The sequence below is a fragment of the Phyllobacterium sp. MT110 genome, from assembly GCF_058792715.1.
The window spans coordinates 2202643-2304314 of sequence record NZ_JBXAFE010000001.1; the positions used below are offsets into that span (position 1 = coordinate 2202643).

94 protein-coding genes and 1 tRNA gene (1 of these 95 running past the window's edge) are annotated in these 101672 nt (G+C 60.6%); 48 read left to right on the forward strand and 47 right to left on the reverse strand.

Going from position 1 to position 101672, the window contains the following annotated elements; genetic code table 11:
• Positions 1–13, reverse strand: the beginning of a protein-coding gene (aztB, locus tag AC1Q5O_RS11095) for a zinc ABC transporter permease AztB (protein WP_223612464.1). It extends 854 nt beyond the left edge of the window; the window shows 13 of its 867 coding nt (coding positions 1–13); its start codon is at positions 11–13; its stop codon lies off the left edge, out of view.
• Positions 14–18: 5 nt separating this feature from the next.
• A complete protein-coding gene (aztA, locus tag AC1Q5O_RS11100; RefSeq protein WP_492562943.1) occupies positions 19–834 on the reverse strand; it encodes a zinc ABC transporter ATP-binding protein AztA in 816 nt (271 codons plus the stop codon).
• Positions 835–1090: 256 nt separating this feature from the next.
• On the opposite strand from aztA, the gene AC1Q5O_RS11105 reads away from it, so the two are divergent.
• Complete coding sequence (locus AC1Q5O_RS11105) at positions 1091–1495, forward strand: Fur family transcriptional regulator (protein WP_223612462.1); 405 nt, start codon at positions 1091–1093, stop codon at positions 1493–1495.
• Here the strand turns inward: AC1Q5O_RS11105 and AC1Q5O_RS11110 are convergent, their stop codons facing one another.
• Positions 1496–2134, reverse strand: a complete 639-nt coding sequence (locus tag AC1Q5O_RS11110) for a TetR/AcrR family transcriptional regulator (protein WP_464661429.1) — start codon at positions 2132–2134, stop codon at positions 1496–1498. It lies immediately after the preceding gene.
• Positions 2135–2315: 181 nt separating this feature from the next.
• On the opposite strand from AC1Q5O_RS11110, the gene AC1Q5O_RS11115 reads away from it, so the two are divergent.
• The 6 genes from AC1Q5O_RS11115 (at position 2316) to AC1Q5O_RS11140 (ending at position 9774) form a co-directional block, all read left to right on the forward strand.
• A complete protein-coding gene (locus tag AC1Q5O_RS11115) occupies positions 2316–3494 on the forward strand; it encodes an HlyD family secretion protein (protein ID WP_464661430.1) in 1179 nt (392 codons plus the stop codon).
• Between the two features lie 26 nt (positions 3495–3520).
• Positions 3521–5113, forward strand: coding sequence for a DHA2 family efflux MFS transporter permease subunit (locus AC1Q5O_RS11120; RefSeq protein ID WP_492562947.1), 1593 nt, complete (start codon positions 3521–3523; stop codon positions 5111–5113).
• A gap of 628 nt (positions 5114–5741) precedes the next feature.
• Positions 5742–6845, forward strand: a complete 1104-nt coding sequence (locus AC1Q5O_RS11125; protein ID WP_464661432.1) for an ABC transporter substrate-binding protein — start codon at positions 5742–5744, stop codon at positions 6843–6845.
• A 242-nt stretch (positions 6846–7087) separates the two neighbouring features.
• Positions 7088–7903: an ABC transporter permease gene (locus tag AC1Q5O_RS11130; RefSeq protein ID WP_425350416.1), complete on the forward strand. Its 816-nt coding sequence runs from the start codon at positions 7088–7090 to the stop codon at positions 7901–7903.
• Positions 7900–8691, forward strand: coding sequence for an ABC transporter permease (locus tag AC1Q5O_RS11135; RefSeq protein WP_130269636.1), 792 nt, complete (start codon positions 7900–7902; stop codon positions 8689–8691). Before AC1Q5O_RS11130 ends, AC1Q5O_RS11135 begins: the two co-directional genes overlap by 4 nt.
• Positions 8692–8706: 15 nt before the next feature.
• Positions 8707–9774: an ABC transporter ATP-binding protein gene (locus AC1Q5O_RS11140; RefSeq protein ID WP_223612456.1), complete on the forward strand. Its 1068-nt coding sequence runs from the start codon at positions 8707–8709 to the stop codon at positions 9772–9774.
• Positions 9775–9854: 80 nt separating this feature from the next.
• Here AC1Q5O_RS11140 and AC1Q5O_RS11145 read toward each other — a convergent pair whose 3' ends face one another.
• From AC1Q5O_RS11145 to AC1Q5O_RS11165, 5 genes are all read right to left on the reverse strand, one after another.
• Complete coding sequence (locus tag AC1Q5O_RS11145) at positions 9855–11021, reverse strand: iron-containing alcohol dehydrogenase (protein WP_223612453.1); 1167 nt, start codon at positions 11019–11021, stop codon at positions 9855–9857.
• A gap of 20 nt (positions 11022–11041) precedes the next feature.
• On the reverse strand, positions 11042–12427 hold the full coding sequence (locus AC1Q5O_RS11150; protein ID WP_492562950.1) for an aldehyde dehydrogenase family protein: 1386 nt from the start codon (positions 12425–12427) through the stop codon (positions 11042–11044).
• 82 nt (positions 12428–12509) lie between these two features.
• Positions 12510–13880, reverse strand: a complete 1371-nt coding sequence (locus AC1Q5O_RS11155; protein WP_223612451.1) for a glutamine synthetase family protein — start codon at positions 13878–13880, stop codon at positions 12510–12512.
• 81 nt (positions 13881–13961) lie between these two features.
• Positions 13962–15542: an APC family permease gene (locus AC1Q5O_RS11160; RefSeq protein WP_472460575.1), complete on the reverse strand. Its 1581-nt coding sequence runs from the start codon at positions 15540–15542 to the stop codon at positions 13962–13964.
• A gap of 54 nt (positions 15543–15596) precedes the next feature.
• Positions 15597–16400 (reverse strand): N-formylglutamate amidohydrolase, encoded by an 804-nt coding sequence (locus AC1Q5O_RS11165; protein WP_492562953.1) that lies wholly within the window; start codon positions 16398–16400, stop codon positions 15597–15599.
• A gap of 135 nt (positions 16401–16535) precedes the next feature.
• Here AC1Q5O_RS11165 and AC1Q5O_RS11170 point away from each other — a divergent pair, with 135 nt between their 5' ends.
• Together AC1Q5O_RS11170 and gnd are read left to right on the forward strand one after the other, a co-directional pair.
• Positions 16536–17369 (forward strand): MurR/RpiR family transcriptional regulator, encoded by an 834-nt coding sequence (locus AC1Q5O_RS11170; RefSeq protein WP_223612448.1) that lies wholly within the window; start codon positions 16536–16538, stop codon positions 17367–17369.
• A gap of 90 nt (positions 17370–17459) precedes the next feature.
• Positions 17460–18878, forward strand: coding sequence for an NADP-dependent phosphogluconate dehydrogenase (gene gnd, locus AC1Q5O_RS11175; protein WP_492562956.1), 1419 nt, complete (start codon positions 17460–17462; stop codon positions 18876–18878).
• Here gnd and AC1Q5O_RS11180 read toward each other — a convergent pair whose 3' ends face one another.
• A complete protein-coding gene (locus tag AC1Q5O_RS11180; RefSeq protein ID WP_492562958.1) occupies positions 18879–19877 on the reverse strand; it encodes a GlxA family transcriptional regulator in 999 nt (332 codons plus the stop codon). It abuts the gene before it with no gap.
• On the reverse strand, positions 19874–20437 hold the full coding sequence (locus AC1Q5O_RS11185; RefSeq protein ID WP_492562960.1) for an isochorismatase family protein: 564 nt from the start codon (positions 20435–20437) through the stop codon (positions 19874–19876). Before AC1Q5O_RS11185 ends, AC1Q5O_RS11180 begins: the two co-directional genes overlap by 4 nt.
• A 432-nt stretch (positions 20438–20869) precedes the next feature.
• Here AC1Q5O_RS11185 and AC1Q5O_RS11190 point away from each other — a divergent pair, with 432 nt between their 5' ends.
• On the forward strand, positions 20870–21478 hold the full coding sequence (locus AC1Q5O_RS11190) for an alpha/beta hydrolase (protein WP_492562961.1): 609 nt from the start codon (positions 20870–20872) through the stop codon (positions 21476–21478).
• Positions 21479–21511: 33 nt separating this feature from the next.
• Here AC1Q5O_RS11190 and AC1Q5O_RS11195 read toward each other — a convergent pair whose 3' ends face one another.
• Positions 21512–22141 carry a GNAT family N-acetyltransferase gene (locus AC1Q5O_RS11195; protein WP_492563151.1) on the reverse strand — a complete coding sequence of 210 codons (630 nt, stop codon included), beginning with the start codon at positions 22139–22141 and terminating at the stop codon, positions 21512–21514.
• Between the two features lie 84 nt (positions 22142–22225).
• Complete coding sequence (gene odc2 / locus AC1Q5O_RS11200) at positions 22226–23359, reverse strand: ornithine/lysine decarboxylase (RefSeq protein WP_105731891.1); 1134 nt, start codon at positions 23357–23359, stop codon at positions 22226–22228.
• Positions 23360–23900: 541 nt separating this feature from the next.
• On the opposite strand from odc2, the gene AC1Q5O_RS11205 reads away from it, so the two are divergent.
• From AC1Q5O_RS11205 to AC1Q5O_RS11220, 4 genes are all read left to right on the forward strand, one after another.
• The gene (locus tag AC1Q5O_RS11205; protein ID WP_492562963.1) at positions 23901–25091 is read left to right on the forward strand and encodes an amidase; all 1191 of its coding nucleotides are present in this window, start codon (positions 23901–23903) and stop codon (positions 25089–25091) included.
• A gap of 1 nt (position 25092) precedes the next feature.
• Positions 25093–25992: a LysR family transcriptional regulator gene (locus AC1Q5O_RS11210; protein ID WP_464661442.1), complete on the forward strand. Its 900-nt coding sequence runs from the start codon at positions 25093–25095 to the stop codon at positions 25990–25992.
• Between the two features lie 112 nt (positions 25993–26104).
• Positions 26105–26719: a DUF1007 family protein gene (locus AC1Q5O_RS11215; protein ID WP_346307210.1), complete on the forward strand. Its 615-nt coding sequence runs from the start codon at positions 26105–26107 to the stop codon at positions 26717–26719.
• Positions 26720–26723: 4 nt separating this feature from the next.
• Positions 26724–27851, forward strand: a complete 1128-nt coding sequence (locus AC1Q5O_RS11220; protein WP_492562966.1) for a nickel/cobalt transporter — start codon at positions 26724–26726, stop codon at positions 27849–27851.
• A 10-nt stretch (positions 27852–27861) separates the two neighbouring features.
• Here the strand turns inward: AC1Q5O_RS11220 and AC1Q5O_RS11225 are convergent, their stop codons facing one another.
• Positions 27862–28074 (reverse strand): hypothetical protein, encoded by a 213-nt coding sequence (locus AC1Q5O_RS11225; RefSeq protein ID WP_223612440.1) that lies wholly within the window; start codon positions 28072–28074, stop codon positions 27862–27864.
• Between the two features lie 61 nt (positions 28075–28135).
• Entirely contained in the window at positions 28136–28810 is a 675-nt protein-coding gene (locus tag AC1Q5O_RS11230) for a GNAT family N-acetyltransferase (protein ID WP_492562969.1), read from the reverse strand.
• A gap of 91 nt (positions 28811–28901) precedes the next feature.
• Between AC1Q5O_RS11230 and AC1Q5O_RS11235 the strand changes: the two genes are divergently transcribed.
• Positions 28902–30071, forward strand: coding sequence for a pyridoxal phosphate-dependent aminotransferase (locus AC1Q5O_RS11235; protein ID WP_492562971.1), 1170 nt, complete (start codon positions 28902–28904; stop codon positions 30069–30071).
• A gap of 3 nt (positions 30072–30074) precedes the next feature.
• Here the strand turns inward: AC1Q5O_RS11235 and modC are convergent, their stop codons facing one another.
• The 5 genes from modC to trhO form a co-directional block, all read right to left on the reverse strand.
• Complete coding sequence (gene modC / locus AC1Q5O_RS11240; protein WP_492562973.1) at positions 30075–31151, reverse strand: molybdenum ABC transporter ATP-binding protein; 1077 nt, start codon at positions 31149–31151, stop codon at positions 30075–30077.
• The gene (gene modB / locus AC1Q5O_RS11245; RefSeq protein WP_403184223.1) at positions 31148–31837 is read right to left on the reverse strand and encodes a molybdate ABC transporter permease subunit; all 690 of its coding nucleotides are present in this window, start codon (positions 31835–31837) and stop codon (positions 31148–31150) included. The genes modC and modB overlap by 4 nt, the downstream gene beginning before the upstream one ends.
• A complete protein-coding gene (gene modA, locus AC1Q5O_RS11250) occupies positions 31834–32586 on the reverse strand; it encodes a molybdate ABC transporter substrate-binding protein (RefSeq protein WP_464661448.1) in 753 nt (250 codons plus the stop codon). The genes modB and modA overlap by 4 nt, the downstream gene beginning before the upstream one ends.
• Positions 32587–32863: 277 nt before the next feature.
• Positions 32864–33580 (reverse strand): tellurite resistance TerB family protein, encoded by a 717-nt coding sequence (locus AC1Q5O_RS11255; protein ID WP_464661449.1) that lies wholly within the window; start codon positions 33578–33580, stop codon positions 32864–32866.
• An 87-nt stretch (positions 33581–33667) separates the two neighbouring features.
• A complete protein-coding gene (gene trhO / locus AC1Q5O_RS11260; protein ID WP_492562976.1) occupies positions 33668–34597 on the reverse strand; it encodes an oxygen-dependent tRNA uridine(34) hydroxylase TrhO in 930 nt (309 codons plus the stop codon).
• Between the two features lie 125 nt (positions 34598–34722).
• Here trhO and AC1Q5O_RS11265 point away from each other — a divergent pair, with 125 nt between their 5' ends.
• Positions 34723–35355, forward strand: a complete 633-nt coding sequence (locus tag AC1Q5O_RS11265) for an N-acetylmuramidase family protein (protein WP_492562978.1) — start codon at positions 34723–34725, stop codon at positions 35353–35355.
• A gap of 38 nt (positions 35356–35393) precedes the next feature.
• Positions 35394–36035, forward strand: a complete 642-nt coding sequence (locus AC1Q5O_RS11270) for a 2-dehydro-3-deoxy-phosphogluconate aldolase (RefSeq protein ID WP_492562979.1) — start codon at positions 35394–35396, stop codon at positions 36033–36035.
• Positions 36036–36273: 238 nt separating this feature from the next.
• Here AC1Q5O_RS11270 and AC1Q5O_RS11275 read toward each other — a convergent pair whose 3' ends face one another.
• Entirely contained in the window at positions 36274–38184 is a 1911-nt protein-coding gene (locus tag AC1Q5O_RS11275) for a peptidoglycan L,D-endopeptidase MepK (protein WP_492563154.1), read from the reverse strand.
• A 67-nt stretch (positions 38185–38251) separates the two neighbouring features.
• Between AC1Q5O_RS11275 and AC1Q5O_RS11280 the strand changes: the two genes are divergently transcribed.
• The 9 genes from AC1Q5O_RS11280 (at position 38252) to AC1Q5O_RS11320 (ending at position 48940) form a co-directional block, all read left to right on the forward strand.
• Positions 38252–38569, forward strand: coding sequence for a hypothetical protein (locus AC1Q5O_RS11280; protein WP_426206174.1), 318 nt, complete (start codon positions 38252–38254; stop codon positions 38567–38569).
• Positions 38570–38626: 57 nt separating this feature from the next.
• Entirely contained in the window at positions 38627–40462 is a 1836-nt protein-coding gene (locus AC1Q5O_RS11285; RefSeq protein WP_492563156.1) for a M3 family oligoendopeptidase, read from the forward strand.
• Complete coding sequence (locus AC1Q5O_RS11290) at positions 40459–41370, forward strand: heme-dependent oxidative N-demethylase family protein (RefSeq protein ID WP_492562981.1); 912 nt, start codon at positions 40459–40461, stop codon at positions 41368–41370. Before AC1Q5O_RS11285 ends, AC1Q5O_RS11290 begins: the two co-directional genes overlap by 4 nt.
• A gap of 152 nt (positions 41371–41522) precedes the next feature.
• Positions 41523–42965, forward strand: coding sequence for a homospermidine synthase (locus AC1Q5O_RS11295; RefSeq protein WP_492562983.1), 1443 nt, complete (start codon positions 41523–41525; stop codon positions 42963–42965).
• A 676-nt stretch (positions 42966–43641) separates the two neighbouring features.
• A complete protein-coding gene (gene omp10, locus AC1Q5O_RS11300; protein WP_464661455.1) occupies positions 43642–44034 on the forward strand; it encodes an outer membrane lipoprotein Omp10 in 393 nt (130 codons plus the stop codon).
• Between the two features lie 171 nt (positions 44035–44205).
• A complete protein-coding gene (locus tag AC1Q5O_RS11305; protein WP_492562985.1) occupies positions 44206–46065 on the forward strand; it encodes a 5'-nucleotidase C-terminal domain-containing protein in 1860 nt (619 codons plus the stop codon).
• 200 nt (positions 46066–46265) lie between these two features.
• Entirely contained in the window at positions 46266–47309 is a 1044-nt protein-coding gene (gene hemH, locus AC1Q5O_RS11310; protein ID WP_492562987.1) for a ferrochelatase, read from the forward strand.
• 134 nt (positions 47310–47443) lie between these two features.
• Positions 47444–48454 (forward strand): SPFH domain-containing protein, encoded by a 1011-nt coding sequence (locus AC1Q5O_RS11315; protein ID WP_346306411.1) that lies wholly within the window; start codon positions 47444–47446, stop codon positions 48452–48454.
• A 24-nt stretch (positions 48455–48478) separates the two neighbouring features.
• Positions 48479–48940, forward strand: coding sequence for an NfeD family protein (locus AC1Q5O_RS11320; protein WP_492562988.1), 462 nt, complete (start codon positions 48479–48481; stop codon positions 48938–48940).
• A gap of 167 nt (positions 48941–49107) precedes the next feature.
• On the opposite strand, the gene AC1Q5O_RS11325 is transcribed toward AC1Q5O_RS11320, so the two are convergent.
• Positions 49108–50103: a KpsF/GutQ family sugar-phosphate isomerase gene (locus AC1Q5O_RS11325; protein ID WP_223615980.1), complete on the reverse strand. Its 996-nt coding sequence runs from the start codon at positions 50101–50103 to the stop codon at positions 49108–49110.
• 236 nt (positions 50104–50339) lie between these two features.
• On the opposite strand from AC1Q5O_RS11325, the gene AC1Q5O_RS11330 reads away from it, so the two are divergent.
• Positions 50340–52019 carry an outer membrane beta-barrel protein gene (locus AC1Q5O_RS11330; protein ID WP_492562989.1) on the forward strand — a complete coding sequence of 560 codons (1680 nt, stop codon included), beginning with the start codon at positions 50340–50342 and terminating at the stop codon, positions 52017–52019.
• 35 nt (positions 52020–52054) lie between these two features.
• On the opposite strand, the gene galU is transcribed toward AC1Q5O_RS11330, so the two are convergent.
• Positions 52055–52960 (reverse strand): UTP--glucose-1-phosphate uridylyltransferase GalU, encoded by a 906-nt coding sequence (gene galU, locus AC1Q5O_RS11335; RefSeq protein ID WP_223615970.1) that lies wholly within the window; start codon positions 52958–52960, stop codon positions 52055–52057.
• Between the two features lie 223 nt (positions 52961–53183).
• Between galU and AC1Q5O_RS11340 the strand changes: the two genes are divergently transcribed.
• Together AC1Q5O_RS11340 and AC1Q5O_RS11345 are read left to right on the forward strand one after the other, a co-directional pair.
• Positions 53184–54410 carry a lytic murein transglycosylase gene (locus AC1Q5O_RS11340; RefSeq protein WP_492562991.1) on the forward strand — a complete coding sequence of 409 codons (1227 nt, stop codon included), beginning with the start codon at positions 53184–53186 and terminating at the stop codon, positions 54408–54410.
• 23 nt (positions 54411–54433) lie between these two features.
• Positions 54434–55636, forward strand: a complete 1203-nt coding sequence (locus AC1Q5O_RS11345; protein ID WP_492563158.1) for an SGNH/GDSL hydrolase family protein — start codon at positions 54434–54436, stop codon at positions 55634–55636.
• A gap of 8 nt (positions 55637–55644) precedes the next feature.
• On the opposite strand, the gene AC1Q5O_RS11350 is transcribed toward AC1Q5O_RS11345, so the two are convergent.
• The gene (locus AC1Q5O_RS11350; RefSeq protein WP_492562992.1) at positions 55645–57099 is read right to left on the reverse strand and encodes a glutamate synthase subunit beta; all 1455 of its coding nucleotides are present in this window, start codon (positions 57097–57099) and stop codon (positions 55645–55647) included.
• Between the two features lie 114 nt (positions 57100–57213).
• Positions 57214–61932: a glutamate synthase large subunit gene (gene gltB, locus AC1Q5O_RS11355; protein ID WP_492562993.1), complete on the reverse strand. Its 4719-nt coding sequence runs from the start codon at positions 61930–61932 to the stop codon at positions 57214–57216.
• A 453-nt stretch (positions 61933–62385) separates the two neighbouring features.
• On the opposite strand from gltB, the gene AC1Q5O_RS11360 reads away from it, so the two are divergent.
• Positions 62386–63435 (forward strand): threonine aldolase family protein, encoded by a 1050-nt coding sequence (locus tag AC1Q5O_RS11360; protein ID WP_492562995.1) that lies wholly within the window; start codon positions 62386–62388, stop codon positions 63433–63435.
• A gap of 47 nt (positions 63436–63482) precedes the next feature.
• Here AC1Q5O_RS11360 and AC1Q5O_RS11365 read toward each other — a convergent pair whose 3' ends face one another.
• Positions 63483–63953 carry an Hsp20 family protein gene (locus tag AC1Q5O_RS11365; RefSeq protein WP_492562996.1) on the reverse strand — a complete coding sequence of 157 codons (471 nt, stop codon included), beginning with the start codon at positions 63951–63953 and terminating at the stop codon, positions 63483–63485.
• Positions 63954–64251: 298 nt separating this feature from the next.
• On the opposite strand from AC1Q5O_RS11365, the gene AC1Q5O_RS11370 reads away from it, so the two are divergent.
• Together AC1Q5O_RS11370 and AC1Q5O_RS11375 are read left to right on the forward strand one after the other, a co-directional pair.
• Entirely contained in the window at positions 64252–64701 is a 450-nt protein-coding gene (locus AC1Q5O_RS11370; RefSeq protein ID WP_492562998.1) for a hypothetical protein, read from the forward strand.
• A 194-nt stretch (positions 64702–64895) separates the two neighbouring features.
• On the forward strand, positions 64896–65879 hold the full coding sequence (locus AC1Q5O_RS11375) for an alpha/beta fold hydrolase (RefSeq protein ID WP_472460552.1): 984 nt from the start codon (positions 64896–64898) through the stop codon (positions 65877–65879).
• A gap of 4 nt (positions 65880–65883) precedes the next feature.
• On the opposite strand, the gene hisN is transcribed toward AC1Q5O_RS11375, so the two are convergent.
• Positions 65884–66657 (reverse strand): histidinol-phosphatase, encoded by a 774-nt coding sequence (hisN, locus tag AC1Q5O_RS11380; protein ID WP_492563001.1) that lies wholly within the window; start codon positions 66655–66657, stop codon positions 65884–65886.
• Positions 66658–66906: 249 nt separating this feature from the next.
• Positions 66907–67797 (reverse strand): N-formylglutamate amidohydrolase, encoded by an 891-nt coding sequence (locus tag AC1Q5O_RS11385; RefSeq protein WP_223615960.1) that lies wholly within the window; start codon positions 67795–67797, stop codon positions 66907–66909.
• Positions 67798–68072: 275 nt separating this feature from the next.
• Between AC1Q5O_RS11385 and cpdR the strand changes: the two genes are divergently transcribed.
• Positions 68073–68435, forward strand: coding sequence for a cell cycle two-component system response regulator CpdR (gene cpdR, locus AC1Q5O_RS11390; protein ID WP_091878276.1), 363 nt, complete (start codon positions 68073–68075; stop codon positions 68433–68435).
• A 101-nt stretch (positions 68436–68536) separates the two neighbouring features.
• Positions 68537–68611: transfer RNA gene (locus AC1Q5O_RS11395), tRNA-Val, on the forward strand.
• A 93-nt stretch (positions 68612–68704) separates the two neighbouring features.
• On the opposite strand, the gene AC1Q5O_RS11400 is transcribed toward AC1Q5O_RS11395, so the two are convergent.
• Positions 68705–69664 carry an NAD(P)H-binding protein gene (locus tag AC1Q5O_RS11400; protein ID WP_492563004.1) on the reverse strand — a complete coding sequence of 320 codons (960 nt, stop codon included), beginning with the start codon at positions 69662–69664 and terminating at the stop codon, positions 68705–68707.
• An 88-nt stretch (positions 69665–69752) separates the two neighbouring features.
• Here AC1Q5O_RS11400 and AC1Q5O_RS11405 point away from each other — a divergent pair, with 88 nt between their 5' ends.
• Positions 69753–70679, forward strand: coding sequence for a LysR family transcriptional regulator (locus tag AC1Q5O_RS11405; protein ID WP_492563006.1), 927 nt, complete (start codon positions 69753–69755; stop codon positions 70677–70679).
• 130 nt (positions 70680–70809) lie between these two features.
• Positions 70810–71292 (forward strand): MaoC family dehydratase, encoded by a 483-nt coding sequence (locus AC1Q5O_RS11410; RefSeq protein ID WP_223615957.1) that lies wholly within the window; start codon positions 70810–70812, stop codon positions 71290–71292.
• On the opposite strand, the gene AC1Q5O_RS11415 is transcribed toward AC1Q5O_RS11410, so the two are convergent.
• Complete coding sequence (locus tag AC1Q5O_RS11415) at positions 71293–72477, reverse strand: alpha/beta hydrolase (protein WP_492563008.1); 1185 nt, start codon at positions 72475–72477, stop codon at positions 71293–71295.
• Between the two features lie 53 nt (positions 72478–72530).
• Here AC1Q5O_RS11415 and AC1Q5O_RS11420 point away from each other — a divergent pair, with 53 nt between their 5' ends.
• A complete protein-coding gene (locus tag AC1Q5O_RS11420) occupies positions 72531–72683 on the forward strand; it encodes a hypothetical protein (RefSeq protein ID WP_492563009.1) in 153 nt (50 codons plus the stop codon).
• 127 nt (positions 72684–72810) lie between these two features.
• On the opposite strand, the gene AC1Q5O_RS11425 is transcribed toward AC1Q5O_RS11420, so the two are convergent.
• From AC1Q5O_RS11425 to AC1Q5O_RS11440, 4 genes are read right to left on the reverse strand one after another with little or no spacing between them, the layout of a single operon-like run.
• On the reverse strand, positions 72811–73368 hold the full coding sequence (locus AC1Q5O_RS11425; RefSeq protein WP_464661469.1) for a sarcosine oxidase subunit gamma: 558 nt from the start codon (positions 73366–73368) through the stop codon (positions 72811–72813).
• Positions 73361–76366: a sarcosine oxidase subunit alpha gene (locus AC1Q5O_RS11430; RefSeq protein ID WP_492563012.1), complete on the reverse strand. Its 3006-nt coding sequence runs from the start codon at positions 76364–76366 to the stop codon at positions 73361–73363. The genes AC1Q5O_RS11425 and AC1Q5O_RS11430 overlap by 8 nt, the downstream gene beginning before the upstream one ends.
• A 3-nt stretch (positions 76367–76369) precedes the next feature.
• On the reverse strand, positions 76370–76729 hold the full coding sequence (locus AC1Q5O_RS11435) for a sarcosine oxidase subunit delta (protein WP_223615953.1): 360 nt from the start codon (positions 76727–76729) through the stop codon (positions 76370–76372).
• Positions 76730–76755: 26 nt separating this feature from the next.
• Complete coding sequence (locus tag AC1Q5O_RS11440) at positions 76756–78009, reverse strand: sarcosine oxidase subunit beta (protein WP_223615952.1); 1254 nt, start codon at positions 78007–78009, stop codon at positions 76756–76758.
• A 410-nt stretch (positions 78010–78419) separates the two neighbouring features.
• Here AC1Q5O_RS11440 and rpsU point away from each other — a divergent pair, with 410 nt between their 5' ends.
• The 3 genes from rpsU to AC1Q5O_RS11455 all read left to right on the forward strand — a co-directional run bounded on the left by rpsU (position 78420) and on the right by AC1Q5O_RS11455 (position 80239).
• Positions 78420–78671: a 30S ribosomal protein S21 gene (gene rpsU, locus AC1Q5O_RS11445; RefSeq protein ID WP_099997993.1), complete on the forward strand. Its 252-nt coding sequence runs from the start codon at positions 78420–78422 to the stop codon at positions 78669–78671.
• A 113-nt stretch (positions 78672–78784) separates the two neighbouring features.
• On the forward strand, positions 78785–79630 hold the full coding sequence (locus AC1Q5O_RS11450) for a tetratricopeptide repeat protein (protein ID WP_288194351.1): 846 nt from the start codon (positions 78785–78787) through the stop codon (positions 79628–79630).
• Between the two features lie 9 nt (positions 79631–79639).
• Positions 79640–80239, forward strand: a complete 600-nt coding sequence (locus tag AC1Q5O_RS11455) for an NAD(P)H-dependent oxidoreductase (RefSeq protein ID WP_492563016.1) — start codon at positions 79640–79642, stop codon at positions 80237–80239.
• 50 nt (positions 80240–80289) lie between these two features.
• Here AC1Q5O_RS11455 and AC1Q5O_RS11460 read toward each other — a convergent pair whose 3' ends face one another.
• The 8 genes from AC1Q5O_RS11460 to AC1Q5O_RS11495 form a co-directional block, all read right to left on the reverse strand.
• On the reverse strand, positions 80290–81690 hold the full coding sequence (locus AC1Q5O_RS11460) for an NAD(P)(+) transhydrogenase (Re/Si-specific) subunit beta (RefSeq protein WP_223615950.1): 1401 nt from the start codon (positions 81688–81690) through the stop codon (positions 80290–80292).
• 10 nt (positions 81691–81700) lie between these two features.
• Positions 81701–82111 carry an NAD(P) transhydrogenase subunit alpha part 2 gene (locus tag AC1Q5O_RS11465; RefSeq protein ID WP_223615949.1) on the reverse strand — a complete coding sequence of 137 codons (411 nt, stop codon included), beginning with the start codon at positions 82109–82111 and terminating at the stop codon, positions 81701–81703.
• Positions 82111–83382 carry a Re/Si-specific NAD(P)(+) transhydrogenase subunit alpha gene (locus AC1Q5O_RS11470; protein WP_403184177.1) on the reverse strand — a complete coding sequence of 424 codons (1272 nt, stop codon included), beginning with the start codon at positions 83380–83382 and terminating at the stop codon, positions 82111–82113. Before AC1Q5O_RS11470 ends, AC1Q5O_RS11465 begins: the two co-directional genes overlap by 1 nt.
• Positions 83383–83544: 162 nt before the next feature.
• The gene (locus tag AC1Q5O_RS11475; RefSeq protein ID WP_223615947.1) at positions 83545–83766 is read right to left on the reverse strand and encodes an aa3-type cytochrome c oxidase subunit IV; all 222 of its coding nucleotides are present in this window, start codon (positions 83764–83766) and stop codon (positions 83545–83547) included.
• A gap of 147 nt (positions 83767–83913) precedes the next feature.
• Complete coding sequence (locus AC1Q5O_RS11480) at positions 83914–84060, reverse strand: DUF3096 domain-containing protein (protein ID WP_091878304.1); 147 nt, start codon at positions 84058–84060, stop codon at positions 83914–83916.
• Between the two features lie 119 nt (positions 84061–84179).
• The gene (locus AC1Q5O_RS11485) at positions 84180–86486 is read right to left on the reverse strand and encodes a putative bifunctional diguanylate cyclase/phosphodiesterase (protein WP_464661473.1); all 2307 of its coding nucleotides are present in this window, start codon (positions 86484–86486) and stop codon (positions 84180–84182) included.
• A gap of 229 nt (positions 86487–86715) precedes the next feature.
• On the reverse strand, positions 86716–87216 hold the full coding sequence (locus AC1Q5O_RS11490) for a hypothetical protein (RefSeq protein ID WP_492563020.1): 501 nt from the start codon (positions 87214–87216) through the stop codon (positions 86716–86718).
• 4 nt (positions 87217–87220) lie between these two features.
• Positions 87221–87829, reverse strand: coding sequence for a CGNR zinc finger domain-containing protein (locus AC1Q5O_RS11495; RefSeq protein ID WP_492563022.1), 609 nt, complete (start codon positions 87827–87829; stop codon positions 87221–87223).
• A 65-nt stretch (positions 87830–87894) separates the two neighbouring features.
• Here AC1Q5O_RS11495 and AC1Q5O_RS11500 point away from each other — a divergent pair, with 65 nt between their 5' ends.
• Complete coding sequence (locus AC1Q5O_RS11500; protein ID WP_492563024.1) at positions 87895–88794, forward strand: branched-chain amino acid ABC transporter permease; 900 nt, start codon at positions 87895–87897, stop codon at positions 88792–88794.
• On the opposite strand, the gene AC1Q5O_RS11505 is transcribed toward AC1Q5O_RS11500, so the two are convergent.
• Complete coding sequence (locus AC1Q5O_RS11505; RefSeq protein ID WP_223615942.1) at positions 88791–89540, reverse strand: SDR family NAD(P)-dependent oxidoreductase; 750 nt, start codon at positions 89538–89540, stop codon at positions 88791–88793. The two genes, AC1Q5O_RS11500 and AC1Q5O_RS11505, sit on opposite strands and share 4 nt — an antisense overlap.
• 270 nt (positions 89541–89810) lie before the next feature.
• Between AC1Q5O_RS11505 and AC1Q5O_RS11510 the strand changes: the two genes are divergently transcribed.
• Positions 89811–90392 (forward strand): TRAP transporter small permease subunit, encoded by a 582-nt coding sequence (locus AC1Q5O_RS11510; RefSeq protein WP_223615941.1) that lies wholly within the window; start codon positions 89811–89813, stop codon positions 90390–90392.
• The gene (locus AC1Q5O_RS11515; RefSeq protein ID WP_492563027.1) at positions 90385–92148 is read left to right on the forward strand and encodes a TRAP transporter large permease; all 1764 of its coding nucleotides are present in this window, start codon (positions 90385–90387) and stop codon (positions 92146–92148) included. The genes AC1Q5O_RS11510 and AC1Q5O_RS11515 overlap by 8 nt, the downstream gene beginning before the upstream one ends.
• Positions 92149–92209: 61 nt before the next feature.
• Here AC1Q5O_RS11515 and AC1Q5O_RS11520 read toward each other — a convergent pair whose 3' ends face one another.
• Positions 92210–93316 (reverse strand): TRAP transporter substrate-binding protein, encoded by a 1107-nt coding sequence (locus AC1Q5O_RS11520; RefSeq protein WP_464661478.1) that lies wholly within the window; start codon positions 93314–93316, stop codon positions 92210–92212.
• Between the two features lie 259 nt (positions 93317–93575).
• Here AC1Q5O_RS11520 and AC1Q5O_RS11525 point away from each other — a divergent pair, with 259 nt between their 5' ends.
• The gene (locus tag AC1Q5O_RS11525; protein WP_346305314.1) at positions 93576–94346 is read left to right on the forward strand and encodes a gamma-glutamyl-gamma-aminobutyrate hydrolase family protein; all 771 of its coding nucleotides are present in this window, start codon (positions 93576–93578) and stop codon (positions 94344–94346) included.
• A gap of 6 nt (positions 94347–94352) precedes the next feature.
• On the opposite strand, the gene AC1Q5O_RS11530 is transcribed toward AC1Q5O_RS11525, so the two are convergent.
• From AC1Q5O_RS11530 to AC1Q5O_RS11545, 4 genes are all read right to left on the reverse strand, one after another.
• Positions 94353–94796 carry a hypothetical protein gene (locus tag AC1Q5O_RS11530; RefSeq protein WP_492563029.1) on the reverse strand — a complete coding sequence of 148 codons (444 nt, stop codon included), beginning with the start codon at positions 94794–94796 and terminating at the stop codon, positions 94353–94355.
• Between the two features lie 97 nt (positions 94797–94893).
• On the reverse strand, positions 94894–95913 hold the full coding sequence (locus tag AC1Q5O_RS11535; protein ID WP_223615936.1) for a LacI family DNA-binding transcriptional regulator: 1020 nt from the start codon (positions 95911–95913) through the stop codon (positions 94894–94896).
• 145 nt (positions 95914–96058) lie between these two features.
• Positions 96059–96952: a DMT family transporter gene (locus AC1Q5O_RS11540; RefSeq protein WP_464661480.1), complete on the reverse strand. Its 894-nt coding sequence runs from the start codon at positions 96950–96952 to the stop codon at positions 96059–96061.
• Between the two features lie 89 nt (positions 96953–97041).
• On the reverse strand, positions 97042–97533 hold the full coding sequence (locus tag AC1Q5O_RS11545; RefSeq protein ID WP_223615934.1) for a MarR family winged helix-turn-helix transcriptional regulator: 492 nt from the start codon (positions 97531–97533) through the stop codon (positions 97042–97044).
• A gap of 300 nt (positions 97534–97833) precedes the next feature.
• Here AC1Q5O_RS11545 and AC1Q5O_RS11550 point away from each other — a divergent pair, with 300 nt between their 5' ends.
• From AC1Q5O_RS11550 to AC1Q5O_RS11565, 4 genes are all read left to right on the forward strand, one after another.
• Positions 97834–98619, forward strand: coding sequence for a creatininase family protein (locus tag AC1Q5O_RS11550; RefSeq protein WP_492563032.1), 786 nt, complete (start codon positions 97834–97836; stop codon positions 98617–98619).
• Between the two features lie 109 nt (positions 98620–98728).
• Positions 98729–99817 (forward strand): CobW family GTP-binding protein, encoded by a 1089-nt coding sequence (locus tag AC1Q5O_RS11555; RefSeq protein ID WP_492563033.1) that lies wholly within the window; start codon positions 98729–98731, stop codon positions 99815–99817.
• Positions 99817–100791, forward strand: a complete 975-nt coding sequence (locus AC1Q5O_RS11560) for a WD40 repeat domain-containing protein (RefSeq protein ID WP_492563035.1) — start codon at positions 99817–99819, stop codon at positions 100789–100791. Before AC1Q5O_RS11555 ends, AC1Q5O_RS11560 begins: the two co-directional genes overlap by 1 nt.
• A 67-nt stretch (positions 100792–100858) precedes the next feature.
• Positions 100859–101608 (forward strand): endonuclease III domain-containing protein, encoded by a 750-nt coding sequence (locus tag AC1Q5O_RS11565; protein ID WP_492563037.1) that lies wholly within the window; start codon positions 100859–100861, stop codon positions 101606–101608.
• Positions 101609–101672: the final 64 nt, after the last annotated feature.

Below are 101672 nucleotides of genomic sequence, written 5' to 3' on the forward strand. Positions count from 1 at the left end.
GGAAATCATACATCCGGATCAGGCCCCTGCCCGGCTGTGGCCATCATGATGGGCATGATGCGTGTGATCATGGCCATGACCGCCGGTCGCGGACAATTGGGCATCGTCTTCGCACCAGGGCGCACTCTCGGCCCAGGCCTCGTGGAACTGCCGGGCATGCAGCAGGTTTTCCGGACGAAGCGTCTCCCGCGAGGCGCCCCAGGCAATGGGCTTGCGCGCCAAAAGCAGCGTTTCGGGGAAATGCTCCCGCACCAGGTCGAGATCGTGGACCACCACCATGATGGTGCGCTTTTCGCCGTGCCAGCGCTTGATCAGCGCGATCAGGTCACCGACCGTCTTGGCATCGATGGCATTGAACGGCTCGTCGAGCAGGATCAGATCGGCGTCCTGCACCAGCACCCGGGCAAACAGGGCGCGCTGCAATTGCCCGCCCGACAGGCTGTCGATGGGGCGCTTTTCAAAGCCGCCCAGCCCGACGCCCATCAGGGCCCGCGAAACCTGTTCACGGTCACCGGCGGTAAAGCGGCCAAGCAGGCCGCGCCGGGGCCAGAGCCCCAGCGAAACGAGATCGATGACCCGCGCCGGAAATGAGCGGTCCAGTTCCGATTGCTGCGGCAGATAGGCGACGCGAACGTCCTTCTCGACCACGACGGAACCGGACATCGGCTTGAGAACACCGACAATACCCTTCATCAGCGTCGACTTGCCCGAACCGTTCGCACCCACGACGGCCGTCAGCGAACCGCGCTCGACCACACCGCTCAGATGATGAACGGCAGGGTGGCTGCGATACCCCAGGGTAAGGTCGCGAAAGGTCAGGCATTGGTCAGTCATGGTCTATCCGCATGCTCCGGACGGCGGTGTTCGGTCGGTCACGTCCATCCGGCATCTTCTTGACGTCTCGATATGTGATGTTATTACATTAGTCAACAATGGCAAATTTGAGAACAGACGAAATTAATTTATCCACTGGCAGCCGATGACGCCGCTGCTTATCTTAGAGACAGCAGATTTTTACGGAAACGGACTTGTTTACAGCAATATCACGCGCTAGCGACTTAAACGTGTACGTTCAGGAGACCCGAAGGCAATGACAACCGCCCATGAGCTGACGAAGAACCAGACCCTGGTGTTCAATACGTTGTCGCGCGCCGAAGGGCCCTTGAGCGCCTACACCATCCTCGACCAGCTGCGCGGTGACGGTTTCCGTGCGCCGCTGCAGGTTTACCGTGCCCTGGAAAAGCTGCTCGACTACGGCATGGTCCACCGCCTCGAAAGCATCAATGCCTTTGTCGCCTGCGCGCATCCCCACAATCACAGCCACAATCACGGCATGATCGCCTTCGCCATCTGCGAGAAATGCGGGCAGGTCTCGGAATTTTCCGACGATATCATCACCCAGCGGGTGCGCGAATGGACCACGCAGAACGGCTTCAAACAGACCAAGACCACCATCGAAATCCGTGGCGTCTGTGCCGCCTGCGGCACCGCCTGATCAGGCCTTGTAGGCCTTGAGAAACAGGTCGACACCCGCAGTCACGGTCTTGCGGATCTGCTCCGGCTCCGGTTCCTGCTCCATCTGGCCGAACAGGCGGCGGCGCAGCAGGCCCGAATGGAAAAGGTCTGAAAGCTGATAGGCCGCCAGCTCCGTATCCTCGATCGCGAGAGATCCAGCAGCGACATGTTTGTCCAAAAGCGCGCGCATCAGGGCAAGACCCTTTTTCGGCCCCTTTTCGTAAAAGCTGGAACTCATGGAGGGCATGCGCTCCGCCACCCCGATGATGACACGCTGCGCCCGGATACCGGCATTCGAGGTAATCAGCGTCGACAGTGAGATGCCGAACTGGATCAAGGCTTCGCGCAGGTCGCTGTTGTTGCTCTCCAGCGCATGGTAGATGCCGTCGAACAGCGCCGCCTTGTATTGCTGGCACAGATCGATGAACAGCTCTTCCTTGTTGTTGAAATAGACATAGATCGTGCCCTTCGACACGCCCGCTTCGCGGGTAATGTCATTCATGCTGGCCGCATCAAAACCCATCTGCGAAAAGACGCGATTGGCCCCATCCAGTATCTGCTGCCGTTTGACGGGATCCTGCCCTGCGGCCAGACGGCCGGGACGTTCGGAAGCGGTCATGCCTGGGTCCATAACGGGTGCCTTGGTAGACGACATAGTAGTCAAGTTTCCTCATTTTCGATTCTTTTTCGAACCAAGCGGTTCGATCCCCTTGATATGCGCTCTCATTTGCGCTATGTCAACGATCGAACCGATTGGTTCAATCAGTTACCGGATTGAACATCTGTAGAAAGAGCTCTCTATGTCCGCGCCGAAATCCACCAACGAGGCTGAGATTCGTCAGTTCCCTGCACCCGCCCCTGCTTCCAAAGTCGAAGCACCGGTGAAAAGTGAAGCCCCGCAGCACGACGTGGTCACTGCGACCCCGGCACCGCCAAAACGCTCGGTGAAGCGCTTCATATTGCCCGTCATCATTGTCGCCGCTGTCGGCGCCGGTGCCTGGTATGGCCACGAATGGTGGACAACAGGCCGTTTCATGGTCTCGACCGACGACGCCTACATCCAGGGCGACATCACCGCCATTGCCCCCAAGATCACCGGCTACATCGATACGATCAACGTCGTCGCCAACCAGCGCGTCAAGGCGGGCGATCCACTGATCACGCTCGACAATGGCGACTATACCATTGCGGAAGAACAGGCCGAGGCGCAGATCGCGACACAGCGCCTGACGCTTCTGCGCATTCAGGCCCAGACGGAAGCCGCCAAGGCATCCGTCAAGCAGGTCGAAGCCAGCAAGGTCGCCGCACAGGCGGTCCTGACCAATGCGGAAGCCGCCGCAACCCGCGCCGGCCAGCTGCATGCCACGCGTTTTGCCTCCCAGTCCCAGCTTGACGACGCCACCGCGGCGCTGGATCAGGCCAAGGCCAACCTCGTTTCCGCCGATGCCCAGATCGCTGCGGCAGTCGCCAATGTCGGCGTTCTCGAAGCCCAGTACAAGGAAGCCGAGGGATCGATTGCCTCGCTGCAGCTGAGCAAGGACAAGGCCGCCCGCGACCTCTCCTTCACCGTCATCCGTGCGCCTCTCGACGGCGTTGTCGGCAATCTCTCGGCCAAGAAGGGCGATCTGGTCACCCCCGGCCAGAGGCTTGCCGCCCTCGTTCCCGTCAATTCGCTCTATATCGACGCGAATTACAAGGAAACGCAGCTGCGGGACATCGTACCGGGCGAAAAGGTCCGGGTACGGGTCGACGCGCTCTCTGGTGACACGTTTGAAGGCACCGTCGCCTCGATTGCCCCGGCATCCGGCGCCGTGTTCTCGCTGCTTCCGGCCGAGAATGCCACGGGCAATTTCACCAAGGTCGTCCAGCGTGTCCCGGTTCGCATCGCCCTGCCCGCCGACATTCTGGCATCTGGCAGGCTTCAGGCGGGCTTGAGCGTCATCGTTGACGTCGATACCCGCACGGCACCGGCCAAGTAAGCGCAACCAGCACCGGACCCGAGATCATGTCGAGCACGACCATCAGCGGAAAGCCAGCGGCACCGGCCGTGCTGTCCGATCACATCGATCCGAAGAAAGCCATCGCCTTCGTGGCGATGGTCTTCGGCATGTTCATGGCCATTCTCGACATCCAGATCGTTTCGGCTTCGCTTGCCGAAATTCAGGCGGGTTTGAGCGCAAGTTCCGACGAGATTTCCTGGGTCCAGACCTCCTATCTCATCGCTGAAGTCATCATGATCCCGCTGTCCGGCTTCCTCGGCCGGCTCCTGTCGACGCGCGTTCTCTTCACCATTTCGGCGGCAGGCTTCACCGCGGCCAGCGTCCTGTGTGCCACGGCCACCAACATCGACCAGATGATCGTCTACCGCGCCATCCAGGGTTTCATCGGCGGCGGCATGATCCCCAGCGTGTTCGCGGCAGCCTTCACCATCTTCCCGCCTTCCAAGCGCTCGGTCGTCTCGCCCATCATCGGCCTCGTCGCCACGCTGGCGCCGACCATCGGGCCGACCGTCGGCGGCTATCTCAGCCACGCCTTTTCCTGGCACTGGCTGTTCCTCGTCAACGTCATTCCCGGCATCATCGTTGCCTTTGCCGCCTGGAACCTCATCGACTTCGACAAGGGCGACAAGTCGCTGTTCAGCAAGTTCGACTGGTGGGGTCTGGCCGGCATGGGCGCGTTCCTAGGCTCGCTCGAATACGTGCTCGAGGAAGGTCCGCGCAATGACTGGCTGCAGGACAGCACGATCTTCTTCTTCGCCATCGTTCTCGTCCTCGGTGCGCTGCTCTTCTTCTATCGCGCCTTCACCGCCGAGGAGCCGATCGTCGACCTGCGCGCCTTCAAGAACCTCAATTTCGCCTTCGGCTCGGTGTTCTCCTTCATCATGGGCGTCGGCCTCTATGGCCTGACCTATCTCTATCCGCTGTATCTCGGCCGCATCCGGGGATATGACGCGCTGATGATCGGCGAAGCCCTGTTTGTCAGCGGCCTCGCCATGTTCATGACCGCGCCCGTCGCCGGCTTCCTGTCCAACCGGATGGATCCGCGCCTGATGATGATGATCGGCTTCATCGGTTTCGCCGCGGGCACCTGGACCATGACCGGCCTCACCGCCGACTGGGATTTCTATGAATTGCTGCTGCCGCAGATCCTGCGCGGCTGCTCGCTGATGCTGTGCATGGTGCCGATCAACAACCTGGCGCTCGGCACCCTGCCGCTGTCCCGGCTCAAGAACGCTTCGGGCCTGTTCAACCTGACACGCAACCTCGGCGGTGCCGTGGGCCTTGCCGTCATCAACACGATCTTGACGGATCGCGGTGTCAAGCATTACGCCCAGCTGTCCGAAAAGGTGCGCTGGGGCAATCCGGAAGCCGAGAATCTGATGGCCAGCATGGCCAGGAATTTCCAGTCGCACGGCATTGACGGCTCGTCCGCGGCACTCAGCCGGATTTCCGGCATGGTGCACCAGCAGGCCTCGCTGATGTCGTTCATGGACGTCTTCTATATCCTGACGATGCTGTTCGCCTCGCTGGCGCTTTTTGCCGTGCTCATGCGCAAACCGGCACCCGCTGCCTCGGGCGGCGGAGGTGGCGGACACTAATATTCCTCACGGTTGTGGTGCGTGGTTCGACAAGCTCACCATGAGGGAGCTGGGCTGATTTCAATACAAATTGCAAAGGTTGCAGAGTATGGCTCCCTGCAATCCTCATCCCCCCTCATGGTGAGCTTGTCGAACCACGCACCGCAGCTTTCCGCCACATCGTCATAATGCCCGGTTTCCCCCACGGGATTTGGGTGGAATTGCCGCCCGAATCCGGCACGGCAATCCAGCCGGGAAAAGCAGCGCGGCAGCACCCCATTAGGGGCGGTCATTCCCCAGATTTTTGCAAAATAATGTTAGTCCGCTAACCGGATTTTTCCTGCCCCGGCCGGTCCTTGTGGATGAGCATGTCGCAGGAAATCAAATGCGACATTCATTATTCGGCTAACTGCCGCTCATGCCAATCTTTTTGTCGTTATGGGAGCAATTCAGCCGCCTGTCCGGACACTGTCATAATTCTCTCACGTGCGAATTGCTAAGCCACCAAAAAAATGTTTCACTTCTTTCCACTGCTCAGCAAAAGACGTTCGCAGGCCTGTCATCTAACTGACATGAGAGCCCTATATCGGGAGGCAGGAACGTCGAAAACAGAGTCAATGACGTTTGTCGCTTAAACAGGGGTGTTAAAATGGTTGTTTCTTCAAAACGCTTGCTCTCTCTATCGACAGCGCTGCTGTTCGCAAGCACCACGCTTTCGTTCGCGGATGCGCCGGCTGATCTGGTTGCCGCCGCGAAAAAGGAAGGATCGCTGACGACCATCGCGTTGCCGCACGACTGGTGTGGTTATGGCGATATCATTGCCGGTTTCAAGGCAAAGTACGGCCTGACCGTCAACGAACTCAATCCGGATGCCGGATCGAAGGACGAAGTCGAAGCGATCAAGGCCAACAAGGACAACAAGGGCCCGCAGGCGCCTGACGTCATCGACGTCGGTCTTTCCTTTGGCCCCGATGCCAAGAAAGACGGCCTGACACTGCCTTACAAGGTTTCCACCTGGGATTCGATCCCGGCCGAACTGAAGGATGCCGACGGCCATTGGTATGGCGACTATTACGGCGTCATGTCGTTCGAAGTGAACACCGACATCGTCAAGAATGTCCCGAAGGATTGGGCCGACCTGCTCAAGCCGGAATATGCCAACACAGTAGCGCTTGCCGGTGATCCGCGTGCGTCCAACCAGGCCATTCTCGCCGTACAGGCTGCCGGTGCATCGACCGGTGCCAAGCCCGGCGCTGCTGCTGCCGAAGCCGGCCTGAAGTATTTTGCCGACCTCAACAAGGCAGGCAATTTCGTTCCGGTCATCGGCAAGTCGGGCACGCTGGCACAGGGTGCAACCCCGATCATCATCAACTGGGACTACAATGCGCTTTCGGGCCGCGACACGCTCAAGGGCAACCCGCCGGTTGAAGTCGTCGTTCCCGCATCCGGCGTTCTGGCTGGTGTCTATGTCCAGGCCATCAGCGCCTATGCACCGCATCCCAATGCCGCCAAGCTGTGGATGGAATATCTCTATTCCGACGAAGGCCAGATCGGCTACCTCAAGGGCTATTGCCATCCGACCCGCTTCAAGGATCTGGTGAAGAACAACAAGGTACCGAAGGAAGTCCTCGACAAGCTGCCACCGGCAGCGGCCTACGAAAAGGCCTTCTTCCCGACGCTTGATGAGCAGGCTGCCGCCAAGGAAGCCATCACCAAGGGCTGGGACAAGGTTGTCGGCGCCAACGTCAAGTAATCTCTGACCATCGGATCCCCGTGGAAACATCCGCGGGGATTCCCTTTTTCAGAGACAAGGCGCGCCCTGCTTGAACCGTCGGTCAGTTTGTTCGCTTCGCAATTGATGCGGTAGCGTCTATAATGCAGCTCAGAAAGCGGTCTTCAAAATCCATGAGTGTGATTTCAGAAGCAAGCACCTCCTCTATTCCACCTGCCGCCACCCAGGAGCGCAAGCGCTTGTCGCTTGATTGGCTCGGTGTCATGCCGTTCTTCCTGTTTGCCGTGATGTTCCTGGTTTTGCCGACGATCTATCTCGTCGCCGGGGCGTTCCAGGATGCGCAGGGCAATCTGACCTTCGCCAATCTCGTCAACCTGTTCCAGCCATCGATCATTGATGCATACGTGATCTCGATCAAGATATCGCTGACATCGGCGCTGCTTGGTGCGTTCATCGGTTTCAGCATCGCCGCGGCCATCACCCTGGGCGGCCTGCCGAGCTGGATCCGCGCGCCGATGATGACGTTTTCCGGCGTCGCCTCCAATTTCGCCGGCGTTCCGCTGGCCTATGCCTTTCTGTTCACGCTCGGACGGACGGGCCTCGTCACCTATCTCCTGGTCAACGTCTTCGGGTTCAATCTCTACGCGCACGGCTTCAATCTTCTCAGTTTCTGGGGCCTGACCATCACCTATCTCTACTTCCAGATTCCGCTGATGGTGCTGATCATCACGCCGGCGCTGGACGGGCTGAAGCGTGAATGGAAGGAAGCCGCCCTCATTCTCGGCGCAACCGGGCCGCAATATTGGCGCATGGTCGCCTTCCCGATCCTGTGGCCTGCCCTGCTTGGCACCATTCTCCTGCTTTTCGCCAATTCCTTCGGTGCCATCGCCACGGCCTATGCGCTGACCGGCTCGTCCCTCAGCATCGTCCCGATCGTCCTCTACGCGCAGATCCGCGGCGACGTCCTGCAGGACCCGCAGCTCGGCTATGCCCTGGCCTTCGGCATGATCGTCATCACCGGCATTTCCAACGGCATCTATATCTGGATGCGCGCCCGCAGTGAACGGTGGCTCAAATGAAGAAGAACCGTTTCTGGTCCTGGCTCGCCCTCGCCTTCGGCATTCTCTATTTCGCCCTGCCGCTGATCGGCCTGTTTGAGTTTTCGCTGCGCATGCGGCGCGGGGTCTATTCGCTCGATGCCTATTGGGTCGTGCTGAGCGATCCCGGCTTCCAGGCGACGTTCGCCTATTCGGTCGTCATGGCCATCGCCACCATTTTCGTCGGCGTGCTGCTCATCGTTCCGACGGCCTATTGGGTGCGTCTGCGCCTGCCCGGCTGGCGGCCATTTATCGAGTTCATCACGCTGCTGCCGCTGGTCATTCCGGCGATTGTCATCGTGTTCGGCTACATCAGGCTGTACAACACCTCCTCGATCCTGCCGCTGACCGGTTCAGCCATGGGCACCAACATCCTTTTGTGCTTCGGCTACACGACACTGGCGCTGCCCTACATGTACCGCGCCGTCGATACCGGCCTTGGCGCCATCGACATCCGCACCATGACGGAAGCCGCCGAAAGCCTTGGCGCAAGCCGGATAACCATCATGGCACGCATCATCCTGCCCAATGTGCTCATTGCGGTGCTGTCGGGTGCGTTCCTGACCTTCGCCATCGTCATCGGCGAATTCACCATGGCAGCCCTCTTGAACCGTCCGGCTTTCGGGCCGTTCCTGCAGCTGCTCGGTGCCAACCGCGCCTATGAACCGGCGGCGCTCTCCGTCATCGCCTTTGCCATAACCTGGGTTTGTATGGGGCTTATCCAGGTCGTCACCCGCTTCAACAAATCCCTCGCTGCAACCAAGCGATAATCGGGAACCTTGCCAATGTCATTTCTCACCATCAGCCATTTGAAAAAGAGTTTTGGAGCCACGACGGTTGTTCATGATTTCAACCTGAGCATCGAGAAGGGCGAATTCATTTCCTTCCTCGGCCCCAGCGGTTGCGGCAAGACGACGGTGCTGCGCATGGTCGCCGGTTTCGAAACCCCGACATCCGGCACGATCAGCATCGGCGGCAAGGACGTCGTCAACCTCAAGCCCAACCAGCGCAATATCGGCATGGTGTTCCAGGCCTATGCGCTTTTCCCCAACATGACCGTGGCCCAGAATGTCGCCTTCGGCCTGAAGGTCGCCAAGAAGCCGCAGGCGGAGATCAATGCGACGGTGCACGAGATGCTGTCGCTGATCAAGCTCGACCATCTGGCCGAACGTTTCCCCTATCAGCTCTCGGGCGGCCAGCAGCAGCGCGTGGCGCTCGCCCGTGCCCTTGCCACCAAGCCGCAGGTTCTCCTGCTCGACGAGCCGCTGTCGGCGCTCGACGCCAAGATCCGCGTGTCTTTGCGCGAGGAAATCCGGGCGATTCAGCGCAAGCTTGGCATCACCACGATTTTCGTCACCCACGACCAGGAAGAGGCCCTGTCGATCTCCGACCGTATCGTCGTCATGTATGAAGGCAAGGCCGAGCAGGTCGGCGCGCCGTTCGAGATTTACAACCAGCCCTCATCGCGTTTCGTTGCATCCTTCGTCGGCACGCTCAACACGCTGGATGCGGTTGTGCGCGATGCGGCCACCGGCACCATCACCGTCGACGGCAAGGACGTGTCGATCGGCCTGAAGCGTCTCAACGGCCACAAGACCGGTGACAAGATTTCCCTTGCCGTGCGCCCGGAGGCCGTGAGCCTCGGCGGTGCGACCGGCAATCGCGAGACGACGCTGGACGGCAAGATCAACAGCGTGCACTTCCTCGGCTCGGTCATCCGCATCCGCGCCTCGCTCGGCCAGAACACCGTGTCCTTCGATACATTCAATGATCCGAGCGCGCCGCCGCCGGTGCCCGGCGAAGACGTCAAGGTCAGCCTCGCCGCCAAGGACCTGCTGGTTCTGGAGCACTGATCCGCATCATGTCGGCAAAACAAAACGGGGTGCTGCTGCCAGCACCCCGTTTCAATTTGACGATTGAAGCAGGCCGGAGCCTATCCTTCAATCGCTTCATCCAGCAGCTTGAGCGCCGCTTTCTTTGTCAGTTTGACCGGATTGCCGCCGGCGGTCGGATCGACAATCGCCATATCGGCGATCAGTTCCTTCTGCTTCTTGCTCATGTTGAGATCCTTGATCAGACCGGGCAGCGCATGCGGCACCTTCAGCTCCTTGCGCAGCTTGATGATCGCCTTGGCAAAGCCGTCGAACCCGCCCTTGATGCCGATATAGCTGGCCAGCCGCGCAATGCGCTCTTCCACCGCATCGCGGTTGAACGCCAGCACGTAGGGCATGAACACCGCATTGGTCATGCCGTGATGCGTGTCATACAGGGCGCCGATGGGATGCGACAGCGAGTGGATCGCGCCGAGCCCCTTCTGGAAGGCGGTGGCGCCCATGGCCGCCGCGCTCATCATATGGGCGCGCGCCGTCAGGTCCTTGCCGTTGGCGTAGGCCTTGGGCAGGTTTTCGAACACGAGGCGGATGCCTTCGACCGCGATGCCGTCGGCCATCGGGTGATAGCCCGGTGCGCAATAGGCCTCAAGGCAATGCGCCAGCGCGTCCATGCCGGTACCGGCGGTGATGAAGGCCGGCATCCCCACCGACAATTCCGGATCGGCGATGACGATTGCCGGGAGAAGCTTCGGATGGAAGATCACCTTCTTGGTGTGGGTCTCTTCATTGGTGATGACACCGGCGCGGCCCACTTCCGAACCCGTTCCCGCCGTGGTCGGCACGGCGATGATCGGCGCGATGACATCGCTGTTGGCGCGCGTCCACCAGTCGCCGACATCCTCGAAATCCCAGACCGGCCGGGTCTGGCCCGCCTGGAAGGCGATGAGCTTGCCAAGGTCGAGTGCCGAACCGCCGCCGAAGGCGATGACGCCGTCATGCTTGCCCTTCTTGAACACGGCAATGCCGGCGGTGAGGTTGGATTCGACCGGGTTGGGTTTCACCTCGGAGAAAACGCCGTAGGGAACCTTGGCATCGTCGAGGATTTTCAGCGTGCTCGCCACCACCGGCAGCTTGGCCAGGCCGGGATCGGTGACGAACAGCGGCTTCTTGATGCCGGTTGCCTCGAGAACCTCGGGCAGTTCCTTGATGCGGCCCGCACCGAAGCGAACGGTGGTCGGGTAATTCCATTTCGAAATCAGCTTGCTCATCATGTGTCTCTTTCAGAAAATCAGATCGCTTCACGCAGGTGGAAGGATTTGGGACGGGTCAGGTTGCCGTAGCCGATGGCCGACATGGCGGCGCCCCTGCCGGTTTCTTTGACGCCGGTCCACACCAGCGCCGGATCGATATAATCGCAGCGGTTCATGAACACCGTACCGGTTTCGATCCGCTCGCCGATGGCGGCGGCCCGGTCCGTATCGGTGGTCCACAGCGACGCCGTCAGGCCGTACTGGCTGTCATTCATCAGCGCCAGTGCTTCCTCGTCATTGCGCACCTTCATGATGCCGACAATGGGGCCAAAACTTTCCTCGCGCATGACGCTCATCTGGTGGTCGACGCCGGTCAGCACTTCGGGCGCAAGATAGGGCGATCCGGCTGCGTCATTGGCAACGCGCATATTGACATGCGCCTTGGCGCCCTTGCGCAGGGCTTCCGCCTTCTGTTCACGGATGAGTTCGGCAAAACGTGTCTGCGCCATCGGCCCCATGGTCGTTGCCGCATCGAGCGGATTGCCGACCACATACTGCTTGGTCAGGTCGACAAAGCCGTCGACGAAGCGGTCATAGACATCCGCATGCACATAGATGCGCTCGATGCCGCAGCAGCACTGGCCGGAGTTGAAGAAGGCGCCGTCGACCAGATTGGCCACCGCATGGTCGAGATTGACGTCCGGCAGCACATAGGCCGGGTCCTTGCCGCCGAGTTCAAGCCCGAGCGACATGAAGGTGCCCGCTGCCGCCTTTTCGATGGCGCGGCCGCCGCCGACCGAGCCCGTGAAGTTGACATGGTCGATCCGGCCCGATCCCAGCAGTTTTTCGGTCTGGGCATGGTTCAACACGATGTTCTGGAAAACGCCCTTCGGCAGCCCGGCCGCAGCAAAAGCCTGGGCGAAGCGCTCGCCGACGAGCAGCGTCTGCGCCGCATGCTTGAGGATGACGGTATTGCCAGCCATCAGCGCCGGGATGATCGTGTTGACGGCTGTGAGATACGGATAGTTCCACGGCGCAATGACCATGACGACACCCAGCGGCACATGCTTGATGTAGCGGCGAAAGCCCGGCTTGTCGTTTTCGATGACCGGCGCAAGCGCCCGTTCGGCAATCGCGACCATGTAGCGGGTGCGTTCCTCCACGCCGCCCTTTTCGCCGCCATAGCGCACCGGGCGGCCCATCTGCCAGGCGATCTCGGGCACGATCGCGTCGTTCATGCCGAGCAAGGCATCCAGCGCCGCAAGGCAAAGCCGGCCGCGTTCGGCGATGCTGGTCTGCGACCAGCCGGCCTGCGCCTGCCTTGCCGCTTCCACGGCCGCGTCGATGGCCTTGTCCGTTGCAACGGGACGCTCCGCGTAGACGGAGCCGTCGATGGGGGTGATCAGTTTGACCGTCTCGGTCATGGGTAAACCTCTAGCCTGTGTTTTCCAAAAGCTGGCCCCGCCCCGCGAACGCATGCCGCGGGACAGGCCTTTGCCGTGATCTTCAATACCGTTCGAAACCGCGATGCAACTCCCAATCGGTGACGCGGCGGTCATATTCGAACTGCTCCCACTTGGCGGTGTGCACGTAATGCTCGACCACCTCGTCGCCGAGCGCCGTCTTCAGCATCTTCGACTTCGCCAGCGTTTCGGTCGCCTCGCGCAGGGTCTTGGGGATTTCCCGCAACCGCGCCCCGCCATAGGCATCGCCCTGGAACGGCTTGTCGAGTTCCAGCTTCTCGTCGATGCCTGCCAGACCCGACGCGATCAGACCGGCAAAGGCGAGATAGGGATTGAGATCAGCCCCGCCGATGCGGCATTCGATGCGGATGCCCTTGGTGCCTTCACCGCACAGGCGGAAGCCCGCCGTCCGGTTGTCGAGGCTCCAGACGTTCTTCGTCGGTGCAAAGGTGCCCGCCTGGAAGCGCTTGTAGGAGTTGATGTAGGGCGCGAGGAAGAAGGTGAAGTCGTCAGCATATTTCAGCTGCCCGGCCACCCACTGCCGCATCAGCGGCGACATGGTGTGTTCGGCGTTCTTGTCATAGAACAGCGGCGTCTTGCCATCGGCGCTCCACAGCGAGTTGTGCACGTGGCTGGAACTGCCCGCCAGCGCATAATCATATTTCGCCATGAAGGTGATCGCCTTGCCCATCTGGGTGGCGATTTCCTTGCAGCCGTTCTTCATGATCACATGCCGGTCGGCCATCTCGAGCGCTTCGGCATAGCGCACATTGATTTCTTCCTGGCCCGGTCCCCATTCGCCCTTGGAGTTTTCAACGGGAATGCCCGCATCGAACAGACCGTTGCGGATGGCGCGCATGACGGCGTCTTCCTTGGTGGTCATCTGGATCACGTAGTCCTGGATGTAGGGCGATGCGGTGGTCATGCCCTTCCAGTGCTTGGCACGCGCACTCTCATAGGTCTCGTCGAACAGATAGAATTCCAGCTCCGAGGCGAAGTAGGCGAGATAGCCCCGCTCCTTCAGCCGTGCCAGCTGGCGCTTCAGGATGGCGCGCGGCGAATGGGCGAGATCCTCGTGATGGTGATGGTCGAGAATATCGCACAGGACCAGCGCGCATTTTTCCAGCCACGGAATATGGCGGATGGTGGAAAGGTCGGGCTTGATGACGAAATCGCCATAGCCCTGTTTCCAGCTGGCCGCCTTGTAGCCGGGCACCGGCTCCATATCGATGTCGTTGGCCAAGAGATAGTTGCAGCCGTGCGTCTCGTCATGGGCGGAGTCGACGAAGAAGCTGGCATGAAAGCGCTTGCCGATCAGGCGGCCCTGCATGTCGACGAAGCAGGCCAGCACCGTGTCAATTTCGCCATTGGTTACATGGCGCTTTAATTCGTCGAAACTCCAATGTCCGGGCATTTCTTGTCTATCCTCAAACAGAATTTGGATTGGGTCAAAAGACGGGGCGGCCGGCCCGAGCCCGCCGCCCCCGTTTTGCAATCAGCCGCGTTCGCCGACGGCCTTTTCAGCGGCAGCGATCTCGGCGGCACGCTTGGCCACGGCATCGCCGATGGGCGGGCCCTGGAAACGGCGGCGTTCGAAGCCGAACCAGACAGCGGCCGTCACCACCAGGAAGCCGACGGTGATGTAGAGAGCCCATTCATTCGGCGGCTGGATGCCGATGATGAAGATCAGCGCCATGGCAAGGATCGACAGGATGGCGAACAGCTTGAACATGCCTTCACCCAGGTTCCAGGGTCCCATCTTGTTCCATTTCGGCGTACCCCAGGCGAAAAAGCCCAGCGCGATCGGAATGGCGAAGGAGAAGAACAGGAAGATGACCGTGCAGGAAACGACCACCGAATAGACCGGCGTGTCACCGATGGACACCATGTTCGACCCCCAGACGAACAGCACCGCCAGAGTGGCGCCGGTCCAGATGGCGGCGACAGGCGTGCGGTATTGCGGGCTGACCTTCGACAACAGGCTCGATCCCGGCAGGCCCTTGTCGCGGGCGAAGGCGAAAATCATGCGCGAGACCGAGGTTACCGTCGCCAGGCCGCAGAGGAACTGGCTGATGAAGATCAGGAAGTAGAGAATGTTCTTGACGACAGGATTGACCTGTTCGCCCATCGCCCAGAAGAACACGTTCCAGCCCTGTGCCGCCGCCGCATCCATGCTTGGCAGCATCAGCACGAACGAGCACAGCATGATATAGCCGAAGACGGCCGACCAGAGCACCGACGAAACCATGCCGCGCGGCACGGAATGCGCCGCCTTGACGGTTTCTTCGGATGTATGGGCGGATGCGTCATAACCGGTGATCGTGTAGATCGGCAGCAGCAGGCCGAGCAGGAACACCCACAGGCTCGAGCTCGTGGGCCAGACGGGGCTGCCGGTCATCGATCCATCCGCTGCCGGCGTCGGCATGCCGGAATAGTTGGCGAATGTGAACAGACGGCTGAATTCGAACGACTTGGCCGAAGCGAGGCAGACCAGCGACAGGGCAATCGCCGTGGCGAAAATCAGATAGCCGGAAAAGTCGGTCAACTTGGCGGTGAGGCCGATGCCCATATGGTTGACCAGGGCCTGGACGCCGGTCAGGATGATCAGGAAGATGATCTGCACCGTGATGGAATCCGTGATCCCGAGATAGGTGCCGAAGGCGCCGATGAAGAAATAATAGGTGCCGACATTGATCGCGCCGAGCACGGTGATCAGGCCGAGCAGGTTGAACCAGGCTGTCAGCCAGCCGGTGCCGCGATTGCCGAGGATCGAACCCCAGTGATAGAGGCCGCCTGCGGTCGGGTAAGCCGAGCTGATCTGCGCCATGGCGATGGCGAAGACCGCCGAGACCAGGCAGCCGAGCGGCCAGCCGATGCCGATGGCGGCACCGCCGGCACCCGCCGTCGCCTGCCCCAGCGAATTGATGCCGCCGGATAGGATGCAGATGATCGAAAACGAGATGGCGAAGTTGGAGAAACGGCTCATGCGCCGTTCCAGTTCCTGGGCATAGCCCATGCCGTGGAGAACTTTGATGTCCTCCGATTTATCCACGTCGGTATAATCTTGGTGTGTCATCGTACTCACGTTCCCCGTTATTTTTGAGAAATTTCTAACGTCAGATACCAATCCTTATGCGATCCTGTTTGCAGCCTTCCTGGTTGTGGAAAGCGGCCCCTGGGCAATTTCCTTCAAAATGGCCGAGAGGGTCCCGGCCCATGCTTTTTCTTCTTTGGGTGTGGTGATGAGATCGTTGCGGATCTCGATCATCACCGCGGCAAGCCCTTGCGCCGACGCATGGCGTTCAAGCGTGTAATAGACCCGGTCGGCGGGCGAATAGGGCTCATTGATGCCGACGCAGTATTGATCGAGCGCCTGCAGGCCCGCAATCAGCGGTGCGGCAACCTGATCGTATTCGTCATGGATGATGCCGATGTGCCAGGGCCGCTCGACCCCGCGATAGACCGGCGTGAACGAATGCACCGCCACATAGACCGGTGCCGGAAAGCCCTTGCGCGCACGGTCCCGTGCCAGTTCTTCAATGGCCGCATGATAGGGCTGATGCGACAGCGCGATGCGCCGCTGCCTTTCCGCCGCATCGAGCCCGGTATTGGCAGGCACCGTGGTCAATTCGCTCGTGGCCGGGATGAGATCGCGCGCCTCGAGCGGCCGGTTGCAATCGATGATCAGCCGCGATACGCAGGATTCAACCAGCGGCGCATCCAGCAGCGCGGCCATCCCCTGGCTGACCCCCAGCGCGCCGGGGTCCCAGGCGATATGCTTTTGCAGATCGTCCGGCTCGAGGCCGAGACGGCCATAGGGCGCGGGAATGTGGTTGGAAGCGTGATCGCAGAGAATGACAAACGGCGAGCCACCATCGGGGTTGGATACCCGGACCGGCTCCCAGACACTGTGCGTGGCCTGCGATAATCCCATTTTGCCCTCTTCGGCAATTTGTACTTTGTATTACATTTTGTATTTTTATTTCCACTCACGTATGATTTGATACACAAGTCACAAAATTGTCAAATGCGAAAATTGCGTTTCTTGACTTTGACCGAAAGAAGTTTGATGGGAACAAGCATTTCCGAACTGATCAGCGAAAAAATCGATGCCATGTCGACGTCGGAACGCAAGGCCGCGCAGACCCTTATCGCCAACTACCCGCTGATCGGCCTGCGCACGGTGGCGGAGTTTTCGGCGCAGGCGGGGGTCAGTTCACCGACGATCCTGCGTTTCGTCTCGCGTCTCGGCTTTCAGGGCTATCCGGAATTCCAGCAGGCCCTGCAGCAGGAGCTGGCAGCCCAGATCCAGTCGCCGCTCAACCGCGCGACGATCATTCAGTCATCCAAGGGCAGCGCCGCCTACCCCCTGATGGAAGCGGCCATCGAGAACATCCGTGAAACATTTCACCATCTTTCGACGCAGCAGCTGGACGACGCGACGGAGGCGCTCAGCCGCACCCGCACCCATGTCTATCTGCTCGGCGGCCGCTTCACCGATCCGATCGCCATCTACATGGCGGCGCACCTGAAAATCATCCGTTCCGGCGTCACCCACCTCACCGGCCAGGAAAGCAACTGGCGCGACCAGCTGATCGACATGGGCAGGAAGGATGTCCTCGTCATCTTCGATATCCGCCGTTATCAGGACAGCCTTATCCGCTTCGCCGAGAAGGCGCAGGCGCGCGGTGTCGAGATCGTGCTGATCACCGACCAGTGGCTGTCCCCCATCGCCCGCTTCGCCCGCCACGTCATTGCCGGGCGCACGGCCGTCCCCTCGCCCTGGGACTCCTCCACCACGCTCTTCCTGATGGCGGAAACCCTGATCGCCGGGGTGACGCACAAGCTGCAGAACAGCAGCGCCGAACGCATCCGCGACATGGAACAGTTGCGTGATGGCTGAGATTGTCATTGCCCGGCAGGCACATTGATATACAAATGCTCACCCGGGCTCTGCGCCTGCGTTCGAATCGAATAAAGCAAGGACATAATCATGCAGCAAGCTGACATTGGATTGATCGGCCTTGGCGTCATGGGTGCCAATCTCGCGCTCAATATTGCCGAAAACGGTTATCGCGTCGCTGTTTACAACAGGACGGTGGAAAAGACCCACGCCTTCCATCAGGAAGCGGGCGCCCTCAAAGACAAGATCATTCCCTGCGAAACGCTGGAAGACCTGGCCAAAAACATCCGCGCACCCCGCCCGATCATCCTGATGGTCAAGGCAGGCGAGGCCGTCGATGAACAGATTGCAGCGCTGAAGCCCTTCCTTGCCAAGGAAGACATCATCATTGATGCGGGCAATGCCAATTTCCACGATACGGTCCGCCGCCTGAAGGAACTCGGCGCCAATGATCCGACCTTCGTCGGCATGGGCGTTTCCGGCGGTGAGGAAGGCGCACGGCATGGCCCATCGATCATGGTCGGCGGCACGCCCGAATCCTACGCGCGCATCGAGCCGGTCCTGACAGCCATTTCGGCGAAGTATGAGGGCGAATCCTGCGCGGCGCTGCTCGGCCCCGATGGCGCCGGTCACTTCGTCAAGACAATCCACAACGGCATCGAATATGCCGACATGCAGATGATCGCCGAAATCTACGGCATCCTGCGCGATGGGCTCGGGCTGTCGCCGGTTGAAATCGGCAAAATTTTCGACAAATGGAACAAGGGCCCGCTCAATTCCTACCTGATCGAAATCACCGCCAAGGTACTCGCCGCCACCGACACGGAAACCGGCAAGCCGGCCGTCGAGATCATCGTCGACAGCGCGGGCCAGAAGGGCACCGGCCGCTGGGCCGCCATCGAGGCGCAGATGCTCGGCATCCCCGCAACCGGCATTGAAGCAGCGGTTGCCGCGCGCTCGATTTCCGCGCTGCGCGACGAACGCGCCAAGGCGGCCAAGGCCTATGCCTCGCTCGGCACGCCCAAGCTTGCGGGCACCGACCAGTCCTTCATCGATGCACTCGAACAGGGCCTGCTGGCCGGCAAGATTGCCGCCTATGCGCAAGGCTTTGCCGTCATGTCAGGTGCTTCGGCCGAGCATGGCTGGAACATCCCGCTCGACACCACCGCGAAAATCTGGCGCGCCGGCTGCATCATCCGTTCGCAGTTCCTCGACGAGATCGCCTCGGCTTTCGCCGGCGGCGGCCAGGACAATCTGCTGCTGGCCCCATCCTTCGTCGAACGCATGAAGACAGCATCGACGGCGTTGCGCGATGTGGTTGCCAAGGCGGCCGTGGCCGGTCTGCCGACCCCGGCGCTTGCTGCGGCTCTCGGCTATTTCGATGGCTACCGGCAGGCGCGCGGCACGGCCAATCTCATCCAGGCGCAGCGGGACTTCTTCGGCGCGCACGGCTTCAAGCGCGTGGACAAGGAAGGCGATTTCCACGGCCCATGGTCGGATATCGGCTGATCACAGCGTTCCCCGCGCCCCGCTCGGCGGGGTGGCGTGGATGCGGCCCCAGGCGCGGCGCAGCTGCCGCGCCGAGGCGAACCCCGTGCGCTCCGCCACGCCCTCCATATCCAGCCGCGTATGGCTGAGGATTTCCTGCGCCAGCGCCACCCGCAGGCGGTTGAGATAATCGGGAATGCTCATTCCGGCATGTTCGTTGAACAGCCGCGACAGGTGCCGCGGGCTGGTTGCGGCGATATCCGCCAGGCTTTCCAGCGTCCAGCGTTGCGCCGGGTCGGCTGCGAGCCGGTCCTGCACCCGGTGGATCGCCGGGTGGATGTGGTTGCGTCCGTCCAGCCATGGCGACCATTGCGGATCGGTGCCGCTGCGCCGGAGATAGACCACCAGATAGCGCGCGACGGCCACCGCGCAGGCCGGACCGGCCATCTCGCTGACCAGATGCAGCATCAGGTCGATACCCGCCGTGATCCCCGCACTTGAGTAACGGTTGCCGTCCTCGACATAGAGCCGGTTGTCCAGCACCCGCGCCGTCGGCACCAGTGCGCGCAGCTCGTCAACCGAAGCAAAGTGCGTGGTACAGACGCGGTCGTCGAACAGGCCGGCACGCGCCGCCAGCAAGGCGCCGGAGCAGATCGTCACCAGCGTCTGGGTTTCCCCCACATGCGCTTTCAGCCAGGCGACAATGTCCGCATCGCGGTGTCCATGCGCCTCCGCCCCGCGGCTCGCCGCCGTGTCCAGCAGCGTCGTGGTATCGCCCGCCAGCATGATCATCGCATCATCCGGCACATGGTCGGGCAACGGCTCGATGCCGCTGATGGTCAAGCCGATGGACGTGGTGACACTGGCGAGCGGGCCGACATAGCGCACATCGAAATGCACCGCGTCCTGTTCCAGATTGGCCTTGCGCAGCACCTCCACCGGTCCGGCAATATCCAGCAGCAGCGCCCTTGCGGGCACCACCACCAGAACATCGATATGCCGGGATTGCTCGGGCTTCATGCGGCCAGCGCCTGCCCCGCCCCGTTCAACGCCTCGTCGACCGTGACGATCCGGGCAAAGCGCCCGGCCAGCACCAGCTCGGTGCGCGCACGGATCTCGTCGGCACTGAAGGTGCGCCCTGCGGCATTGGTCATGGCGAAGGTCAGCGTCGCCTCGGAGACGTAATCGACGGTATAGCCGAGATCCGAAGCATGGCGCGTGGTGGTTTCGCAGCACTGTTCGGTGCGGATGCCCGACACCAGCAGCTTGCGGATGCCGTTCTCGGTCAGCCAGACATCGAGCCCGCTGCCGACAAGCGCACTGTGCCGGGCCTTGTGGAACACGACATCGGCTTCGAGCGAAACCGGTGCCAGCGGCTTGACGAAGCCGGAGTCCAGTGCAAACGGGCCATCGCCGTCGACATGGAAAATCTGGATGACCGGCAGGCCGGCAGCCTTGGCGCCATCGATCAGCCGCTGGATATTGGCAATGAAAGCCTGCGCTTCGGCCTCGTTCCAGTAGGCGCGCTGGCGGAACGATTCCTGCACGTCGATGACGATAAGGGCGGTATCTGCGGACATTTCTGGCATCTCCTGTGTGTTGATATCCCAACAGTACAACGCGATGCAATCGGCAGATACGCATGCAGCGGACGAGAAGCGGACAAAAAAGGACATCGATTGCATTCCTTTGCACTTCCATCTGGTGCGTGCGTGGTTCGACAAGCTCACCATGAGGGAAGTGGAGGATTGCAGGGAGCCGTATTCTGCAACATTGCAGAATTGGCCTTGCAGCCAGCTCATCTCCCTCATGGTGAGCTTGTCGAACCACGCACCAACTCCATTGCAAGCGTTGTCAAAGATTGAAGAACCATGCACGCTCACTGTCTCCGCCACGGAGACAATCCATCAAGCGGCGGGAAGCTTCCGCGATGGCATCCGGCATTCCATATGTGAGGCAACACAGTGCAATCCATGGCCCAGGTGCAAAGGCACCGGGCGGAAGGGACGGATATGTCGACGCATTCCTATCAGCACCGCATCCATGCGGCGCAAACCCCGAACAGCCCCCTGTTCTTCGTCTTTCACGGAACGGGCGGCGACGAGAACCAGTTCTTCGATTTCGCCCGCCGCCTGATCCCTTCAGCCGGTGTCGTCTCGCCGCGCGGCGATGTCTCGGAACATGGTGCCGCGCGCTTTTTCCGCCGCACAGCCGAGGGCGTCTACGACATGGACGATCTCGCCGTGCGGACACGGGCCATGGCGGATTTTGTCAAAGCCCATAAGGACGCTGCCAATCCATCCGACGTTGTCGGTCTTGGCTATTCCAACGGCGCCAACATTCTTGCCTCGGTCATGCTGGAGCAACCAGAACTGTTTGACGCGGCCGTCCTGATGCATCCGCTGATTCCGTGGACACCGGCGCCGCAGCCGAAACTGGCGGGAAAGCAGATACTGATCACCGCCGGGCAGCGTGATCCGATCTGCCCGCCCGACCGCACGCAGGCGCTGGCGGATTATCTTGCGGCACAGGGAACCGACGTGACCATCGCCTGGCATCCCGGCGGACATGAAATCCAGCAGAGCGAGATCGGCGCGATCCAGGAATTCCTCGCCTGCTAAACAAAAAGCCGGCCAAAGGGCCGGCTTTTCCATTCAGGCGGAGAACCGCAGCGACACCGGAATGATCCGCATCGCCCGCGACGAGCGGCGGCCTTTCGATGTCAGCAGGCCCTTGGCGCCATCCAGATGACCTGGCTTCAGCTCAAGCGCGAGGAAGCGGCGGCGTTCGACCGGACCCGGCATGGCAAGCCCCGCCGTCTTGGCACCGGTGAAGCCGAAGCGTTCGTAATATTCGGGATCGCCGACCAGGATGATGGCGCCGTGGCCGAGCCGGGTGGCTTCCCTGATCGCATGGCGCATCAGCGCCGAACCGATGCCGAGATCCTTCGATGCGGGATCGACGGCAAGCGGTCCGAGCAGCAGCGCGCGCACGCCCTTGCCCGCCGCGTCATGGCCGGCCTGGATGTCCCAGAGGCGCACGGTGCCGAGCAGCGCACCGCCCGCGCCGCGTGCCGAGAAGGCAAGGCCTTCCGACGGCAGGCGGCCGCGACGCAGCTTTTCCGACGACTTGCGGCGGCGGCCCTCGCCCATGGCGCGGTCGAGCAAATCTTCGCGCGCCTTCTCGTCCTGCGGCAGTTCGTTGATGATGGCATAGGCACCCGCGCCGGCGAAATACAGGCCGTCGGGTACCAGGTTCTGTTCGATGTTTTCTGCTGCGTCCATTGTCTCGACCAATCGTGTCATGTGCGTGTCACCGCTGCCCTGCGCATTGCCGGGCAGAACGTTTCAACCGGGTTTGAAGCCGGTTCAGATGACGTATGATCGGAGTGGTTCGAAGCCGTTGAAGGCCACAGCGGAATAGGTCGTGGTGTAGGCGCCTGTTCCCTCGATCAGCACCTCATCGCCGATGGTCAGCGAAATGGGGAGCGGATAGGGATTCTTTTCGTACATCACGTCGGCGGAGTCGCAGGTCGGACCGGCCAGCACGCAGGGTTCGCTGCGATCGCCATCCCGCGGGGTGGTGATCTGGTAGCGAATGGCTTCGTCCATGGTTTCCGCCAGGCCGCCGAACTTGCCGATGTCGAGATAGACCCAGCGGACATTGTCGTTGTCGGCCTTCTTCGAAACCAGCACGACTTCCGCCTTGATGACACCGGCATTGCCGACCATGCCGCGGCCGGGCTCGATGATGGTCTCGGGCAGGCGGTTGCCGAAATGCTTGCTCAGCGACTGGAAGATCGCCTGGCCATAGGCCTGTGCGGTTGGCACGTCCTTGAGGTAACGGGTCGGGAAACCGCCGCCCATGTTGACCATCTTGAGCGTGATGCCTTCCTTGGCCAGCGCATCGAAAACCTGCTTGGCATCGCCCAGGGCACGGTCCCAGGCAGCCAGGTCCGTCTGCTGCGAACCGACATGGAACGACACACCGTAGGATTCGAGGCCGAGCTTCTGCGCCGCGCGCAGCACGTCGACAGCCATGGCCGGCACGCAGCCGAACTTGCGCGACAGCGGCCATTCGGCGCCGGCACCATCGGTCAGGACACGGCAGAACACCCGGGCGCCGGGAGCGGCACGGGCGACCTTTTCAACTTCTTCGACGCAGTCGACGGCGAACAGGCGAATGCCGAGTTCGAAGGCGCGGGCAATGTCCCGCTCCTTCTTGATGGTGTTGCCGAAGGAAATACGGTCAGCCGATGCACCGGCATCGAGCGCCATTTCGACTTCCGCAACCGACGCGGTGTCGAAGTTCGAGCCAAGCGAAGCCAGCAGGCGCAGGATTTCCGGCGCGGGGTTGGCCTTCACGGCATAGAAAATCTTCGAGTCCGGCAGGGCCATCTCGAAATTATGGAAATTTTCGCGCACGACTTCGAGGTCGAGCACCATGCAAGGGCCATTCGGGCGTCGGGTATTGATGAAATCGAGAATGCGCTGTGTAGCCATCTTGGGTCTCCAATCGTGACGGCACTTCCGGCCGCCTCAACAAGTCGCGATCGCAGGGGTTTCTCCCCCGTATGACCGCCAGGACAAAGTGCGTGAATCCATCTCGCGCGAAGCCAGCCTTTGGAGATGCTGGAAACACGGACAAGTTCATGCGGCGATGGATCTACGCTAAGCCAGCGTTGATCCGCTTTGTCTGCCTTGGTTTGGATGATGCCATCCGCACTACCGGCAATGAAGGTGTGCCTCTTCAGTAATTCCGGCTTGTGGACAGCCGAAAGACACCAGAAAGGCCCGCACCGTCGTTGCTTCAAGATGTCCTCAGTCTGGCAGTAGGCCGTCAAACTGACTGGAGGGGTTAGTTCCAGGTACCATACCGTTTCTTCACCATAATGAAGATCGGCGGACACCCATGGGGCACGTGCGACTTTGGGCAAGGGCGATATAAGTCCAAACTTGTGTCCAATCAATGACAAATCTCGCATCTGCGAATTTTTTTTATTCATTGAACAAAGGGGGCCAAATCACATAGAATCATTGAACGATGAGCACGATTTCGCCCCTGAATGCCCTGCTGAATCTGCCTTTTCAGGCCTTTCCATCCGTGGAAGGCCCGCTGAGCGGCTGTACGCTCGCCGTCAAGGATATCTTCGATGTGGCCGGTTTGCCGACGCAATGCGGCAATCCGGCGAAAAATCACGAATCAGCCGCAAGTATTACCGCGCCGTCGGTGCAGAAACTGCTGGATTCCGGCGCCCGTTTCATCGGCAAGACGCAGACGGATGAGCTGGCGTTTTCGCTGATGGGGCAGAACAGCCATTACCCCTTTCCGGTCAACCCGAGGGCACCGGACCGGGTAACCGGCGGATCGTCGTCCGGTTCCGCCTCGGCCGTGGCCGGCGGGTTGGCCGACATCGCCACCGGATCGGACACCGGCGGCTCGATCCGCGCCCCGGCGAGCTTCTGCGGACTGATCGGCCTGCGCACGACCCACGGCCGCATATCGCTTGCCGGCACCATGCCGCTTGCCCCCTCGCTCGACACGTTCGGCTGGTTTGCCCGCGACAGGGACCTCTACGGCAAAGTCGGCGCGGTCCTGCTCGGACCGGACGCGGACGATTTCAAGCTCAACCGCCCGCTGTTCATCCCGCTGCTCGAACACTACCTGCTCTGCGAAGCGGAGGATGCCGCCTTCCGCGCCATGTACCGGCACGTCGCCGCCCATCTCGGCCACGCCAGATCCGCCCGCCAGTCCACAGCCTCCATGGACGATCTCTATCTGTGCTTCCGGCAGATCCAGGGGTTCGAGGCCTGGGCCAGCCATGGCGCCTGGATATCGGCAGGAGATCGCCAGCTTGGCCCCGGCGTCAAGGACCGCTTCGACTATGGCGCGGCCATCGATGCGCAGACCTATGAGGCACAGACCCGGCGCCGCGATCTCTTCCGCCGCGAACTTGCCGATGTGCTTGGGGATGACGGCGTCATGGTCCTGCCGACCGTTCCGGGTGCCGCGCCCCTGGTCAGCTCGCCCTTCGACGAACTGCAGACCTACCGGGAACGCGCCCTGCACCTGCTCTGCCTGTCCGTCCTTTCGGGCTTTCCGCAGATCACCTTGCCGCTCGGCGCGGTGCACGGCGCACCTTTCGGCATTTCCCTGCTTGGCCCCAAGGGCAGCGACAGCGCCCTCATCCGGCTTGGCAGCGCCATCCTGTCCGCCGCGGAAGGAAACCACTGACATGGACACACTCACCCGGATGCGGGCCTATATCGATGTGGTGGAGGCGGAAGGGTTTTCCGCCGCAGCCCGGAAGATCGGCCGCTCCAAGGCGCTGTTGTCCAAATATGTGCGGGAGCTGGAAGACGAGCTCGGCGCGCTGCTGCTCAACCGCACCACCCGGCAATTCTCGCTGACCGAAGCCGGGCACACCTATTACCAGCGCGCCAGCGAAATCCTGCGCGAGGTGGAAAGCCTGCAGGAAACGGTGCGTGAATCGAGCAGCGACATCAAGGGCCGCATCAAGATATCGGCGCCGCGCACCTTCGCCGATGCGGATATCGGCCAATGCCTGATCGACTTCTGCGTCGCGCAGCCGGATATCATTCTCGACGTGCGCCTGGATGACCGGTTCGTCGACCTGGTCGAGGAGGGTTTCGATCTTGCCATCCGCATCACCCGGCTGCAGGATTCCTCGCTCATCGCCAAGCGCATCGCCCCCTTCGGCACGCTGCTGTGCGCCTCTCCCGATCTGATCGAGCGGGTCGGGCGTCCGACCCGCCCCGAACAGCTGGCGTCCCTGCCCTGCATCATCGATACCAACAACCGCTCGCGCAACAATTGGCAGTTCCTCAACGACAGCGGCCCGACGATTTCGGTTCAGGTATCCGGCCAGATGGAAATCAACAGCCCGCTGTCCACCCGCCGCGCCGTGCTGGCCGGGCTGGGGTTCGGCTCCATGCCGGATTTCATCGCCAGGCCGGATATTGAAAGCGGCAGGCTGGTCAGTGTGCTTGAGGAATTTTCGCTGCGCGATGGCGGAATTTATGCGGTTTATCCGCACCGCCGCTATCTTCCGGCGAAAGTGCGCGTGCTTGTTGACTATCTGGCAAAATGGTTCAAGGACAACCGCAGGGCGTGAATATGTTATATCGTCCCAATTTCGACACGTTCGGAATGTCCTTTGCGCTCATGTTACAGGCGGAATAATGCACCAAAGATTCGCGATTTTCATCGCAACCCTCGCAGCAGGCATGATGATCGCCTCACCGGCGTATGTGCACCCGCATGTCTTTGCCGAAGCGCGTCTCGACGTCACCATCAATCCCGACGGAACCGTGCAGAAACTCGGCCATGTCTGGCGTTTCGATGATCTCTTTTCCAGCACCGTTCTCGTCGAATTCGACAAGAACGGCGACCTGAAGCTGGACGAGAAGGAACTGACCGACCTTGCAAACACGATCAACGCGTCGATTTCCGAGTTCGACTATTTCCAGACCGTGACGCTCGACAACAAGAAGGTCGTCATGGCGCCGCCGGAGCATCTGATCGCGGATTTCCAGAACAACCAGCTGCTGATCATCTTCGAGAGCAAGCCGAAGCAGCCGCTGAAGCTCGGCAAGGTCACCAGTTTCGGCGTTTATGATCCGACCTTCTACACGGCGATCGACTACGTCAATGACAGCGATATTCATGTCACCGGCCTGCCCGCCAACTGCAAATCCAAGGTGGTACGGCCCAATCCGGATGAAGCGCTTGCCGCCAACCAGGCGACGCTGACCGATTCTTTCTTCAACGACCCATCCGGGACCAACATGTCGAAAATCTTTGCGACCAAGCTGGAAATCGACTGCCCGGCAAAAGGATAAGATGATGCGGAAAACAACCCTTGTTTGTGCCCTGATTCTCGCAGCGCTGTTTGGCGGCCACGCATGGGCGCAGACCTCGTCGCTCGGTATCGGTTCGAACGAGGTGGCGATGCAGCCGACCGGGCCTTTCGCTGAAATCATCCTCTGGATCAACATCCAGCAGCGCAATTTCTACCTCGCCATGACCCATGCGCTCAAAGCCATGCGCGAGGACCCCTGGCAGGCCTCGGTGCTTGTTGGCCTCTCCTTCCTCTACGGCATCCTGCATGCGGTCGGCCCAGGGCACGGCAAGGCGGTGATCTCCTCCTACATGCTCGCCAACGAGACCACGCTGAAGCGCGGCATCCTGCTGTCTTTCGCCTCGTCCATGCTGCAGGCCATCACCGCGCTGTTCATCGTCGGCCTGGCCTGGCTCGTGCTGCGCGGCACCACCGTGTCGATGAACGACGCGGCCCGTTACATGGAGATCGCCAGTTTCGTCCTGATCATCGCCTTCGGCCTGTCGCTGCTCTGGCGCAAGCTGCCGCTCCTGTTCGGCCCGCGCGTCGCCCATCTCATGCCGGAAAAGCACGATCACGGTTCGGTCCTGACCGACCACCACCACGATCATCATCACAGCCATGACGATGACTGCGGCTGCGGGCATGACCATCACGATCATGACCACCACGACCATGGCCACAGCCACGCGGCGCATGCGCATGATCACACCCATCACACGCATGATCATCACGATCACCATCATGCGGCGGGAGAAGTCTGCGCCACCTGCGGACATTCCCATGCGCCCGATCCGGCGATGCTTGCCGGCGAGTTCAACTGGAAGACCGCATGGTCGGCCATCGTTGCGGTGGGCCTGCGCCCCTGTTCCGGCGCGCTGATCGTGCTGACATTCTCGCTGCTGAACGGGCTGATGCTCGGCGGCGTGCTCTCGGTTTTCGCCATGGCCTTCGGCACGTTCATCACAGTGGCGGTGCTGGCGACGCTGGCGGTGACGGCCAAGAATGTTGCCTTAAGAATTTCCGGCGGCGGCGCGCTTTCAACCCGCGTTCAGAACACCATCGAAGTCGGCGGTGCGCTGTTCATCGTGCTGGTCGGCGTGCTGCTGCTGACGGCGGCGCTGCGTTTTTAAAGGAAAGACTCTAGTCCTTGCGGCGCTGGCTCCTGCCACGCAACCAGAACACCAGAAAAAAACCGACCACAAAGACAGCGGCGAAAATGCCTGCCAGCACCGGCGAGCGGGCACCCAGCGCGATCATCATGTTGGGCATGTAGAACGCGGCAAACCCGAAACCAAGCATGATACAGGCTGCGGCGATGGCAGCATTGCGGCTTTTGGGATCACTCACGGTCATTGTCTTTCCTGGGGCACAACTGTCGCAGCCTTTTTAGCCCCGTTGCGCCCGAACGCAAGCTCTAACCCGCGCGCAAATCCTCAAGCCGCCTGATCTGCAACCCGTCCGCATCGAAATTGTCCGGCGACAGCCATGCCTGATAGGCAGCGTTCAGCGCCGGCCATTCGCTGTCGATGATCGAATACCATGCGGTGTCGCGATTCTCACCCTTCTGCACCATGTGCTGGCGGAAAACGCCCTCGAAGGTGAAGCCGAAACGCTCCGCCGCCCGCTTGGACGGCTCATTGGCATTGTTGCATTTCCACTCGTAGCGGCGATAGCCGAGCGTATCGAAGATATAGGAGGCGAAGAGATACTGCGCCTCGGTGGCCGCCGGTTTGCGGGAGATCAGCGGTCCCCAGTAGATGTTGCCGATCTCGATGACGCCGAACGTCGGATCGATGCGCATCAGGGTCTGCCGTCCTGCAACCTTGCCGGACTTCTTGTCGATGACCGCAAAGAACAGCGGATCCTTGCTGGCCGAAACCTTTTCCAGCCACGCGTCGAATGCCGGGCGGTCGCCCGCCGGCGTTTCGAACAGATAGCGGAAACGGTCGGCCGCATCCGCAACGCTCGATGCCGCGTAAAGCCCGTCGCCATGCCTGGCGGCATTCAGCGGCTCCAGAGTGACGTATCGCCCCTCGATGGCTTCGCGGGCGGGCAGAGGGCGCGGTGTCCAGTCTTTGAGATCAGTCATGCTAGCGGACCTGTTTTGCATATGAGTATTTGACTCCATACAATCGGAACCGCACAAAGCAGAAGACATAAATTGTATGTGAGACAAGATAATGCTGCGTACCATCTCCGGTTTCGACCGTATCGGTGAAGAAAATGCCTTCGCTGTTCTCGCCCGCGCCACCGCCCTCGCCGCACAGGGCAAGGACATCATCAATCTCGGCATCGGCCAGCCGGATTTCAAAACACCCGCCCATATCGTCGAAGCCGCCATCAAGGCGCTCAGAGACGGCCATCACGGCTATACGCCGGCAACCGGACTGCTCGCCACGCGCGAGGCCGTGGTGCGCCGCACGCTGACCACCACGGGCGTCGAGGTCTCGCCGGAGAATGTCATGATTGTCCCCGGCGGCAAGGTGACCATGTTCGCCGCCATCCTGATTTTCGGCGAACCCGGCGCGGAAATCCTCTACCCCGATCCCGGCTTCCCGATCTATCGCTCGATGATCGAATTCACCGGTGCCACCCCGGTTCCCGTGCCGATCCGCGAGGAGAACGGATTTGCCTTCTCGGCGGAAGAGACACTTGCCCTGATTACACCCAAGACGCGGCTGCTGATCCTCAATTCACCGGCCAATCCGACGGGCGGTGTCACCCCGAAGGCCGAGATTGAAAAGCTGGTCAAGGGACTGGAGGCGCATCCGCACGTCGCTATCATGTCCGACGAGATCTACGACGTGATGACCTATGACGGCGAGGAACATTGCTCGCTCCTGACCTTCCCGTCGATCCGCGACCGGCTGATCGTGCTCAATGGCTGGTCCAAGACATGGGCAATGACCGGCTGGCGCATGGGCTGGTCGATCTGGCCGGACAGCCTTTATGACAAGGTGCGCAAGCTCGCCGTCAATTGCTGGTCCTGTGTCAACGCCCCCAGCCAATATGCCGGCATCGCCGCCATCGACGGCCCGCAGGACGATGTCGAAAAGATGTGCCGCGCCTTCGACAGCCGCCGCAGGATCGTGGTCGACGGCCTCAACAGCCTGCCCGGCATCAGCTGTGCCACGCCGAAGGGCGCGTTCTATGCGTTTCCCAACATCAAGCAGACGGGATGGCCGGCCAAACAACTGGCGGCGGCCTTGCTGGATGAAGCCGGTGTGGCGCTGATCGGCGGCCCCGATTTCGGCATTCTCGGCGAGGGCTATATCCGCCTCTCCTACGCCAATTCGGAGGAAAACATCCTGCGCGCCATCGAGCGCATCGAACGGTTCCTCGCGAAATAGGCTTCAGCCGCGCAGCACGCCGCGATCCACCAATGCGGCTTTGACCAGGGCGAACACCGCCTCGCCCTGTTTGAGCGCAAGTTCGCTCGCCGACTTGCGCGTCAGCCGTGCAACGATGGTCTGGCCGCCAATGTCGAGCGTCAGGTCGCAGTCGGGACCGTCATTGCCGGCGATGGCGGTAATTTTGGCCGGCAGGATGTTGCGCACGCTGATCGCCTGCGGCCGTGCGCGGGCAATGGAAACGTCCCGCGCCCTTATCCGCAGCCGCAGCTTTGTTCCGGCGCCAAAGCCGAGCCTGGCGATCTGGAATGGCTGGCCGCCGATGTCGAGGGATGTCAGTCCGAACGCCTCGTCGCTTGCCGTGACCACGCCCGTCACCAGCGCTCCGGCATCGTCATGGCTGCCGAGCCGCGAAAAGATCGCCTCCGCGGGTCCGCTCGCCGTGACCCGGCCGCCCTGCAGCAGCACGATCTCGTCGGCGAGCCGCGCCACCTCGTCAATCTCGTGGCTGACATAGAGGATCGGCAATCCGGTTTCGTCGCGCAGGGTTTCAAGGAAAGGCAGGATTTCCTGGCGGCGGGAATGATCGAGAGACGACAGCGGCTCGTCCATCAGCAGCAGCGCCGGATTGGACAGCAGCGCCCGCCCGATCGCCACGCGCTGGCGCTCGCCGCCGGACAGCAGTGCCGGTGCGCGCTGCTGCAGATGTTCAAGGCCGAGAAGCGCCACCACCCGGTCATATGACAAGCCTTCGCTGCGCCGCCCGGCCCAGCGCGCATAGGTCAGGTTGTTCTTGACCGAAAGGTGCGGAAACAGCCGCGCATCCTGGAAGACATAGCCGATCCGGCGCTGTTCCGGCGGCAGATGGATACCCCTGGCGCTGTCGAACAGCACCTGATCGCGGATGGCGATCCGGCCCTTGGCAGGACGCGTCACTCCGGCGATCATTTTCAGCAGCGTCGTCTTGCCGGCACCGGATTCGCCGAACAGCGCAGTGACGCCGCCGCCTGCCGTAAAGGCGGCAGCGACGGGGAATGTCCCGACCTGCCCTTCAACGGAAACAATCAGCGTCTCGCTCATGCCCGCCCTCCGCTGAGCCGCCGCTGCAGCCATTCGGACGCAACCACCGCGACAATTGAAATCACCACGGAAACCAGGATCAGCCGCAGCGCGGCCACATCGCCATTCGGGCTCTGCAGCAGCGAATAGATGGCAAGCGACAGGGTCTGTGTCTCACCCGGAATATTGGACACAAAAGTGATCGTCGCGCCGAATTCACCCAGTGCCTTGGCAAAGCCCAGCACCGCCCCGGCGAGAATGCCCGGCAGCAGGAGCGGCAGCGTCACCGTCAGGAACACCACGATACGCCCGGCACCGAGCGAGCGCGCCGCCTCCTCAAGGCCGCGATCAAGGCTTTCAATGGAAAGGCGCATCGGCCGCACCAGCAGGGGAAAGGCCATGACGCCCGCCGCCAGCGCCGCGCCGGTCCAGCGGAAGGAAAAGGTCAGCCCGAACACGTCGTTGAAGAAACCGCCCAGCATGCCGCGCGCGCCGAACCACACCAGCAGGAGATAGCCCGTGACAACGGGCGGAATGACCAGCGGCATGGTGATCAACGCCTGCAGCAGGCTTTTGCCCCAGAAGGAAAAGCGCGCCAGAATCCAGGCGAAAACGAAGGCAAAAGGCAGAGCGACGAGGATCGCGACCAGCGCGACCCTCAGCGACAGAAGAACGATGGCCCATTCTGTCTCACCCAGCACTGTCAGCCTGCCTTGTCAGATGCGCCGACAAAGCCTTTCGACTTGATGATGTCCTGGCCCTCGTCGCTGGCGAGGAAATCGAGGAACGCCTTGCCTTCGGCCGAAGGCTCCTTGCCGACCAGCGCGGCCGGATAGAGGATGGGCTTATGGGTCGAACCGGCGAAACGATAGGCTTCGATCAGTTCGGGCGCAGCCGTATGGTCCGAGGCGTAGACAATGGCGGAATTCGCCTCGCCGCGGCGCACGAATTCCAGCGCCGCGCGCACGTTTTCGGTGAAAACAGCGTTTTTGGCGACGTCGTCCCAGACTTTCAATGTTTCCAGTGCGCTCTTGCCATATTTGCCGGCGGGCACGTTGCTGGGATCACCCATGGCAAAGCGTCCGGCCTTCAGGATAGCGGCCGCATCGCCCTTGTCCGCCTTGGTCAGAATAACAAGCGCATTGCCCGCAACGATCTTGCGCGACGGCTTGTCGATGAGATTGCGCTGTTCGAGATAGTCCATCCAGTCGAGATCGGCGGAAATAAAGATGTTCGCGGGCGCGCCCTGCTCGATCTGCTTGGCCAGCACCGACGATGCGGCAAAGGAGGAGGTCACTTTCGTGCCGGTCTTTGCTTCGAACTTCGCAGCCGCCGTTTCGACCACTTCCTTCATGCTCGCCGCAGCAAACACCGTTACCTTTTCGGCGGCAGAGGCACCGTTGGCACCCGCCATCGCCGCCAGAACCATAAAGCCCAGAATGAGAATTTTTTTCATGAGGTCCACCCCTGTCCACGAATCCATGACGGTCTCACACCGGCCATGCATCCAGTTGCATACATAGAGACATGATGGTGGGTCCGAACAAAGCGCGCGCGACCCGGACGCTCTCAAAACCCTTGACGCAATGGCAGCCATCGACACTGCCCTGATGTCCTGACGAACCCTTGGCCCCGAGTCAGAACGCGTCAAACTAGACTGGAGTCGTTTGTCTTGTCGAGAGCAAAACACCCGCCTGTCGGGGCAGGTGTCTTCCATGCCGGTTCGCTCGCCTTTACGCCTGCGGCGCGGGCGTTTTCACATTGGCCACAGTGGCCTCGATATGATCGATGAGATTGTCAGGCAGTTTCAGCCGTCCGGCCAGGAGATCGAGATAGCCGCGTTCCGCGCGGGTCTTGGCCTCGATGGCCAGGCGCGATGCCGTGTAGAGTTCGACCTTCTGCGCATCGGTGGCGGCGGCGGCAACCAGCGCGTCGATATTGACGGGGGCGTTCAGCTCCGTGGCGAGGAATTCCTGCGTGTCGCTGTTCATGCCGGAAAGCGAAAGCTTTTCGACGATGCGTGCCCGTTCCGCCTCATCCACATGGCCATCGGCCCGGGCAGCGGCAATCATGGCGCGCACCAGCACCAGCGCGAACTCATGCTCGCCCTGCGGCGCCGTTGCCGGATGGAAGCTTGAATCGTCGGGCGGCGGCAGCAGATCCGGCTCCCCGGCCTTTGCCGTTTCGGCCGGTGCATTGCCCGACTGGTAATTCTGATAGGCCTTGTAGGCGAGCCCGGCCACGGCAGCGAGGCCGCCGAGCTTCAGCGCACCGCCGGCGATGTCGCGGCCCGTGCCTGTGCCCAGCAGCACAGCGGCCAGAGCGCCGGCAGCCAGCGGATTGTCCTTGGCCATCTGTGTTGCCTTGCCGGCCGTATCTCGAACGGAGGTTCCAGTTCCTGGAATACTGCTTCCCAGAAAATCATCAAGAATCTTCTTCGGGTCGAACATGCAAATCTCCTCATGGCTGCACGGATGCGTCCCGACCTAGTTAGGGTCGGCATGGCGTCATTGCAATGACAGATGGATTTTTTGTGATCAGGAGCCGATATGGTGCTTTTCGCCGCGCAATTTGGCGAGTTTCACCTGTTTTTGCCGTTCGGCAAAGCGGGCGCGGTCGGCGTCCGTCCGCTCGTGATAGCATTTCGGGCAGGAAATGCCTTCCGCGAACAGCGGGGACAATTTGTCCTCCGGCGCAATCGGATTGCGGCAGGCGTGGCACAGCTCCGCCGCCCCTTCCACCAAGCCATGACCGACCGAGACGCGCTCGTCGAAGACAAAACATTCGCCTTCCCAGCGGCTTTCGGCGGCAGGCACGTCCTCGAGATATTTGAGGATGCCGCCCTTCAGGTGGAACACATCGTCGAAGCCCAGCCCCTTGACGAAGGCCGTCGCCTTCTCGCAGCGGATGCCGCCGGTGCAGAACATGGCGATCTTCTTGCCTTCCAGTTCGTCCCGGTGGTTTTCCACCCATTGCGGGAACTCGCGAAACGTCTTTGTCTGCGGATCGACCGCATTGGCAAAGGTGCCAATCGCCGTTTCATAATCATTGCGCGTATCGATAACGATCGTACCCGGATCGGAAATCAGGGCGTTCCATTCCTGCGCGGGCACATAGGTGCCGACGCTCTGGAGCGGGTCGATATCCTCGACGCCCATGGTGACGATTTCCTTTTTCAGCCGCACCTTCATGCGCTTGAACGGCATTTCGCTCGCATGGGAAAATTTCAGTTCCATGCCGGCAATGGCCGGCTCCGCTTCGAGGAACGCGACCAGCCTGTCAATGGCGTCGGGCGTGCCGGCCACGGTGCCGTTGATGCCTTCGGCCGCCAGCAGCAGCGTGCCCTTGATGCCCGACCCGCAGCACAGCTGCGCCAGCGGCTCCTGCAACGCCTGGTAATGTTCCAGCCGGGCAAAACGGTAGAGTGCTGCCACTTTGAAGGGCAAGTTTGCGGTGTGATCGGTCATGATCCCCTGCAACTACTGCTCCTAAGCGATGATTTCAAGAGATTTGCAGCGTTTACTTATGCAACGCGCCCCAAGGCCCCGGATAATCCCTGGTGAACAGGTACAATTCCCGAGGGACTGAGAATATGTTTTCACAACAGGATATACGCGACATCCGTGACGAGGCGCAGCAGGCCGGGATCGAACCGGCGGTGCTGCTGGCCGTCGCCGAGGTGGAAAGCGGCGGCGTCTGCCTTTACCGGATCGCCGGGCGCAGCGAACCGCCCATCCGCTTCGAGGGGCACTATTTCGACCAGCGTCTCTCTGGCGCGCAGCGGCAGGTCGCCCGCAGCAGGGGTCTTGCCAACCCTGCCGCCGGTGCGGTCCGCAATCCCGCATCGCAGGCGGCGCGCTGGCAGCTGCTGGAGGCAGCCATCGCCATCGACCGGCAGGCGGCGCTTGAATCCGTATCCTGGGGAATAGGCCAGGTCATGGGCGCGCACTGGAAATGCCTTGGCCATGACAGCGTCGAGGCGCTCGCCGCCGAGGCGCGCGCTTCCCTCAAGGGGCAGCTTCGCCTGATGATCCGCTTCATCGCGTACAGCAACCTCATGCCCGCCCTGGCACGGCATGACTGGAAGAGTTTTGCCCGCGCCTATAACGGTCCAAAGTTCACACAGAACCGCTATGATGCCAAACTGGCCCTCGCCTGGCGCCGTTTTGCCGCGGCGGAATCTCGCGGCACCACAGCAACCGGTGGACAAAGCGGCCCGGTATGACTAAATCGATTGAACCCATCAACCGCGGAGAGTTTGACATGGCCCAGAAGACCGATTTGCTATTACCCGTTCTGAAGGGCCAGCCGGTTATCCCGGTCATTCTCGTCCATGATGTCGCCCATGCGGTGCCTCTGGCCCGTGCGCTGGCCGCCGGTGGCCTTCCGGCTATCGAGATCACCCTGCGCACGCCCGCCGCGCTCGACGCCATCCGCGCCGTCGCCAATGAGGTGCCCGAGGCCATCGTCGGCGCCGGGACCATTCTCAATGCGCGCCAGTATGAAGAGGCCAGCGCCGCGGGATCGCGTTTCATCGTCAGCCCCGGCGCCACGCCGCAACTGCTGAAGGCCGCCAGCGCCGGCAAGGTGCCTCTGCTTCCCGGTGCGATCACACCGGCGGAAATCATGGCCCTGCGCGAAGAAGGCTATACCATGCTGAAATTCTTCCCGGCCGAGCAGGCAGGCGGGGCGTCCTTCCTCAAATCCCTGTCGTCACCCTTTGCCGGTATCCAGTTCTGCCCGACCGGCGGCATCGGTGCTGGCAACGCCAGGACCTATCTCGATCTGCCGAACGTCGTCTGCGTCGGCGGCTCCTGGGTTGCCCCGGAAAATCTGGTTCAGGCCGGGAAGTGGGACGACATCACCAAGCTCGCCGCCGAGGCCGCCAAACTGGCAAAAGCATAAAGCGCTATTTTCAAGCAGCATGCCGCTTGGTGCGTGGTTCGACAAGCTCACCATGAGGGAGGGTGAGGATTGCAAGGGGTATATTCTGCAACCATCGCGATTGGCATGTAAACCAAACCACCTCCCTCATGGTGAGCTTGTCGAACCACGCACTGGCAAGATGCAACAGATAGTGGAATTCATGAAAAAGGGCGGCTCCGCAACGGGCCGCCCTTTTGTTTGACCCGCGAACGGGCGATCAGTTGGTTGCGGTGAACTTCGCAATCGACAGGAAGGTCACAGCCTTGCCCGTGAACTTGTTGGTGTCGGCCACCGGCAGCGCCTGCTGGAAGCCGGCCGTATACACCGTCGTCGGCGCAGTGCGCATGGCTTCGTTGCGCAGGACAGCCGGTTCGACGTTCGGCGATGTCTCGGCGACCTGCTGGCTGGACAGCGCCCGGTCCGGCACTTCAGAGGCAACCTGAATGGCCTTGGCGCCCTGGTTCTTGGCCGTCTGGCGGCGCGGCTTCGAGGTCTTGCCCGTGGTGATCACACCGCTGTCGAGCATGGCAACCGGATCGGCCGAACCGCCCGCATCCAGCATGGTGCGGCGCAGCGACGGCTGAGGCTCAGCCGATGCCAGCTGCGTGTTCTGTGTCGGCGCCGGCTTGTTGCGGACGACGCGGCCGCCCGTGGTTGCCGGCACTGTCGGGATGGCCTGGGCCGGCTGGGCCACGGCAACGGCCGGTGCCTTGGCATGGGCGGCATCGGACTGCTTGATGATCGTTTCCAGATCTTCGTTCGGAACCGGAATGACATCATGTTCCGACGCAGCGGCGACCTGTACCTGCGCAGGCGGCATGGCCGGGCGCGGGTTCGGCACGACCGAGGCCACCATCATGTCCGTGCGCTTGGGACCGGACTGGGGCTTGTCGAAGGGAACGGGAACCAGCGCGTTGACCATTTCCGGCTGGGCCGGTGCGGGCTCATTGGCCGGGGTGTTCACATTGGCGGCGATCATGTCACGGATCGCACCGGCGCTGTCGGTCGGACGCGGCGTCGGCAGGGCTGCGACAACGGTCGACTGATCCTCGGCGAGCGCATTCAGTGTGGCCGGGGCGCCCGCTTCAGGCGTCGGCGCATAGTCCGGACGGCGCAGCGGCACGGGAACGGCAAAGGCGAGCGCGGCATTGTCTTCCGGCGAGGCTTCGACCGGTGTTTCAGGCCGTGGCGCTGTCAAAGGCGCAGGCGCATTGCGGGTCGGCAGAGCCGGTGCGGCGGCTGCCGCCGGCGCTGCTGCAGGGGCGGACTGTCCGACCGCCACGCCCGGCAATGATGTTGCACCGCCGCCCTCGTCATCATCCGATGCAGCCGGCCGTGCGACACGGGCTACGCTGCGCGACGGGGTCGGCGCGGAGGCCACGGCGACACTGCCTTCGCTGGAATCCTCCTCGTCGTCGGCACCGCCGCCGCCAAAGAGCATGCCGAACAGGGTCTTGCCGCGACGGCCGGAGCTGGAGGAATTGCTGGCAACCTGAACGGAACCGCCGCTGCGCTTGCGCGATTCATAGGCGGCAACGGCCTGTTCATAGCCGGGCAGCGGCTTGCCATCCGCGGGGATGTGCATCGTCTTGCCATCGGGGAACACGGCCAGCAGTTCGCGGCGGCTCATGCGCGGCCACATGCGGACATTGCCCACGTCCGTGTGGACGAAAGGCGAGCCGGATGTCGGGTAATAGCCGACGCCGCCAGCCTGGAATTTCAGCGCGGTCACGCGCAGGGTCGAGAGTTTCACGCCGGGAAGATACCAGTCCATCGCCTTGCCGAGCATGTGCTGGCTTTTCTGGGCGACGCCGCGGCTGCGCGAGCGCAGCATGGAATTGGTGGCCGGAGAGCGGTAGGCGGAAACCACGTGGATATAATCGGAGCCGCCGACAGACTGATAGACCTGCCAGACCAGATCGAACAGGCGGGGGTCCATGTTCGTCGGTTCGTTGCGGCGCCAGTCGCGCAGGAAGCGGTTGAGCTTGTTCAGGCCGTCCTGCTGATAGCGTCCATTCTTCTTGAACGTGATTTCCGCACGTTCCTTCGTATGGATGAAATAGAGCTTGAGCGTGCGTGTCTCAGCGGAAGCCTGTGCCGATGCAAACAGCATCGAGCCGAAGACCATGAGGAACACAAACCAGCTGGCGCGTACAAAAGAACCTGCCGTCGATTTGCCGTTCTGTGCATGAATCATGTTTGACAATGTCGTCCCAACCTTGACCGTTTTTTCCAGTCCCCGAATATCTGGATTATCCGATTTAATGGTTAATGGTCACTTATTGAAGAACAAATACGTTGAGAGCATGGCAAAAACCCAGACGCGAAAAGCTGATTCAAGACATGGTCAACGGGTGGTTAACAGCACCATTAAGACCTTTTGGCGTGAGAATCCACCCTTCTTAGGTCTTACACACGCACGTTTTGTAAACGCGGAATACGCAACTGGAACAATCGCCAATGGACTTTTAAGCTTTCGCTCGCCGAAACTATCCCTCATGATTCGCGTTTGAACAAGCGCTTGATTGCCAAAAAACGGTGCCAAAATGAAATTCGAAATCACGAACCACATGCCTTCCGGAAAGTCCGGCGCTGCCGCCGCCAAGGCGGAACAGACCGCTCTCGGCGTCCTGCCCGAGTGGAACCTTGCCGATCTCTATCCCTCGGCGGACAGCACCGAACTCAAGACGGACCTGCAAAAGGCCGACGAGCTGGCCGTGCTCTTCGCCAGTCGCTGGAAGGGCAATCTGGCCGCCGAAGCCGCCAAGCCGATGGGCGGCACCTTTGCCGAAGCGATCCGCGAATTCGAAGCGCTGGAAGAACTGATCGGCAAGATCGTCTCCTATGCCGGGCTGGTCTATGCGGGCGATACCTCCGATCCGAAGCGCGCCAAGCTTTATGGCGACATCCAGGAAAAGATGACCAATGCCAGCGCGCACCTGATCTTCTTCAGCCTCGAACTCAACCGCATCGACGATGCGGTGATCGAAAAGGCGATGGACGGCAATCCCGCCATCGGCCATTACCGGCCCTGGCTGGTCGACCTGCGCAAGGACAAGCCCTACCAGCTCGATGACAAGATCGAGCAGCTGTTCCATGAGAAGTCGATCACCGGGCGCGGCGCCTGGAACCGCCTGTTCGACGAAACCATGACGGCACTGCGCTTTGATGTCGGCGGCGAGGACCTTGCGCTCGAACCGACGCTCAACATGCTGCAGGACGCCGACGGAACCGTGCGCAAGAAAGCATCCGACGCCCTGGCAAAGACATTCAAGGAAAATCTGCGCACCTTCACGCTGATCACCAATACCCTGGCCAAGGACAAGGAAATCTCCGATCGCTGGCGCGGTTTTCAGGATATTGCCGACAGCCGCCACCTGGCCAACCGCGTCGAGCGGGAGGTGGTGGATGCGCTGGCCGAGGCTGTGCAGGCGGCCTATCCGCGCCTGTCGCACCGCTATTACGCGCTGAAGGCCAAGTGGCTCGGCCTCGATTACCTCAACAACTGGGACCGCAACGCGCCCTTGCCGGAGACGCCGCAGGCGGTGATCCCATGGACGGAAGCCAGGGACACCGTGCTGTCGGCCTATAACGGCTTTGCCCCGGAAATGGCCGATATCGCCCGCGCCTTCTTCGACAGGAACTGGATCGATGCGCCCACGCGCCCCGGCAAATCGCCGGGCGCCTTCGCCCATCCGACCGTGCCTTCCGTCCATCCCTATGTGCTGCTCAACTACATGGGCAAGCCGCGTGACGTGATGACCCTTGCCCATGAACTCGGCCATGGCGTACATCAGGTTCTGGCCGGTGATCAGGGTGCGCTGATGGCCTCAACACCGCTGACGCTCGCCGAAACCGCCTCCGTATTCGGTGAAATGCTGACCTTCCGCTCGCTGCTGGAAAAAACCAGAGACAAGCGCGAACGCAAGGCCATGCTGGCGCAGAAGGCCGAGGACATGATCAACACGGTCGTGCGCCAGATCGCCTTCTACCTGTTCGAACGCCGGGTGCACACCGAGCGCGCCAATGGTGAACTGACCTCCGACCGCATCGGCGAGATCTGGCTGGATGTGCAGAAGGAAAGCCTCGGACCGGCGATCCGCTTCGGCCCCGGCTACGAAACATTCTGGACCTATATTCCGCATTTCATCCATTCGCCGTTCTACGTCTATGCCTATGCCTTCGGCGATTGCCTGGTGAATTCGCTGTATGCGGTCTACCAGAATGCCGATGCGGGCTTCCAGCAAAAATATTTCGACATGCTGAAGGCTGGCGGCACAAAACACCATTCGGAGCTGCTGGCTCCGTTCGGCCTCGATGCCACCGATCCGGCGTTCTGGCAGAAGGGGCTTTCCGTCATCGAAGGCATCATCGACGAGCTGGAGGCGATGGACAACGCCGAATGAGTGCGCCTGCCCAAACGCCCCCCGCCCACACGCCCTATGACGGTTCGGCGCAGCCCTTCACCATCGGGCTGCACCAGCTCGACCTGAAGGACTGGATCGAGATTGACGGCAATCTCCTTCCCTACCTCAGGGAAAAGCAGCGGCTGTTCGGGCTGCACGCGGGGAAGATTTTCGTCGAGGAGCCCGGCACGCAGGACGCGCAAAAGGAAGTGCTCGACCTCTTGAGCGCGCATCTCGCCGGGCACTATCCCGCGCTTTACCGCCGGAACGGCGGCACCATCGCGGTTACCGGCTGGGACGAACAGGTTCCGCTCGGCGATGCCGGTTCGCCCTTTCTGCATCGCGCCGCCAATCTCGTGCAGGAAGACCTCGTCCTGATGCGCAAGGATGAATGGCGCGGCTGGCATCTGGCGGCGGCATCGCTGTCCTTCCCCTCCTCCTGGACCCTTCTGGAAAAGTTCGGCCGCTCGATGGAGGACATCCATGCGCCGGTGCCGGATTTCGGCGCGGGCACGCGCAATGCGGGCCTGATCAACCGCATGTTCGATAATCTGCGGCCGGACCGTTCGGTCTATCGCATGAACTGGTCGTTGCAGCCGGACGGCGACCTCTACCATCCGTTGTCGAGCCAGCAGAAGGGCGCACGCTACACCGACGCGGACATCGTCGCCCAGAGCTTTATCCGCGTCGAACGCCAGACCCTGCGCAAGCTGCCGGCATCCGGCGACATTCTCTTCACCATCCGCATTCATCTCGATCCGGTGGGTGCCTTGAAAAAGCACCCGGAATGCCGCGGCATTGCCGAAGCCTTTGCCCATCAGCTCCAGTCGCTGAGCGACGCGCAGGCGCATTACAAAGGCATCATGGCTGTCCGCGACCGGCTTGTCGCGGCTTTAAAGTCGCTTTGAAGCATTTCAATTAACAGTAGTTGCAGTTTTCACCCCTTTCCGGTGAACGGTTGTTTGCTCTTTGTCATCACTATGCTCTATGGTTTCTTTGAAGCGGTGAAATAACCGCTGCCCTCATTGATGGAGATTAAAAAATTAGGAGTAGCAAAAAAATGGCGAAGGCGAATTGGCCTGTACATGGAGAAATTACTGGTCCGATCGTGATGATCGGTTTCGGGTCCATCGGACGGGGTACCCTGCCCCTCATAGAGCGCCACTTCAAATTCGATAAGTCCCGCCTGGTCGTCATCGACCCGAGTGATGCCAACAAGAAACTGCTCGACGAGCGTGGCATCCGCTTCATTCAGGAAGCCGTTACCAAGGAAAATTACAAGACGCTGCTGAAACCGTTGCTGACTGCAGGCGATGGCCAGGGTTTTTGCGTCAATCTGTCCGTCGATACATCGTCGGTCGATATCATGCGCCTGTGCCGCAAGCTCGGCTCGCTCTACATCGACACGGTCATCGAGCCATGGGCCGGATTTTACAATGCGGGCGGCGACAACGCGAAACGCACCAATTATGCGCTGCGCGAAACGCTGCTGGCGGAAAAGCGCCGCAAGCCCGGCGGCACCACGGCCGTCTCCTGCAGCGGTGCCAATCCCGGCATGGTGTCGTGGTTCGTCAAACAGGCGGTTATCAATCTCGCCAAGGATCTGGGTATCGAGCACACCGAACCGGCGCGCAATGACCGCGACGGTTGGGCGCGCCTGATGCGCCAGACCGGCATCAAGGGCATTCACATTGCCGAACGCGACACGCAGCGCGCGGGCGAGCCGAAGCCGTTCGGCGTGTTCTGGAACACCTGGTCGGTGGACGGCTTCATTTCCGAAGGCCTGCAGCCGGCGGAACTGGGCTGGGGCACGCATGAAAAGTGGCTGCCCAAGAACGCCCGCAAGCAGAATAAGGGCAACAAGGCCGCGATCTTCCTCGAACAGCCCGGCGCCGATACCCGTATCCGCACCTGGTGTCCGACCGAGGGACCGCAGTTCGGCCTGCTGGTGACGCACAACGAGGCAATCTCGATTGCAGACTTCTTCACCGTGTTCGACAAGAAGGGCAAGGCTGCCTACCGGCCGACCTGCCACTACGCCTACCATCCGTCCAATGTGGCAACGCTGTCGCTCGACGAAATGTTCGGTGCCGCCGGCCAGCCGCAGGCCATCCACCACGTTCTGGAGGAATCCGAGATCGTCGACGGTGCGGATGAGCTCGGTGTCCTGCTCTATGGCCACGACAAGAACGCCTACTGGTACGGCTCGCAGCTGACCATCGAGGAAGCCCGCAAACTGGCGCCTTACCAGAACGCCACCGGTCTGCAGGTCAGTTCGGCGGTTCTCTCGGGCATGGTCTGGGCACTGGAAAATCCGGAAGCCGGAATTGTCGAAACCGACGAGATCGACTTCCGCCGCTGCCTTGAAATCCAGAAGCCCTATCTCGGGCCGCTCAAGGGGCACTATACCGACTGGACGCCGCTGGAAAACCGTCCTGGCTTCTTCAAGGAAGACATCGACACCAGCGACCCCTGGCAGTTCCGCAACATTCTCGTGCATTGATCAAAAACGGCAACCCAAGGGTTGCCGTTTTCATATCCGCTGCGTGGTTTGTGGTGCGTGGTTCGACAAGCTCACCATGAGGGAGGTTGGCGCTGTAACGCTAATCGCAAAAGCCGCAGAATATACCCTGCAATCCTCCACTTCCCTCATGGTGAGCTTGTCGAAGGGCGCACGATTGTTCTGCAATAAGACAGCTACACTCTCCCCGTTGCCACGCCCGCTGTCGCGTCTGGCTGTTGAAAGGTGGGAAAGACGGGCGGTCCATCGGGAGCGCTGAGGTCTTTGGTTGGTGTTGCGGTTGTTGCGATCCCTTGGACCACCCGCCCCGGCAATCGGTCTTGCCCAACCTGGCATGATTGGACTGAACCTCCCCGGCCTAGGGGTTCTCCCACAGGCCGAAGCGCCGATCCTTTCCCGACTTTCGAAAGTTTCCGGAAGCATTCCCGCCGGAAAGGACACGAGAAGGATAAGCGCGGATGGGAAGTGTTGGATAAGTTGGCGTTATTTTTTGAGAGGGGGGGTGAACAACGATCTGACATGGGCGCCCGCCAATGGACAACAGGGCAGTTTTGCGGAAGCCACACGCGGCGAAACTCTGCGGCTTATTAAACTTATGTCTTGTTTTTGCTTGGTTTTCACGGCATTTAAAAGGGCAACCCATCAGGAGATTGATCGGATGAAACGTATTTCACTGGCCTTCAGCGCAGCGACCATGGCAGTGGCACTTGCTGCTTGCCAGACCAGCGGCCCCATTCACGACAGCGGAGCGGTGCAGGCTTCCCGCCCGACCGACGCCGTGCAGGGCCAATGGTTTGATACATCGGGCGTTGCCTTCTCGAATTTCAACGGCGGCGTTTTCGAGACTCGCGCCAATGACACCAAGGAAAAACTGGCCGAAGGCAGCTACCGCTTTGCCTCCGCCAGCCTCATCGAGATCAACCTGCGTTCGCTTGCCCGCGGCACGCAGTCCAAGGTCAATTGCGCCCTCGTCAATCCCGGCCAGTTGAACTGCACCTCGTCCAGCGGCCAGCAGTTCTCGCTGACACGCCGCGGCGGCCAGACAGGCTGACACCATCGCCGGCCCGCGCGGGCAGCTGCGCTGGCCGGCTTTACCTTGAGCGGCAAAAACCGCCGCTCTTCCCTTGCATGCCACGCCAAGGAATGAAAGCATCGGCGCATCTGTCACACGGATGCCAACGACCGGTGACAGCATCAGGCGATCGCAACAGGGGAACAGTTCATGTCAAAAATCCTCGCCAGAATTCTGCTCGGCACCTCGGCTCTCGTCATGACCGCCGGTGCGGCCATGGCCGACTACACGCTCAACATTCTGCACATCAACGATTTCCACTCGCGCCAGGAATCAATCAACAAATATGATTCGACCTGCTCCGCCGAGGAGGAGAGCAAGAACGAGTGCTTTGGCGGCATCGCCCGGGTAAAAGCCAAGATCGACGAGCGCCGCGCCGCCCTCTCCAAGGATGGCGGCAATGTCATCGTGCTCAATGCGGGCGACGAATTCCAGGGCTCGCTGTTCTACACGACCTACAAGGGCGACGACACCGCCGAATTCATGAACGGCATCGGCTATGATGTCATGGCCCTCGGCAACCATGAATTCGATGATGGCGTCGACACGCTGGCAAAATTCCTCGGCAAGGTGAAATTCCCTGTCATCTCTGCCAACACCATTGCCGCTGACGGCTCGCCCATCGCCGGCAAGTACAAGCCCTATGTCATCAAGGAAATCGGCGGCCAGAAGATCGGCATCGTGTCGGCCATCACCACCGACACGGCGGATATTTCAACGCCCGGACCGACGGTCAAGTTCGCCGATGAGATCGAGACCCTGAAAAAGCAGGTCGAGGCGCTGAAGGCCGAGGGCGTCAACAAGATCATCGCGCTCAACCATGACGGCTATGTCAAGGACAAGCAGATCGCCGCCAGTGTTGCCGGGATCAGCGTGATTGTCGGCGGACACAGCCACACCCTCCTGTCGAACACCGATCCGCAGGCGCTTGGACCCTACCCGACCCTCGTCAAGGGGCCATCCGGCCGTGATGTGCCGATCGTCCAGGCGAAATCCTATTCCAAATATCTGGGCGAGCTGAAGGTGACCTTCGACGATGACGGCAATGTCATCAGGAGCGAGGGCGCGCCGATCCTGCTCGATTCCTCCGTGGTGCCTGATCCCGCCTATCTCGCGCGGGTCAAGGAACTGGCCAAGCCGATCGAAGCCTTGAAAGCCAAAAAGGTGGCCGAATCCAGCGGCGTCATCGAAGCGGCCCGCGAGATTTGCCGGGTGGTCGAATGCTCCATGGGCAATCTCGTCGCCGACGCCATGCTCGACCGGGTCAAGGACCAGGGCATGACCATCGCCATCATCAATGGCGGCGGCCTGCGCGCATCCATCGATGCCGGGGATGTGACCATGGGCGAAGTCCTGACGGTGCTGCCGTTCCAGAACACGCTGTCGACCTTCCAGCTCAAGGGGGCCGACGTGGTGGCCGCGCTGGAAAACGGCGTCAGCCAGATCGACCAGGGTGCGGGCCGTTTCGCGCAGGTTTCCGGCGTCAAATACGCGTTCGACGTGTCGAAACCCGTCGGCCAGCGCGTTTCCGCCGTGGAAGTGCGCGACGGCAGCGGCTGGAAACCGATTGACACGGCCGCCACCTACGGCGTCGTCTCCAACAATTACATGCGCGCGGGCGGCGATGGCTACAAGATTTTCGCCAGCAATGCCCAGAACGCCTATGATTACGGCCCCGGCCTTGAAGCCGTGGTATCGGATTATCTCGCCAAGAACACGCCCTACAAGCCCTATACGGACGGGCGCATAACCGTTCTGGCCGCAGCGGCCACACCAGCCGCAGCGGACCCGGCACCGCCCGCCAAGCCTGCGGCGCAAACAGCTGCACCGGCACCCGCTGCCGCTGCCGCGCCATCGGCCTATACGATCAAGCGCGGTGACAATTTCTGGAATATTGCCAAGCAGGTCTACGGCAAGGGTTCGGACTGGAAAAAGCTGGCGGCAGCCAATCCGCGGATGATCGTCGAGAAACTGCCCATAGGCAGCGAGATGACAATCCCGCCGCGCTAGTTCCAGCTAGGACAAACGGTCCCAGGACTGTTATTTCGACCCGGTGCAACTTGAATGTTGTGCCGGGTTCTTTCATATCAGCCTGGGTTTTACCCGCCGGAGAGCGATTTACCCCATTTTGCTGCGTCTTTTCGCGCCCTTGCAATCCCGGCCCTCACAACTAGGTTCCAACCGCAAAGCAGGAGTTGAAAGAGATGGTGATGTCTGGCGAGGTTGGTGTGGCAATAAGCAAGCCCGGCGACCATCCGCGCATCGAAACCTCGAAAGTCGGCGTGCTTCTGGTCAATCTGGGCACGCCTAACGGCACGGATGTCACCTCCATGCGCCGCTACCTCAAGGAATTCCTGTCGGACAAGCGCGTGATCGAATGGCCGCGCGCCATCTGGCTGCCGGTGCTGTACGGCATCGTGCTCAACACCCGCCCGAAAAAATCCGGCGCGCTTTATGACAAGATCTGGAACCGCGAGCGCAACGAATCGCCGCTGCGCACCTATACCCGCGCGCAAAGCGAAAAGCTGGCCGCAAGCCTCGCCGCCCATCCCGATGTGATCGTCGACTGGGGCATGCGCTACGGACAGCCCTCCATCGAAGAGGCGCTGCAACGGCTCGACAGACAGGGCTGCAAGCGCATCGTCATGTTCCCGCTCTATCCGCAATATTCGGCAACGACCACGGCGACGGTCAACGACAAATTCTTCGAGGCGCTCACCAAGATGCGCTTCATGCCCGCCACCCGCACCGTCCCCTCCTATCAGGACGAGGCTGTTTATATCGAAGCGCTTGCCGTCTCCATCGAGAAGCATTTTGCGACATTGGATTTCGAGCCGGAGGTGGTGGTTGCCTCCTATCACGGCATCCCGCAAAGCTATTTCAAGCGCGGCGATCCCTACCCCTGCCATTGCTGGCAGACCACGCGCCTGTTGCGCGAGCGGCTTGGCTGGGACGAGAAGAAGCTGATCACCTGTTTCCAGTCCCGCTTCGGCCCCGAAGAGTGGATGCAGCCCTATACGGACAAGACGATGGAAAAACTCGCCGCGGACGGCGTGAAATCCGTTGCCGTGTTCAATCCGGGTTTCGTCGCCGACTGCCTGGAAACGCTGGAGGAAATCGCTGTTGAAGCCGGCAACACCTTCCGCGAGCATGGCGGCGTCAACTTCACCCATATCCCCTGCCTGAATGATTCCGATGAAGGCATGCGGGTGATCGAAGAGCTGGTCCGGCGCGAATTGCAGGGCTGGATCTAAGCGGACGGAACGCCTGTATAATTCCCGGCTTAAGCCTTTCTGAGATCAAGACTTTGGTCTATCTTGGCTTCATCCGTATAGAGGATGATGATGCGAGATGACATTGGTCCTGATGTCAGGCAAGGGGGAGTACAATGCCGTTCAGCGGTTTCGATTTTACCATTCCGGTACTGGTTCTTCTGGTCCTGGTCGTGCTGTTTGCGGGCGTCAAGACCGTGCCGCAGGGCTATAATTACACCATCGAGCGTTTCGGCAAGTATACCCGTACCCTCGCACCCGGCCTTAACCTCATCGTTCCGTTCTTCGACCGTATCGGCGCCAAGCTGAACATGATGGAACAGGTGCTTGACGTGCCGACGCAGGAGGTCATCACCAAGGACAACGCCAATATCGCCGTCGACGGTATCGCCTTCTACCAGATCCTGAATGCACCACAGGCCGCCTATCAGGTCAGCGGGTTGAAGAACGCCATTCTCAACCTCACCATGACCAATATCCGCACGGTCATGGGCTCGATGGATCTCGACGAGCTCCTGTCCAATCGCGACGCGATCAACGACCGCCTGCTGCGGGTGGTGGATGAGGCCGCCCATTCCTGGGGCATCAAGATGACCCGTGTCGAAATCAAGGACATCAATCCGCCGAAGGACCTGATCGATTCCATGGCGCGCCAGATGAAGGCGGAACGCGACAAGCGTGCGCTGGTCCTGGAGGCCGAAGGCAACCGCGCCGCGCAGATCCTGCGCGCCGAAGGCCTGAAGCAGGCGCAGATTCTCGAGGCGGAGGGCAAGCGTGAAGCCGCCTACCGCGAGGCCGAAGGCCGCGAACGCCTCGCTCAGGCCGAAGCCAAGGCGACCGAACTCGTATCCGCCGCGATTAATGCGGGCAGCGTGCAGGCCATCAACTACTTCGTCGCGCAGAAATACACCGAGGCTTTTGGCAAGTTTGCGACCAGCAACAACCAGAAGCTGATCCTGATGCCGATGGAGGCCTCGTCACTGGTGGGCACGCTCGGCGGCATCGGTGCAATCGCCAGGGAAGTATTCGGCGATGCGGCGCAGACGGAACGGACATCGCCTCCGGCACAGCCGGGGCGCGGGCGCACCGTTCCCGGCACGGGCGGCGGGACCGGCTCGGCGACCTGACGCATCGATGGAGGAGTTGCACTGATGCTGGAACATCTCTTCTATGAACTCGGCCCGTGGAACTGGGTGGTGCTGGGTTTCATCCTCCTGATTTTCGAAGTGGCGGTGCCCGGCATCTTCCTGCTGTGGTTCGGCATCGCCGCCATCATCGTCGGCTTCCTGACGATCCTCGTGCTCGGACCGATGCTCGCCATCGGCTGGCAGCTGCAGATCATCCTGTTCCTCATTCTGTCTGTCATCACCGTCTTCATCGGCCGCAGGCTGATGGGCGCGGCTGACGTGCCGACCGATGAGCCGCTGCTCAACCGGCGCAACGAACAGATGATCGGCCAGATTGTCGTGCTGGAGGAGCCAACAGTGAACGGACACGGGCGCGCCCGCATCGGCGACAGCCTCTGGCGCGTCAAAGGCCCCGATCTGCCCGCCGGCAGCCGGGTCAGGATCACCGGCACCGATCAGGGAACGCTGACGGTCGAAGCGGCTTGATCCGGGGAAGTAAATTGCGAGGTGCGTGGTTCGACAAGCTCACCATGAGGGAAGTGGTTTGGTGCAACGCTAATCATAAACGTTGCAGAATACAGCGCTCTACAGCCCACTCCATCCCTCATGGTGAGCTTGTCGAACCACGCACCACCAGCCTGCAGACACTGAAATCAGGCGGCGCCGATCCGCAAGAGGTCGTGGAAGTGCACGATACCGACGGGGAAGCGGTCTTCCGTCACGATCAGCGCCCCGATATTGTGCTCGTTGAGCAGGGCGAGCGCGGCGCTCGCCAGCATGCTCGTCGGCACGGTTTTGGGGTTGCGGGTCATGATTTCCTCGACCCGCACCGTCACCAGATTGCGGTGAAGGTTGCGCGAGAGGTCGCCATCCGTGATGATCCCGGCCAGCGAGCCGTCATCATTATGTACCGCAACACAGCCAAAACGCTTTCCGGACAGCACTTTCATCGCATCGGGAATGAGCGTCCCAAGCGGAACCAGCGGAATCTCGTCACCGCGATGCATGATCTCGCGCACATGGGTCAGGCTTGCGCCGAGCGATCCGCCGGGGTGGAATGTCTTGAAGTCGACGGCGGTGAAGCCCCGCGCTTCCAGGAGGGCAATGGCGATCGCATCGCCCATGGCCAGTTGCAGCAGCGGCGAGGTGGTCGGCGCCAGCCCGTGCGGGCAGGCCTCGGTGACCCTGGGCAGCAGCAGGACGACATCGGCAGCCAGTGCCAGTGCCGAGTTTTCCCCTGATGTAACCGCGATAAGCGGAATGCGGAACCGCCTGGAATAGCTGACGATCCCCTTCAGCTCCGCCGTTTCGCCCGACCATGACAGGGCCAGAATGGCATCGTCGCTGCCGATCATGCCGAGATCGCCGTGATTGGCTTCGGCCGGATGCACGAAAAAGGCCGGCGTCCCGGTCGAGGCAAAGGTCGCGGCGATCTTGGAGGCGATGTGACCGCTCTTGCCGACCCCGGTGACGATGATTCTGCCCCGGACGGCGGCTATGCGTTCGATGGCCTTGCCGAAGGCATCCGCAAGGCTGCCATCCAGCGCATCGCGCAGCGCGCTCAGCCCGTCTCTTTCGGTTGAAATCGTCCGCTTGGCGGAATCCACCGCTGCGGTCTTGTCCAGTTCGCTGTCGTTTATTGCCTGCATGGCGAGAACCGTTAGCGCTTTGCCGCGCCGCTGTCCATTTTTTGTTGCGCCGCCCCCTTCAAACCCGTCCGGCGGCCCAAGCGGAAACCAGTCATTAACCATGACAGTTTACGCTCCATAAACGTTCGAACTCATTGGCAATGCTATTTATGTATCATCGGCAATCCCGCATCGGAGCACCGGCCTATCGCGGCAGCTTCACCTCTGCGATCAACCTGTGTCTGTGGACGGGGTTGATGAGCAGCGTTGCGTTTTCTGCCGGTGGAACGGCCATGGCCCAGCAGGCCGTGCCCCTGCGCGGCGCGGTGGACGAGAATGTCCTGCAAACCCAGCAGAATGCGCCGCCCGCCCCGGTGCGGCGCGCGCCTGTGGTTGCCGCTGCGCCGGCGCCATCACCCGCCACCGCGGGCGGCATTCCGTCGGATCCCTACGAACCTGTCAGCCCGGGCGCCCTGCCCAATGACGATGCGGGCGCTCCGTCGACGGCGACCGGGACGGCGAATGACACATCGCTGTCGTCCGGACCGGTGAACAACAGCCGCACGCTCAATCCGCGTCCCACCGCCACGCCAGGCACCGTTCCGCTTCCGGCCGACCGCACGACGGCAGCAACGCAGCGAACACGTCCTCTTCCACGCGCCCAACGCAACGGACAGACACCGGCCACACCAACCACCGGCAGCATTGCCGACGATACGGACGGCAATCCGCGCGTACAGCGTGAAAGCAGGGACAGCGTGTCTGAACCGGCCATCGAGCGGCGGACCGTGCGGCCGGATCCCGACCCGTTTGCACCCTTCGGCATCAGGGCCGGTACGGTCACGCTGCGGCCATCCATTTCGCAGGGCCTGCGCGCCACGACCAACGCCGACGGCAGTTCAACCGGCAAGAGTGCGATTCTCTCGGAAACACGGCTGCGCCTGCGGGCGACGACGGACTGGTCGCGCCATTCGGCCTTTCTCGATTTCGACGGTCTCTACGACAAGACGCTGTCGGGCCAGGAGTATTCCGCGCCCAATGTCGGGCTGCGCGGCGGTTTCAAGCTTGATCTCGGCGACCGCACGACCGTGACCGGCGAAGGCGGCTACCGCTACCGACAGGAGGATGCCAGCGCCCCGACGGCGGTTGTCGGCGCATCCAACAGGCCCGGCGTGCAGGAACTGGATGGCACATTGGGCATAAGGCACGAATTTGGCCGGTTCTTTGGCCAGGTGAAGGGCAAGGTCGACCGGACAACCTATGGTCAGGCCCAGTTCCCCGACGGGACGACGCTCAGCCAGAAGGATCGCAACAACACCTTTGCCAGCATCGCCCTGCGCGGCGGCTTCGAAATGTCCCCGGCGATCAAACCTTTCGCCGAAGTGGAGATCGGCAAGCTGATCTACGATGAAACGGAAGATTCCAACGGCTTTCGCCGCTCCGGTATGCGCACAGCGCTGCGCGGCGGTATCGAGGCCGATTTCGGCGAGAAACTTTCGGGCGAGCTGGCGCTGGGCTATCTGCGCCAGAGTATCGACGATGAGCGGCTGTCCAATGTCGATGGTCTGAGCGTCGACGGGGCAATCAAATGGTCGCCGCAGCGCGGCACCGATGTCAATCTTGGTTTGCTCACCCGTGTCGAAGGCGGGACAACGCCCAATGACAGCGGCTCGATCTTCTATGAGGGACGGATTGGCGTAAAGCGCCAAATCCGCTCAAACCTCAGCGTCAATGCCGAGTTGAGCGCGTCGCTGCGCGACAACAAGGATGGCAGCGGCCTCGACAAGGGCTTTGGCGCGGAAGTCGGCGCCACCTACTGGTTCAACCGCTTCCTCGGGCTGGATGTCAGCGCCCGGCACCGCGTCACACGCAGCGAGGTCGATACCCGCCAGACCAGCGAAAGCAGCGTCTATATGGGCCTGACGCTGCAGCGGTAGGACAGAGGGGGGTGATATCCCCCCCTCAACGCATCTCAAACCTTGCGCGGCTGGATGGTCTTCAGCATGTTGCCGATATTGTCGATCACACCGTTGCGGATATCGTTGCGCCACAGGGCAAACGCCACATTGGCTTCGACAAAGCCTTCCTTCGAGCCCGTATCATAAGTGCGGCCCTGGAAGTGATAGCCGAAGAAATCCTGTTCCTTGGCCAGTTTCAGCATGCCGTCGGTCAGCTGGATTTCATTGCCGGCACCGCGCTCCTGATGCTCGAGAATGTCGAAAATCTCCGGCTGCAGGATATAGCGGCCGTTGATGTAGAGATTGGACGGCGCGGTGCCCTTGGCCGGCTTCTCGACCATTTCGGTGAGCTCGAAACCGTTGCCGACATCCTTGCCCTTGCCGACGATGCCGTATTTGTGGGCTTCTTCCGGATCGCATTCCTGCACGGCGACGATGTTGCCGCCGCCCGCCTGATTATACAGCTCGACCATGTCGGCAAGGCAGCCGTTTTTCTCCGGCTGCATGATCATGTCCGGCAGAAGCAGCGCGAAAGGCTCATCGCCGACGATATCGCGAGCACACCACACGGCGTGGCCCAGCCCCATCGGCACCTGCTGGCGGGTGAAACTGGTCGTGCCGGGTCCCGGCTGGATGCTCTGCAACTCGTCGAGCAGCGCCGTCTTGCCGCGCTCGGCCAGGGTTGAATAGAGTTCGTACTGGGCGTCGAAATAATCTTCGATGACCGCCTTGTTGCGGCCGGTCACGAAAATAAAGTGCTCGATACCGGCTTCGCGGGCTTCGTCCACCACGTACTGGATGACCGGCTTGTCGACAACGGTCAGCATTTCCTTCGGGATAGACTTGGTTGCCGGAAGAACGCGGGTGCCAAAACCTGCGACTGGAAAAACGGCTTTGCGGATTCTCTTCGCTGTCGTCACAATATATTCCCCATCTCACACAAAAACTCAGTTAACATTGGTAATGGACATTTGCCCTGCAAAGAATGAAAATAGTTTGAGCTGCATAATAAACATTTTTTTCGACCGGTAATGTTCCCGCAGGAACTGCCCGTCAAATATGCATGGTAAACCAATTCCTAACTTTGATGTGCATAATTTATTGTTTGCCGGAATAGGTGGAAACCCAGTTCAAGGAGACAACATGTTCAAGAGCCCGTCGAGTTTTGCAAAGCGAATCATGATTTTGGCCGCAACCGCGAGCCTGGCTTTTGCAGTCACGGCGACGAGTGCCTCCGCCGATGCAAAGTTCCAGACATGGATTGCCAATTTCCGCACCACGGCGCTGCAGAGCGGAATTTCCGCCACGACGTTCCAGCGCGCCTTTGCCGGCGTCAAGGATATCGATCCCGAGGTGCTGCAGAAAGCCGCCTATCAGCCGGAATTCACGGCACCGGTCTGGGATTACATCGACAACCGCGTCAACGAGCATTCCATCACCACCGGGCGGGAAATGGCGCGCAAATACAGCCGCTGGCTCGCCGCCATCGAAAAATCATTCGGTGTCGACCGCAATATCCTTTTGGCGATCTGGTCGATGGAGACCAATTACGGCGAAGCCATGCAGCGGCCCGACATCATGCGCGATGCCGTGCGTTCGCTCGCAACGCTCGCCTATGCCGACCAGCGCCGGGCAAAATATGCCCGCACCCAGCTGATTGCGGCGATGAAGATCCTGCAGACCGGCGATATCGACCGCAGCCACCTCACCGGGTCATGGGCGGGCGCCCTTGGCCATACACAGTTCATTCCCACGAGCTATCTCGCCTATGCCGTCGACATGGACGGCAACGGCAAGCGCGATATCTGGACATCCGTACCCGATGCGCTGGCGACGGCCGCCAATCTCCTGGCCAAGAACGGCTGGGAATCGGGCCGGACCTGGGGTTACGAAGTGACCCTCCCGGCCGGGCGCAAATTCCCCGCTGGCTCAAAGACCATGGCGGAATGGCAGAGCCTCGGCGTGGTGCGCGCCAACGGCAAACCATTCCCGCGCGGCAATGAAAAGGCCCAGTTGAAAGTGCTTGACGGGCGCGAGGGGCCCGCCTTCCTGATGACACGGAATTTCTCCGTTTTGAAGAACTACAACAATGCCGACAAATATGCCCTTGGTGTTGGTCTTCTTGCGGATCAGATCGGCGGCGCGCCGCCGCTGCGCCGCGACTGGAATCGCCCATTCACGCCCATCTCGATGAAGGAGCGTGAAGAATTGCAGACACATCTGCGCGCATTGGGTTATTATGACGGCGAAGTGGACGGGAAAATCGGCTCCGGCTCACGGGATGCCATCCAGGCGTTCCAGAAGAAAATGGGGCTCGATCCCGATGGTCATCCCAGCAAGGAAGTGCTGACCATTATCCGCAAGCGATAAGGTTTGGAAATACGATGGATACAATGAAACGGCCGGCTCGCCTCATCCGTTGCATCGTTGTGTCCGTATCCCTCGGTGCGGCCGGCGGCCTTGTCTTTACCGACATCGCCGCCGCCCAGCAGCGCACACTGCTCGACATGCTCTTCGGCTCGCGCCGCGAAGTCTACCGCGAAAATACCGACCGGATGATCTTCGACGAAAACAACCGGCCCGTCCGCCCCTCCAAGAACCGCACGACCAAGCGGGCCGAGCGGCCGCGGCCGCAACCGGCAGCCCCCGCCAGCCAACCCTCCGCGCCGGCGGACGAACCGGTCATTCCGTCGAAACTGGCCGATGCCAAAACCATCCTGGTTGTCGGTGACTTCATGGCAAGCGGCCTTGCCGAAGGCCTCAACGCGGCCTTCATGGATTCGCCCGGCGTGCGCGTGGTCGACAAGAGCGACGGCTCATCCGGTTTCGTGCGCAGCGACCACCGCAACTGGCCCGCCACCATCGGCAGTCTGATCGACGCGGAAAAACCGGCTGTTGTCGTCGTGATGATCGGTGCCAATGACCGCCAGCAATTCGCCAACGGCCCAGCGCCGCAGAGCGAAGCCTGGACAAAGGAATATCAGGGCCGCATCAACGCATTCCTCGAAGCGGTGAAGAAAACCGGGCAACCCGTGGTGTGGGTCGGCCAGCCCTCGTTCAAGTTCAAGAACATGAGCACCGACCTGCTGGCGTTCAACGAACTCTACCGCAATGCGACGGAGAAGGCGGACGGCAAATTCGTCGATGTCTGGGAAGGCTTTGTCGACCAGGGCGGCAGCTTTACGCTGTCGGGCTTTGACATCTCCGGCCAGACCGCCCGTCTGCGCAACAATGACGGCGTCGGCCTGACCACCGCAGGCAAGCGCAAGCTGGCCTTCTATGCGGAAAAACCATTGCGCCAGATGCTGGGTAACGCCACGTCACCTGCCATCGCCGCCGTCAAGCCGGGCTCGCCCGTGCAGGCACTGCCGGAAACGTCGCAGGCACCGGTCAAGGTCGACCGCATTGCACCGATCAGCCTGAGTGACCCGGAACTGGATGGCGGCACCGATCTCCTCGGCGCCGCACCGAAAGCCGCGGCCGCCGACAAGTCGGCGCAGGACAAGCTGCTTCTCGAAGGCAAGGCGCCGGAGGCCCAGCCGGGCCGCATCAACGACTATGCGTGGCCGGCGAAGTCGGACGCGGCACCGAAATAACGGCCTGACTATCGCGGCAGAACCGACGATCCCATCAGCGCGACATCGATGGCCTGTGCCGCCTGGCGTCCCTCGCGGATCGCCCAGACGACCAGCGACTGGCCGCGGCGGATATCGCCGGCCGTGAACAGCTTGTCGACGCTGGTGCGGTAATCCTTGTCATCGGCGGCAATCGAACGGTTGCCGCGACGATCCGCTCGCATCTCCAGCGTATCGCCGAGTTCCCTGACGACACTGGTTTCGAACGGACCGGAAAAGCCGATGGCGATGAAGGCGAGATCCGCCTTGATGTAGAATTCCGTGCCGGGAACCGGCTTGCGCGCCTCGTCGACCTCACAGCATTTGACATGGGTCAATGCACCGTTTTCACCGATGAATTCAAGCGTTGCCACCTGGAACTCGCGGTCCGCGCCTTCCGCCTGCGAGGAGGACGTGCGCATCTTCGTCGCCCAATAGGGCCAGACGCTGAGCTTGTCTTCCTTTTCCGGCGGCTGCGGGCGGATATCGAGCTGGGTGACCTTCACCGCGCCCTGGCGGAATGCCGTGCCGACACAGTCGGAGGCGGTATCGCCGCCGCCGACGACAACCACATGGCGGCCTGACGCCACAATCGGATCGCTCGGCCAGGCCACGGATTCGATGTTCTCGCGGCCGACGCGGCGGTTCTGCTGCACGAGATAGTTCATGGCATCGTGGACGCCGTCGAGATCGGCACCCGGAATGCCCGCCGGACGCGGCGTTTCGGCGCCGCCGCAATAGAGCACCGCATCATAGGTATCGAGCAGTTCCTGCACCGGCTTGTCGATGCCGACATTGACGCCGTAGAAGAAGGTGACGCCTTCGCCTTCCATCTGCGCCACGCGGCGGTCGATGAAATGCTTTTCCATCTTGAAATCGGGAATGCCGTAGCGCAGCAGGCCGCCTGCACGGCTTTCGCGCTCGTAGACATGCACTTCATGGCCCACGCGGGCAAGCTGCTGTGCCGCGGCCAGACCGGCCGGGCCGGAGCCGATGACGGCCACTTTCCTGCCGGTCTTCGATGCCGCAGGCTGCGGGATGATAAAGCCCTTTTCATAGGCCTTGTCGGCAATCGCCTGTTCCACCGTCTTGATGGACACCGGCACGTCTTCCAGGTTCAGCGTGCAGGCTTCCTCGCATGGGGCCGGGCAGATGCGGCCGGTGAATTCCGGGAAATTGTTGGTGGAATGCAGGTTGCGGATCGCCTCGTCCCAATTGTCGTTGTAGACGAGATCGTTCCAGTCCGGAATCTGGTTGTGGATCGGGCAGCCAGTCGGCCCGTGGCAGAACGGGATGCCGCAATCCATGCAGCGGGCCGCCTGCTTCTTCACCTCGCCATCGGTCATGGGAATGGTGAATTCCCGGAAATGACGAATGCGGTCAGACGCGGGCTGATACTTTCCGACCTGCCGGTCGATCTCGAGAAAACCTGTAACCTTACCCATAAAACTGCTCCCCTCACCCTTGGAGGACCACCCGTTCCCGTGTTGGGTCTGGGCAGCATTGGACCCCATGCCGAGCATCATTGTGATGACGCTCGAAGCAGGAGTGCGTTGATTTTATTCCGCTGCGACACCCATCCGCATGCGCTCCATGTCTTCGAGCGCCCGGCGGTATTCGACCGGCATGACTTTCACGAATTTCGGCCGGAAGGCTTCCCAATTGTCGAGAATTTCCTTCGCCCGGCCCGAACCCGTGTAATGCATGTGGTTCGAGATGAGCTGCACGAGGCGTTCCTCGTCATGCCTGGTCATATTGGCCGAGACATCGACGCGGCCCTTATGGGCCAGATCGCCGCCGTGATGGTGCAGTTTTTCGAGAATATCGTCCTCTTCCGGCACCGGCTCCAGCTCGACCATCGCCATGTTGCAGCGCTGGGCGAAATCACCGGCTTCATCGAGCACATAAGCCACGCCGCCGGACATGCCGGCCGCGAAGTTGCGTCCCGTCTGGCCGATGACCACGACGACACCGCCGGTCATGTATTCGCAGCCATGATCGCCCGTGCCTTCGACCACCGCGATGGCGCCGGAGTTGCGGACGGCAAAGCGTTCGCCCGCGACGCCGCGGAAATAGGCTTCGCCTTCGATGGCACCGTACAGCACGGTATTGCCGACGATGATGGAATTCTCCGGTACGATTTTCGTATCGTGCGGCGGACGGACGACGATGCGGCCGCCGCACAGGCCCTTGCCGACATAATCATTGCCGTCGCCGATCAGCTCGAACGAAATGCCGCGTGCGAGGAATGCCGCAAAGGACTGCCCGGCCGTCCCGGTGAACGTGACCGAGATCGTGTCTTCCTTCAGACCCTTGTGCCGGTAGCGCTTGGCCACCTCACCCGACAGCATGGCACCCGCCGACCGGTCAACGTTCTTGATCGGCATTTCGATCTTGACCGGGATCTTGCTTTCCAGCGCGGGCATGGCCTGCTCGATCAGCTTGCGATCCAGGATATCGACGATCGGATGGTTCTGCCGCTCGGTCCAGCGCGTCTTTTCCTCCGCCGCTTCCGGCTTGTGGAAGATGCGGGTGAAATCGAGACCCTTGGCTTTCCAGTGATCGATCATCTCGCGCTTTTCGAGCAGTTCGGCCTTGCCGACGATCTCTTCCAGCCTTGTATATCCCATGTCGGCCAGGAACTGCCGCACCTCTTCCGCCATGAAGAAGAAGAAGTTGATGACGTGTTCCGGCGTGCCCTTGAAGCGCTTGCGCAGGACCGGATCCTGCGTTGCCACGCCGACCGGGCAGGTGTTGAGATGGCACTTGCGCATCATGATGCAGCCGGCGGAAATCAGCGGCGCCGTGGAGAAGCCGAATTCGTCGGCGCCCAGCAGGGCACCGATGATCACGTCGCGGCCGGTGCGCAGACCGCCATCGACCTGCAGGGCAATGCGCGAGCGCAGGCCGTTGAGCACCAGCGTCTGCTGGGTCTCGGCAAGGCCCATTTCCCACGGGGAACCGGCATGCTTGAGCGATGTGAGCGGCGATGCACCCGTGCCGCCATCATAGCCCGATATGGTGATGTGGTCAGCGCGCGCCTTGGCAACGCCGGCCGCAACCGTGCCGACGCCGACTTCCGACACCAGCTTGACCGAAACATCGGCTTCAGGGTTGACGTTCTTCAGATCGTAGATGAGCTGCGCCAGATCCTCGATGGAATAGATGTCATGGTGCGGCGGCGGCGAAATCAGGCCGACACCCGGCGTGGAGTGGCGGGTCTTGGCAACCGTTGCGTCGACCTTGTGGCCGGGCAGCTGGCCGCCTTCGCCGGGCTTGGCACCCTGCGCCACCTTGATCTGCATCATGTCGGAGTTGACGAGATATTCGGTCGTCACGCCAAAGCGTCCCGATGCGACCTGCTTGATGGCCGAGCGTTCTGGGTTCGGCTTGCCGTCCGGCAGCGGATAGAAGCGGTCCGGCTCCTCGCCGCCCTCGCCCGTGTTCGACTTGCCGCCGATCCGGTTCATGGCGATGGCAAGGGTCGTGTGCGCCTCGCGGCTGATCGAACCGAACGACATGGCGCCGGTCGAGAACCGCTTGACGATATCCTTGGCCGGTTCGACATCGTCGATGGAGACGGGCTTGCGCCCGGCATCTCCAGCCATCCTGATCTTGAACAGGCCGCGTATGGTCTGCGCCCGGGCGGACTCGCTGTTCACCAGATCGGAATATTCCTTGAACGTGGTGGCCGACTCCGTGCGCACCGCGTGCTGCAGCTTGGCTACCGCATCCGGCGACCAGAGATGCGCCTCGCCGCGCATGCGGTAGGCATATTCACCGCCGACATCCAGCGTGCTGAGCAGGACCGGATCATTGCCGAATGCATCGCGGTGGCGGCGCACCGTCTCCTCGGCCACTTCCTCCAGGCCGACACCTTCGATGGTCGTTGCCGTACCAAAGAAGAAGCGGTCGACGAATTCCGACTTGAGGCCGACCGCATCAAAAATCTGCGCGCCGCAATAGGACTGATAGGTGGAGATGCCCATCTTGGACATGACCTTGAGAATGCCCTTGCCGATGGACTTGATGTAACGCGATACGACTTCCTTGGAGTCCACCTCCGGCGGAAACTCGCCGCGCTTGTGCATGTCGAGCAGCGTATCGAAGGCAAGATAGGGGTTGATCGCTTCCGCGCCATAGCCGGCGAGGCAGCAGAAATGGTGCACTTCGCGCGGCTCGCCCGATTCCACGACCAGACCGACGGAGGTGCGCTGGCCCTTGCGGATGAGGTGATGGTGGACGGCAGCCGTCGCCAGCAGTGCCGGGATCGGAATGCGGTCCGGCCCGACCTGACGGTCAGACAGGATGATGATGTTGTAACCGCCATGCACGGCCGCCTCGGCGCGTTCGCACAGACGCTCCAGCGCACCGGCCATGCCAGCCGCGCCTTCCTCGACATTATAGGCGATATCCAGTGTCTTCGTATCGAAGCGGTCTTCCGTGTGGCCGATGGAGCGGATCTTTTCCAGATCGCCATTGGTCAGGATCGGCTGGCGCACTTCCAGGCGCTTGCGGCGGGACGTGCCGACCAGATCGAAAATGTTCGGACGCGGACCGATGAACGAAACAAGGCTCATCACCAGTTCCTCGCGGATCGGATCGATCGGCGGATTGGTGACCTGCGCAAAATTCTGCTTGAAATAGGTGTAGAGCATCTTCGACTTGTCGGACATGGCCGAGATCGGCGTGTCCGTACCCATCGAGCCGATGGCTTCCTGGCCTGTCGTCGCCATCGGCGACATCAGCAGCTTGGTGTCTTCCTGCGTATAGCCAAAGGACTGCTGGCGGTCGAGCAGGCTGACATCCTTGCGCAGCGCGCGCGGCTCGACCGGGCTCAGCTCTTCAAGAATGAGCTGGGTATTCTTCAGCCATGTCTTGTAGGGATGCCGGTTGGCGATCTCGGACTTGATCGTGTCGTCGGAGACGATTTCGCCCTTTTCCATGTCGATCAGCAGCATGCGGCCGGGCTGAAGCCGCCACTTCTTGACGATCTTCTCTTCCGGTACCGGCAGCACGCCGGCTTCCGACGCCATGATGACGAAATCGTCGTCAGTGACGATATAGCGGGCCGGACGCAGACCGTTGCGGTCGAGCGTCGCGCCGATCTGGCGGCCATCGGTGAAGGCAACCGCTGCCGGGCCATCCCATGGTTCCATCAGGGCAGCATGATATTCGTAGAACGCCTTGCGGTCGTCCGACATCAGCTTGTTGCCCGACCATGCCTCGGGAATGAGCATCATCATCGAATGGGCGAGCGAGTAGCCGCCCTGGAACAGGAATTCCAGCGCGTTGTCGAAACAGGCCGTATCGGACTGGCCTTCATAGGAGATCGGCCAGAGCTTCGAGATGTCGTTGCCGAAGAATTCGCTGTCGACAGACGCCTGACGCGCCGCCATCCAGTTGACGTTGCCGCGCAGGGTGTTGATTTCACCATTGTGCGCAACCATGCGGTAGGGATGCGCCAGCTTCCACGACGGGAAGGTGTTGGTCGAGAAGCGCTGATGCACCAGCGCCACCGCGCTGACGAAACGCGGGTCCTTCAGGTCCTTGTAATAGGCGCCGACCTGATAGGCGAGGAACATGCCCTTGTAGACGATGGTGCGCGCCGACATGGACACGACGTAGAAGTCGCTCTCCTTGCCGCCGTTCTCCTGATAGATGCGGTTGGAAATAACCTTGCGCAGGATAAACAGCCGGCCTTCGAAATCCTCATTGGATTCGATGTTCGGGTTGCGCCCGATGAACACCTGGCGGTGGAACGGTTCCGTCGCCGCGATATGCGGCGCCTTGGACAGGGACGAATTGTCGACGGGAACATCGCGGAAGCCGATCAGCGTCTGACCTTCCGAGGCGATCACTTCCGTAATGACGGTTTCGATATTGGCGCGCTCTTCGGCATCCTGCGGCATGAACAGATAACCGACGGCGTAATGATTGACCGGCGGCAGCTCGACACCCTTTTCGGCCCATTCCGCGCGGAAAAACGCATCGGGAATCTGCACGAGCATGCCTGCGCCATCGCCCATCAGCGGGTCGGCGCCGACGGCACCGCGATGCGTCAGGTTTTCGAGCATGAACAGCCCGTCTTCAATGATCTTGTGCGACTTGACGCCCTTCATATGCGCGACGAAGCCGACGCCGCAGGCGTCATGTTCATTGCGCGGGTCGTACAAGCCTTGTCGGGTGGGAATGCCGGACGATTTATTGGTTTTGACCGCACGGTTCTGTACGGCCTGAGCAAGTTCAGTCGTTACAGATGGCGTCAAATCCGACATCGTCAATCCCTCCAAATGGGCCCCTTGGGGCGGTCAATTCCTCGCGGGACGGAATAGCATATATTCCTGCCCCTTCTGGTGCGGCATATCTTCCGGTTGCAAACTGCGGTCACCATTTTGAGGACGGAAGCACCCTTGCTTGCCATCCCGCGCTTGGATCGTGCAAATTAGGACAGCATTGCTGTCATATCCTCGTATGCCAGAATAATTCCAAACAAACAAGATGGAAAAGCAAAAAATAACAGCATTGGACGAAATATCATTGCGCAAACATCGGGTGTTTCATGCATTTCATTTCGAGACAGGCGTTTTCCCCTAAATAAGCAAGGAAAAACAGATGGTTCCGCCACGCACCCTGAAAATCCCTTGCGGGAAAGACATCATCTTCTGCTTTCCAGCCCGCGGGGAAAAGCGTAAGCGTGGCGGCGTCAGTTCCACATCCGAGGTTGTTTCATGCTTTTCGCATCCGATAATTGGGCCGGAGCCCATCCGAAAATTGCCGAAAATCTGACCAGACATGCCAGCGGTTTCGCCGCGGCCTATGGCACGGGAGATCTCGACCGCGCCGTCCAGCAGACATTCAGCGCAATTTTCGAGCGCGACGTCGCCGTCTTCTTTGTCGGGACCGGAACAGCGGCCAATTCCCTGGCGCAGGCCAGCATCGCCCGCCCGGGCGGCATCACCTTTGCCCACCGCGAAGCGCACATGATTGCCGATGAGGCCGGCGCGCCGGGATTTTTCGCGAGCGGAGCACGGGTCCAGGCCATCGACGGGCCGACAGGCCGCATCGCCATCGACAATCTGCAAGCCGCCCTGAACGGTTTCCCCAAGGGCCACGTCCATGCGGGCCAGCCGATGAGCGTTTCCATTACGCAGTCGACCGAAAGCGGCACACTGTATGAATTGGCCGAGATCGCCGCCATCTCGGCCATCTGCAAGGAGAATGGCCTGCCGCTGCACATGGATGGCGCGCGTTTTGCCAATGCGCTTGTCTCGCTTGGCTGTTCCCCCGCTGAAATGACCTGGAAGCAGGGCGTCGATATCCTGTCATTCGGCGGCACCAAGAACGGCTGCTGGTGTGCGGAAGCGCTGGTCTTCATGAACCCCGAACAGGCAAGGCAGATGCCCTATATCCGCATGCGGTCGGCGCAGAATTTTTCAAAATCCCGCTTCATCGCGGCCCAGTTCGAGGCTTATTTTGCCGATGGGCTGTGGCTGGAAACGGCAACGCATGCCAATGCCATGGCAGCAGAACTGGCAAAGCTGATCAGCAATTCGAACGATCTGCGTCTCGCCTGGCAGCCGCGCGCCAATGAAGTGTTCGCGATCATGAAAAAGCAGACATCGGCAAAACTGCAGGCGGCAGGCGCCGTTTTCTATGACTGGCACACGCCCCATGCCGAAAAGGGTCATGTTGCCGAAGACGAGACGATCACCCGTTTTGTCACGAGCTTTGCCACGACCTCCAAAGACATCAGCCGCTTCGGCGACCTGATCGCATAAAAAAAGCGGCGCAAACGCGCCGCTTCTTTCACTCCGGCTTTCAGAGCTTAGTGGGCAGTCTTGGCTTCGATCTGCTTGGCTGTCTTTTCCGACAGGGCAGTGACAGCGATCTTGCGCGGCTTCATTTCCTCGGGAATTTCGCGCTTGAGATCAATGTGCAGCAAGCCGTTTTTCAGGCTGGCACCACTGACTTCAACGAAATCGGCAAGGTGGAAGCGGCGTTCGAAGGCGCGGGAAGCAATGCCGCGATACAGGGTTTCGGCATTATCGTCCGATGTTTCGGCACCCTTCTCGCCCGTTACCTTGAGCTGGTTGCGATGGGCTTCGATCTGGATTTCGTCTTCCGAGAAGCCGGCAACGGCCATGGTGATGCGGTAGGTGTTCTCGCCTGTCCGCTCGATATTGTAGGGCGGATAGGACTGGGCACCGTCTGGCTGAGCCAGCGAGTCGAGGATGGTGAAAAGCCGGTCAAAACCGACAGTCGAACGATAGAGTGGGGAAAAATCCACGTGACGCATAGTAAGCCCTCCTTTAGAGCGACAATGTTGCGTGTTCTGGCTCGTCAAGAGACTCCCTCAATCGGCAAGTCCCGCTGAACCAGTGACCCCGTTATGGCGGTCACATCAGGTATTTGGGAAACGGTCAAAGCCATTTCAAGCCCCCTTTTGCTGCCGAATGTTCCGGTTTTTACACATCCCAACGCATCCCGCAGCGATGAACGCCAGATGAACGCGCCCTTCGGGATACGTTCACACGCCCTCCCCTATAAACACATCCAACGCCGGGATTTGACCGGCAAGAGACGAGGACAAGATGATGAAAAAGACTGTTCTGGCACTGACCGCCGCCGCCCTGCTGGTCACAGGCTTTTCTGCCTCGGCCATGGCCGACGACTTCACCTATCGCGGTGACCGGGCAATCTACATGGATGGCCGCGGTGACATGGATGGCCTGCTTGTTCAGGACCGCCGCTTCTATGGTGATCGGCGTGGAGAATGGCGCCGCGATGAGCGCTTCCGCGACCAGATCGGTCCGCGCGAAGTAACCCGCATGCTGGAGCGCCGCGGCTACCGTGTCCGCGATGTGAACTTCGAACGCGGCCGTTATTTTGTCCAGGCATGGCGCCGCGGCGCGCCGGTTCTGGTCACCGTATCCCGCGATGGCGACATCCTCGATACCCGTGTGATGGGCGATCGGCGCGGCTACCGCGACCGGCGCAGCGACAACGGGTTCAGCATCGAGATCCGCCCGGCGAACGGCTACTGATTTCCTGAGATCGTTCCAGGTGTAACGTCCCTTCCGCCTGGAATGTACTGACCGGAAGCCCTCCCAAGGGTTTCCGGTCATTTTTTTGTTTTTACGAGAACCCGGTTTGACCTTTATTGCCATGCATTTTATCAAAAGGTGCAAAATGCACCCGTGTGATCCCCCATGGGCGGGACGAGGACTGACCGGTATTCATGACCCATCCGCTTGTCGAAACAGCCGCCAATCCGACACCGCAGGATGCCCGCGTTGCCGCATTGCCGCTCAAGGGCGGCAGGCAACTGCGCTACGCGATTTTCCCCGCCACCACCCATCCCGTCCAGGGCACCGTGATCATCCTGCAGGGCCGCAACGAATGCATTGAAAAATACTTCGAGACCATCCGTGACATTGCCAAGCGGGGTTTTGCCGTGGCCACCTTCGACTGGCGCGGCCAGGGCGGATCGAGCCGCCTGCTGAAGGACCCGCTGCGCGGCCATGTCCGCAGTTTCGACCATTATGCGGCCGACCTGGAGCTGCTGTTCGAAAGCGTGCTCCTGCCCGACTGCCGCGGACCGTTTTACGTACTGGCCCATTCCACCGGCGCGCTGGCGGCGCTTCTCGCAGCGCCTGCCCTGGCAAACCGCATCCGCCGCATGGTGCTGATGGTGCCGCTACTCGACGTCAACGGCAGCCGGCTCGGCAAGATTCTGCTCAGCGCCGTCGCCAATAGCCTGCGGCTGACCGGTCTCGGCGGGATGTATATCCGCGGCGGCAAGCCGGTGATCAAACCCTTCGCCCTCAACGAGGTCACATCGGATGCCGCGCGCTACCTGCGCAACAGCGAAATAGTGAAAACCGCGCCGGAGCTCGCCATTGGCGGCCCGACCGCCGGATGGATCGCCTCGGCGGCCAAGGCGATCAAACGGGTGACGAATCCCGATTATATCGAGGCGATCCGCATCCCCAGCCTTGTCGTCGCCGCCGGGGCCGACAGCGTAGTGTCCACCCCGGCAATCGAACGGTTCGCCCTGCAATTGCGCAATGCGACACTGATCACCATCGACGGCGCCAAGCATGAAATCCTGCAGGAAAAGGATTTTTACCGCGAACAGTTTTTCGCGGCATTCGATGCCTTCATTCCCGGAACCGGCGGCGACATGGCCGGAATCGAGAACGAACAGGCCACGGAGATGTGAGCTTTCAGCGGTTGAGAAGCTCCAGCGCCTGCGCGTGCAGTTCCTTTGAGCCCGCCGCCACGATATCGCCGGCCTTTTCCGCCGGGCCGCCATCCCAATTGGTGATGACACCGCCCGCCTTTTCGATGATCGGCACCAGCGCAACGATATCGTAGGGATGCAAGGCGGTCTCCACCACCAGATCGACGAAACCGGCGGCAATCATGGCATAGCCGTAGCAGTCGGCGCCGTAACGCGGCATGCGCACGCTGCGCTCCATACGGTCATAGGCCTCGCGCTTCTTGTCCTTGAACAGGGCGGGCGTCGTGGTGAACAGCGTGGCCTGGGCAATGTCCGGATTCTGCCGGGTTTTCAGCTGGCGCGCGCCACCCGGTCCCTCGTAATAGGATGCCGTGCCGTCGCACATGAACAGCTCACCGGTGAAGGGCTGCGCCATGACGCCGGCCACCGCATCGCCATCGATGGTCAAGCCCGCAAGCGTGCCCCACACCGGCAGGCCTGAAATGAAGGCGCGCGTGCCGTCGATGGGATCGATCACCCAGACATGCGAGGCGTCGAGATTTTCCGAACCGAACTCCTCGCCCATGATGCCGTGAGCGGGAAAGGTGCTGTTGATCAGCGCGCGAATCGCCCGTTCGGCTTCCCTGTCAGCCTCGGTGACCGGGTCGAATCCCACCTGATATTTGTTGTCGATGGACGAAACGGTGCGAAAGCGGGGCAATGTCTGCGCTGCCGCAACCTCGGCAATCCGCCGCAAAAACGAAAGTTCAATGGCCAAAATGGTTCCTCGCGATCAAAATTTTCTCATTTACCTGCATTGTCGGCTAAATTATTGCATTTTTTTTAGGCACATAATTATCGTGCTTAAAAAAACGCACAAATCACTTGACATTTGTGCGATGCAGCATAGATTGGTTAACAGACGGGGTGACCTGTCTATGCCCTCCTTGGGCGTTTCCTCCCTAGACTTGGACCGCGCACTTGCGCGGTCTTTTTTTGTTTGCAGACGGGCAACAGCAACAAGACCTCATTCCGCCGCGAGCGGCACATCGAGGAAGTGGAAGTCCGGCAGCGAAACGAGATCGGCCAGGAACTGGCTGATATCGCGCTGCAGCTGCCCGAAGCCCGATTTGCGCTCGTAATTGTGCTCATTGAGATAAAGGCCGCGATTGACCTCGATCTGCAATGCGTGGAAACGCTTGAGCGGACGCCCGTAATGCTCGGTGATGTAACCGCCCGCATAGGGCTTGTTGTGCGCCACCGCATAGCCCATCTCGCGCAGGAGATGGATGGCCGTGTGCGTCAATTCCGGCGAACAGCTGGTGCCGAACCGGTCCCCGATGATGAAATCCGGGCGCAGGCCGCTCTCCGGAAACCGGATGCCGGTGGGCATGGAATGGCAATCGACGAGAACGCCATAGCCAAAACGGCTGCGCGTTTCCACCAGCATCCCGGCGAGCAGCGCATGATAGGGCTTGTAGATCGTGGTGATGCGGCCGAGCGCTTCCTCGACGGGCAGTTTCTGCGCGTAGATTTCCTGCCCTTCGCCGACAAGGCGCGGAACGGTGCCAAGACCGCCGGCAACCCGGGCCGAATTTGCATTGGCATAGGAGGGAAGCGAATCGCTGAACATCTTCGCGTCGAGTTCATAGGGCTCGCGGTTGACGTCGAGATAGGCGCGGGGGAAATGCGCCACCAGCATCGGCGCACCGAGCATGACGCTGGCGGCAAAGAGCTGGTCGACAAAACAGTCTTCCGAGCGGCGAATCGTTTGCGCATCGAGCTGCGACTGCTGCAGGAAGGCCGGCGGATAAACCTGACCGCTGTGCGGCGAATTGAACACAAACGGAATACGCTGGTCAGCCGGCCGGCGCAGTTCATAGGGCAGCTTGTCAGGGAAATCGCGCTCGAGGGTCATCATTCACTTCGACGGTTTGCTTGAATATGCCGTTACTTTAGAGCAACTTCGCCCCGGAGGGAATTGATCAGCCGCCAAAGGCAGCGGAACTTTTCCGGGCTGACCGGACCAGGCGTATTCTTCGATCGCCCGTCTGCGATCTTGCTCGACTTTTCCGGGGTTCCCCCTTATTTTCAGCAAATCATTCACGCGATCTTTACCAAAAAAGCGTCTTGTTAAGCATGATGGGGCGCCTGTCTGGGGATGATCAGGCGACAGACAATTCGGACGGACTGATGAAGAGAATCCTGCTAGCAGAAGATGACAATGACATGCGGCGCTTCCTGGTGAAGGCGCTGGAGAAGGCAGGATATCACGTCACGCCTTTCGACAATGGCGCAAGCGCCTATGACCGGTTGCGCGAAGAGCCATTTTCACTGCTGCTCACCGACATTGTCATGCCGGAGATGGACGGCATCGAGCTGGCACGCCGCGCGTCGGAAATCGACCCGGACCTGAAAATCATGTTCATCACCGGCTTTGCCGCCGTGGCGCTGAATTCCGATTCGAAAGCGCCGAAGGATGCGAAAGTGCTTTCCAAGCCTTTCCACCTGCGCGACCTCGTCAATGAGATCGAAAAAATGCTGGTAGCGGCCTGATCAAAGGCCCTATCTGCCTGCTCCGGTGAAGAAAGCCTGATAACTTCTTCCAACCCTATTGACGGACCGGAATCAATATGGTGTATGCGCCCCTGTCGGATGGGCGTGTAGCTCAGCGGGAGAGCACTACGTTGACATCGTAGGGGTCACAGGTTCAATCCCTGTCACGCCCACCATCCGAACTTCCCTGAACCATATTCTGTTTGCATCAGCGGTTCGTGGCAGCTTTGCCGCGTGACGGCGACACCCGCCAAAGGCAACCCGGGCTGTCAGAGACAGCCGAGGTCAGCCAGTGTCTGCCGCACTGCCTCGTCGATCGGTGTCCTTGGCTCGGCCGCGAGTGTACCGACCAGCCGCGTGTTCGTCATGCGCAGCGGCTGCTTCCACAGATACCGCATCTCCTTCAACTCATGCATGAACGCATTGAAGGGTGCCATGATCGGCACGATCCACCAGGGAAACGATCTGATCTTCACCGGGCGGCCAACCACACGCCTGATGGCGGCTGCCATCTGCATGCCGTCCGCATCCCAGAAGCCTTCCATGTGATAGACCGCGAAACGCGGAAGGGTTTCGGCCCGGTCGACCAGTTGGGCCATTGTTTCAGCGACATCGGGAAGAAACGCCCATTGATGTCCGATGCCGCGCCTTGAAGGGTTGCTGATGAGCGATACCGCCTTTCCCGGCGTGACAAGCCCTTGCGAGAACCAGTTGTTTGCGGCCTTCGGGCCAAAGAAATCACCAGCGCGCACGATCAGGACGTCGAGACCGGATACAGAAGCATCCTTCAGACGCTGCTCCATCATGACACGCAGCCTGCCTTTTCGCGTGACGGGATGTTGCGGACTGTCCTCACCCAGAACCGGAAAGGCATCGGGTCCGAAATTATAGACAGTGCCGGGCAGAAGCACGCGGGCACCCACCCGTTTTGCCGCCGCGATGGTATTGTCGAGCATGGGCACGACAAGCTTCTCCCAGTCCCGGTATCCGGGCGGGTTGACGGCATGGACGATCAGGGACACGCCCTCTGCTGCCTTGCTGACATCCACCGGATTGAGGGCGTCACCCGCAATCCATTCGAAATCACCCGCGGTTTTCCCGGCCTTGCCGATGTCGCGCGTCAGGGCCTTGATATGCCAGCCTCGTTTCAGGAGGTTGCGTGCTACCGCACCACCGATGCCACCTGTTGCACCCAATACAAGCGCCATCTTCTGTTCTGTTGATTGCATGTGCATTTTCTCCGTTGTCTCGCCAACAATGCACCAGCAATACGATAAACAAAATTGACAAAATTCATTGACTAGCTATACATAAATAATGCAACAGATGCCGAACTGGGATCTTTACTGGACTTTTCTTCATGTCATCCGGCACGGCTCACTGTCGGCAGCAGCACGTGAGCTCGGTTTGACACAGCCTACGGTGGGACGGCATATCGATACGCTGGAGGACCTTATTGGCGCCCAGCTCTTCACCCGCTCGCCGAACGGCCTGCTTGCAACCGATGCCGCGCTGGAATTGCAACCCTACGCGGCCGCCATGGCTGCCAATGCCGCGGCACTTGTCCGTCTGGCAACAGCACAGCGTGACGCGGTGGAAGGCACGGTACGCATTGGCGCGAGCGAGGTTATCGGCACCGAAGTGCTTCCACAGATACTCGCGCCGCTGCTTGAGACATATCCCGACTTGCACATCGAGTTATCCGCCTCCGATACGGTCGAAAATCTCTTGAACCGCGAGGTTGATATTGCTGTCAGAATGGCAGAGCCCACACAGGAGGCGCTGCTTGTGCGCAACGTCGGAGGCATTTCGCTCGGGCTCTACGCGCACCGTGCCTATCTTGCCAGATACGGCGCGCCCCGTACGCTGGCAGAATTGAAAAATCACCGGCTCATCGGGTTCGACAAGCAGACCGCCTTCATACGCAGCGTCGAGAAACGCTTTCCGATGCCGCATGAGCTTAAGTTCAGCTATCGCACGGACAACAATCTGGCCCAACTCGCCGCTATCCGGTCAGGAATTGGCATCGGCATATGCCAGGACAGTCTCGGCCAGGCAAATCCTGACCTCGTATGCCTGCTGCCCGACGCGTTTTCGATCATACTTCCCACCTGGATCGCCATGCACGAAAACCTGCGGTCTTCACACCGCTTTCGGCTGATCTTCGATACGCTGATCAGAGGCATGCTTGCCCATATTGAACTGGCGTCAGGCAGGAAGGTGCAAGGCCCCCCGGCGTTCTGACGTGCTGATCACAACAGTGAGTACGGCTTTGAAACAATACGGCAGCGCGCAAGGGATGACATTTGGCTCATAAAAGTCTATCGACAGCCCCATCGATGATCTGATCCAATTTTCGGAAAGCCTTGGAACCATGAAGAACGCTATCACGCTCAAGCAGTTGAAGGCCGGTGTCGGCACAGAAATCGGCTGTTCGGAATGGCGCGTGGTCAGCCAGGACATGATCGACAAGTTTGCCGATGCGACCGATGATCACCAGTTCATCCACACCGATCCGGAGCGCGCGGCCAAGGAAACGCCGTTCGGCGGCACAATTGCCCACGGCTTCCTGACCATCTCGCTGCTGTCGACGCTCGCCTATGAGGCATTGCCGATGATCGAAGGCGCGACGATGGGCATCAATTACGGTTTCGACAAGGTGCGCTTCATGGCGCCGGTCAAATCCGGCAAGCAGGTGCGTGCCCGCTTCAAGCTGGTGGATGCGGATATCCGCCCGTCCGGCCGTGTGCTCAACAACTACGAAGTCACCCTGGAAATCGAAGGTTCGATCAAACCGGCACTCGTCGCCAACTGGCTGACGATTGCCGTGCTCGAGCATCCGCCGGAAATGGACTGATCAGGCGCGGATCGCCTCGACAAGCCGCCCGGCATCGTCCAGCGGCGGCGCACTGTCACGCACGGCCAGATCCTGGAAGGCAAACGGCCCCTGCACGAACATGCCCATATCGTAGGCATTGCGGATCTGCGCGCCCTTCAGGAACAGAAGGTGCATCTTGAAAAAATTCTTCTTGGCACGCGCATAGCGCTTGGCGCTGTGAATGTGCTTGAACCGGATACGCCGGATCAGCGGTTCGGTGCGCGGGGTTATGCCCAGCGCCGCAGCCGGGTTCGACCGGTAGAAATGCACGATATCCGCAATGGTCTGATACTCCGCCCACAGAACCGGCGCATCCTGCAGGACAACCCGCACGTCTTCCCGCAAATCCGTTGCACACGGATGAAAGGCGATCATCAACAGGCACGAGCCGGTCGCCACCAGCGAAACCGGCTGTTGCCTGATGAGCTGCGGCGCACTGCGCCAGACATCGGCAATGGCCTCGACAGCCGGCACCGTGCCCAGGCTGTGCCCGATGATGACCACCTCATCCGCGCCGCTCTCCCGCAGCTTCTCGGTCAGGTGGTCGGCAAAAGCCTTGCGCCGTTCCAGCAAAGCCGGGCTGCGGCGGTAGATCCGGTCTGACGCCGCCGCCCAGTCATCCAAGAGGTAGGAAAGGAACACCTTTTCTCCCGGCCAGCGGATCAGGAGGCGGGCGATGGCGAGCGCCAGGGGAATGGTCCAAAACATGTGGTAGGCGCTGAAACCGCCAAACAATGGTCCAAGCCCGATCAGCAGCGCGACCAGCGAAATGAAACAGGTCAACGCAAACGGCCACATGAAAAAGATGCAGAACCGCCAGCTTGTGCGCAGATACCGCCAGAAGGTGCCGGTGATGAGAATATCGAGAAACGCCATCAGGCCGGTGGCAAAGCGCGTTACGACATTGCGCGCGGAATAGGCATCGAAGATATCGGCCGTGCCGTACTGGCAGAACTCGGTTTCTACCGTCCAGTTCGCCCCGGTTGTATCAAGCTGCATCGAGGCGATGTTCGGCCCCTCCGGCTGCATGGGCCCCGCTTTGGTTTTCGTGTGCCAGAGCGTGTTGAAATCGGCCGAGGCATTGAGATAGCGCCCGCGCACGGCATCGGGATGCAGACCTTCATAGCCTGTAAAATTGACAACAAGGCGCTTTTTGACAGCCATAAACCACTCTCGCGACGCGACCGCGCGAATCGGCAGCCATCGGCATTCTCATTATGGCAAAGCACGGCGCAATTGTGATCGATAATTTCACCGGCGATCAATCTGCACACTATTATTACGCGGGGCTGTCAAATACCCGCGCATTCGGCAAAAAAAAGATCATCGTTGCATTACGCAATGTGCGTGGTTCGACAAGCTCACCATGAGGAAGGTGGTTTGGCTGCAAAGCTAATCGGGACCGTTGCAGAATATAGCTCCCTGCAATCCTCCGTCTCCCTCATGGTGAGCTTGTCGAACCACGCACAAATGGGTGGGCCGGCTTAAGTCGTATGATCAGACAGCCACGTCCCGCGCGGATTCCTGCAGAAAGCTGTAGGCATAGCCGGAGAAGGAGCGCCAGCATTCAACACGGAACGTGTCCTCGGCCGTCCGCCACAGCACGATCTCGATCTTGCCGAGCACCGTGCGCGAGGCCGCGCCGACCGGAAAGGCGCCGAGCGACAGGTCCTGCGGGCAACCGCCATTGACAACAGCATCGGCACCCCGGCCGGAGACAATGATCCCGACATTGCGATGGGAGACGTCGACGGCGGAATGCAGCACCTTCACCTTGGCAAGATCGGCCACCAGCGAGCTGCCGTCCGCATCGATGAGAAGCCATTCATCCGGACCGATCCACAGGGCCGCACGGTTGCCCTGACTGGTGGTTGTCTTCGGCTTCAGCGGCAGGGACAGGCCGAGCGCCTTGGACAGCGCCGCCACCGCATCCGGCCGCGCCCGCAGCGAAACGCGGGTGGCGTTATCAGCAAGGGTTACCGATACGGACCCGACTCCGGCGTGGCCGGTCTGCAATGGATGCGCGCGCTGCGCCGTTTGAGCAAGGTCAGCCATTCAACCGTTCTCCCTTTTCGTCGAAGAACACCGTTCCGGTCACTTCCACTTCGATCACACCATCGGGCATCGGCACATACAGCGTTTCGCCGAGCCGCTTTGTTCCGTCGATCACCAGGGCCATGGCAATCGACCGGCCGCAATTCTGCGACCAGTAGGAGGATGTCACATGGCCGATCATCGTCATCGGCACGGGCTGGTTCGGATTGGCGACGATCTGCGCGCCCTCCTCCAGCACCACATGGGCATCTTTGGTCTTCAGGCCAACCAGCTGCTTGCGTCCATCCGCCACCAGGTCGCGGCGCAGCAGGCCGCGAATGCCGACATAGTCCGTCTTGTTCTTGCCGATGGCCCAGGTGAGGCCCGCATCCTGCGGCGTCACTGTGCCGTCCGTGTCCTGGCCGACGATGATATAGCCCTTCTCGGCACGCAGCACGTGCATGGCCTCAGTGCCATAGGGCGTCAGGCCCAGCGGCTTGCCGCGCTCGTAGACGGCTTCCCAGACGGCCCGGCCATAATCGGCAGGCACGTTGATTTCATAGCCCGCTTCACCGGTGAAGGACATGCGGAACAGCCGCGTCGGCACACCGCAGATCCTGCCTTCGCGCACGCTCATATGCGGCATGGCCTCATTGGAAAGGTCGATGCCTTCCACCAGCGGCGCGATGATCTCGCGGGCTTTCGGCCCCTGCACCGCAATGACGGCCCATTGCTCGGTCGTCGAGGTCAACCAGACGTTGAGGTGCGGGAATTCCGTCTGCAGATAGTCTTCCATGTGGTTCATGACGCGCGGCGCACCGCCGGTCGTCGTCGTCACGTGGAAGCGATCCTCAGCCAATCGGCCAACGACGCCGTCATCATAGATGAAACCGTCTTCGCGCAGCATGATGCCGTAGCGCAGGCGGCCGACACCGAGTTTTTCCCATGGGTTGGTGTAGAGCAGCTCAAGGAACTTTGCCGCATCGGGCCCGACCACTTCGATCTTGCCGAGCGTCGAGGCGTCGAAGATACCGGCCTGGTTGCGCACGGCGACGCATTCGCGGTTCACCGCCGCATGCATGTCTTCGCCCGCCTGCGGATAATACCAGGCGCGCTTCCACTGCCCGACATCCTCGAAGGCCGCGCCCTGCGCCGCATGCCACGCATGCATCGGCGTGCGGCGGGTCGGATCGAACAGGTCATGCCGTGCATGGTTGACGATCGCACCGAAAGTCACCGGCGTGAACGGCGCCCGGAAGGTTGTCAGGCCAACAGCCGGGATCGGCCGGTTGAGCGCTTCGGCGGCAATGGCCAGCCCGTGCAGGTTGGAGGTCTTGCCCTGATCGGTGGCCATGCCGTTGGTGGTGAAACGCTTGACATGCTCGATGGAATGCATGCCTTCGCGCACCGCAAGGCGCACGTCCTTGGCGGTCACGTCGTTCTGGAAATCGACGAAAGCCTTGACCGTCGTATCGGCACCGGCGCCCGGCGCCGAGCCGATCATGCCGAGAACCCAGTCGGTTCCGCCCGTTGCCTTGAGCGCTGTGGTCTTGCCCTTGAAACCGGTCTCGCCGGCAAGCTTGCCGCCTGCGGCAACGGCTTCGTCCAGCGCCTGCTGCAGCCCGTCGCTGCCATTGCAGGCACCGACCGAGACGCAATCCTGCGCATAGGTGCCGGGCAGGAACCGCTCATTGGCGGCATCCCATGCCACCTTGCCGCGCGATTGCGAGAACAGGTGCACGGATGGCGTCCAGCCCGCCGACATGATCAGCGCATCGACCACGACCTTGCGCTCGCTGCCGCCCCGGTTGGGGCGGATGCTGATGGAGGAGACGCGGCGCATGCCGCCGGCGCTGAACACCGCATGACCGGTCACAACGTCGATGCCAAGCGAACGAGCTTCCTCGATCACCGGCGAGGATGGATTGTCGCGCGTGTCGACGATGACAGGGATATCGACGCCGGCGCGCTTCAGATCGATGGCCGCCGCATAGGCGGAATCATTGGCGGTGTAGACGCCGACTTTGCGGCCGACAGCGACACCATACTGGTTGAGATAGGCGCGCGCCGCCGAAGCCAGCAGAATGCCGGGACGGTCATTGTTGGCGAAAACCATGTGCCGTTCGATGGCACCAGTCGCCAGGATGACCTTCCTGGCACGCACCTGCCACAGGCGCTCCCTCGGCATGTCGGAACCGGGATTGCTCAGATGGTCGCTGATCCGCTCGACAAGGCCGACAAAATTCTGGGCGTAGTAACCGAACGCCGTGGTGCGGGTGAGAACCGTGACGTTGTCCATGGCGCGCAGGGATGCCAGCGTTTCCGTCGCCCAGTCATAGCCCGGCTTGCCATCGATGGTCACATCGGTCTCGTAGCGCAGTGCGCCGCCCGCTTCCGCCTGCTCATCGCAGATGATGACCCGGGCACCGGTTTGCGCGGCGCTGAGCGCAGCGGCAAGCCCGGCGGCGCCGCCGCCGACAACCAGTACATCGCAATGGGCGAAACGGTTGGAATAGCGGTCCGTATCGGCTTCACCCGGAACAACACCAAGACCGGCCGCCGCGCGGATCTTTGGCTCGTAGATGGTTTTCCATGCGAACTTCGGCCACATGAATGTCTTGTAGTAGAAGCCGGCGGGCAGCATGGGCGAGAACACATCGTTGATCGCACCGACGTCGAAGGTCAGCGACGGCCAGCGGTTCTGCGACTTGACCTTCAGCCCGTCATAGATCTCCTGCACGGTCGCCCGCACGTTCGGCTGCTTGCGGGATTTGTCCCGCTCGACATCGACAAGCGCATTCGGCTCTTCGCTGCCTGCGGAGAGGATGCCGCGCGGACGGTGATATTTGAACGAACGGCCGACCAGATGAATGCCGTTGGCCAGCAGCGCCGAGGCCAGCGTGTCGCCTTCAAGACCCGTCAGGCTCTGCCCGTCAAAGGTGAAGCGGACGGTTTTCGCCGGAACCAGGCGGCCGGCACCGGCAATACGGTTGCTTCCGGAGTGGGATGGAATGCTCATGGCTTACAGCTCCCCTTTCTTGGCGCGGGGGGCGCGTTTCTTTGCAGGTTCAGCATCGGAAACGGTTTCCGGATTGAGAAGCGTTTCGACATCCGGGCGCGGTTCGCCCGCCTTGTAGACGGTCAGGAACTTGTCGGAGACGGAATCGCGCACGGCATTGAAGAAACGCCCGCAGCCATGGATATGCCGCCAGCGCTCGAACTGCAGCCCCTTGGGGTTCTGGCGGAAATACAGGAAGGCTGCAAAGTCTTCGTCCGATTGTTCCGATATGGCCGGGGAACGCACGAGATGCGCTTCACCCGCGTTGCGGAATTCCAGCTCCGGGCGCTCTTCTTCGCAATAGGGGCATTTGATGAGAAGCATTGTCGTCGTCTCGTTTCTTGAATCTGTCAGTGCGCCACGGCGGCGGCGGCGGCTTCGTCGATCAGGCGCCCGGTGGTGAAGCGCTCGAGCGTGAACGGCGCATTGATCCGGTGCGGCTCGTCGCGGGCGATCGTATGGGCGAACACATTGCCGGAGCCGGGCGTTGCCTTGAACCCGCCGGTTCCCCAGCCGCAATTGACGTAGAGACCGGGGACAGGCGTCTTGGCGAGGATCGGCGAACGGTCCGGCGTCACGTCGACGATACCGCCCCAGGACCGCAGCATTTTCAGCCGCGTCAGCACCGGGAACATTTCGCAGATCGCGTCCAACGTGTGATTGATGATGTGCAGGCCGCCGGTCTGGGAATAGGACGTATACTGGTCCGTCCCCGCACCGATGACCATTTCGCCCTTGTCGGACTGCGAAATATAGGCGTGCACGGTGTTCGACATGATCACGCACGGAATCAGCGGCTTGACCGGCTCGGACACCAGCGCCTGCAGCGGATAGCTTTCCAGCGGCATGCGCACGCCGGCCATGTTCATGATCACCGAGGTATGACCGGCGGCCACCACACCGACCTTCTTGGCATTGATCGGGCCGCGATTGGTATCGACGCCGACAACCGCGCCATTGGCCGCCCGGCGAATGCCGGTGACTTCGCAGTTCTGGATGATATGCACGCCGCGATCGGCAGCCGCGCGGGCATAGCCCCAGGCGACGGCATCATGACGGGCGGTGCCGCCGCGCCGCTGCAGGGCCGCGCCGATGATGGGATAGCGCGCATCGGCGGAGAGGTTGATCGGCGGGCAGAATTCCTTGACCTGTTCCGGCGTCAGCCATTCATTGTCGATGCCGTTGAGCCGGTTGGCATGGATATGGCGCTTGAACACCTGGACGTCGTGGATATTGTGCGCCAGCATCATCACGCCGCGCGCCGAATACATGACGTTGTAGTTAAGGTCCTGGCTCAGGCCCTCCCACAATTTCACCGCATGTTCGTAAATGCCGGCCGATTCGTCATAGAGATAGTTGGACCGGATGATCGTGGTGTTGCGGCCGGTGTTGCCGCCGCCCAGCCAGCCCTTTTCCAGAACTGCGACATTGGTGATGCCATGTTCCTTGGCCAGGTAGTAGGCGGTGGCAAGACCATGTCCGCCAGCGCCAACAATGATGACGTCATATTCCGACTTGGGTTCGGGCGACGTCCATTGCTGCTCCCACCCCTTGTGGGCACGCAATGCCTCGCGGGCCAAAGCAAACACTGAATATTTCCGCATCATTCAATCCTTTGCAGAGCTTTCGGCCGTACCGGTGACCTTGGCAGAGCGTTTTGTTCCACGATTTGCGAGAGCAGTATCCTGTCCTGAAATCGACATCGATTTTCAAGCGCAGGATCGCACTTTTATGCATCAGTAACGCATCCGCTCAAAGGTCTTTTGCCATTTTGCGACGGAGATTGGCGTTCCGTGCCGGTTATTCTAAAATTGCACGGGCGCATGAACCGGCGGCGGGGAAGAATATCCGCCATTTTAAACAGCTTCACCATGGACATTCCATTGCCATTCTGATAATGGCCTCGTCAGTTTGCGATGGATGACCGTCGCGAAGTTTGGATTGCTGACCCACTGACCAAGGATATGGGTTCGGATTCAAGCTCAACGAAATTCTAAGAGATACAGGATAAAACGTGCAGGTACTCGTACGCGAAAACAATGTTGATCAGGCTCTCCGCGTTCTCAAGAAGAAGATGCAGCGCGAAGGCATGTTCCGCGAAATGAAGATGCATGATCATTACGAGAAGCCCTCGATCAAGCGCGCCCGCCAGAAGGCAGAAGCCATCAGCCGCGCCCGCAAGCTTGCCCGCAAGCAGGCACAGCGCGAAGGCCTTCTGCCAATGCCAGCACGCAAGGCACCGGTCCGCGCTTCTGCGGCTCGTTGATCAGCATTTATTAACGCCTTGACACAATAACGGGGTGGAGTGGCTTGCGTCACACCGCCCTTTTTGCGTTTTCGATTGAACGGGATACCAAGAGTATGACACATTCACTTGAAATGGTTTCGTATCGCGACCCGCAATCGGTATTCAAGGCGTTGCGCACCACCGGACTGGTGATCGCTTCGGTTCTCACCCTGGCTGTTGCCGGGTGCCAGACCTCGACCAGCGACATGACCGGGATCGACAAGGCGCAAGGGTCTTCCGAGAACATCAGTTCGCTCGACAGCGTCATCCGCAGCAATCCCCGTGATCCCGAAGCCTACAATGTGCGCGGCTCCGCCTTCGGCCGGGCCGGCCGCAACAGCGATGCGATCAAGGATTTCAACACGGCGCTGCAGTTGAACCCAAATTTCTACCAGGCCTATGCGAACCGCGCGCTGGTCTACCGCAACATGGGCAACACGGCCCAGGCGGCAGCGGACTACAGCAAGTCCATCCAGATCAATCCACAATATGACGCCGCCTATATCGGCCGCGGCAATCTCTACCGCCTGTCGGGACAGCTCGACCGCGCCTTCAGCGATTTCCAGCAGGCCATCCAGCTCAACACCACCGATCCCCGCGCCTATCACAATCGCGGCCTGATCTATCAGGCGCGCGGCCAGCACAAGCAGGCGATCGAAGATTTCTCCACGGCGATCTCGCTGCAGCCCGATGCCGCCGAGCCCTATAACGGCCGCGGCATTTCCTATGTGGCCATGGGCGATGACGACAACGCCTTTGACGATTTCAACAATGCGATCAAGCTGGACGGCACGATTGCCGAGGGCTGGGCCAATCAGGCGCTGATCTACGAGCATCGCGGCGACAAGGCCCGCGCGGCGAAATCCTACGCCAAGGCAGCGCAGCTCGATCCCAAGTACAAGCCCGCCCTTGATGGCCTGGCGCGCACGCGCTCCTGATCCCATCCCATGAAGCGGTTCGTCATTGTTTCCGCTCATCCCCTGAAAGAAAGCCTGTGCGGGCACCTGACCGCATTGGTGACGGCTGAGATTGCCGCGTCACCGCATGAACTGCAGCTGTTCGATCTTTATCAGCGTGGTTTTGATCCCAGGCTTTCGCCCGCGGAAAGGCAAAGCTACTACACCACGCAATACGATGCCTCCGAAGTCACGGACGACTCCGCGGCCTTGCAGAATGCGGATGTGCTCATCCTGGTTTTTCCCACCTGGTGGTTCGGACTGCCTGCCATCCTGAAGGGCTGGATCGACCGGGTCTTCGTGCCCGGCACCGCCTACGACCATGCGCCGGACTTCGGCCGGATGATCCCCCGTCTCAACGCTATGACCGCGTGCATCGCCATCACCACGCTCGGATCGCCCTGGTGGATCGACCGGCTGATCATGTTCCGTCCGGTGCGCCGTATTCTCGGCACGGCCATCATCGGCACCTGCGCACCCAAGGCGCGCTTCTCCATACTGTCGCTCTACAATTGCGAGAAACTGGCCCCTGCCCGGCTGGTCGCATTTGAACAGAAGGTCCGGCGGACGATCCAGAAGACCCTGACATGAAAAAGCCCGCCGGTTTGGCGGGCTTTCCATTTGTTCCGTCAGCGACCGGATTAGTGATCCAGCGCCTTGACGATGTTTTCGACCATCTTCTTGGCATCGGCAAACAGCATCATCGTGTTGTCGCGAAAGAACAGTTCGTTCTCGACGCCGGCATAACCGGAGCCCATGCCGCGCTTGATGAACAGAACTGTGCCAGCCTTGTCTACATCGAGGATCGGCATGCCGAAGATCGGCGATTTCGGATCGGTCTTTGCCGCCGGGTTGGTGACGTCATTGGCACCGATGACGAAAGCCACGTCGGCCTGCGCAAACTCGGAGTTGATGTCTTCCAGCTCGAACACTTCGTCATAGGGAACATTGGCTTCGGCCAGAAGCACGTTCATATGGCCGGGCATACGGCCCGCGACCGGATGGATGGCATATTTGACTTCCACACCCTCGGCCTTCAGCTTGTCGGCCATTTCACGCAGGGCGTGCTGGGCCTGCGCTACGGCCATGCCGTAACCCGGCACGATGATGACCTTGGAGGCGTTCTTCATGATGAAGGCGGCATCGTCGGCCGAGCCCTGCTTGACCGGGCGCTGTTCGACTTCACCGGCCGCAGCACCACCGGTCTCGCCGCCGAAGCCGCCGAGGATGACCGAGATGAACGAACGGTTCATGCCCTTGCACATGATGTAGGACAGGATGGCACCGGAAGAGCCCACCAGCGCGCCGGTGATGATCAGCGCCAGGTTGCCGAGAGTGAAGCCGATACCGGCCGCAGCCCAGCCCGAATAGGAGTTGAGCATCGACACCACGACGGGCATGTCGGCGCCGCCGATCGGCACGATGATCAGCACACCCAGAACCAGTGAGAGCAGAACGATCAGCCAGAACACGAAATGGCTTTCGCTCATCACCAGCGCCACGACCAGCACGACGATGGCAATCGCCAGGCCCGCATTGAGCACATGGCGGCCCGGCAGCATGATCGGTTTGCCGGACATGCGGCCGTCAAGCTTGAGGAAGGCGATGATGGAGCCGGTAAAGGTGATCGCACCGATGGCGACACCCAGCGACATTTCCACCAGCGCCTGCCCGTGAATGGAGCCGACTTCGCCGATCCCGAAGGAGTTGGGCGAGTAGATGGCGGCCGCAGCCACCATGACGGCGGCCAGACCGACCAGCGAGTGGAAGGCGGCAACCAGCTGCGGCATGGCCGTCATGGCGATGCGCTTGGCCGTATAGGCACCAACGCCGCCGCCGATGGCAAGACCGATGACGATGAGGCCAAGACCTCTGAAGCTCGGCTCGGCAAGGGTGAGTGTGGTGAGGATCGATATGCCCATACCGATCATGCCGTAAAAATTACCCTGGCGGCTTGTGGTGGGATGCGACAGGCCGCGCAGCGCCAGAATGAACAGGACGCCGGAGACAAGATAAAGAAAAGCTGCGAGATTTACGCTCATTGCCCAGGTCTCACTTTTCTTTTTTCTTGTACATGGCGAGCATGCGATGGGTCACAAGGAAGCCGCCAAAGATATTGACGCTGGCAAGCACCAGAGCGATGAAGCCGAAGCCGGTGGCAAAGCCGCTGGCCGACAGGCCGACCGCAAGCAGCGCACCGACGACGATAACCGACGAGATGGCGTTGGTGACGGCCATGAGCGGCGTGTGCAGGGCCGGTGTTACCGACCAGACCACGTAATAGCCGACAAAGATCGCCAGCACGAAGATCGCGAGGCGGAAGACGAAGGGATCGACGGCACCGCCGGTCACCGCATGGGCCGCGGCACCGGCTGCTTCCGGCATGTTCTCAGCCACCTGGCGAACCGTTTCGGCCGCCTGATTGAGACTATCAAGCGCTTTTTCGAGTGCGGTATCAGCCATCACGCCTCTCCTTCAGTCTTTTTGGGGGCCGCCGTCTTGGGCGCGGTTTTCCTAGGTGCGGCGGCCTTTTTCGGCACAGCCTTGGCCGCAACCTTCTTGGGTTCCGCCTTTGCCTCCGCCGGTGCGGCAGCCGTTGCAGCCGCTGCGGCAAAGCTCGGATGGACCACCTTGCCGTCATGGGTCAGCACGGTTGCCTTGACCAGCTCGTCATCGAAATTGATCTTGATGGCCTTGGCATCCTTGTCGACCAGCGTCTCGACGAACGCCAAGAGGTTCTTGGCGTAGAGCTGCGAGGCGGTCGCTGCGATACGGCCGGCGACATTGAGATGACCGACGATCTTCACACCGTCGACATCGACGGTCTTGCCCGCCACAGCCCCTTCGACATTGCCGCCGCGCTCGACCGCGAGATCGACGATGACCGAGCCGGGACGCATGCGCGCATACATTTCCCGGGTGACGAGCCGCGGTGCGGGCCGTCCGGGAATGAGCGCCGTGGTGATGATGATATCCTGCTTGGCAATATGGTCGGCAACCAGCGCCGCCTGCTTTGCCTGATATTCCTTCGACATTTCCTTGGCGTAGCCGCCGGCGGTTTCAGCCGCCTTGAACTCGTCGTCCTCGACAGCGAGGAATTTCGCACCAAGCGAAGCGACCTGTTCCTTCACGGCGGGGCGCACGTCCGTCGCGGTGACGACGGCGCCCATGCGGCGCGCCGTGGCAATCGCCTGCAGACCGGCAACGCCGACGCCCATGATGAAGATCTTGGCCGCAGGAACGGTACCGGCCGCCGTCATCATCATCGGCAGGGCCCGGTCATATTCCCCGGCAGCATCGACCACCGCCTGATAGCCGGCAAGGTTGGCCTGGCTCGACAGCACGTCCATGACCTGCGCCCGCGTGATGCGCGGCATGAATTCCATGGTGAAGGCGGTGACACCCGCATCCGCCAGTTCCTTGACGGCAGCATCATTGCCGTAAGGGTCGAGCATGGCGATGACGACAGCGCCCTTTTTGTAGGATTTGAGCTCAGCCGTGGATGGACGCCGGACTTTCAGAACGACATCGGCATTGCGGATGTCGGCGGTTTTGCCGATGGTCGCGCCCGCCGCTTCGAATTCGCGGTCCGGAATGCGGGACAGGATCCCCGCGCCGCCTTCCACAATGACTGAAAAACCAAGACCGATCAGTTTCTTGACCGTTTCCGCCGAACCGCCAACCCGCGGTTCATTTACGTCGGTCTCTTTCGGTATGAACAGTGTCTGAGCCAAGCCCTCACCCCCAAGCATGTTGCCACTATACAGGCAGTGGCCCGAAGACCAGCGCGCCTGCCCCGCTATGACGATTGGCAATCCTGGTGATGGGCCCGCTCATGCAAGCGGATGTCAACAGGATTATCCGCCCGGCTCATGAACAACGCTGATGGAGCGTGTTTACAGAACGAACCAGGCAGCAACACAAATAAGAATAAACAGAATAGTTGCGGAGAAGAACCCGCCAGCGAAAAAGCCAAACGCCATCGCAGCTACCAAAGCGATGCAGACAACCGCACCCCATTTTGAAAGAGCAATGAACAGATCATACGTCTTTTCATGCTCGTTGTAGTCCATGGGTGCACCCAGTTCTGCGGGCGCCGTGTCGTGATGTTCAGCCATCTTCAAACCTCATAAAGTCTTAGTCCTATTGGCAATAGCGAAAAGCCTGCAGCAGCGCAATGCGCAGATGGTCGCTGAAAAGCCTCTCAATCGATAAAAATGGCAACTGCGCTGATTTTACCGGCCGGGCCTTTCCTCCCGCTGCACTCAGCTGAGCAGATGCGGGAAAAGTCCGGTCACACCGATGATGATGAGATAGAGCGCAACCACGTAATTGAGCAAGCGCGGCGCTATCAGGATGATGATCCCGGCGATCAGCGCGACGAGCGGCGCAATGGCAATTTGTGCAATCATGACAGCGATACTTTCCTGTTGAGTCTGGCTTTGTCAGCGGCGGGAGTTTTCGACAAGATCGGGAGCAGGTCAAGCACAAGCACGCAGAACATGGCGCGGCAGTTGCCGCTGCCGCCCGGTCAGCTGGCCGCCGCGATCTCGCTGTTTCGCGGCTTCACTGGCAACTGCACCATCTCGATATCGAAGTTCTTGGCGATATTCTCCGCCGTGGTGGCCGCGCCATAGAGAAACCCCTGCACATATTCGGCGCCGATCCAGCGGTTGATCAAGGCAAACTGTTCCCGCGTCTCCAGGCCCTCGATTGTCACGGACAGGCCCAGCTCATGTGTCATCTGGACGATGCCGCGCAGAAGCTTCAGGGAACGGCCTTCCTCGGTGATATCGGTGATGAAGGAGCGGTCGATCTTCACCTTGGTGACCGGCAGATCCTTCAGATAGCTCAGGCTGGAATAGCCGGTGCCGAAGTCGTCGATGGCAACCTGCAGCCCCATGGCCTTGAGGCTCTGGAGAACGCCTCCCGTCGCCTCGCGGTCCGTAATGATCGCGCCTTCCGTCACCTCGACTTCAATCAGTTCCGGCTCCACATTGTGGCGATGCAGGGCAGAACGGATGATGTCGGCCATGTCCATGTTCTGCAGGTCGTGCGACGACAGGTTGATGGAGACCGCAATCCGCGATCCCCAAAGGCTGCAATCCTTGATCGCCTGTTCCACAACGTTTTGGGTCAAATCCGAGATCAGCCCCATCTCTTCCGCCATGGGAATGAACTCCGCCGGGGAAATCGGCCCGTATTCCGGGTGGTTCCAGCGCGAAAGCGCTTCGCACCCGACCATGCGCAGGGTACGGACATTGATGATCGGCTGATAGGCGACCGACAGGGTGCCCTCGGCAATGGCCTTGCGCAAATCCGACTTGAGCCGCTGTTTGCTGCGGAAGGAATGGTCCATCGTCTCGACGAAAACCACCCACTGTTTCTGGCTGTCCTTCTTGGCGACGTCGAGCGCCAGATCGGCATTCATGTGCATGACCGCAAGATCAAACTCCGCCGCGCAGACGATCACCACGCCGGCATGCGCGCCGGTCAGGATGTCATGGCCGGAGATCGTGTACTGCCCCGATATGGCCGCCATGATGCGCTCGACACTCTGCAGCACGTCATCGCGTGTGGCGGCCGAAAACAGCAGCACGAATTCATCGCTGCCGAAGCGCGAAATGACCGGATGCGTCACATCGATCGAGGCAAGCCGGTCGGCAAAGGCGCGCAGCAATTCATCGCCAATGCGATGGCCGAACGTGTCATTGGTCCGCTTCAGGCCGTCGACATCGACAACCATCAGCGCGATCTGCGTGCCCGGCTCGATGCCATCGGTATAGGTCCTGGCAATCTCGGCGAACTGGCTGCGATTGGGCAGGCCCGTCAGGCTGTCATAGCGCGCCATGCGGCTGATCTGCGCCTCCGCTTCCGCCCGCCGGGTCACATCCTGGAAAATGAGTACCGTGCCGTGCTGCGGGTCGGGCGTTGCCGTGAATTCATAATGGCGCTTGGCGGGAGACATGAACATGTCGCGCTCCTTGCGCCCGCTGAGCAGGTCCTGCATCTTGCCGGACAACGAAGCCTGCGTCTCCTCGGGAAAATAGGCTTTGACCCGGGCAAGCCGCAGCAGGCTCTGCAGGGAATGGCCGTGAACCTGCTCCGGCTCGTCAAAGCCCATCATTTTCGCCGCCTTCATATTGGCAACGGTGATTGTCTGGTTGCGATCGAACATCAGCAACCCTTGCGGCATGCCGTTCAGCGCGGCGTCGAAGTGGCTGACAACGACGCTCAGTTGCTGTTTGCCCAGCAGTGCATCCCAGAGCGATTGCCGCAGCTTGGATGCGATCCGGATATTGCTCCAGAAATAGGGAAGGATCAGCAGCGCCAGCAGCCAGTTGTAAATGCCGCCCAGGAGCACGAATGTCAGGAACAGCGGCGCCAGAATGCCAATGGACATGCCGATGACGACCGTCGGCGAAACGTAGTTGCGCGTCACCAGCGCCACCATCGACGCGACAACGATTGCAACACTGGTGATGGCAGCCGAGGGGTCCGCGAGAACGTAGATACTGACCAGACAGAGCAGGCCGAGCAGGATGCACGTGCTGATGGCCCCGAGGAGATAGCGCCACTCCCATGTCCGCAGATCGGCCATGGTGGCGGACGAAAGATCTTTTCGTTCGAATGCGCTGGCGTTTGCAGTACGCCCAAGGACAATCAAGAAGAATGCGAGGGCAAAGGCCGCATAAATGGGATGATCGGTTTTGACATAAATAACCAATGTCGCAAGAATCTGGATGACCGAGGTCCACCAGACAGCCTTCTTGTTCGCATAAAGCGTGCGAAGGAACAAAATTTCGAGAAAAATACTCTCGTTGCGTTCAATTTTCATCAAAATGTCCGTGAATAACTGTACCCATAATTGGATACGTTAACGAATACTTTCGAACAAACGCCAACGATACTCAGATTATGTATGAGGCATGCATTTAGAATATTTATTTGCCCCCCATGTCAAACTGATATTTATCAAATGGGAAACACAATTACCAATTCCTAAAGCGACTGCGTGGGCGTCATGAAACCGCCATCCCGTGTATGGCTGCCCCTGGCACCAAGGATCACGCCGGACAGGCGACAGCATCGCTGTCGGGCTTGTCCTTGTCCGGGTTGGGATCGTAGAACGGACCGATGACCAGCGGCCTGTTGGGTAGCACCGATTCATCCGTGTCCGATATCATCGTCCGGTCGATTGTCTGCAGCAGCTTGCCTCCGGCATCCCTGAGACGGATCGTCACCTTGTAGCCACGATCGGCCTTCACGCACTTGACCGGCGGACTGTCGACCGAAATCTTTTCAGCTGCGGGCCAGACATTCTGCCGGACAATGAAAGGCTCTCCTCCGGCCGGGTTTTCAAAGGTGGTCTCGAGCACGGCATCACCCGGCACCTTGCGGACCTTTGTCAGCGTCAGATGATAGGTTGCCTGGGCAATCCGGTAGTTGAAGACAAACAGCTTTCCAGCAACGGCGAGGTAATCCCCCTCGCCCGAATCGCGGCAGGCTCCCAAGGCCAATGCGCCCGCCAGTACGGGCAACAGGACAAGCCGGCGCCAGTGATTCATGCTCTTATCCATGACCGGATTCCGATGGTTCGCGATTGCGGCGATAGTGTCTTTGCGCCTTGGCACGGTTTCCGCATACGGTCATGTCACACCAGCGACGGCTGCGGTTGCGGCTTTCGTCCAGATAAAGCCAGTGACAGTTCGGGCAGATCTTGATCCGCTCCAGCCGCGCCGGCTCCAGAAGCCGCATGGCGGACAGGAAAGCGGCGGTGCCGAGCGACAGGTTGCGTTCGCCCTTGCCTGCGCCCGGCAACGCCAGATCCTGCCTGCCCGGTTCATCGCACACCAGCGCCGAGCCAAGCTGCAGAAATGCCGCCATGTTCGCGGGCGGGAGCCCTCCACCCCGCACGGCCGTGCGAAAGAGCGCATTGATGGCTTCACGCACATCGATAAGCCGGTTGATCTGTGCTGGCTGCACCGGCGGGTGGAAGCGGGCATCGCCCCACTCCGCCTGCCGGAATTGCGCCGCCGCTTCGGCAAATCCCCGCAGTTCCGAACGGTCTGAAAACCGGTCCAGCGCGCGGTCGGGCGCGTCACGAAAAACCACCGTATTGGCCAGGTCGAGAGCCAGCACGCCGCCACTGAATCGATGCGCATTCCAGTCAAAGGTCATGGCGAAATTCTAACTGGTAAAATTGATTTTGCAAGTTAGTATATAAGGAAATCTGCGGGTGACCGATGGCCTATTTCCTTCAATTGCTGATCAATGGCATCCACAACGCCGCGCTTTATGCGCTGCTGGCCTATGGCTATGTCCTGATCCACGGGCTGACCCATCGAACGGATTTGTCGCTCGGCGCCCTGTTTGCCTTTTCAGGCCAGACATTCATCCTGGCCACGGCATTCGGCTGGACGGTCCTGTGGATGACCTTGCCGCTGGCGCTCGGGTTCGGGCTGGCCGTTGCTGCGGTGTATGTCGGGCTCGGTGGCTATGCCATCGCCAGACTGATCTACACGCCGCTCGAGGCAGGGAACAGGAACACGATTCTGGTGGCGACGCTCGGCCTCAGCATTTTCCTGATGGAACTGTCGCGCCTTGCCGCCGATACCAGGGACTACTGGCTTCCGCCGATGCTGGCCGAGCCGGTGCACGTGCTGGGCGCGGCCGTCGACATCAGCCTGACACAGATTCAGCTCGTCAACATCGGCGTGGCCCTGATCGTCATCGCCTCCGGTGAACTGATCATGCAGCGCACATCCGCAGGGCGGATATGGCGTGCGGTGAGCGATGAGCCGTTTGCGTCATCCATGTGCGGGATTGATCCGCGCCGCGTGCGGACGCGGGCAATCCTTGCCGCCTGTGCGGTCTGCGCCCTCGCCGGCTTTCTCGCAGCGCTGTACTACGGCAATGTCAGCTTCAATACCGGAATGATCTTCGGCCTGAAAATCCTGTTCATCACCGCCGCCGGAGGCCTGTCAAGACCGCTGCACGCGGCATTGGGCGCGGCGGCTGTCGGTGTCGTCGAATCCCTGTGGGGCGGATATTTTCCGGTCCTGTGGCGCGATGCCGCCGTCTTCGCGCTGCTGGTCTTTGTTCTCGCGGTGCGCACCAACAACAATGAAGCGGAACGAACTTAACCCTGCAGGCTGTGGCCGCCATCGATGGTGATGACGGTGCCGGTGATGTAGCTGCTGGCATCGGAGGCGAGCAGCAGAACGGTGCCATCGATATCCTCAGGCTCGCCGAGGCGGCGCATCGGGTTCTTGCCCTTGAGGAATCCGTGCGCCGGGCCGCTCATGATGGATTCGTTGAGGCGCGTCGGAAACCATCCCGGCGCAATGGCGTTCACCCGAATCGCATGCGACGCCCATTCCAGCGCCAGGGAGCGGGTCATCTGGCTGATCGCCGCCTTCGACATGGCATAGCCCGCCGACCCCTTGACCGGCGCATCGGCAAGGATGCTGGAGGAATTGATGATCGATCCGCCGACCCCCGCGGCAATCATCCGCTTGGCCGCTTCCTGCGCGATGAAAAACGCGCCCTCCACATTCACTTCAAAAATATGCCGCAGCTGTTCACGCGTCGTGGTAAGCGCCCGTTCCATCGTGGCGACACCGGCATTGTTGAAAACCACCGTGACCGTTCCAAGCTTCTGCTCGGCCTCGTCAAACGCGCGCTCGATATCGTCGGCAACCGTCACATCGGCAATAATATTGAGAATATTGGGGCTGTGCTCATTGTCCGGCGCGGGTGTGCGCGAAATGGAGACAACATTCGCGCCATGCGCGGCAAGCACATGAACCATCCTGAGCCCCAGACCTGAGGACCCGCCTGTTACCGCAATGGTCTTTCCTGCAACGGAAAGAGAAGAGGCACTTGTCATTACAATAAATACCAACCCCGGATTGTTTTATTCACTGTTAGACTGCCCGTGCAACGATGACAACCACCGAACGAGCACCTTCGTGAAAACGAAGGCCAGGCCGCAACATCCCGGGTTGCTGCACCGGTATGAGGCTGGTAACAGTTCAGATGGAATATCGGGAGGGACAGCCGAAACGAAGGCATTGCCGCCGTTTTGACGAGCGGCCAAGGGCTGTCCGGGTGCTTTTCCCGGCAACGGAGGGTTGCCGGACTGAGGGGGAGGAACTGCATGTCGGCTTTGCTTGCCGTATCGAGAGCCATTGACCGCTTCAACGAATTTATTGGCCGCAACGTCGCCTGGCTGATTTTCCTGGCCGTGGTGGTGAGCGCCGGCAACGCCATCGTGCGCAAGGTGTTCAACCAGTCATCCAATGCCTGGCTGGAATTGCAGTGGTTCCTGTTTGGCGGCGCGTTCATGCTGGCCGCGGCCTATACGCTGCAGCAGAACGAGCACATCCGCATCGACATCGTCTACGGCGCCTTTTCGCGCCGGGTGCAGCACTGGATCGATCTGCTCGGGCACCTGTTTTTCCTGATGCCCTTCGTCCTGCTCATGTGCTTTTACTTCGTCCCCTATGTCAGCCTGTCCTATCGCAGCGGCGAAGGCTCGCCCAGCGCCGGCGGGCTGGTGCAATGGCCCGGCAAGCTGATCCTGCTGGTCGGCTTCCTGCTTCTGGCCATTCAGGGCATTTCGGAAATCATCAAGAAGATTGCGGTGATGCGCGGCGATATCCCCGATCCCAATCCGCCCCTCAGCCTCGAAGAGATTGCGGAACAGGAAGTCGCCATGGCGGAGGCGCGCAATGATTGAATTTATTGCGCAGAACATGGCGCCGATCATGTTCGTTTCGCTGATCGTCTTCATGCTGATCGGCTACCCCGTCGCCTTTGCCCTTGCTGCAAACGGGCTGCTGTTTTTCTTCATTGGCGTCGAGCTTGCCCCCTATTCCAACGGCACGATCACCCTCGACTGGCCGTTTCTTTACGCTCTGCCCGAACGGTTCTGGGGGGTGATGTCGAATGACACCCTGCTTGCCATTCCGTTCTTCACCTTCATGGGCATCATCCTCGAGCGCTCCGGCATGGCCGAGGACCTGCTCGATACGATCGGCCAGCTGTTCGGTCCGATTCGCGGCGGCCTCGCCTATGCCGTCATCTTCGTCGGCGCCCTGCTCGCGGCCACCACCGGCGTCGTCGCGGCATCGGTCATCTCCATGGGCCTGATCTCGCTGCCGATCATGCTGCGCTACGGCTATGACCGCCGTGTCGCATCCGGTGTGATCGCCGCATCCGGCACGTTGGCACAGATCATCCCGCCATCCCTCGTCCTGATCGTTCTCGCCGACCAGCTCGGACGTTCCGTCGGCGACATGTATCATGGCGCGCTGATCCCGGGCCTGGTGCTGACGGGTCTCTACATGGTCTATGTCCTGACCCTGTCCATCTTCAAACCGAAATCCATGCCGGCTCTTCCCGTCGAGGCGCGCACATTGGGATCGGGCGTCACATCGCTTATCGTTGCTCTCGCCGTTGCCGGTGCGATCGCCTACGCCGCGATTGTCTGGCTGACACCCGTGGCGGGAACCAATGCCGACATCTGGGGCGCGACCATCGGCACCATCGCCGTCTACGCTTTCGCGCTGGCAGACCGCTCATTCCATCTCAACCTGATGTCACGGCTGGCGCAGCAGGTGATCATCGTTCTCATTCCGCCGCTCGCCCTGATCTTCCTCGTGCTCGGCACGATCTTCCTCGGCATCGCCACGCCGACGGAAGGCGGCGCCATGGGGGCCGTCGGTGCCCTGCTCATGGCCGCCTCGAAGGGCCGCCTCCGCTTCAGCGTGATCAATCAGGCGCTGGCGTCAACGACAAAACTGTCATCCTTCGTGCTCTTCATCCTGCTCGGAGCCCGTGTGTTCTCGCTCACCTTCTACGGCGTCAACGGTCAGGTCTGGGTCGAGCACCTGCTGGTATCCCTGCCGGGCGGACAGGTCGGATTCCTGATCGTCGTCAACATCCTCGTGTTTTTCCTGGCGTTCTTTCTCGATTTCTTCGAGCTGGCCTTCATCATCGTGCCGCTGCTTGCGCCTGTCGCGGACAAGCTCGGCATCGACCTGATCTGGTTCGGCGTGCTGCTCGGCATCAACATGCAGACCAGCTTCATGCATCCGCCGTTCGGCTTTGCCCTGTTCTATCTGCGTTCCGTGGCGGCCAAGGTGCCCTATATGGACAAGATCACGGGCAAGAAAATCCAGCCGATCACCACCGGGCAGATCTATTGGGGCGCCGTGCCCTTCGTCGGCATCCAGATCCTCATGGTGGCCCTGACGATCATGTTCCCGCAGATGGTCATGCATTACACCGGCCCTGCCAGCACGATCAATCCGGCGACCATCCAGATTCCCAATTCCGATCTCGGCGGCGGCCTTGGCGGCGGTTTGGGTGGTGGTCTCGGCGGCGGACTGGGCACCGACCTCAGTGCACCGCCGCTTGGCGGTCCCGCGCCCAATCCGGCGCCGCCCGCGCAACCGGCGGCACCGGATTTGAGCCAGCCGCCGAAAATGTGACGGCAGGATACGAAAAAGCCCGGCATCGCTGCCGGGCTTTTGTTTGCTCAAAACGGCTGGCTTAGAGCTTGCCGTTGCGCTGCTGGACCATCATGAACGTGTCGAAGGTGTATTCGGCCACCTGAGCGTAAAGGAAATGCTCGTTGCGGAAAGCCTTGATGGAGTCCCAGATCTTCTTGAACGGCGCGTTGGTCGCTTCGATTTCGGCATAGACCGTATTGGCCGCCTCGAAACAGGCATTGAGGACTTCCGGGGTGAACGGACGCAGCTGCGCCCCGCCGGCAACCAGCCGCTTGATGGCCGGAGGGTTCACATAGTCATACTTCTGCAGCATGTTCGCATCGGTTGCCTGGGCCGCCGTGCGGAACAGCGACTGATAGCTCGGCGGCAGCGAATCCCATTTCTGCTTGTTGACCATGAAGCTGACCGTCGGACCGCCTTCCCACCAGCCGGGATAGTAATAATAGGGCGCCACCTTGTGGAAGCCGAGCTTTTCATCGTCATAGGGGCCAACCCATTCGGCAGCATCGATCGTGCCCTTTTCGAGCGATGGATAGATGTCACCGCCGGCGATCTGCTGCGGCACGACACCCAGCTTTTCCAGCACCTTGCCGGCAAAACCGCCGACGCGCATCTTGAGGCCCTTCAAATCCTCGACGGTCTTGATTTCCTTGCGGAACCAGCCACCCATCTGCACGCCGGTATTGCCGCCCGGATAGGCTTGCAGGCCCTGCTTGTTGAAGAACTCGTTCATCAGGTCAATGCCGCCGCCCTGGTACTGCCAGGCATTCATGCCGCGGGCATTGAGCGCAAAGGGTACGGCTGCACCCAGAGCCCAGGTGGGGTCCTTGCCCCAGTAATAATAGGCAACGGTGTGGCACAGTTCGACCGTACCTGCGGCCGTCGCATCGGCAGCCTGCAATCCCGGAACGACTTCGCCGGCCGCGAAAGGCTGGATGACGAAATTGCCGTCCGTGGCTTCCTTCAGATATTTCGACAGAACCTCGGCGCCGCCATAGATCGTATCGAGTGATTTTGGAAATGACGACGCACAGCGCCACGTGATCTTCGGCATCGACTGCGCGATTGCCGGTGCGGCCAATGTGGTAGCCGCAGCCACCCCCGCGCTGGCATATCCGGCATTCCTGATGAATGAACGACGATCCATATACTCTCCTCCAGTATTTCGGTTCAGACCCCCCGGACAAACAGTCCATTTCTCCCGGTCCGCCGACCACCATACACACTCGACTCTTCAAGTCCAGCCGCTGAAAACACAAACGGGGCGCGGTGCAAAGCCGGCGAAAATCCAGGAAAACCTCACAGAAAAGCCGTCTTTGCGGCCGAAAGGCTCTCAGGGCCAGACCCATTGGAAACACCCCCGAACTGCACTACATTCTATCAAGATTTGTTTATGGAGCATCCCCATGCGGCAGCCACTCGTCGCCATCACATCAGACGTTCGCGCCTTTGAAAATTACACGTGGCACGCAGCGCCCGATCAGTATCTGAAGGCGGCCTACGAGGCAGCGGGCGTCATCCCCCTGATTGTCCCGTCTTTCGGCGAAGGCCTCGATATCGATGCCATTCTTGACGGCGTGGACGGAGTTCTGATCACAGGCTCCAAATCCAATGTCCATCCCGCGCTCTACGGCGTCGAGCCCACCGAAGCACACGAGCCCTACGATCCCGCCCGTGATGCGACCTCATTGCCCCTGATCCGGCGCGCCATCGAGCGCGGTGTGCCGCTGCTTGCCATTTGCCGCGGCATTCAGGAGCTGAACGTCGCGCTCGGCGGCACGCTCGCCACCGAGATACAGGAACTGGATGGCCGCATGGATCACCGGGCACCGCAATCCGAGCAGCAGGCGGAGCGTTTTGCCATCCGCCATCCCGTGCGCATCAAGCCGGGCTCGTGCCTCGCCAATGTCATGCAGGCGGATACGGTTCAGGTCAATTCCGTGCACCGGCAGGCCATCGACAAGCCGGCAGCCCAGTTGGACATCGAAGCGGTGGCAGAGGATGGCACCATCGAGGCCGTGTCGGTCAAAAACGCCCGCGGTTTTGCTGTCGGCGTGCAATGGCATCCGGAATATTGGGTAAAAAGCGACAGCCCGTCGCGCAAGATTTTTGCCGCTTTCGGTGACGCCGCCCGGGCGCACAAGGCCACCCGTGAAAGGCTTCAGGCGGCGGAATAACCCCGGCTAGAACAGATTCAGCCCGCTCGCCGACAGCGAGAGCAGGACGGAACGCGGCGCAACGCTGACATAGGCCCGTCCGTCGCCGGGGCTGAATTCAACGATGGTTTTCCCGGACTGATCCGCAAGAGCGATGGTTCCGTCCTGATTGTTGCGCCACTCCGTCGCGTCGGCCAAAGGCGCATACAGCGCCGCACATTCCCTGGCGACACGCAGCGCATCATGTCCTGCAATGCCGTTGCCTTGCGGGAATATCTTGCACTTTGCCGCGCCTCCCGGGCTGCTGATGAGAAAGGCGGGCCGGTCGAAATCTGTCAGTCCGATGGAAGCGGTCGTCGTCGGATCAACCTGCACGGGCGGCGCGCTGGCGGACGACAAAAAATCCCCAAGCACCGCAACGGCGGCGAAAAAGGCGGCAAGGCCAATCCCGGCAGGCAAACTCAGCTTCACGACGATCTCCCCGGGGATTACTGGCCTGGAGCGACCTTAGGCAAACAGCCTTAATCAAGCTTTAAGCCGCCTGTTGAAAACGCGGCTGTGAACCGGACTACCGTTCCTTGGGTTTGGATGTGGACTGCCGGATGCGCAGTTCCGGCTTGATCAGCTCCTGCCGTGCGTGGGTGTCGGCCCCGTTGAGCTGGTCGAGCAAGGCGCGCGCGGCGCGCTGGCCGACCTCGCGCTGACCGTTCCACACGGTCGTCAGCGCCGGCGTGGCAATCGCCGCTTCTTCCAGATCGTCATAGCCGGTCACCGAAATATCCACGCCGGGCACCAGCCCGGCACGGGCAATGCCGTTCATCATGCCGATGGCGGCCAAATCATTCCAGCAGACGGCCGCCGTCGGATGATCCTTCAGCGCCAGGAACTGCGGCGCGGCATCAAAACCGGCCTGTTTGGTGCGCGGCCCGGGAATGCGCCATTCCGGCTTGACCTCAAGACCGGCCTTCTGCATCGCCAGGAGATAACCTTCGTAGCGGTCACGGCCCGTCGACGTCTGGTCGGTGCCACCGACCATGGCAATCCGCGTGTGCCCGAGTGAAATCAGATGATTCGTTGCCAGGCTGATGCCGTAGGAATCATCGCCCCGGAACACGGGCACGTTGGCATCCTTGACCGTACGCGCAATCAGGACGACCGGCAGACCATTGTCTTCCGCCATGCGGATATCTTCGGCCGGGGTGCCGATGGCCGGCGACATGATCACGCCGTCACCGCCCAATTGCAGAACGGTCTCGATGAAGGTGCGCTGCTTGTCGAGCTGGTCGTAATGGTTCGACAGGATGAAGGTCTGGCCGGAGCGATCAAGTTCTCCTTCGATTGCCCGCAAGATTTCGGCAAAGAACGGGTTCATGATGTCGTGAACCACCACGCCGACAATGCCCGAGCGCGACGTGCGCAGGCTGGCCGCCCGGCGGTTGTAGATATAACCGATGGCGCGCGCGTGTTCCTTGATCTTTTCGCGGGTCTGATCGGCGACAAGCGGACTGTCGCGCAACGCAAGCGATACGGTTGCAGTGGACACTTTCAGCGCGTCGGCAATTGTCGATAGTTTGATCTTTTGCGCCAAAAACCGCCTCCCCGCCGTCTAGCCAGACAAATACAGTGTCATTCTCTGGCGTTATGCCACTGCAACCGGATAAATCAAAGCCCTTTCGCCGCCCGTGCCCCGCAAAGCAGCAATTGAACCGGTGACGGGCGGATGCGGACTGCGATCAGGACCGCCGCCGCAACCGGTGTTCGCGATGCACGACGTAAAGCCCGCTGCCAATGACGATAACCGCGCCAACAAGCGTGTAAACATCAGGAAACTGGCCGAAAAACACATATCCGAAGGCGAGCATCCAGACGATCTGCAGAAACGGATAGGGCGCAAGCGCGGCCGTGGTCGCGCGCCGGTAGGCCAGAATGATCAGATAGTGCCCCAACCCGCCGAAGAAACCGAGCATGAGCAGAAGCGCAATCTGGAACCATGTCTGCGGCATCACGGCTTGGGTGATGGCCGGCGAAATCAGCACGGCAGGCGCGAGCGCGGAAAAAAAGATCAGGCTTTCCGGTGATTCGGTGGCAGCCATGCGGCGGGTCAGCAGCACGTAGAGCGAATAGCTGAGCATGGCCAGTATCGAATAGGGCAAGCCGGGATTGAGCGTTCCGAAGCCCGGCCGCGCGATGATCAGCACGCCGATGAATGCCACGATGATCGCCGCCCAGCGGCGCCAGCCAGCCCATTCCCCCAGCAATGGTCCCGCCAGGGCGGCAATGACCATGGGCGCGGCGAAGGTGATCGTGATCGTCTCGCCCAGCTGCATGGTCTGCAGCGCATAGAAATTGAAATAGGTGGAACCGAACAGGCACAGGCCGCGCAGCAGCTGAAAGCGGATGCTCTTGACCCTGAACAGCGCCGGATTGGTCCAGCCGCGAAAGAAGATGAAAACCAGCACCGTATGCTCGGCAAACCGCATCCACGAAATGAATGCGGGCGGAATACCCTGGAGAACCAGATATTTGGCGCTTGAATCCAGGCAGGAAAACAGGATGCCCGCCGCAAAGATATAAAGAATTGCGGCAGCAGGAACGGCTTCCTGGGAGGAAGGAGCGGGTACAGGCAAGGAGCTAACCAATCAGACGGCGGGACGTGCCGTCATGTTAGCAATTTCACATCATTTGTAACGGTAAATCACCACGAGCGACGAGAAAATTACTCTTCTTCCCCCTCGTCCTCCTCGTGATCGTCCTCCGAGCCGGTCTGGCGCAGCAGTTCGGCAGCCGACAAATTGATCTCCAGCCGCTGCAGCATTTTGATCAGGGCTTTGCGCTCTTTTTTGTCGAAGCCCTTCATCGCATCCTTCTCGGTCTTGCGGATGGATTTTTCGATCGCCCGGATCGCCTCATTGCCGGTATCGGTCAAAAAGATATGGGCCTGGCGCTGATCGGTCGCCGACCCTTCCTTCTTGACGAAACCCTGCGTTTGCAGCCGGGAGATGGTTTTGGTGATCGTCGGCGGCCGGACACCCAGGCGTTTTGCCAGAACGCTCGGCGAAAGGCCGTCTTCATGGGCCAGTTGCAACATGACGGCATCCTGCCCGGCGTAGAAACCATGGGCCAGCAGCCGGGTTGCCAGTGCCGTTCGCGTCAAGCGAGCGGTTGATTGCAGACGATGAAGGATGAGAGGCTTGCGTTCCTTGACCATTCAAATTCCTGCTCGCTATGAACCCATTGTCCGGTTGATGATAAGGCGGCTAGCTCTTTTTGGTAAATGGCAATTATCAGGCGAAGAATATCGGCGCTGCGCAGTCCGGAATTGTATGGAAAACAGATCTTGGCGCCCCAACATTCAGCTCCGCACCATAAGTCCAATCCCCCCGATGAATCCGCGTTACAATTCTTATATGACATTCTGATGAAATTTGCCGACGAATTGCTGTTGCGCTTGAAATAAGCCTGTAAAAATCCGGCCTCCGGCGCCTATCCTCGTGGCATCGCGACAATTATGCTAACAGGGTCCGTCAAACCGCGTGAGTGCCCCATGCCCGCTTCTTCCGCCAGAACCATTGCCCTTCTTCCGCTTGGTGCCCACGAGCAGCATGGCCCGCATCTGCCCTTCGACACCGACACGCTGATCGCGCAAGGGTTGACGGAACGGCTGAAACGGGCGCTTCCCCCGACACTTGCCGTCGACATCCTGCCGGTTGAACCCGTCGGCTACTCCATCGAGCATATGGATGTGGACGGCACGAAGACCCTCGCCTTCGATGCGGCTGTCCGCCGCTGGATCGACATCGGCAGGCAGGTTGCCGGCCGCGGCCAGTCCAAACTGGTGATCCTCAACGCCCATGGCGGCAACGCCCCGCTGATGACCATCGTCGCGACGGAACTGCGCGTGCATTGCAATATGCTTGCCGTGGCAACAAGCTGGACACGGTTTGGTTTGCCGGATGGCTTGATTTCGCCGGAAGACAAGGCGCTCGACATTCATGGCGGCTTTATCGAAACATCGGTGATGCTGGCGCTCTACCCGGAAACAGTGGATATGACAAAGGCGCGGGACTTTGATTCGAACCAACGCGCCTATATCCGGGACTACAAGCACCTGCGCGCCTACGGCCCGCATGCCTTTGGCTGGAAGATGTCGGATCTCAACCGGCTGGGCGTTGCCGGCAACGCCGCCCGCGCCACCGCAGAAGCGGGCGAACAGATCATTGCGCACAGTGTGCAAGGCATCATTGAACTGCTTGAGGATGTCGACCGCTTCGACGTTTCGGCTTTGCGGCCTTGACAGGCTCAATCCGGTTGAACAAACCATTCATGCAATTGAATACAGTTGATGTAGCAAAAGCGGCGGCGATCACCTATATCCTGTGTTCATCCATTCAAAGAGGCACACGATGAGTGAAGCTCAAACGACCACCAGTGCTGCGCCGGATGCGGCGCGCATCCCCCAGATCCCCGTCACCGTGCTGACCGGCTATCTCGGCTCCGGCAAGACGACGCTGCTCAACCGCATTCTCAGCGAAGATCACGGCAAACGCTATGCGGTCATCGTCAATGAGTTCGGCGAGATCGGCATCGACAATGATCTGATCGTCGAATCCGACGAAGAAATCTACGAAATGAATAATGGCTGCATCTGCTGCACCGTGCGCGGCGACCTGATCCGCGTCGTCGAGGGCCTGATGCGCCGTCCCGGCCGTTTCGATGCCATCATCGTCGAAACAACCGGCCTTGCCGATCCCGTCCCTGTCGCCCAGACCTTCTTCATGGATGACGATGTGCGCAGCAAGACCATGCTGGATGCCGTCGTGGCGCTCGTCGACGCCAAGCACCTGCCGCTGCGCCTGAAGGACAGCCGCGAGGCGGAAGACCAGATTGCCTTTGCCGACGTTGTTCTGCTCAACAAGACCGATCTGGTCACGCCGGAGGAACTCGCCGCCGTCGAAGCCACGGTGCGCGCCATCAACCCCTATGCCGTCATCCACCGGACCGAGCGCGCCGACATCGACCTGACGCGGGTGCTTGACCGCGGCGCTTTCGACCTGACGCGTGCATTGGAAAACGATCCGCATTTCCTCGACCACGATCACCCCGATCATGCCTGCGGGCCCGATTGCGATCATGATCACGATCACGACCATGGGCATGACCACCATCACCACCATGATCATGCATCGCCGATTCATGACACCACGGTCGTCTCGGTCTCCTTGCGCGTCGGCGAGCTCAATCCCGACAAGCTCTTCCCGTGGGTGCAGAAGATCACCCAGGATCAGGGCCCGAATATCCTGCGCCTCAAGGGCATTCTCGCCTTCCGGAACGATCACGAGCGCTATGTCATCCAGGGCGTCCATATGATCATCGAGGGCGATCATCAGCGCGCGTGGAAAGACAATGAGAAGCGCGAAAGCCGCCTTGTCTTCATCGGCCGTGAACTCGACCATGATGCGCTGAAATCCGGACTTGAAAGCTGCCTTGCCTGATGCCGACCATTGCCCCGCTAGACCTCGCCGGCCATTGCGTTGACGCGCGCTTTATCCAGGATGTCCCGTTCTTCGCGCTTGCCGACGGCAGCGTGCATCGGCTCGACAATGGCCACAAGACCGTGGAAGCCCATGACGGCCTGCTTTGCGCCGTACCATCCACCGATGGTAAGTCATTGCTTACAAGTGGCGAGGACGGCCGGGTCTGTTCGATCGGCCTAAGCGGCGAAGTCACCGAACTCAGCAGGATACCGCGCAAGTGGATGACGGCGCTGGCGGCGGCACCGAATGGCGCCGTGGCCTATGCATCGGGAAAGACTGCCTGGGTGCGTGCACCCGACGGATCGGTGCGTGAATTCACCCATGAGCGCAGCGTCGAAGGGCTCGCCTTTGCGCCCAAGGGCATGCGGCTGGCGGTCGCGCGCTACAATGGCGTGACACTGCATTGGCCGGCGACCAACGGCACGCCGACCGAACTTGAATGGAAGGGTGCCCATGTCTCGGTGATCTTTTCACCCGACAACCGTTTTCTCGTTACCTCCATGCAGGAAAATGCCCTGCATGGCTGGCGCCTGGAAGACAACCGCCACATGCGCATGACCGGCTATCCCAACAAGGTCAAAAGCTGGTCGTGGAGCCCGAAGGGCAAATGGCTGGCGACATCGGGTGCCCCGGCAACAGTTGTCTGGCCGTTTTCCGGCAAGGACGGCCCGATGGGCAAGGCGCCGCTGGAGCTGGGAACCCGCGGCGACAGCGCGGTGACGGCAGTGGCCTGTCATCCCGTCGAGGATATCGTCGCCATCGGCTATGCCGACGGCATGATCCTCGTCGGCCGCTTCGGCGATCAGAAGGAAGTGCTGCTGCGCCGCCCCGGCAAGGGCGCGGTTTCGTCCATGGACTGGGACAGAACCGGGCACCGCCTGGTGTTCGGCAGTGAGAGCGGCGACTGCGGGGTTGTCGATATCACGGCTTAAAAAGTCGATCACTTTTCGCTTCGTGATTATCAATTGATTTGTTCGCTTTTTGTTCTATAATTCAAACATGCAGTATAGTTTGGATTTTGGAACTCCGAACCGGCTTGATATTATCCATAATCGCTTGAAAGCACATTATGGAAGCCCCGCTACCGGGTTAAGATTTTCGCCCATAGAGATGCTTGTTGTGGCGATGCTGGGGAGCCGCACTCGTGATCATGTATCGTTAAGAGCTTATCATAAGCTGCAAAGGAAGTTTAAAACGCTCCAAGTTCTGGCTTACGCTGATCCCGAAGATATCTATGGCTGTATTCACGAGATTACGTTTGCAAAGACATGCGCAGCCTACATTCCCGAAGCTCTTCAGGCCATTATCCGGAAATGTGGTGCACTGGATCTGGAATCATTACGCAGTATGGCAGTGGAACAAGCGCTGACGTGGCTTCAAAGCTTACGCGGCGTGGGGCCAAAAATCAGCGCATGCGTCCTAAATTTCAGTGAACTGCAGATGCGCGCATTGGTGATCGACACCCATTACCTACGCTTTGCGTTGCGCTTCCAACTTATTCATAGGGATATGCGGGCCAATACAGCAATACGCGCCATTCAACGCCTGGTACCAGACGCGTGGCTCGCCCCGGATACAGAACAGCATCATGTGCTGGTAAAGCGGTTGGCACAGGAATTTTGCGTTTCGGGGACACCCCGATGTCATGGCTGTCCTTTACAGGATGCATGCCCTTATGCTGTTTCCCGGGGCTTTGTGGGCCGCGCTCAGACTTCAGGTTCTTCGCCTGACGCGAGAAGTTTGTTTTGAGATGTATCTGAGAGATTGGTTGCGGGGACAGGATTTGAACCTGTGACCTTCAGGTTATGAGCCT

Coding starts and splice junctions, on each gene's coding strand:
- aztA (WP_492562943.1), bottom strand. CDS start 834: ATGACTGACCAATGCCTGACCTTTCGCGACCTTACCCTGGGGTATCGC.
- AC1Q5O_RS11105 (WP_223612462.1), top strand. CDS start 1,091: ATGACAACCGCCCATGAGCTGACGAAGAACCAGACCCTGGTGTTCAAT.
- AC1Q5O_RS11110 (WP_464661429.1), bottom strand. CDS start 2,134: ATGACCGCTTCCGAACGTCCCGGCCGTCTGGCCGCAGGGCAGGATCCC.
- AC1Q5O_RS11115 (WP_464661430.1), top strand. CDS start 2,316: ATGTCCGCGCCGAAATCCACCAACGAGGCTGAGATTCGTCAGTTCCCT.
- AC1Q5O_RS11120 (WP_492562947.1), top strand. CDS start 3,521: ATGTCGAGCACGACCATCAGCGGAAAGCCAGCGGCACCGGCCGTGCTG.
- AC1Q5O_RS11125 (WP_464661432.1), top strand. CDS start 5,742: ATGGTTGTTTCTTCAAAACGCTTGCTCTCTCTATCGACAGCGCTGCTG.
- AC1Q5O_RS11130 (WP_425350416.1), top strand. CDS start 7,088: ATGCCGTTCTTCCTGTTTGCCGTGATGTTCCTGGTTTTGCCGACGATC.
- AC1Q5O_RS11135 (WP_130269636.1), top strand. CDS start 7,900: ATGAAGAAGAACCGTTTCTGGTCCTGGCTCGCCCTCGCCTTCGGCATT.
- AC1Q5O_RS11140 (WP_223612456.1), top strand. CDS start 8,707: ATGTCATTTCTCACCATCAGCCATTTGAAAAAGAGTTTTGGAGCCACG.
- AC1Q5O_RS11145 (WP_223612453.1), bottom strand. CDS start 11,021: ATGAGCAAGCTGATTTCGAAATGGAATTACCCGACCACCGTTCGCTTC.
- AC1Q5O_RS11150 (WP_492562950.1), bottom strand. CDS start 12,427: ATGACCGAGACGGTCAAACTGATCACCCCCATCGACGGCTCCGTCTAC.
- AC1Q5O_RS11155 (WP_223612451.1), bottom strand. CDS start 13,880: ATGCCCGGACATTGGAGTTTCGACGAATTAAAGCGCCATGTAACCAAT.
- AC1Q5O_RS11160 (WP_472460575.1), bottom strand. CDS start 15,542: ATGACACACCAAGATTATACCGACGTGGATAAATCGGAGGACATCAAA.
- AC1Q5O_RS11165 (WP_492562953.1), bottom strand. CDS start 16,400: ATGGGATTATCGCAGGCCACGCACAGTGTCTGGGAGCCGGTCCGGGTA.
- AC1Q5O_RS11170 (WP_223612448.1), top strand. CDS start 16,536: ATGGGAACAAGCATTTCCGAACTGATCAGCGAAAAAATCGATGCCATG.
- gnd (WP_492562956.1), top strand. CDS start 17,460: ATGCAGCAAGCTGACATTGGATTGATCGGCCTTGGCGTCATGGGTGCC.
- AC1Q5O_RS11180 (WP_492562958.1), bottom strand. CDS start 19,877: ATGAAGCCCGAGCAATCCCGGCATATCGATGTTCTGGTGGTGGTGCCC.
- AC1Q5O_RS11185 (WP_492562960.1), bottom strand. CDS start 20,437: ATGTCCGCAGATACCGCCCTTATCGTCATCGACGTGCAGGAATCGTTC.
- AC1Q5O_RS11190 (WP_492562961.1), top strand. CDS start 20,870: ATGTCGACGCATTCCTATCAGCACCGCATCCATGCGGCGCAAACCCCG.
- AC1Q5O_RS11195 (WP_492563151.1), bottom strand. CDS start 22,141: ATGGACGCAGCAGAAAACATCGAACAGAACCTGGTACCCGACGGCCTG.
- odc2 (WP_105731891.1), bottom strand. CDS start 23,359: ATGGCTACACAGCGCATTCTCGATTTCATCAATACCCGACGCCCGAAT.
- AC1Q5O_RS11205 (WP_492562963.1), top strand. CDS start 23,901: ATGAGCACGATTTCGCCCCTGAATGCCCTGCTGAATCTGCCTTTTCAG.
- AC1Q5O_RS11210 (WP_464661442.1), top strand. CDS start 25,093: ATGGACACACTCACCCGGATGCGGGCCTATATCGATGTGGTGGAGGCG.
- AC1Q5O_RS11215 (WP_346307210.1), top strand. CDS start 26,105: ATGATGATCGCCTCACCGGCGTATGTGCACCCGCATGTCTTTGCCGAA.
- AC1Q5O_RS11220 (WP_492562966.1), top strand. CDS start 26,724: ATGCGGAAAACAACCCTTGTTTGTGCCCTGATTCTCGCAGCGCTGTTT.
- AC1Q5O_RS11225 (WP_223612440.1), bottom strand. CDS start 28,074: ATGACCGTGAGTGATCCCAAAAGCCGCAATGCTGCCATCGCCGCAGCC.
- AC1Q5O_RS11230 (WP_492562969.1), bottom strand. CDS start 28,810: ATGACTGATCTCAAAGACTGGACACCGCGCCCTCTGCCCGCCCGCGAA.
- AC1Q5O_RS11235 (WP_492562971.1), top strand. CDS start 28,902: ATGCTGCGTACCATCTCCGGTTTCGACCGTATCGGTGAAGAAAATGCC.
- modC (WP_492562973.1), bottom strand. CDS start 31,151: ATGAGCGAGACGCTGATTGTTTCCGTTGAAGGGCAGGTCGGGACATTC.
- modA (WP_464661448.1), bottom strand. CDS start 32,586: ATGAAAAAAATTCTCATTCTGGGCTTTATGGTTCTGGCGGCGATGGCG.
- AC1Q5O_RS11255 (WP_464661449.1), bottom strand. CDS start 33,580: ATGTTCGACCCGAAGAAGATTCTTGATGATTTTCTGGGAAGCAGTATT.
- trhO (WP_492562976.1), bottom strand. CDS start 34,597: ATGACCGATCACACCGCAAACTTGCCCTTCAAAGTGGCAGCACTCTAC.
- AC1Q5O_RS11265 (WP_492562978.1), top strand. CDS start 34,723: ATGTTTTCACAACAGGATATACGCGACATCCGTGACGAGGCGCAGCAG.
- AC1Q5O_RS11270 (WP_492562979.1), top strand. CDS start 35,394: ATGGCCCAGAAGACCGATTTGCTATTACCCGTTCTGAAGGGCCAGCCG.
- AC1Q5O_RS11275 (WP_492563154.1), bottom strand. CDS start 38,184: ATGGTCTTCGGCTCGATGCTGTTTGCATCGGCACAGGCTTCCGCTGAG.
- AC1Q5O_RS11280 (WP_426206174.1), top strand. CDS start 38,252: ATGTTTGACAATGTCGTCCCAACCTTGACCGTTTTTTCCAGTCCCCGA.
- AC1Q5O_RS11285 (WP_492563156.1), top strand. CDS start 38,627: ATGCCTTCCGGAAAGTCCGGCGCTGCCGCCGCCAAGGCGGAACAGACC.
- AC1Q5O_RS11290 (WP_492562981.1), top strand. CDS start 40,459: ATGAGTGCGCCTGCCCAAACGCCCCCCGCCCACACGCCCTATGACGGT.
- AC1Q5O_RS11295 (WP_492562983.1), top strand. CDS start 41,523: ATGGCGAAGGCGAATTGGCCTGTACATGGAGAAATTACTGGTCCGATC.
- omp10 (WP_464661455.1), top strand. CDS start 43,642: ATGAAACGTATTTCACTGGCCTTCAGCGCAGCGACCATGGCAGTGGCA.
- AC1Q5O_RS11305 (WP_492562985.1), top strand. CDS start 44,206: ATGTCAAAAATCCTCGCCAGAATTCTGCTCGGCACCTCGGCTCTCGTC.
- hemH (WP_492562987.1), top strand. CDS start 46,266: ATGTCTGGCGAGGTTGGTGTGGCAATAAGCAAGCCCGGCGACCATCCG.
- AC1Q5O_RS11315 (WP_346306411.1), top strand. CDS start 47,444: ATGCCGTTCAGCGGTTTCGATTTTACCATTCCGGTACTGGTTCTTCTG.
- AC1Q5O_RS11320 (WP_492562988.1), top strand. CDS start 48,479: ATGCTGGAACATCTCTTCTATGAACTCGGCCCGTGGAACTGGGTGGTG.
- AC1Q5O_RS11325 (WP_223615980.1), bottom strand. CDS start 50,103: ATGCAGGCAATAAACGACAGCGAACTGGACAAGACCGCAGCGGTGGAT.
- AC1Q5O_RS11330 (WP_492562989.1), top strand. CDS start 50,340: ATGAGCAGCGTTGCGTTTTCTGCCGGTGGAACGGCCATGGCCCAGCAG.
- AC1Q5O_RS11340 (WP_492562991.1), top strand. CDS start 53,184: ATGTTCAAGAGCCCGTCGAGTTTTGCAAAGCGAATCATGATTTTGGCC.
- AC1Q5O_RS11345 (WP_492563158.1), top strand. CDS start 54,434: ATGAAACGGCCGGCTCGCCTCATCCGTTGCATCGTTGTGTCCGTATCC.
- AC1Q5O_RS11350 (WP_492562992.1), bottom strand. CDS start 57,099: ATGGGTAAGGTTACAGGTTTTCTCGAGATCGACCGGCAGGTCGGAAAG.
- gltB (WP_492562993.1), bottom strand. CDS start 61,932: ATGTCGGATTTGACGCCATCTGTAACGACTGAACTTGCTCAGGCCGTA.
- AC1Q5O_RS11360 (WP_492562995.1), top strand. CDS start 62,386: ATGCTTTTCGCATCCGATAATTGGGCCGGAGCCCATCCGAAAATTGCC.
- AC1Q5O_RS11365 (WP_492562996.1), bottom strand. CDS start 63,953: ATGCGTCACGTGGATTTTTCCCCACTCTATCGTTCGACTGTCGGTTTT.
- AC1Q5O_RS11370 (WP_492562998.1), top strand. CDS start 64,252: ATGAAAAAGACTGTTCTGGCACTGACCGCCGCCGCCCTGCTGGTCACA.
- AC1Q5O_RS11375 (WP_472460552.1), top strand. CDS start 64,896: ATGACCCATCCGCTTGTCGAAACAGCCGCCAATCCGACACCGCAGGAT.
- AC1Q5O_RS11385 (WP_223615960.1), bottom strand. CDS start 67,797: ATGACCCTCGAGCGCGATTTCCCTGACAAGCTGCCCTATGAACTGCGC.
- cpdR (WP_091878276.1), top strand. CDS start 68,073: ATGAAGAGAATCCTGCTAGCAGAAGATGACAATGACATGCGGCGCTTC.
- AC1Q5O_RS11400 (WP_492563004.1), bottom strand. CDS start 69,664: ATGCAATCAACAGAACAGAAGATGGCGCTTGTATTGGGTGCAACAGGT.
- AC1Q5O_RS11405 (WP_492563006.1), top strand. CDS start 69,753: ATGCAACAGATGCCGAACTGGGATCTTTACTGGACTTTTCTTCATGTC.
- AC1Q5O_RS11410 (WP_223615957.1), top strand. CDS start 70,810: ATGAAGAACGCTATCACGCTCAAGCAGTTGAAGGCCGGTGTCGGCACA.
- AC1Q5O_RS11415 (WP_492563008.1), bottom strand. CDS start 72,477: ATGGCTGTCAAAAAGCGCCTTGTTGTCAATTTTACAGGCTATGAAGGT.
- AC1Q5O_RS11420 (WP_492563009.1), top strand. CDS start 72,531: ATGGCAAAGCACGGCGCAATTGTGATCGATAATTTCACCGGCGATCAA.
- AC1Q5O_RS11425 (WP_464661469.1), bottom strand. CDS start 73,368: ATGGCTGACCTTGCTCAAACGGCGCAGCGCGCGCATCCATTGCAGACC.
- AC1Q5O_RS11430 (WP_492563012.1), bottom strand. CDS start 76,366: ATGAGCATTCCATCCCACTCCGGAAGCAACCGTATTGCCGGTGCCGGC.
- AC1Q5O_RS11435 (WP_223615953.1), bottom strand. CDS start 76,729: ATGCTTCTCATCAAATGCCCCTATTGCGAAGAAGAGCGCCCGGAGCTG.
- AC1Q5O_RS11440 (WP_223615952.1), bottom strand. CDS start 78,009: ATGCGGAAATATTCAGTGTTTGCTTTGGCCCGCGAGGCATTGCGTGCC.
- AC1Q5O_RS11450 (WP_288194351.1), top strand. CDS start 78,785: ATGGTTTCGTATCGCGACCCGCAATCGGTATTCAAGGCGTTGCGCACC.
- AC1Q5O_RS11455 (WP_492563016.1), top strand. CDS start 79,640: ATGAAGCGGTTCGTCATTGTTTCCGCTCATCCCCTGAAAGAAAGCCTG.
- AC1Q5O_RS11460 (WP_223615950.1), bottom strand. CDS start 81,690: ATGAGCGTAAATCTCGCAGCTTTTCTTTATCTTGTCTCCGGCGTCCTG.
- AC1Q5O_RS11465 (WP_223615949.1), bottom strand. CDS start 82,111: ATGGCTGATACCGCACTCGAAAAAGCGCTTGATAGTCTCAATCAGGCG.
- AC1Q5O_RS11475 (WP_223615947.1), bottom strand. CDS start 83,766: ATGGCTGAACATCACGACACGGCGCCCGCAGAACTGGGTGCACCCATG.
- AC1Q5O_RS11480 (WP_091878304.1), bottom strand. CDS start 84,060: ATGATTGCACAAATTGCCATTGCGCCGCTCGTCGCGCTGATCGCCGGG.
- AC1Q5O_RS11485 (WP_464661473.1), bottom strand. CDS start 86,486: ATGAAAATTGAACGCAACGAGAGTATTTTTCTCGAAATTTTGTTCCTT.
- AC1Q5O_RS11490 (WP_492563020.1), bottom strand. CDS start 87,216: ATGAATCACTGGCGCCGGCTTGTCCTGTTGCCCGTACTGGCGGGCGCA.
- AC1Q5O_RS11495 (WP_492563022.1), bottom strand. CDS start 87,829: ATGACCTTTGACTGGAATGCGCATCGATTCAGTGGCGGCGTGCTGGCT.
- AC1Q5O_RS11500 (WP_492563024.1), top strand. CDS start 87,895: ATGGCCTATTTCCTTCAATTGCTGATCAATGGCATCCACAACGCCGCG.
- AC1Q5O_RS11505 (WP_223615942.1), bottom strand. CDS start 89,540: ATGACAAGTGCCTCTTCTCTTTCCGTTGCAGGAAAGACCATTGCGGTA.
- AC1Q5O_RS11510 (WP_223615941.1), top strand. CDS start 89,811: ATGTCGGCTTTGCTTGCCGTATCGAGAGCCATTGACCGCTTCAACGAA.
- AC1Q5O_RS11515 (WP_492563027.1), top strand. CDS start 90,385: ATGATTGAATTTATTGCGCAGAACATGGCGCCGATCATGTTCGTTTCG.
- AC1Q5O_RS11520 (WP_464661478.1), bottom strand. CDS start 93,316: ATGGATCGTCGTTCATTCATCAGGAATGCCGGATATGCCAGCGCGGGG.
- AC1Q5O_RS11525 (WP_346305314.1), top strand. CDS start 93,576: ATGCGGCAGCCACTCGTCGCCATCACATCAGACGTTCGCGCCTTTGAA.
- AC1Q5O_RS11545 (WP_223615934.1), bottom strand. CDS start 97,533: ATGGTCAAGGAACGCAAGCCTCTCATCCTTCATCGTCTGCAATCAACC.
- AC1Q5O_RS11550 (WP_492563032.1), top strand. CDS start 97,834: ATGCTAACAGGGTCCGTCAAACCGCGTGAGTGCCCCATGCCCGCTTCT.
- AC1Q5O_RS11555 (WP_492563033.1), top strand. CDS start 98,729: ATGAGTGAAGCTCAAACGACCACCAGTGCTGCGCCGGATGCGGCGCGC.
- AC1Q5O_RS11560 (WP_492563035.1), top strand. CDS start 99,817: ATGCCGACCATTGCCCCGCTAGACCTCGCCGGCCATTGCGTTGACGCG.
- AC1Q5O_RS11565 (WP_492563037.1), top strand. CDS start 100,859: ATGCAGTATAGTTTGGATTTTGGAACTCCGAACCGGCTTGATATTATC.